This is a genomic window from Cyanobium sp. Candia 9D4, from assembly GCF_024346155.1.
Lineage (GTDB): Bacteria > Cyanobacteriota > Cyanobacteriia > PCC-6307 > Cyanobiaceae > Cyanobium > Cyanobium minutissimum.
Genome location: NZ_JAGQCK010000007.1, coordinates 1 through 113,373 on the forward strand (window position 1 = coordinate 1; position 113,373 = coordinate 113,373).

General features: G+C 68.9%; 105 protein-coding genes and 2 tRNA genes (1 of these 107 only partly in view). 57 read left to right on the top strand and 50 right to left on the bottom strand.

The genetic code is table 11. From position 1 onward, the window contains the following. The coding region (locus tag KBZ08_RS12895) for a glycogen/starch/alpha-glucan phosphorylase (protein WP_254973467.1) at positions 1-326 on the top strand (326 nt) is incomplete at its 5' end. Positions 327-405: 79 nt separating this feature from the next. Then, a complete protein-coding gene (locus KBZ08_RS12900) occupies positions 406-786 on the top strand; it encodes a Crp/Fnr family transcriptional regulator (protein WP_254973469.1) in 381 nt (126 codons plus the stop codon). Here the strand turns inward: KBZ08_RS12900 and KBZ08_RS12905 are convergent. Continuing rightward, positions 764-1,996 (bottom strand): FAD/NAD(P)-binding oxidoreductase, encoded by a 1,233-nt coding sequence (locus KBZ08_RS12905; protein ID WP_254973471.1) that lies wholly within the window; start codon positions 1,994-1,996, stop codon positions 764-766. The genes KBZ08_RS12900 and KBZ08_RS12905 overlap by 23 nt on opposite strands. A gap of 117 nt (positions 1,997-2,113) precedes the next feature. Between KBZ08_RS12905 and KBZ08_RS12910 the strand changes: the two genes are divergently transcribed. The 4 genes from KBZ08_RS12910 to KBZ08_RS12925 are packed head-to-tail and all read left to right on the top strand — an operon-like array spanning position 2,114 to position 5,309. Beyond that, complete coding sequence (locus tag KBZ08_RS12910) at positions 2,114-2,326, top strand: acetyltransferase (protein WP_254973473.1); 213 nt, start codon at positions 2,114-2,116, stop codon at positions 2,324-2,326. Positions 2,327-2,361: 35 nt separating this feature from the next. Further along, positions 2,362-3,276, top strand: coding sequence for a cation diffusion facilitator family transporter (locus KBZ08_RS12915; protein WP_106222548.1), 915 nt, complete (start codon positions 2,362-2,364; stop codon positions 3,274-3,276). A 29-nt stretch (positions 3,277-3,305) separates the two neighbouring features. Next, complete coding sequence (locus tag KBZ08_RS12920; protein ID WP_254973476.1) at positions 3,306-4,127, top strand: inositol oxygenase family protein; 822 nt, start codon at positions 3,306-3,308, stop codon at positions 4,125-4,127. Positions 4,128-4,148: 21 nt separating this feature from the next. Beyond that, positions 4,149-5,309: a UDP-galactopyranose mutase gene (locus KBZ08_RS12925; protein WP_254973478.1), complete on the top strand. Its 1,161-nt coding sequence runs from the start codon at positions 4,149-4,151 to the stop codon at positions 5,307-5,309. On the opposite strand, the gene KBZ08_RS12930 is transcribed toward KBZ08_RS12925, so the two are convergent. The 3 genes from KBZ08_RS12930 to cysT form a co-directional block, all read right to left on the bottom strand. Next, on the bottom strand, positions 5,304-6,122 hold the full coding sequence (locus KBZ08_RS12930) for a glycosyltransferase family 25 protein (protein ID WP_254973480.1): 819 nt from the start codon (positions 6,120-6,122) through the stop codon (positions 5,304-5,306). The genes KBZ08_RS12925 and KBZ08_RS12930 overlap by 6 nt on opposite strands. 71 nt (positions 6,123-6,193) lie before the next feature. Continuing rightward, positions 6,194-7,093, bottom strand: coding sequence for a sulfate ABC transporter permease subunit CysW (gene cysW / locus KBZ08_RS12935; RefSeq protein ID WP_254973482.1), 900 nt, complete (start codon positions 7,091-7,093; stop codon positions 6,194-6,196). A gap of 84 nt (positions 7,094-7,177) precedes the next feature. Then, on the bottom strand, positions 7,178-8,029 hold the full coding sequence (gene cysT / locus KBZ08_RS12940; protein ID WP_254973484.1) for a sulfate ABC transporter permease subunit CysT: 852 nt from the start codon (positions 8,027-8,029) through the stop codon (positions 7,178-7,180). 125 nt (positions 8,030-8,154) lie between these two features. Between cysT and KBZ08_RS12945 the strand changes: the two genes are divergently transcribed. Beyond that, entirely contained in the window at positions 8,155-9,177 is a 1,023-nt protein-coding gene (locus KBZ08_RS12945) for a sulfate/molybdate ABC transporter ATP-binding protein (protein WP_254973485.1), read from the top strand. Here the strand turns inward: KBZ08_RS12945 and KBZ08_RS12950 are convergent, their stop codons facing one another. From KBZ08_RS12950 to KBZ08_RS12960, 3 genes are all read right to left on the bottom strand, one after another. Continuing rightward, positions 9,178-9,369 (bottom strand): hypothetical protein, encoded by a 192-nt coding sequence (locus tag KBZ08_RS12950; RefSeq protein ID WP_106222536.1) that lies wholly within the window; start codon positions 9,367-9,369, stop codon positions 9,178-9,180. Between the two features lie 105 nt (positions 9,370-9,474). Further along, entirely contained in the window at positions 9,475-10,026 is a 552-nt protein-coding gene (locus tag KBZ08_RS12955; protein ID WP_159819231.1) for a Crp/Fnr family transcriptional regulator, read from the bottom strand. A gap of 197 nt (positions 10,027-10,223) precedes the next feature. Continuing rightward, on the bottom strand, positions 10,224-10,655 hold the full coding sequence (locus tag KBZ08_RS12960) for an Rrf2 family transcriptional regulator (RefSeq protein ID WP_106222532.1): 432 nt from the start codon (positions 10,653-10,655) through the stop codon (positions 10,224-10,226). 207 nt (positions 10,656-10,862) lie between these two features. Here KBZ08_RS12960 and KBZ08_RS12965 point away from each other — a divergent pair, with 207 nt between their 5' ends. From KBZ08_RS12965 to KBZ08_RS12975, 3 genes are all read left to right on the top strand, one after another. Continuing rightward, the gene (locus tag KBZ08_RS12965) at positions 10,863-11,879 is read left to right on the top strand and encodes a sulfate ABC transporter substrate-binding protein (RefSeq protein ID WP_106222530.1); all 1,017 of its coding nucleotides are present in this window, start codon (positions 10,863-10,865) and stop codon (positions 11,877-11,879) included. Between the two features lie 134 nt (positions 11,880-12,013). After that, complete coding sequence (locus KBZ08_RS12970; protein WP_254973488.1) at positions 12,014-13,081, top strand: sulfate ABC transporter substrate-binding protein; 1,068 nt, start codon at positions 12,014-12,016, stop codon at positions 13,079-13,081. Positions 13,082-13,131: 50 nt separating this feature from the next. After that, positions 13,132-13,935 carry a class II glutamine amidotransferase gene (locus KBZ08_RS12975; protein WP_254973490.1) on the top strand — a complete coding sequence of 268 codons (804 nt, stop codon included), beginning with the start codon at positions 13,132-13,134 and terminating at the stop codon, positions 13,933-13,935. On the opposite strand, the gene KBZ08_RS12980 is transcribed toward KBZ08_RS12975, so the two are convergent. After that, the gene (locus KBZ08_RS12980; RefSeq protein ID WP_254973491.1) at positions 13,932-14,330 is read right to left on the bottom strand and encodes a hypothetical protein; all 399 of its coding nucleotides are present in this window, start codon (positions 14,328-14,330) and stop codon (positions 13,932-13,934) included. The genes KBZ08_RS12975 and KBZ08_RS12980 overlap by 4 nt on opposite strands. 290 nt (positions 14,331-14,620) lie before the next feature. Here KBZ08_RS12980 and KBZ08_RS12985 point away from each other — a divergent pair, with 290 nt between their 5' ends. Beyond that, positions 14,621-15,076, top strand: a complete 456-nt coding sequence (locus tag KBZ08_RS12985) for a rhodanese-like domain-containing protein (protein ID WP_254973492.1) — start codon at positions 14,621-14,623, stop codon at positions 15,074-15,076. Positions 15,077-15,078: 2 nt separating this feature from the next. Next, on the top strand, positions 15,079-16,098 hold the full coding sequence (locus KBZ08_RS12990; protein ID WP_254973493.1) for an alpha/beta fold hydrolase family protein: 1,020 nt from the start codon (positions 15,079-15,081) through the stop codon (positions 16,096-16,098). On the opposite strand, the gene KBZ08_RS12995 is transcribed toward KBZ08_RS12990, so the two are convergent. Then, on the bottom strand, positions 16,062-16,259 hold the full coding sequence (locus tag KBZ08_RS12995) for a hypothetical protein (RefSeq protein WP_106222519.1): 198 nt from the start codon (positions 16,257-16,259) through the stop codon (positions 16,062-16,064). The genes KBZ08_RS12990 and KBZ08_RS12995 overlap by 37 nt on opposite strands. A 544-nt stretch (positions 16,260-16,803) precedes the next feature. Between KBZ08_RS12995 and chrA the strand changes: the two genes are divergently transcribed. Then, entirely contained in the window at positions 16,804-18,117 is a 1,314-nt protein-coding gene (gene chrA, locus KBZ08_RS13000) for a chromate efflux transporter (RefSeq protein WP_261359340.1), read from the top strand. A gap of 9 nt (positions 18,118-18,126) precedes the next feature. Here chrA and KBZ08_RS13005 read toward each other — a convergent pair whose 3' ends face one another. Next, complete coding sequence (locus tag KBZ08_RS13005) at positions 18,127-18,462, bottom strand: hypothetical protein (RefSeq protein WP_254973499.1); 336 nt, start codon at positions 18,460-18,462, stop codon at positions 18,127-18,129. 72 nt (positions 18,463-18,534) lie between these two features. Continuing rightward, positions 18,535-20,073, bottom strand: a complete 1,539-nt coding sequence (locus KBZ08_RS13010) for an FAD-linked oxidase C-terminal domain-containing protein (RefSeq protein WP_261359336.1) — start codon at positions 20,071-20,073, stop codon at positions 18,535-18,537. A 61-nt stretch (positions 20,074-20,134) separates the two neighbouring features. On the opposite strand from KBZ08_RS13010, the gene hemL reads away from it, so the two are divergent. Genes hemL through KBZ08_RS13050 form a run of 8 tightly spaced genes read left to right on the top strand, consistent with a single transcriptional unit; the run spans position 20,135 to position 27,775 of the window. After that, the gene (gene hemL, locus KBZ08_RS13015; protein ID WP_254973502.1) at positions 20,135-21,490 is read left to right on the top strand and encodes a glutamate-1-semialdehyde 2,1-aminomutase; all 1,356 of its coding nucleotides are present in this window, start codon (positions 20,135-20,137) and stop codon (positions 21,488-21,490) included. Further along, entirely contained in the window at positions 21,487-22,683 is a 1,197-nt protein-coding gene (locus tag KBZ08_RS13020; protein WP_254973503.1) for an ABC transporter substrate-binding protein, read from the top strand. Before hemL ends, KBZ08_RS13020 begins: the two co-directional genes overlap by 4 nt. A 7-nt stretch (positions 22,684-22,690) precedes the next feature. Continuing rightward, entirely contained in the window at positions 22,691-23,620 is a 930-nt protein-coding gene (locus tag KBZ08_RS13025) for a branched-chain amino acid ABC transporter permease (protein WP_254973505.1), read from the top strand. A 5-nt stretch (positions 23,621-23,625) separates the two neighbouring features. After that, entirely contained in the window at positions 23,626-24,537 is a 912-nt protein-coding gene (locus KBZ08_RS13030) for a branched-chain amino acid ABC transporter permease (protein ID WP_254973507.1), read from the top strand. Then, the gene (locus KBZ08_RS13035; protein ID WP_106222501.1) at positions 24,534-25,373 is read left to right on the top strand and encodes an ABC transporter ATP-binding protein; all 840 of its coding nucleotides are present in this window, start codon (positions 24,534-24,536) and stop codon (positions 25,371-25,373) included. The genes KBZ08_RS13030 and KBZ08_RS13035 overlap by 4 nt, the downstream gene beginning before the upstream one ends. After that, positions 25,370-26,089 carry an ABC transporter ATP-binding protein gene (locus KBZ08_RS13040; protein WP_254973510.1) on the top strand — a complete coding sequence of 240 codons (720 nt, stop codon included), beginning with the start codon at positions 25,370-25,372 and terminating at the stop codon, positions 26,087-26,089. The genes KBZ08_RS13035 and KBZ08_RS13040 overlap by 4 nt, the downstream gene beginning before the upstream one ends. A gap of 2 nt (positions 26,090-26,091) precedes the next feature. After that, the gene (locus tag KBZ08_RS13045; RefSeq protein WP_254973512.1) at positions 26,092-27,063 is read left to right on the top strand and encodes an ion transporter; all 972 of its coding nucleotides are present in this window, start codon (positions 26,092-26,094) and stop codon (positions 27,061-27,063) included. Further along, positions 27,038-27,775, top strand: a complete 738-nt coding sequence (locus KBZ08_RS13050; protein ID WP_254973513.1) for a 3'-5' exonuclease — start codon at positions 27,038-27,040, stop codon at positions 27,773-27,775. The genes KBZ08_RS13045 and KBZ08_RS13050 overlap by 26 nt, the downstream gene beginning before the upstream one ends. Here the strand turns inward: KBZ08_RS13050 and KBZ08_RS13055 are convergent. From KBZ08_RS13055 to KBZ08_RS13075, 5 genes are read right to left on the bottom strand one after another with little or no spacing between them, the layout of a single operon-like run. After that, positions 27,739-28,593 (bottom strand): metal ABC transporter permease, encoded by an 855-nt coding sequence (locus KBZ08_RS13055; protein ID WP_106222480.1) that lies wholly within the window; start codon positions 28,591-28,593, stop codon positions 27,739-27,741. The two genes, KBZ08_RS13050 and KBZ08_RS13055, sit on opposite strands and share 37 nt — an antisense overlap. Continuing rightward, positions 28,590-29,378 carry a metal ABC transporter ATP-binding protein gene (locus KBZ08_RS13060; RefSeq protein WP_254973516.1) on the bottom strand — a complete coding sequence of 263 codons (789 nt, stop codon included), beginning with the start codon at positions 29,376-29,378 and terminating at the stop codon, positions 28,590-28,592. The genes KBZ08_RS13055 and KBZ08_RS13060 overlap by 4 nt, the downstream gene beginning before the upstream one ends. Next, positions 29,378-30,412, bottom strand: a complete 1,035-nt coding sequence (locus tag KBZ08_RS13065; protein ID WP_254973518.1) for a metal ABC transporter solute-binding protein, Zn/Mn family — start codon at positions 30,410-30,412, stop codon at positions 29,378-29,380. The genes KBZ08_RS13060 and KBZ08_RS13065 overlap by 1 nt, the downstream gene beginning before the upstream one ends. Continuing rightward, on the bottom strand, positions 30,409-31,503 hold the full coding sequence (locus KBZ08_RS16550) for a WD40 repeat domain-containing protein (RefSeq protein WP_254973521.1): 1,095 nt from the start codon (positions 31,501-31,503) through the stop codon (positions 30,409-30,411). Before KBZ08_RS16550 ends, KBZ08_RS13065 begins: the two co-directional genes overlap by 4 nt. Before the next feature lie 26 nt (positions 31,504-31,529). After that, complete coding sequence (locus KBZ08_RS13075; RefSeq protein WP_254973523.1) at positions 31,530-32,516, bottom strand: GTP-binding protein; 987 nt, start codon at positions 32,514-32,516, stop codon at positions 31,530-31,532. A gap of 186 nt (positions 32,517-32,702) precedes the next feature. Here KBZ08_RS13075 and KBZ08_RS13080 point away from each other — a divergent pair, with 186 nt between their 5' ends. After that, positions 32,703-34,187 (top strand): NAD(P)/FAD-dependent oxidoreductase, encoded by a 1,485-nt coding sequence (locus KBZ08_RS13080; protein WP_254973525.1) that lies wholly within the window; start codon positions 32,703-32,705, stop codon positions 34,185-34,187. On the opposite strand, the gene KBZ08_RS16395 is transcribed toward KBZ08_RS13080, so the two are convergent. Continuing rightward, entirely contained in the window at positions 34,115-34,882 is a 768-nt protein-coding gene (locus KBZ08_RS16395) for a potassium channel family protein (RefSeq protein ID WP_219904409.1), read from the bottom strand. The genes KBZ08_RS13080 and KBZ08_RS16395 overlap by 73 nt on opposite strands. A gap of 112 nt (positions 34,883-34,994) precedes the next feature. Between KBZ08_RS16395 and KBZ08_RS13090 the strand changes: the two genes are divergently transcribed. Both KBZ08_RS13090 and KBZ08_RS13095 read left to right on the top strand, forming a co-directional pair. Beyond that, a complete protein-coding gene (locus tag KBZ08_RS13090; protein ID WP_181280187.1) occupies positions 34,995-35,375 on the top strand; it encodes a hypothetical protein in 381 nt (126 codons plus the stop codon). 56 nt (positions 35,376-35,431) lie between these two features. Further along, positions 35,432-35,947: an HdeD family acid-resistance protein gene (locus KBZ08_RS13095; protein WP_254956473.1), complete on the top strand. Its 516-nt coding sequence runs from the start codon at positions 35,432-35,434 to the stop codon at positions 35,945-35,947. Between the two features lie 10 nt (positions 35,948-35,957). Here the strand turns inward: KBZ08_RS13095 and ggt are convergent, their stop codons facing one another. Both ggt and KBZ08_RS13105 read right to left on the bottom strand, forming a co-directional pair. Continuing rightward, on the bottom strand, positions 35,958-37,790 hold the full coding sequence (ggt, locus tag KBZ08_RS13100; RefSeq protein WP_254973537.1) for a gamma-glutamyltransferase: 1,833 nt from the start codon (positions 37,788-37,790) through the stop codon (positions 35,958-35,960). Further along, the gene (locus KBZ08_RS13105) at positions 37,787-41,560 is read right to left on the bottom strand and encodes a hydantoinase B/oxoprolinase family protein (RefSeq protein WP_254973538.1); all 3,774 of its coding nucleotides are present in this window, start codon (positions 41,558-41,560) and stop codon (positions 37,787-37,789) included. The genes ggt and KBZ08_RS13105 overlap by 4 nt, the downstream gene beginning before the upstream one ends. Positions 41,561-41,894: 334 nt before the next feature. On the opposite strand from KBZ08_RS13105, the gene KBZ08_RS13110 reads away from it, so the two are divergent. Next, positions 41,895-55,487 carry an ELWxxDGT repeat protein gene (locus KBZ08_RS13110; protein WP_254973539.1) on the top strand — a complete coding sequence of 4,531 codons (13,593 nt, stop codon included), beginning with the start codon at positions 41,895-41,897 and terminating at the stop codon, positions 55,485-55,487. 108 nt (positions 55,488-55,595) lie between these two features. Continuing rightward, positions 55,596-56,153 (top strand): hypothetical protein, encoded by a 558-nt coding sequence (locus KBZ08_RS13115; RefSeq protein ID WP_254973541.1) that lies wholly within the window; start codon positions 55,596-55,598, stop codon positions 56,151-56,153. 748 nt (positions 56,154-56,901) lie between these two features. On the opposite strand, the gene KBZ08_RS13120 is transcribed toward KBZ08_RS13115, so the two are convergent. Continuing rightward, positions 56,902-57,393 carry a YajQ family cyclic di-GMP-binding protein gene (locus tag KBZ08_RS13120; RefSeq protein WP_106222458.1) on the bottom strand — a complete coding sequence of 164 codons (492 nt, stop codon included), beginning with the start codon at positions 57,391-57,393 and terminating at the stop codon, positions 56,902-56,904. A gap of 60 nt (positions 57,394-57,453) precedes the next feature. Here KBZ08_RS13120 and KBZ08_RS13125 point away from each other — a divergent pair, with 60 nt between their 5' ends. Continuing rightward, a complete protein-coding gene (locus KBZ08_RS13125) occupies positions 57,454-57,942 on the top strand; it encodes an MAPEG family protein (protein WP_254973543.1) in 489 nt (162 codons plus the stop codon). Between the two features lie 22 nt (positions 57,943-57,964). On the opposite strand, the gene KBZ08_RS13130 is transcribed toward KBZ08_RS13125, so the two are convergent. Further along, positions 57,965-58,879 (bottom strand): SPFH domain-containing protein, encoded by a 915-nt coding sequence (locus KBZ08_RS13130; RefSeq protein ID WP_106222454.1) that lies wholly within the window; start codon positions 58,877-58,879, stop codon positions 57,965-57,967. 102 nt (positions 58,880-58,981) lie between these two features. Between KBZ08_RS13130 and KBZ08_RS13135 the strand changes: the two genes are divergently transcribed. Further along, complete coding sequence (locus KBZ08_RS13135) at positions 58,982-59,431, top strand: NfeD family protein (RefSeq protein ID WP_254973545.1); 450 nt, start codon at positions 58,982-58,984, stop codon at positions 59,429-59,431. A gap of 26 nt (positions 59,432-59,457) precedes the next feature. On the opposite strand, the gene KBZ08_RS13140 is transcribed toward KBZ08_RS13135, so the two are convergent. Together KBZ08_RS13140 and KBZ08_RS13145 are read right to left on the bottom strand one after the other, a co-directional pair. Next, positions 59,458-59,970 carry a hypothetical protein gene (locus KBZ08_RS13140; protein ID WP_015108742.1) on the bottom strand — a complete coding sequence of 171 codons (513 nt, stop codon included), beginning with the start codon at positions 59,968-59,970 and terminating at the stop codon, positions 59,458-59,460. Positions 59,971-60,009: 39 nt separating this feature from the next. Beyond that, positions 60,010-61,116 (bottom strand): phosphotransacetylase family protein, encoded by a 1,107-nt coding sequence (locus KBZ08_RS13145; protein ID WP_254973547.1) that lies wholly within the window; start codon positions 61,114-61,116, stop codon positions 60,010-60,012. A gap of 63 nt (positions 61,117-61,179) precedes the next feature. On the opposite strand from KBZ08_RS13145, the gene KBZ08_RS13150 reads away from it, so the two are divergent. Then, a complete protein-coding gene (locus KBZ08_RS13150) occupies positions 61,180-61,911 on the top strand; it encodes an NAD-dependent epimerase/dehydratase family protein (protein ID WP_254973548.1) in 732 nt (243 codons plus the stop codon). An 18-nt stretch (positions 61,912-61,929) separates the two neighbouring features. Here KBZ08_RS13150 and map read toward each other — a convergent pair whose 3' ends face one another. After that, positions 61,930-62,790 carry a type I methionyl aminopeptidase gene (map, locus tag KBZ08_RS13155; protein WP_254973550.1) on the bottom strand — a complete coding sequence of 287 codons (861 nt, stop codon included), beginning with the start codon at positions 62,788-62,790 and terminating at the stop codon, positions 61,930-61,932. Between the two features lie 143 nt (positions 62,791-62,933). Between map and KBZ08_RS13160 the strand changes: the two genes are divergently transcribed. The 6 genes from KBZ08_RS13160 to gltX all read left to right on the top strand — a co-directional run bounded on the left by KBZ08_RS13160 (position 62,934) and on the right by gltX (position 65,907). Further along, the gene (locus KBZ08_RS13160; RefSeq protein WP_181280192.1) at positions 62,934-63,215 is read left to right on the top strand and encodes a peptidase; all 282 of its coding nucleotides are present in this window, start codon (positions 62,934-62,936) and stop codon (positions 63,213-63,215) included. Positions 63,216-63,257: 42 nt separating this feature from the next. Continuing rightward, the gene (rplS, locus tag KBZ08_RS13165) at positions 63,258-63,749 is read left to right on the top strand and encodes a 50S ribosomal protein L19 (RefSeq protein WP_106222442.1); all 492 of its coding nucleotides are present in this window, start codon (positions 63,258-63,260) and stop codon (positions 63,747-63,749) included. Between the two features lie 66 nt (positions 63,750-63,815). After that, a tRNA-Trp gene (locus KBZ08_RS13170) sits at positions 63,816-63,888 on the top strand. A gap of 36 nt (positions 63,889-63,924) precedes the next feature. Next, positions 63,925-64,113 (top strand): hyperconserved protein Hcp, encoded by a 189-nt coding sequence (locus KBZ08_RS13175; protein WP_006043540.1) that lies wholly within the window; start codon positions 63,925-63,927, stop codon positions 64,111-64,113. Positions 64,114-64,363: 250 nt separating this feature from the next. Then, positions 64,364-64,437 (top strand) — tRNA-Asp (locus tag KBZ08_RS13180). A 24-nt stretch (positions 64,438-64,461) separates the two neighbouring features. After that, the gene (gene gltX, locus KBZ08_RS13185) at positions 64,462-65,907 is read left to right on the top strand and encodes a glutamate--tRNA ligase (RefSeq protein WP_254973553.1); all 1,446 of its coding nucleotides are present in this window, start codon (positions 64,462-64,464) and stop codon (positions 65,905-65,907) included. Positions 65,908-65,933: 26 nt separating this feature from the next. Here gltX and KBZ08_RS13190 read toward each other — a convergent pair whose 3' ends face one another. Then, on the bottom strand, positions 65,934-66,176 hold the full coding sequence (locus KBZ08_RS13190) for a hypothetical protein (RefSeq protein WP_106222438.1): 243 nt from the start codon (positions 66,174-66,176) through the stop codon (positions 65,934-65,936). Beyond that, on the bottom strand, positions 66,134-66,733 hold the full coding sequence (locus KBZ08_RS13195; RefSeq protein WP_254973554.1) for a DUF1643 domain-containing protein: 600 nt from the start codon (positions 66,731-66,733) through the stop codon (positions 66,134-66,136). The genes KBZ08_RS13190 and KBZ08_RS13195 overlap by 43 nt, the downstream gene beginning before the upstream one ends. Positions 66,734-66,795: 62 nt before the next feature. Between KBZ08_RS13195 and polA the strand changes: the two genes are divergently transcribed. Genes polA through KBZ08_RS13225 form a run of 6 tightly spaced genes read left to right on the top strand, consistent with a single transcriptional unit; the run spans position 66,796 to position 74,096 of the window. Then, positions 66,796-69,720 carry a DNA polymerase I gene (gene polA, locus KBZ08_RS13200; protein WP_254973641.1) on the top strand — a complete coding sequence of 975 codons (2,925 nt, stop codon included), beginning with the start codon at positions 66,796-66,798 and terminating at the stop codon, positions 69,718-69,720. Positions 69,721-69,763: 43 nt separating this feature from the next. After that, on the top strand, positions 69,764-70,663 hold the full coding sequence (gene rfbD, locus KBZ08_RS13205) for a dTDP-4-dehydrorhamnose reductase (RefSeq protein WP_106222431.1): 900 nt from the start codon (positions 69,764-69,766) through the stop codon (positions 70,661-70,663). A 31-nt stretch (positions 70,664-70,694) separates the two neighbouring features. Next, positions 70,695-71,852 (top strand): dTDP-glucose 4,6-dehydratase, encoded by a 1,158-nt coding sequence (gene rfbB, locus KBZ08_RS13210; RefSeq protein ID WP_254973556.1) that lies wholly within the window; start codon positions 70,695-70,697, stop codon positions 71,850-71,852. Continuing rightward, positions 71,849-73,348 (top strand): cysteine--tRNA ligase, encoded by a 1,500-nt coding sequence (gene cysS, locus KBZ08_RS13215; protein ID WP_254973558.1) that lies wholly within the window; start codon positions 71,849-71,851, stop codon positions 73,346-73,348. Before rfbB ends, cysS begins: the two co-directional genes overlap by 4 nt. After that, on the top strand, positions 73,348-73,764 hold the full coding sequence (locus tag KBZ08_RS13220; RefSeq protein WP_254973559.1) for a nucleotidyltransferase substrate binding protein: 417 nt from the start codon (positions 73,348-73,350) through the stop codon (positions 73,762-73,764). Before cysS ends, KBZ08_RS13220 begins: the two co-directional genes overlap by 1 nt. Then, positions 73,761-74,096 (top strand): nucleotidyltransferase domain-containing protein, encoded by a 336-nt coding sequence (locus KBZ08_RS13225; RefSeq protein WP_254973561.1) that lies wholly within the window; start codon positions 73,761-73,763, stop codon positions 74,094-74,096. Before KBZ08_RS13220 ends, KBZ08_RS13225 begins: the two co-directional genes overlap by 4 nt. Before the next feature lie 5 nt (positions 74,097-74,101). On the opposite strand, the gene KBZ08_RS13230 is transcribed toward KBZ08_RS13225, so the two are convergent. Beyond that, positions 74,102-75,571: a DUF563 domain-containing protein gene (locus KBZ08_RS13230; RefSeq protein ID WP_254973563.1), complete on the bottom strand. Its 1,470-nt coding sequence runs from the start codon at positions 75,569-75,571 to the stop codon at positions 74,102-74,104. A 94-nt stretch (positions 75,572-75,665) separates the two neighbouring features. On the opposite strand from KBZ08_RS13230, the gene KBZ08_RS13235 reads away from it, so the two are divergent. Then, a complete protein-coding gene (locus tag KBZ08_RS13235) occupies positions 75,666-77,135 on the top strand; it encodes a WcbI family polysaccharide biosynthesis putative acetyltransferase (protein WP_254973568.1) in 1,470 nt (489 codons plus the stop codon). A 108-nt stretch (positions 77,136-77,243) separates the two neighbouring features. Here the strand turns inward: KBZ08_RS13235 and KBZ08_RS13240 are convergent, their stop codons facing one another. From KBZ08_RS13240 to KBZ08_RS13270, 7 genes are all read right to left on the bottom strand, one after another. Then, the gene (locus KBZ08_RS13240; RefSeq protein ID WP_254973569.1) at positions 77,244-77,819 is read right to left on the bottom strand and encodes an AAA family ATPase; all 576 of its coding nucleotides are present in this window, start codon (positions 77,817-77,819) and stop codon (positions 77,244-77,246) included. 653 nt (positions 77,820-78,472) lie between these two features. After that, on the bottom strand, positions 78,473-79,732 hold the full coding sequence (locus KBZ08_RS13245; protein ID WP_254973570.1) for a glycosyltransferase family 2 protein: 1,260 nt from the start codon (positions 79,730-79,732) through the stop codon (positions 78,473-78,475). A 164-nt stretch (positions 79,733-79,896) separates the two neighbouring features. Further along, positions 79,897-80,670: a sulfotransferase gene (locus KBZ08_RS13250; RefSeq protein WP_254973571.1), complete on the bottom strand. Its 774-nt coding sequence runs from the start codon at positions 80,668-80,670 to the stop codon at positions 79,897-79,899. A gap of 74 nt (positions 80,671-80,744) precedes the next feature. Continuing rightward, a complete protein-coding gene (locus KBZ08_RS13255) occupies positions 80,745-81,410 on the bottom strand; it encodes a hypothetical protein (protein WP_254973572.1) in 666 nt (221 codons plus the stop codon). Further along, positions 81,407-82,699, bottom strand: a complete 1,293-nt coding sequence (locus KBZ08_RS13260) for a glycosyltransferase (protein WP_254973574.1) — start codon at positions 82,697-82,699, stop codon at positions 81,407-81,409. The genes KBZ08_RS13255 and KBZ08_RS13260 overlap by 4 nt, the downstream gene beginning before the upstream one ends. Continuing rightward, positions 82,696-84,411 carry a glycosyltransferase gene (locus KBZ08_RS16555; protein ID WP_254973575.1) on the bottom strand — a complete coding sequence of 572 codons (1,716 nt, stop codon included), beginning with the start codon at positions 84,409-84,411 and terminating at the stop codon, positions 82,696-82,698. Before KBZ08_RS16555 ends, KBZ08_RS13260 begins: the two co-directional genes overlap by 4 nt. Positions 84,412-84,869: 458 nt before the next feature. Beyond that, the gene (locus KBZ08_RS13270) at positions 84,870-85,769 is read right to left on the bottom strand and encodes a class I SAM-dependent methyltransferase (protein WP_254973577.1); all 900 of its coding nucleotides are present in this window, start codon (positions 85,767-85,769) and stop codon (positions 84,870-84,872) included. A gap of 59 nt (positions 85,770-85,828) precedes the next feature. Here KBZ08_RS13270 and KBZ08_RS13275 point away from each other — a divergent pair, with 59 nt between their 5' ends. The 3 genes from KBZ08_RS13275 to KBZ08_RS13285 all read left to right on the top strand — a co-directional run bounded on the left by KBZ08_RS13275 (position 85,829) and on the right by KBZ08_RS13285 (position 86,877). Beyond that, positions 85,829-85,987 (top strand): hypothetical protein, encoded by a 159-nt coding sequence (locus KBZ08_RS13275; RefSeq protein ID WP_254973579.1) that lies wholly within the window; start codon positions 85,829-85,831, stop codon positions 85,985-85,987. A 222-nt stretch (positions 85,988-86,209) separates the two neighbouring features. Further along, positions 86,210-86,476, top strand: coding sequence for a type II toxin-antitoxin system VapB family antitoxin (locus KBZ08_RS13280; RefSeq protein WP_254973581.1), 267 nt, complete (start codon positions 86,210-86,212; stop codon positions 86,474-86,476). After that, positions 86,476-86,877: a type II toxin-antitoxin system VapC family toxin gene (locus KBZ08_RS13285; protein WP_254973583.1), complete on the top strand. Its 402-nt coding sequence runs from the start codon at positions 86,476-86,478 to the stop codon at positions 86,875-86,877. Before KBZ08_RS13280 ends, KBZ08_RS13285 begins: the two co-directional genes overlap by 1 nt. Before the next feature lie 262 nt (positions 86,878-87,139). Here KBZ08_RS13285 and KBZ08_RS13290 read toward each other — a convergent pair whose 3' ends face one another. The 9 genes from KBZ08_RS13290 to KBZ08_RS13330 all read right to left on the bottom strand — a co-directional run bounded on the left by KBZ08_RS13290 (position 87,140) and on the right by KBZ08_RS13330 (position 92,778). After that, on the bottom strand, positions 87,140-87,550 hold the full coding sequence (locus tag KBZ08_RS13290; protein WP_254973584.1) for a type II toxin-antitoxin system VapC family toxin: 411 nt from the start codon (positions 87,548-87,550) through the stop codon (positions 87,140-87,142). Beyond that, positions 87,547-87,825: a hypothetical protein gene (locus tag KBZ08_RS13295; protein ID WP_254973586.1), complete on the bottom strand. Its 279-nt coding sequence runs from the start codon at positions 87,823-87,825 to the stop codon at positions 87,547-87,549. The genes KBZ08_RS13290 and KBZ08_RS13295 overlap by 4 nt, the downstream gene beginning before the upstream one ends. 131 nt (positions 87,826-87,956) lie before the next feature. Beyond that, positions 87,957-88,166: a hypothetical protein gene (locus tag KBZ08_RS13300; protein ID WP_254973588.1), complete on the bottom strand. Its 210-nt coding sequence runs from the start codon at positions 88,164-88,166 to the stop codon at positions 87,957-87,959. Continuing rightward, on the bottom strand, positions 88,163-88,390 hold the full coding sequence (locus KBZ08_RS13305) for an AbrB/MazE/SpoVT family DNA-binding domain-containing protein (protein WP_254973590.1): 228 nt from the start codon (positions 88,388-88,390) through the stop codon (positions 88,163-88,165). The genes KBZ08_RS13300 and KBZ08_RS13305 overlap by 4 nt, the downstream gene beginning before the upstream one ends. Before the next feature lie 246 nt (positions 88,391-88,636). Further along, positions 88,637-89,977 (bottom strand): DUF6880 family protein, encoded by a 1,341-nt coding sequence (locus KBZ08_RS13310; protein ID WP_254973591.1) that lies wholly within the window; start codon positions 89,975-89,977, stop codon positions 88,637-88,639. A gap of 8 nt (positions 89,978-89,985) precedes the next feature. Next, entirely contained in the window at positions 89,986-90,348 is a 363-nt protein-coding gene (locus KBZ08_RS13315) for a type II toxin-antitoxin system VapC family toxin (RefSeq protein ID WP_254973592.1), read from the bottom strand. Further along, on the bottom strand, positions 90,348-90,569 hold the full coding sequence (locus KBZ08_RS13320; protein WP_106222378.1) for a CopG family transcriptional regulator: 222 nt from the start codon (positions 90,567-90,569) through the stop codon (positions 90,348-90,350). The genes KBZ08_RS13315 and KBZ08_RS13320 overlap by 1 nt, the downstream gene beginning before the upstream one ends. Positions 90,570-90,775: 206 nt before the next feature. Then, positions 90,776-91,090, bottom strand: coding sequence for a hypothetical protein (locus tag KBZ08_RS13325; protein WP_254973594.1), 315 nt, complete (start codon positions 91,088-91,090; stop codon positions 90,776-90,778). After that, complete coding sequence (locus tag KBZ08_RS13330; RefSeq protein WP_254973596.1) at positions 91,087-92,778, bottom strand: hypothetical protein; 1,692 nt, start codon at positions 92,776-92,778, stop codon at positions 91,087-91,089. The genes KBZ08_RS13325 and KBZ08_RS13330 overlap by 4 nt, the downstream gene beginning before the upstream one ends. Before the next feature lie 40 nt (positions 92,779-92,818). Here KBZ08_RS13330 and KBZ08_RS13335 point away from each other — a divergent pair, with 40 nt between their 5' ends. From KBZ08_RS13335 to KBZ08_RS13355, 5 genes are read left to right on the top strand one after another with little or no spacing between them, the layout of a single operon-like run. Next, complete coding sequence (locus tag KBZ08_RS13335; protein ID WP_254973598.1) at positions 92,819-95,731, top strand: glycosyltransferase; 2,913 nt, start codon at positions 92,819-92,821, stop codon at positions 95,729-95,731. Beyond that, positions 95,728-96,558 (top strand): peptidylprolyl isomerase, encoded by an 831-nt coding sequence (locus KBZ08_RS13340; RefSeq protein ID WP_254973600.1) that lies wholly within the window; start codon positions 95,728-95,730, stop codon positions 96,556-96,558. The genes KBZ08_RS13335 and KBZ08_RS13340 overlap by 4 nt, the downstream gene beginning before the upstream one ends. Continuing rightward, positions 96,555-99,506, top strand: a complete 2,952-nt coding sequence (locus KBZ08_RS13345; protein ID WP_254973602.1) for an ABC transporter transmembrane domain-containing protein — start codon at positions 96,555-96,557, stop codon at positions 99,504-99,506. The genes KBZ08_RS13340 and KBZ08_RS13345 overlap by 4 nt, the downstream gene beginning before the upstream one ends. Continuing rightward, on the top strand, positions 99,506-101,017 hold the full coding sequence (locus tag KBZ08_RS13350) for an HlyD family efflux transporter periplasmic adaptor subunit (protein WP_254973605.1): 1,512 nt from the start codon (positions 99,506-99,508) through the stop codon (positions 101,015-101,017). The genes KBZ08_RS13345 and KBZ08_RS13350 overlap by 1 nt, the downstream gene beginning before the upstream one ends. Next, entirely contained in the window at positions 101,014-101,289 is a 276-nt protein-coding gene (locus KBZ08_RS13355; RefSeq protein WP_254973607.1) for a hypothetical protein, read from the top strand. Before KBZ08_RS13350 ends, KBZ08_RS13355 begins: the two co-directional genes overlap by 4 nt. Positions 101,290-101,316: 27 nt before the next feature. Here the strand turns inward: KBZ08_RS13355 and KBZ08_RS13360 are convergent, their stop codons facing one another. Then, a complete protein-coding gene (locus tag KBZ08_RS13360; protein ID WP_254973609.1) occupies positions 101,317-102,360 on the bottom strand; it encodes a hypothetical protein in 1,044 nt (347 codons plus the stop codon). Between the two features lie 137 nt (positions 102,361-102,497). Between KBZ08_RS13360 and KBZ08_RS13365 the strand changes: the two genes are divergently transcribed. After that, complete coding sequence (locus KBZ08_RS13365; protein ID WP_254973611.1) at positions 102,498-103,697, top strand: glycosyltransferase; 1,200 nt, start codon at positions 102,498-102,500, stop codon at positions 103,695-103,697. Positions 103,698-103,715: 18 nt separating this feature from the next. Here KBZ08_RS13365 and KBZ08_RS13370 read toward each other — a convergent pair whose 3' ends face one another. After that, positions 103,716-104,930 carry a hypothetical protein gene (locus tag KBZ08_RS13370; protein WP_254973613.1) on the bottom strand — a complete coding sequence of 405 codons (1,215 nt, stop codon included), beginning with the start codon at positions 104,928-104,930 and terminating at the stop codon, positions 103,716-103,718. Between the two features lie 319 nt (positions 104,931-105,249). Here KBZ08_RS13370 and KBZ08_RS13375 point away from each other — a divergent pair, with 319 nt between their 5' ends. Genes KBZ08_RS13375 through KBZ08_RS13390 form a run of 4 tightly spaced genes read left to right on the top strand, consistent with a single transcriptional unit; the run spans position 105,250 to position 108,441 of the window. After that, a complete protein-coding gene (locus KBZ08_RS13375) occupies positions 105,250-106,017 on the top strand; it encodes a hypothetical protein (protein WP_254973614.1) in 768 nt (255 codons plus the stop codon). Positions 106,018-106,041: 24 nt separating this feature from the next. Continuing rightward, positions 106,042-107,049: a glycosyltransferase family 2 protein gene (locus KBZ08_RS13380; RefSeq protein WP_219904398.1), complete on the top strand. Its 1,008-nt coding sequence runs from the start codon at positions 106,042-106,044 to the stop codon at positions 107,047-107,049. After that, entirely contained in the window at positions 107,046-107,297 is a 252-nt protein-coding gene (locus KBZ08_RS13385) for a hypothetical protein (RefSeq protein ID WP_254973616.1), read from the top strand. The genes KBZ08_RS13380 and KBZ08_RS13385 overlap by 4 nt, the downstream gene beginning before the upstream one ends. Further along, positions 107,275-108,441 carry a glycosyltransferase family 9 protein gene (locus tag KBZ08_RS13390; protein WP_254973617.1) on the top strand — a complete coding sequence of 389 codons (1,167 nt, stop codon included), beginning with the start codon at positions 107,275-107,277 and terminating at the stop codon, positions 108,439-108,441. The genes KBZ08_RS13385 and KBZ08_RS13390 overlap by 23 nt, the downstream gene beginning before the upstream one ends. On the opposite strand, the gene KBZ08_RS13395 is transcribed toward KBZ08_RS13390, so the two are convergent. After that, positions 108,431-108,658, bottom strand: coding sequence for a hypothetical protein (locus tag KBZ08_RS13395; RefSeq protein WP_254973620.1), 228 nt, complete (start codon positions 108,656-108,658; stop codon positions 108,431-108,433). The two genes, KBZ08_RS13390 and KBZ08_RS13395, sit on opposite strands and share 11 nt — an antisense overlap. A gap of 94 nt (positions 108,659-108,752) precedes the next feature. Between KBZ08_RS13395 and KBZ08_RS13400 the strand changes: the two genes are divergently transcribed. Continuing rightward, entirely contained in the window at positions 108,753-110,003 is a 1,251-nt protein-coding gene (locus tag KBZ08_RS13400) for a 1-deoxy-D-xylulose-5-phosphate reductoisomerase (RefSeq protein WP_254973644.1), read from the top strand. A gap of 2 nt (positions 110,004-110,005) precedes the next feature. After that, a complete protein-coding gene (locus KBZ08_RS13405) occupies positions 110,006-110,350 on the top strand; it encodes a ferredoxin (protein ID WP_254973622.1) in 345 nt (114 codons plus the stop codon). On the opposite strand, the gene KBZ08_RS13410 is transcribed toward KBZ08_RS13405, so the two are convergent. The 4 genes in view from KBZ08_RS13410 to KBZ08_RS13425 are tightly spaced (at most 16 nt apart) and all read right to left on the bottom strand, a layout consistent with a single transcriptional unit that may run on beyond the window. Next, positions 110,325-111,347 (bottom strand): alpha/beta fold hydrolase, encoded by a 1,023-nt coding sequence (locus tag KBZ08_RS13410; RefSeq protein ID WP_254973624.1) that lies wholly within the window; start codon positions 111,345-111,347, stop codon positions 110,325-110,327. The genes KBZ08_RS13405 and KBZ08_RS13410 overlap by 26 nt on opposite strands. Before the next feature lie 16 nt (positions 111,348-111,363). Beyond that, positions 111,364-112,782 carry an NAD(P)(+) transhydrogenase (Re/Si-specific) subunit beta gene (locus tag KBZ08_RS13415; RefSeq protein ID WP_254973626.1) on the bottom strand — a complete coding sequence of 473 codons (1,419 nt, stop codon included), beginning with the start codon at positions 112,780-112,782 and terminating at the stop codon, positions 111,364-111,366. A gap of 8 nt (positions 112,783-112,790) precedes the next feature. Next, the gene (locus KBZ08_RS13420; protein WP_015108787.1) at positions 112,791-113,084 is read right to left on the bottom strand and encodes an NAD(P) transhydrogenase subunit alpha; all 294 of its coding nucleotides are present in this window, start codon (positions 113,082-113,084) and stop codon (positions 112,791-112,793) included. Next, positions 113,081-113,373: the 3' portion of an NAD(P) transhydrogenase subunit alpha gene (locus tag KBZ08_RS13425; RefSeq protein ID WP_219904394.1), read on the bottom strand. 865 nt of this gene lie beyond the right edge of the window; only the last 293 of its 1,158 coding nucleotides appear in the window; its start codon lies beyond the right edge, outside the window — the gene reads right to left on this strand; it ends in the stop codon at positions 113,081-113,083. Before KBZ08_RS13425 ends, KBZ08_RS13420 begins: the two co-directional genes overlap by 4 nt.

Below are 113,373 nucleotides of genomic sequence, written 5' to 3' on the forward strand. Positions count from 1 at the left end.
CCACCCCGGAGCTGCCGGAGGTCCTGCACCTGATCGAGAGCGGCCACTTCAGCAACGGTGACAAGGAGCTGTTCCGTCCCCTGCTGGAGAACCTCACCGGCCGCGACCCCTTCTTCGTGCTGGCCGATTTCAGCGATTACCTCCGGGCCCAGAACGCCATCAATGCCACCTGGGCCGACCGCAGCCGCTGGAATCGGATGGCCATCAAGAACGCCGCCCGCAGCGGCTTCTTCTCCTCCGATCGCGCGATCAGGGAATATGCGCAGAGAATCTGGGACGTGCAGCCCTCTCCAGTGGCCATGACCGGAGGCCCCGGTCGCACCTGATCCTTAGCCCACCGTCAGCATGGTGGAGGGATTCAGGATTCGGACCATGACTCCCCAATCCTCAGGCGCCCTGACCACCATGCGGCTTCTGGCCCAGGGCCGGGACCTGCGGACCGTCGCCCCAGGGGAGGTGATCTTCCAGGCGGGTGACCTTGGCAACTCGGTCGTTGGGATCCTGGAAGGAGAGGTCAGGATCGACTGGGCCGGAGGTCGCGAGAGTGAACGCCTCGGCCCCGGCAGCACCTTCGGCGTGGGCGCCCTAGTGGACGCCCCGCACCTGCGCTTTGGCACCGCCACGGCCCAGTTGGACACCCAGCTGCTGGAAATGAAGCGGGAGGAGTTCCTGTTCCCGCTTCAGGAGTTGCCGATGCTCGCCCTGGAGATGCTGCACGGGCTAGAGGAGCGCCTGGGCGATCTGAAGCGGGCGGGTGGCGAGCTCAGTGGGCCACCCCCGGCATGAAACGCCGCTCATGCTGGTATCCCTTCAGCATGCGGTTCCAGTAGATCCAGGGCAGCACGTCCTTCTTGACCACCCACATGCTCCAGCGCTCCTGGGTGGGATCGAGGGGGAAGGAGGGAACGGGCTGGCCGTCGTAGTTGAACTCGGCCATGATCACCCGCCCGTAGCCGGTGATCAGCGGACAGCAGGCGTAGCCGTCGTAGCGGGCGGCCAGGGGCTGGCCATCGAGGTGGGCCAGCAGGTTGGCCACCAGCACCGGCGCCTGGCCCCGCACCGCCGCGGCGGTCTTGGAATTGGGCAGCGAGGAGACGTCCCCGAGGGAGAAGACGTTGGGATGGCGCACGTGCTGGGTGGTGAACTTGTCCACATCCACCCAGCCCCCCGGTCCGGCCACCGCCAGGGGGCTGGTGGCCACCACATCCGGGGCCGCCATCGGCGGGGTGACGTGCAGCATCCCGAAGGGGAGCACCTCCTCCCGCACCGTGTCGCCGTCCTTGACGGCGAAGACCGCCTCCTTGCTGGCGGCGCGCACCTCCTTGAGGGTGTGCAGGTAGCGGGGCTCGATGCCGCGGCGGGCCACCACCTGGCGCAGGGGTTCGGCGAAGGTGGGAATGCCGAAGATCCCCGGCGTGGCGGTGGCAAAGATCACCTTGGTCGCCGCCGCCACCGCCGGCGAGCGCTTGAAGACGTCGTCGGCCAGGTACATGATCTTCTGGGGCGCCCCGGCGCACTTGATCGGTGTGTCGGGGAAGGTGAAGATCGCGTTGCCGCCGGAGAAGGCCTGGATCGTCTGCCAGGTGTAATCGACCAGATCCTTGGAATAGTTGCTGGTGATGCCCTGGCTGCCGAGGGCCTCCGGCAGCCCCTTGATCCGGTCCCAGCAGAGCTTGATGCCGGTGGCCACCACCAGGGCGTCGTAGTGGAGCGTTTCGCCGTCGCTGCTGGTCACCGTGCCGGCCACCGGATCGAAGCCGGCGGCGGCGGCGCGGATCCAGCGCACCCCCTCGGGGATCAGGTCGGCCTCGGCCCGACGGGTCTGCTCGAGGCTGAAGACGCCGGCGCCCACCAGGGTCCAGCCGGGTTGGTAGTAGTGGTCGGGGGAGGGCTCGAGGATGGCGATCTCCAGGCCCGGCCGGGCCCGCTTGAGCTGGCTGGCCACGGTGAGGCCCGCAGCCCCTCCGCCGACGATCAGGATCTGGTGATGGGCCATGGAACGGGAATTCAGACGCGGAGGGCCCGGCAACGGCGAGGGGAATCGTTACGGTCCTGATCCTTCGTGGCACCGAAGCGCCAGCAGACTGAAGGGATCGAGAACCGGAGCAGGGCGATGTTTCTGAAGGTACGCCACAACGACGACGCCAGCCTGGTGGAGGTGCTGAACGTCAAGCAGTTGTTCAACCCCTTCGACACCCAGGTCCAGGGCCGTCTCCATGGCGGCGAAGAGATGCAGGATCCCCAGGAGTACGCCAAAACCGACCTGCTCTTTCCCTCCGGGGAGGCCCTGCCCCGCTGCTGGCTCGATTCCCACTACCAGAGCTGAAGGCCAGCCAGGGCCATCGCTGCTAAGACGCCTCCATGGCGTCCCACTCCCACCAGCACGACCACGGGCATCCCCACCGCCAGGGCTCGCCCCGGGCCTTCTTCTGGGGGGTGCTGCTCAACAGCGCCCTCTCGGGGCTGCAGCTGGCGATCGGCATCGGCTTCGGCTCCCTGGCCCTGATCGGTGACGCCATCCACAACCTGGGCGATGTGGCCGGCCTGCTGTTCGGCTGGGGGGCCGAACGGCTCAGCGCCCGGCCGGCCACGGCCCGCTTCACCTACGGCTTCGGCCGCAGCACCCAGCTGGCCTCGCTGATGAACGCGGCCCTGATCCTGATGGCGGCGGGGGTGGTGATCGTCGAAGGGGTGCAGCGGCTGCTGAATCCTGTGCCCGTGGTGAGCGGCCCGGTGGCCTGGGCGGCGGCGGCCGGCATCGTGGTCAACCTGCTCTCGGCCCGGCTGTTCGGCAGCGGCCACCACCACGATCTGAACCGGCGGGCGGCGGTGGTGCACCTGCTCACCGATGCCGCCGTCTCGGCCGCGGTGCTGATCAGCGCCGTGCTGGTGGGGCTGGTGGGCTGGATGTGGCTGGATGCGGCCACCGCCATCGGCGTGGGGCTGGCGGTGGCCTGGAGCGGCTGGGAACTGCTGGTGGAGGCCCTCAGCGCCAGCCTCGACGCCGTGCCGCGGGGCATCGACCTGGCCGCGGTGGAGGCGGCCCTGCGTGCCCTGCCCGGTGTGGAGGACGTCCACCATCTGCATGTCTGGGGCATGAGCACCTCCCGCGCCGCCCTCACCGCCCATCTCGTGGGCTCCGGCCATGGGCCGCTCGATGGAGACCTGCTGTCTCTGGCCCGGCAGCGGCTCGCCCAGCTGGGCATCAGCCACAGCACCCTCCAGATCGAGGCGCCCGGGAGCTGTGCGCAAGACGCGGCCCACGGGCCCCGATAGGCTGGCCCCAGCTTTCGGCGACGGACGCCTTGCGGTTCTCGCCCTCACTGCTGCCCAGCCACGTGCTGCCCGGCCACCTGCTGCCCAGTCACCTTGTGCCCAGGCTCAAGGGACGGGCCCGGCGCGGGCTGGAGAAGGGGCTGGCCGCAGCGGGCCTCGGCCTCGTGAAGCTCGATCCCCCCGACTCGCCCGCCCACCGGGCCGCCGAGCGCCAGCGGACCCTGCAGCGGCAGATCCTGGATCGCCATGACCAGCAGACGATCGCCGATGTGGAGGCCCTCAACGACCGGTATCGGTCACCGGTCCTCGGCAGCCTCCGGCCGATGGATCTGTTCCGGATGCTGGGGGAGTGCCTGGATCCGACCGACAACCGCCTGGGCTGCGCCAGCCAGCTGACCCACAGCCTGCAGGTGATCGAGGCGATGGTCGGCGACGGCGTGCTCGACGACGATCTGCTGCTGCTGGCCTTCCTGCACGACCTCGGCAAGCTGCTGCTGCTCACCGGTGAAGACCCGGCCAACGTGGTGGGCACCAATGCCATCCTCACGCCCAGGGCCAGGACCGGCCTCGACCAGCACATCTGCCAGTGGAACCACTGCGAATTCGGCTACCTGCGGTTCCGCTCCTTTCTGCCGCCCCATCTCAGCTGGACGATCCGGTACCACGGCCTCAAGGACACCACCCCCGTCGACTACATGAATGCCAGCGATGAACAGCACTTCAACGGCATCATGAAGCGCTTCCGCCACTACGACACGGCCTCCAAATCCATCGACATCAGACCCGAAACCCGGCTGGACGACTACCGAGATTTCATCGAAACGAGACTCCCCGATCGCATCCTTTTCTGATCAATTCGCAGCGTTGCTGTCATGCGCTTTCTTGTCGTTGGATCCGGCTTCGCCGGTGCCGTGCTGGCCAGGGAGCTTGCCGATCACACCGACCACTCCATCGATGTGATCGATGCCAGGGATCACATCGGCGGCAACTGCCACACGCACAGGGAACCGGAGACCGGCATCACCGTGCATACCTACGGAGCCCACATCTTTCACACCAGCGATCGGCAGGTATGGAACTACGTGCAACGCTTCACGGAGATGATGCCGTTCATCAACCGTCCCAAGGCCAGTATCGACAAGGGCATCTTCAGCCTGCCCGTCAACCTGCATACCATCAACCAATATTTCGGCAAGAAGTTCTCGCCTTCAGAAGCCCGGCAGTTTGTCGACTCCATCCGGCGCCATGACATCGAGCAGCCCCGGAACTTCGAAGAGCAGGCACTGCACTTCATGGGCGATGAGCTTTACCGGGCGTTCTTCCATGGCTACACGAAAAAACACTGGGGCTGCGAGCCTGAGCAGATCCCGGCCTCCGTGCTGAAGCGATTGCCGTTGCGCTTCAACTACAACGACAACTATTACTCCTCGATCTATCAGGGCATTCCCAGAGATGGCTACACCGCCATCTTCGAGCGGCTGCTCGACCATCCGCGCATCTCCCTGACGCTCAACCACCGCTGGCAACCCTCCGATGGCCAGGCCTATGACCATGTCTTCTACTCAGGCCCTCTCGATGGCTTCTTCGGCCACCGACGCGGGCGGCTTGGCTATCGCACGGTGTTCTGGGAGCGGCAGATCGAAACCGGGGATGCCCTGGGCCATCCAGGCATCAACTTTCCCTCCCTGGATGTGACCTTCACTCGCCGCAGGGAGCACAAGCATTACGAATACTGGAAGCAGCACGAGAAAACGATCGTGTTCACCGAATACAGCAAGGAAACGGGCACCGAGGATGAGCCCTACTACCCCAAGCGCCTGGCGGCCGACAAGGCCCTGCTGCATGGCTACCTGGGCGATTGCCTGCAGACGGAAAGGACCAGCTTCCTGGGCCGGCTGGGGCTCTACAAGTACATGGACATGCACCAGGTGATCGCCGAATCGCTCTCCCTGGCACGGGAATTCATCGCCGCGATCGCTTCAGGGGAGCCCAGGCCCACCTTCCCCGAGGCCTTTCGCCTCAGCCTCTCATAGCTTGTCGCCGACCACACCCGGTCCGTCCTCCTCCAGCTGGAACACCAGCCCCCGGTTGCGCTGAATGATGGCGGGATCGCTGCCGCGGCCGGCCGGATCGGGACACAGCCGCAGGCTGTTCCAGGCGTACCACTTCAAAGGAAAGGAACTGACCCGGGGGGATTGACGCATCCCGTCGCAGATCATGTAGTCATACCCATAAACCACCGGCTGACCGGTGAGCCAGCCATAGAGCCAGCGGCATCCGGCCTGGGTGAGGGAATAGGCATGGGTGCAGTACAGCGGGCAGGTCACGATGTCCTGGAGAATCGGCATCGGCCTGGAGATCACACGGCGGGAGAGCGACCTGAAGCGGGGATGGCGATCGAGGAAGCGAAAGACACTGGGGGTGGGCAGATGCTTGTAGAGGATCTGGGAACCGAGAAACAGCAGGTCCCAGTCGGCAGGGGTGGCGGCATGGAAGGCCCTGGCCTGGGTCGTCCAGATGGGCGGAAAGAACACATCGTCCTCGAAGATGTGCACCAACGGCAGATCCTGCTCGATGGCATGGGCCAGCAGACCCAGGTGGGAGAGCAGGGACCCCTGGGAGCCGCGCCGGGCCGTGAAGCGATCGACATCGATCGGCCTGCCCAGGCCATGACGCTCGAACAGGGGCTCCAGATCCTCCGATCGGGCATCCACGGCGGGCCAGATCGAGACCCGCGGGAATCCCGCCTCACCCAAGCGCTGGAGCAGCCCGTCGCGGCGATCGGGACGGCGCTCCAGATTGATGCAGAAGGCGGGGGCCTCCAGAAACGCCTGCCAAGGCCCCATGGCTGTTGCTCCCTGCCGACGCGAACGCTAGGGAACCGCCCCGTGCTCCGCCCGAATCAGGCCGGTGGGGCTCAGGGCTCGGTCCTGGCCGCCCGCTTGTCCTGCTCCAGCAGCTGCTCCACCAGGAGCTTGAGCAGCAGCGACACGATCGCCACGCCCCCCAGCACCATCGCCGCCCCGAAGGCCAGCTCGGTCTGGTAGTTCTTGTAGGCGTCCTCGACGAACAGCGGCAGGGTCTGGGTGAGGCCCTCAATGTTGCCGCTGACCACCGCGACGGCGCCGAATTCACCCAGGGCCCGGGCCGTGGTGAGGATCAGGCCGTAGAGCGCGGCCCAGCGCACCGAGGGGAGGGTCACCTTCCAGAACACCTGCCAGTTGGTGGCCCCCAGGGTGCGGGCGGCCTCCTCCTGCTCCCAGCCCTCCTCCTCCAGCAGGGGAATCACCTCCCGGGCCATGAAGGGGAAGGTGACGATGATCGTGGCCAGCACGATGCCGGGCCAGGAGAAGATGATCTTCCAGCCCAGGCTCTCGATGACGCCCCCCAGCAGGCCATGGGTGGGGCTGTAGAGCAGCACCAGCATCAGGCCCACCACCACCGGTGAGATCGAGAAGGGCAGGTCGATGATGCTGAGCAGCAGGGCCTTGCCCCGGAACTGGCGGCGAGCGATGGCGGTGGCCGCGGCCAGGCCGAAGATGACGTTGCAGGGCACCGCCACGGCGGTGGCGAGCAGGGTGAGGCGCAGGGCCGAGAGCAGTTCGTGGGACTGGAAGTTCTCGAGGAACGGCCCCAGGCCCCGGGCGAAGGCCGAAGCCACGACGCTCAGGGCCGGCAGCAGGATCACCACCCCCACGTAGACGCAGGCGATCAGGGGAATCAGGATCGCTCCCGGATCAGGGCCGTGCCGGCGGGACTTCGGACGTGGAGCCTGGGCGGCGGCGGGGGTCTCCAGGGTGGGAACGACGATGGTCATGGCGGACAGCCGACGGCGGGAACGGAACACGGACAGGAGAGGGGGAGATGGCCGAGGCAGGGGGCGGCGGGACGGGCGGCAGGATCAGGCCCCATCGCCCTGGTAGCGCTGGCCCCACACCTGCAGCAGGTTGATGACGAGCAGGCTCAGCAGGGAGAAGATCAGCATCACCGCGCCGATCACGGTGGCGGCATCGAAGTCGTATTCCTCCAGCTTCTGGATGATCAGGGTGGGGGTGATCAGATCCCGGAACGGCACGTTGCTGGAGATCATCACCACCGAGCCGTACTCCCCCACGGCCCGGCTGTAGCCCTGGGCCACCCCGCCGAGGATCGCCGGCAGAAGCTGGGGCAGCACCACCTGAAGGGTGGTCTGGAGCGGCGTGGCCCCCAGGCACCAGGAGGCCTCCTCCTGCTCCTTCTCGAGGGAGCGCAGCACGGGCTCCACGGTGCGCACCACGAAGGGCAGGGAGATGAACACCATCGCCACGGTCACCCCCGGGGCGGCGAAGGCCACCTTGAGGCCGAAGGCCTCGTGGAGCGGCTGGCCCAGCCAGCCGTTGGTGCTGTACACCGCCGTGAGAGCCAGGCCGGCGACGGCGGTGGGAAGGGCGAAGGGCAGATCGATCAGGGCATCGAGCAGGCGCTGGCCCGGAAAGCGGCAGCGCACCAGCGCCCAGGCCACCACCAGCCCGAAGACGCCGTTGATCACGCTGGCCACCAGGGCCAGGCCGAAACTCACCTTGTAGGTGGCGATGGCCTCCGGCGTGGTGGCCATCTCCCAGAAACCGGCGGGTCCCACTTCGGCGGCCCTGAGCAGCATGGCCCCCAGGGGCAGGAACAGGATCAGGCCCAGGTAGGTCCAGGTGATGCGCCAGGGCCAGCTGGGCAGCGCCAGGGTCGGCGTGCGCCAGCGACGCAGGAGGGCGGGGGTCATCGGGTCAGGGGAGCGGGACGGGGAAGGGGACGGCGCAGGGCGCGACGACGGCGTCAGACTAAAGGACGGTTCAGCGGTGCGCTTACCGGTATAGTCGGATCCTCCCAGCCACCCAGGCCGTTTCGATGGGCATCCGCGTCGCCAACGTCAGCAAGAGCTTCGGCGATTTCCGCGCCGTCGACGACGTCAGCGTCGACGTGGACAGCGGCTCCCTGGTGGCCCTGCTCGGACCCTCCGGGTCGGGCAAGAGCACCCTGCTGCGACTGATCGCCGGGCTTGAGGAGGCCGATGCCGGCCGCATCTGGATCACCGGCGAGGAGGCGACCGAGCGGTCGGTGCAGGAGCGCCAGGTGGGCTTCGTCTTCCAGCATTTCGCCCTGTTCAAGCACCGCAACGTGCGTCGCAACGTGGGCTTCGGGCTCGAACTGCGCCGCTGGAAGCCCGAGGCGATCCGCCGGCGGGTCGACGAGCTGCTCGACCTCGTGCACCTGCGGGGCTACGGCAACCGCTACCCCTCCCAGCTGTCCGGCGGACAGCGCCAGCGGGTGGCCCTGGCGCGCGCCCTGGCGGTGCAGCCCCGGGTGCTGCTGCTGGATGAACCCTTCAGCGCCCTCGATGCCAAGGTGCGCAAGGAACTGCGGGCCTGGCTGCGCAATCTCCACGACGAGATGCACGTCACCACCGTGATCGTCACCCACGACCAGGAGGAGGCCATGGAGGTGGCCGATCGGATCGTGGTCATGAACGAAGGCCGGGTGGAGCAGATCGGTTCCCCGGCGGAGATCTACGACCATCCCGCCTCCCCGTTCGTGATGAGCTTCGTGGGCGCGGTCAACGAGCTGCCCAGCGGCTCGCTGCCGGTGCGGCGCGATGCGGCCCCGGCGCTGCCGGCGGAGGGCCGGATCTTCGTGCGCCCCCACCATGTGCAGGTGCATGCCACCCCCCAGCCGGGCACCGTGCCGGCCCGCCTGCGGCGCCTCACCCACATGGGCCGCGACCTGCAGGCGGAACTGGTGCTCGACTCAGAAGAAGTGGTGGTGGCCCAGTTCCCCCGGGAAGAGGTGGACTACGCCAACCTCAAGCCCGGCGACCGACTGCATGTGATCAGCCGCCAGGCCCACGCCTTCCAGCCGGACTACTCGATCTGATCAGTCGCTCACCGCAGTGGCGGCACGGCGCCGCGGAAGTTCGGAATGAACCTCCGCCAGACGAGCATCGGCGAGGTACTGGGCCACGGCCAGGGGATCCTGGTGGCGCAGCAACTCACCGTTGCGGAAGACGAGGGTGAAGCGCTGGGGCTGGGGCTCATTGAGCCTGGAGCGGAAGTACTGGGCGGCCATGACGGTGATTGTTGATGCGTGGGTGTTGATGAACAGAAAAGACGCTGAAAATGGGGCGCCGAGAATTCGGCGCTGAGAATGGGGCGCTGAAACGCGTCGGCGCCCTCAGGGGATGCTGACCATCAGGTCGGTGTCGCTCACCTGATGCAGCAGACCGAGGCGCTTGAAATGGTTGAGGGTCTTGGTGACCGTCACCCGGGTGAGGCCGCAGATCTCTGCCAGGGCCTGATGGGTGAGGTTCATGTCCCGCAGGGAGAGGCGGTAGCCGCGGCTGCTCACCTGCCCGAAGCGGAGGCCGATCCAGCGCAGCAGCCGCAGCAGCCGTGAGTCGGCGCCGCGGACCCGGTTGATCTCGAACAGCTCTTCGGTGTTGCGGATCTGGTGATGCAGGAAGGCCAGGATCTCGGCCTCGCTGGGATGGCCCTGCTCCACCACCACCGTGGAGAGGCACTGGATCTCCACCGGACGCAGGGTGGAATAGGCGTTGGTCACCCAGTCACCCGGGCCCCAGAGGCCGAGGGTGAAGGATTCGCCCTCCTCGTCGTGGGAGGCGGTGCGGATGTAGCCGTCCTGGATCTTCCAATGAAGTCCGTCGGGCAGGACGTCATGGGGCAGGAGCGTGAGGCGGAGGGTCTGGGGCGTACGTGAGGTGGTCATGGCCGCAGGCGGAAAGCGATGGGGTGGGGGGGTTCAGGACAGAGCGGACGGCCAGCCTTCGGCTGGCGACAGGCATTCGCCGACAACAGCACATGGGGAGCCTGCGGGGACCCCAGAACCATACCTCACATTCCCCATCGGCAATGTGGCCTATTTAACGATCCGGCGCGGCCCGCTCAGATTCCGGCCCGTCCCGCTCAGATGAAGTACATCGCCTGGGCCTGGGCCAGGTGATCCCGCTGATCCAGCAGGTCCTGCAGGGTGGTGCCCGAGAGGATGGCGCGCCGCGCCTCTTCGAGCCGTTCCTCCAGCCGGCCCAGCACCTCGAATTCCGGGGTGGCGCCCTCGCCGCCGGCGCGGGGCGAGACATCCCCCTCCAGACAACTGACGATGTCATCGACACGGATCTCGGCCGGCGGCCGGGCCAGCTGGTAGCCCCCCTTCGGCCCGCGGATGCTGCGCAGGATCTGGCCCCGGCGCAGGCTGGCGAGCATCTGCTCCAGGTAGCGGTCAGGGATGCCCTGGCGCTGGGCGATCTCCGCCACCTGCAGCACGCCGCCGCGGGAATGGATGGCGGCCAGCTCCATCAGCGAGACGAGGCCGTATCCGGTTTTCGCGCTGAAGGCCAAGGGAATCCACGGTTGTCTTACGGGGATTGTGGCAGCCACCACCCCCGGACCAGCCAACGGCCAGGCACCGGGGGGATGTCATCCGCCCTACATCGCCGCGGCGGCGCGACGGATAGGTTTCACCAGTTCACCCATCGGACAACCGTGCTTTATCCCTTCTCCTCGCCGGTCCCGCCAGCCGCTCGCCGCCCCTGGCATCCCGGCCTGGTGGCCGCCCCCCTGGCCGTCGCCGTCGCCCTGGGGGGTTCCGGCACCCTGCTGCCCCTGAACGCCCAGGCCCAGCAACCGGCGCCACGGCAGGAACTGCTGCTCGTGTCCTATGCCGTCACCAAGGCGGCCTACGACAAGATCATTCCCCGGTTCACGGCCGACTGGAAGAAGCGGACCGGCCAGACCGTCGTCGTTCGCACCAGCTACGGCGGCTCCGGCTCCCAGACCCGGGCGGTGATCGACGGCCTGGCGGCGGATGTGGTGGGCCTGGCCCTGACGGCCGACACCCTGAAGCTCGAGGAGGCGGGCCTGATCCGTCCGGGTTGGGAAAAGGAGAACCCCAACAACAGCATCATCACCAACTCGGTGGTCGCCTTCTTCGTGCGGCCCGGCAACCCGAAGAAGATCCGCACCTGGAACGATCTCGACAACAAGAACGTGGAGGTGATCACCGCCAATCCCAAGACCTCCGGCGGCGCCCGCTGGAACTTCCTGGGCCTGTGGGGTTCGGTGACGGAGACCGGTGGCAATGAGGCCAAGGCCCGCGCCTTCGTGACCAACGTGTACCGCAACGTGGACACCCTGCCCAAGGATGCCCGCGAGGCGACCGACGTGTTCGTCAAACGCAACCAGGGTGATGTGCTGCTGAACTATGAGAACGAGGCGATCCTGGCCAGGAAGAGCGGCACCTGGAAAACCCCCTACATCGTGCCCACCACCAACATCCTGATCGAGGGGCCGATCGCCGTGGTCGACAGGAACGTGGACCGCAAGGGAACCCGCCGAGTGGCCGAGGCTTTCGCCAGGTACCTGTACAGCGAACCGGCCCAGCGGGCCTTTGCCGAGGAGGGATTCCGACCCGTCAACGCCAAGGTGAAGGCCGAGACGAGATCCCGATTCGCTCCGGTCTCGAAGCTGTTCACCGCCAGGGACTTCGGCGGCTGGGACACCATCAACAAGCGGTTCTTCGGCAAGGGAGGGCTCTGGGATTCGATCTTCTCCAAGTCCCGCTGAGCCAGCAGCCGGCCCCCTGAGCGGGGGAGCCGCAGGCCAGAGAGAGGGGGAGGGGGCCGGCCACGGGCACAGGGGAACTGGATAGCCGATCGGGATACCGGTGTATGCTCTGCCGAATTGTCGATCAGAAAACCGTGGTTTCCCCCTTCGCCCGTTCCGCCGCCCCCCTCGCCATCACCGGCCTCCTGCTGGGGGGTCTGGCCCTGACCGGCTGCAGCCCCCGGCCCGAGGGCGGCGCCAGCGGCGGTGCCGGTGCCGGTGCCGGCGGCGCTCCCCAGGAGCTGCTGCTGGTGAGCTACGCCGTGACCAAGGGGGCCTACGACCGGATCCTGCCCAAGTTCGAAGCCGACTGGAAGGCCAGAACCGGCCAGGCCATCAATGTCAAGACGAGCTACGGCGGCTCCGGCTCCCAGACCCGGGCGATCATCGACGGGCTCGATGCCGACGTGGCCACCCTCGCCCTGGCCGGTGACGTGCTCAAGCTCCAGGAAGCGGGCCTGGTGCAGCCGGGCTGGGAAAAGGATCTGCCCGGCGGCGCGATCATCACCCATTCGGTGGTGGCCTTCATCACCCGTGACGGCAACCCCAAAGGGGTCCGGACCTGGGCCGACCTGGCCAAGCCCGACGTCACCGTGGTGACGGCCAATCCCAAGACCTCCGGTGGTGCCCGCTGGAACTTCCTGGGGCTGTGGGGCTCGATCAGCCAGACCGGCGGAAGCGAGGCCCAGGCCAAGGCCTACGTCAGTTCGGTCTACCGCAACGTGGAGAACCTGCCCAAGGACGCCCGCGAGGCCAGTGACGTCTTCCTCAAACGCGGCCAGGGCGACGTGCTGCTGAACTACGAGAACGAGGCAATCCTCGCCAAGCGCAGCGGTGACCTCAAAGCCCCCTTCATCGTTCCCGAGGTCAACATCCGCATCGAGGGCCCGGTGACTGTTGTCGACCGCAACGTGGATCGCAAGGGCACCCGCAAGGCCGCCGAGGCCCTGGCCACCTATCTCCAGAGCGAGCCGGCCCAGGAGATCTTCGCCGAAGAGGGCTTCCGTCCGGTCAACCCGGGGGTCTGGAGCCGGGTGAAGGGCCGCTTCGCGCCGGTGAAGCAGCTATTCTCGGCCGGCGACTTCGGCGGCTGGAAGCAGATCAACGACACCTTCTTCGGCAAGGACGGGGTCTGGGACCAGCTGTTCAGCAGCTCCCGCTGATCCGGGCCTCCCCCGGTGGGGAGAATGGAGGCCTCGGTGGACCTCGGGTGATGTGTGAACTGCTGGCCCTCAGCGCCAACACCCCCACCGACATGCGCTTCTCCTTCCATGGCCTCACCCGCCGGGGGGGAGCCACTGGCTGCCACGGGGACGGCTGGGGGGTGGCCAGCTTCGATCCCGATGGCCGCGGGGTGCATCTCTACCGGGAGGACGCCCCGGCCGCCTTCTCGCCGATCGCCGCCCGGGTGGCGAGCCTGGATCTGCGCTCCCACTGCTCAATCGCCCACATCCGCAAGGCGACCCAGGGGGTGGTGGCCCTGGAGAACTGCCACCCCTTCCACCGGCGCTGGCAAGGGCGGGAATGGGTGTTCGCCCACAACGGCAACCTGCTGGGGCCGCTGCCGCCGACCCGGCTGTTCGTTCCGGAGGGGTCCACCGACAGCGAAGTGGCCTTCTGCTGGATCCTGGAGCAACTGAACGCCGCCGGTGCCGATCCGGCGGACCTGGACAGCATCTTCGACACGCTGGTGCTTTGCTCCCGGCAGCTGGAGCAGCAGGGCACCTTCAACTGTCTGATCAGCAACGGCAGCTGGCTGTTCGCCCACGCCAGCACCCGCCTGCACCGCATCACCCGCCGGGCCCCGTTCGGCCGGGCCACCCTGGCCGATGACGACCTCAGCGTCGACTTCTCCGAACTGGCCGGCGTCGACGACGTCGTGACGATCGTCAGCACCGAACCGCTGACCAGGGATGAGGCATGGCTGCCGCTTCAGGCCGGCGAGGCCGTCCTGCTGGTGGGGGGAGAGGTGGTGCGGCACCAGCCCCCTGGGGTGCCCGTCGAGCCCATCGGCTAAGCCAGGCAGAAGACATGGCGGTACCCCAGGTCGAGCATCTCCTCCGCCAGCTGAACGGCTGACGCCTGGATCGGGCCCCCACTGCCCCGTCCGATGCAGATCAGGGGCCAGGCCAGATCGGGCAGCAGGGCGCGGATCCGGTCCGGCTCCATCTCCGCCTCCAGCTGGACGGCACCCTGGAGGGCCTCGCCGAGGGGATGCTTTCGCTGCACCAGGGTGGCTCCTTCCCAGAGCAGGCGGCGCACCTCCAGGGGCTGAAGATCCTGGCGCTCGGCACGGGTGAGGAACTCCCGATCGCAGAGGGAGTCCTGACGGTCCCGGAGGCCATCGTGGTCGTGGTGATAGCCCATACGGAACGGAGGCAGAGTCCTTTTCGCCTGCAGCATGACCTGCATCAGGGGAACAGCCTGTGCGTTCAGGCCTTCGGCCATGTGTTCACAACCACGACTGAAGAGACAGGAGAAGAGCACCATGTCGGAGTGCTCCGAAGGAGTGCGAGTAAGGGACTTCAGGGATCCTGCCGAACAGCAGGATCCTTTTTCATGGGCGGCTCCCGGGAAGGGCCTTCCTGGATGGAATGGGTGCGGAACTCCGGCAGAACAGCCATTTTCATCGGTTTGTTGCCCGGATTACCGTAGTTAAGACCTTCAGGGCTGAAGATTGGGGCACCGCAGCAAGGATCCCCATGGCCACCGCCTTTGAGACACCAGGAGCCACGGGCCTTCCCGGCGATCTCCTCTCCCCCCGGCAACTCCTGCGTCTGCTGGCGAGCGCAGGGCCGAACGCTCAGGAAGCACCGGCCCTGATCATCGATCTTCGCTCCAGGCGCCGCTATCGCCGCAGCCATGTCCCAGGGAGTCACAACATTGCCAGCGGCTGGCTCATCAGCGGCGAGCTCCCCGATGGGGACCTGATCCTGGTGGGCGAGAGCACCCGGCATTCGGCCACGACGATCGACCATCTCCAGGCCCAGGGCCATGCCCGCCGCCTCCGCCATCTCGCCGGCGGTTTCGAGGCCTGGCACCACCAGGATCTGCCCGTGGCCGGACGGCAAGGCAAGGGGTGGCTCCAGGGGTTCCGGGGGATCCCGTGGCTGCGGCCGGCCCGCCTCCTCCGCCCGGCCTCGCCGCAGGAGGCCTGACCTTGACGATCACCCGCACGCACCCTCGCCGCGGCCATCGGCAAGCCGTCGAGCTGTTCCGCGAGCAGCCGTTGCGGCTGGAATCCGGGGAGACCCTGGGGCCGATCACGATCGCCCATGAGAGCTGGGGGCAGCCCGATGCTGCGCGCAGCAACGGCGTGCTGCTCCTGCATGGATTCAGCGGCGACAGCCACGCTGCCGGCCCGGCGGGCCCAGGCCACCCCACCCGAGGCTGGTGGGATGGGCTGATCGGCCCGGGCCGGGCGATCGACACCGACCGGTTCTTCGTGGTCTGCCCGAACGTGCTGGGGGGCTGCCAGGGCAGCACCGGCCCCGGCAGCCCGGCCCCCGACGGCAGGCCGTGGGGAAGCCGTTTCCCCTCGCTCACGATCCGCGACCAGGTGGCGGCGGAGGTGGCCTTCAGCGGCAGGCTCAAGATCCGGCGCTGGCAGGCGGTGATCGGGGGCTCCATGGGCGGCATGCGCGCCATGGAATGGGCGATCGCCCATCCCGGGCGGCTGGAGCGGCTGGTCCTGCTGGCCACGACAGCCCGCTGCTCCGCCCGGACCAACGATGTCCACCGCCGCCAGATCGACGCCATCCAGCAGGACCCGGCCTTCCTGGGCGGCGACTACTACGACCATCCCGGCGGCGGACCCCGGACGGGGCTGGCCCGGGCTCGGGCCATCGCCCGGCTCACCTACGGGGGCCTCGACGACGGGAGCGGGTTCCTGGAGCGCTTCGACGCCAACAGCTACATCGTCCTCACCCAGGCCATGGCCGGCCATGACGTGGGCCGCGGGCGGGGCGGGGTGGCCGCGGCCCTGGCCCGGATCAGCGTCCCCGCGTCCGTGGCCTCGGTGAGCTCCGACCGGCTCTTCCCACCCCACAGCCAGCGCGAGCTGGCCCGGGCGATCGCCGGGCCCGTCCGCTTCACCTCGATCGACAGCCACCACGGCCACGACGGCTTCCTGGCGGAACAGAATCAGCTCGCACCGATCCTGCGACAGGCGCTGGCCTGACGCCGGCGGGCCAGGGCGCGGGAGAGAGTCGGCAGCGCCGGGGTTCCATCGGCCGAGCGCAGCAGGGCCAGGCCCAGGACCAGGAGTGGCACCCCGATCAGGACCGGGGCCGTCAGCATGCCAAGCGCCAGCAGCAGGGTCGGGCCGAAGTTGTTGGGCACCGGAGGGAGGCTCTCGGGATGGACGGCGGACGCCTCAGGGGAACCGTGTGGGAAGAACGATCGTGACACGAACGATGGGGAGCGACACCATCGTCCTACCGAAAATCGATCGAGGGGAACGTCACTCGAACCACAGCAGGATGTGGGGCCGGATCATCGCTCGAAAAGCCAGCCACAAAGCAGACAGAACGCCGCGATGAGAACGAACAACTGGGGGGAGAAACCGATCACATGGCCGACAATCACACCCGCCAGAATCACCATCCAGGCACGCCAGTTCGGCCACGGACTGAAGAAGGAGTCCTCGCGGACGACTCCTGCCGGCGGCTTCTGGGATGTCCTTGCCGATGCCCCTGCGCCGGCACTGAGGGTGGAGGTGGAAGTGGAGCTGGGGTCTGGAGCTTGGCTCCCTGTCATGGCCAGTCTTTTGCGTTCATCCTGCGTCCCCATCGATGGACCCGATGTAAGTGGGAACACATCCCCGCGGTGGCGGACGGGCACGTCCCACTGACTAGGTTGTGACCCTTCGCGGTGCCGATCGGTGCTGAAGGATCCGTTCAGCCTCACCACGGCCGCCCGTTTCTGGCTGCGGCTGGGGCTGGTCAGTTTCGGCGGGCCGGCCGGCCAGATCGCGCTGCTGCATGCCGAACTGGTGGAGCGCCGGCGCTGGCTGTCGGAGCGTCGCTTCCTGCATGCGCTCAACTACTGCATGCTGCTGCCGGGTCCCGAGGCCACCCAGCTGGCCACCTACCTGGGCTGGCTGATGCACGGCCTGGGGGGTGCCCTGGTCGCCGGTGGCCTGTTCCTGCTGCCCTCGGTGGTGGTGCTGCTGAGCCTCTCCGCGATCTACGCCATCTGGAGCCAGCTGCCTTTGCTGGCGGCGGTGTTCTGGGCGCTCAAACCGGCGGTGCTCGGAATCGTGCTCCAGGCGGCCTGGCGGCTGGGGCGGCGCACGCTGCACAACCCCGCCCTGGCGCTGATCGCGGCGGCGGCCTGCCTGGCCCTGGCCGTGGGCCGGGTGCCCTACCCGGCCCTGATCATCGCCACGGCCCTGGTGGGCTGGATCGGCGGTCGGCTGCGGCCGGCCCTGTTCCGGGGCCCCGCGCCACGCACCTCCGCCGCCTCCGGGGCTGCCCCAACCCCGGAGGCCGCCCTGCACGGCGATGACACCCCCACCCCCGCCCACGCCCGCTTCCGCTGGCCCGGCCTCGGCCTCACCCTGCTCGGGGGCGGCGCGGCCCTCGCCCTGCCCCTGGCCCTGCTGACGCTGGCGGGGGGCTGGGACGGCCAGCTCGCCACCATGGCCCGGTTCTTCTTCAAGGTGGCCCTGGTCAGCTTCGGCGGCGCCTATGCCGTTCTCCCCTACGTGGCCCAGGGGGCGGTGGAGACCTACGGCTGGCTGGACGCCGCCCAGATGGTGGACGGCCTGGCCCTCGGCGAGACCACCCCGGGGCCGCTGATCATGGTGGTGGCCTTCGTGGGCTTCATGGGGGGCTGGAACGGCAGCGGCACCCTGGCGGCCGGCGTGGCGGCCGCCCTGGTGGTGGTGTGGTTCACCTTCCTCCCCTCCTTCCTGTTCATCCTGGCCGGCGGCCCCCTGGTGGAGGCAAGCCGCGAGGACCTGCGCGTCGGCGCACCCCTCACCGCCATCACCGCCGCCGTGGTCGGGGTGATCGTGAGCCTGGCGCTCTACCTGACCGGCCCGGCCCTGGCCCCGGGCGGCGCCCCCGACGGCGGCGCCGTGCTGGTGCTGCTGGTGGCCGTGGTGCTGCTGAGCCGGGGGCTCGGGGCCCTGCCGGTGATCGGCGCCGCCACCGCGGTGGGCCTGGGGCGCTGGTGGCTCAGTGGGGGGGGCTGAGGCCGGCGGTCAGGGGAGCATCCCGCAGGCGAACAGCTTGTTCATCACCGGCCCCGCCACCTGGTCGATGAAGCCCTGACGCAGCTGGGGATCGTCGTTGAGCATGTCGAGCACGCGCTGCTCCTGGGACCCACGCCGCTCGCTGCGGGCGGCCCAGAGCTGGTCGCAGCTGGATTTCTGGTAGCGATCGATCACCTTCTTGGCCACCAGGTTGACGACCGGGGACTGGGCAAGGACGGGGGCCGGGGTCAGCAGACCTCCGGAGAGACCGGCCGTGACACCGACGACAACACCCATCACGGCACCTGCGGCGATACCCGGACGGGCCAGCGGGCGGTTCAGCATGGAGCGCCAGGGGAGACGGTGTCCCCAACGTAGATCCGTGCCATCGGCCGGGCTCAGACCCATCGGCCGGGCTCAGAAGACGTCCAGGGGCTCCCGGCTGGGCGGCTGGACGGCACCACCGCTGAGGGCGTCAAGGCGCACGGTGAGCGTCGACGCCTGGCGACGGGCCGATTCCCCGCAGCTGCGCGGGGTGGGGAAGATCTTGCCGGGATTGGCCAGGCCCGCCGGGTCGAAGGCCTCCCGCACCAGGCGCATGGTGGCCAGGTCGTCGGGGGCGAACATCCAGTCGAGGTAGCAGCGCTTGTCGCTGCCCACCCCGTGCTCGCCGGTGATGCTGCCGCCCGCCTCGATGCAGAGGCGCAGGATGTCGGCCCCCAGCTCCTGCACCCGGTCGGTCACGCCGGGTTCATCGGCCCGATACAGGATCAGGGGGTGGAGATTGCCGTCCCCGGCATGGAACACGTTGGCCACCGGCAGGTCGTAGCGGCTGCTGAGCTCCTCGATCGCCGCCAGCACCGAAGGCAGGGCGCTGCGGGGAACGACGCCGTCCTGCACGTAGTAGGTGGGGGTGATGCGGCCGACGGCGGCGAAGGCGGACTTGCGCCCCTTCCACAGCAGGGCCCGGTCGGCCTCGCTGGAGGCCCGCCGGATCGTGCGGGCACCGGCCCGTCGGCAGAGATCCCCGGCGATCTCCACGGCGGCGGCCACCTCCCGTTCCTGGCCGTCCAGTTCGATCAGGAGCACGGCGGCCGCATCGCGGGGGTATTCGTCCCGGCCGAACAGGTCGTCGACGGCGTTGATGGTGAAGTTGTCCATGATCTCCATCCCGGCCGGCAGCACCCCGGCGGCGGTGACCAGCCGCACCGCCTCACCGGCGGCCTCCATGGCGGTGAAATCGGCCAGCAGCACCGCCACGCTCTGGGGCGCCCGCAGCAGCCGCAGGGTGATGGCGGTGGCGATGCCGAGGGTGCCTTCGCTGCCGATGAACACCCCGCGCAGATCCAGCTCGGGGGTCTCGGCCAGACCGCTGCCCAGGGTGGTGACCGTGCCGTCGGGGAGCACCACCTCCATCTCCAGCACGTGGTTGCTGGTGACGCCGTACTTGAGGCAGTGCACGCCGCCGGAGTTCTCGGCCACGTTGCCGCCGATGCTGCAGACCACCTGGCTGGAGGGATCCGGGGCGTAGTAGAAGCCGTCGCCGGCCACCGCCCGGGTGACCCAGCCGTTGATCACCCCCGGCTGGACGGTGATGCGCCGGTTGGCCAGATCGACATCCAGGATCGAGCGCATGCGACTGGTGGCGATCACCAGGGCTCCGTTCTCCGCCAGGGCGCCGCCCGAGAGGCCGGTGCCGCTGCCGCGGGCCAGGAAAGGCACCCCGTGGCGGTGGCACAGCCGCAGGATGGCGGCCACCTGCTCGGTGGTCTCGGGCAGCACCACCAGCGGGGGCTGGGCCCTGTGCAGGGTGAGGCCGTCGCAGTCGTAGGCCAGCAGCTCCTGGGGCGCCGCCACCACGCCTTTCGGCGGCAGGATGGCGCGCAGCCGACGCTCCATCGCGGCCCAGTCGATCGTCACGGAATGGGTCCGGTGGGCCGGTGCAGGGGGTGCCATTGCTTCCGAACTTACCGACGCCCGGCACCTCGGCACCCTTCTGGGTCAGGATGGGAAACGAATGCGTCCACCTTCCGCGGATCCCGCCTTGAGTTCGGCCACCCCTTCAGCGCCCGCCTCGGCCCCTTCCCTCCTCACCACCCGATCCGAGGAGATCTTCGCCGCCGCCCAGACCCTGATGCCCGGGGGCGTCAGTTCCCCGGTGCGGGCCTTCAAGTCGGTGGGCGGCCAGCCGATCGTCTTCGACCGGGTCAAGGGCGCCTACGCCTGGGACGTCGACGGCAACCGCTACATCGATTACGTGGGCAGCTGGGGCCCCGCCATCTGCGGCCACAGCCACCCGGAGGTGATCGCGGCCCTGCACCAGGCCCTGGAGAAGGGCACCAGCTTCGGCGCCCCCTGCGTGCTCGAGAACGAGCTGGCCGAACTGGTCATCGCCGCCGTGCCGTCGGTGGAGATGGTGCGCTTCGTCAACTCCGGCACCGAGGCCTGCATGGCCGTGCTGCGGCTGATGCGTGCCTTCACCGGCCGGGAGAAGGTGATCAAGTTCGAAGGCTGCTACCACGGCCACGCCGACATGTTCCTGGTGAAGGCGGGCTCCGGGGTGGCCACCCTCGGCCTGCCCGACTCCCCCGGTGTGCCCCGCGCCGTCACGGCCGGCACCCTCACCGCCCCCTACAACTGCCTGGAGTCGGTCAAGCAGCTGTTCGCCAACAACCCCGGTGAGATCGCCGGGGTGATCCTGGAGCCGGTGGTGGGCAATGCCGGCTTCATCACCCCCGAACCCGGCTTCCTCGAGGGCCTGCGCGAACTCACCAAGGAGAACGGCGCCCTGCTGGTGTTCGACGAAGTCATGACCGGCTTCCGCATCAGCTACGGCGGCGCCCAGGCCCGCTTCGGCGTCACCCCGGACCTCACCACCATGGGCAAGGTGATCGGCGGCGGCCTGCCGGTGGGGGCCTACGGCGGCCGGGCCGACATCATGGCGATGGTGGCGCCCGCCGGCCCCATGTATCAGGCCGGCACCCTGAGCGGCAATCCCCTGGCCATGACCGCCGGCATCAAGACCCTGCAGCTGCTCAGCCAGCCCGGCACCTACGAGCGGCTGGAGACCATCACCAAGCGGCTCATCGACGGCGTCCGCGCCGCCGCCGCCGAGGCGGGCATCCCCTTCTGCGGCGGCAGCATCAGCGCCATGTTCGGCTTCTTCCTCTGCGAGGGGCCGGTGCACAACTTCGAGCAGGCCAAGGCGGCCGACACGGTGCGCTTCGGCCGCCTGCACCGCGGCATGCTCGAGCGCGGCGTCTACCTGGCACCGAGCGCCTTCGAGGCCGGCTTCACCTCCCTGGCCCACAGCGACGCCGACATCGACGCCACCATCGACGCCTTCCGCGACTTCTTCCTGTCGCTGGCGTGAGCGTCGGTCGTCTCCTGAGGGTCGGCACCGGGCTGCTGACCCTGACCCTGCTGGCGGGCTGCGCCGCTGACCCCGGCAGCAAGCCCGTCGACGTGGCCGGCGGTGTGCCGGTGGGGGCGGTGCTCGCCCTGACGGGCAACGCCAACGTCTACGGCCAGGACCAGAAGATCGGCCTGGAGCTGGCGCTCCAGCACCGCAACGGCGCCGGCGGCATCAACGGCAACCCCCTGAAGCTGGCGCTGGAGGACAGCGGCAGCGACGAACCGGGGGCCAACGCGGCCTTCACCCTGCAGATCAACCGGGGCGTGCTGGCCCTGGTCGGCCCCACCCTCTCCCAGCAGGCCTTCTCCGCCGACCCGATCGCCCAGCGCCGCGGCGTGCCGGTGGTGGCCCCCTCCAACACCGCCACCGGCATCCCGGAGATCGGTTTCTTCATCAGCCGGGTCTCGGCCCAGAGCTCGGTGATCGCACCCCTGGCCATCGAGCGGGCCCTGAAGATCCAGCCCGGCCTGAAGCGGGCGGCGGTGTTCTACGCCCAGGACGACGCCTACAGCACCGCCGAGACCACCATCTTCCAGAAGGCCCTCAAGGGGAAAGGTCTCGATCCGGTGACGGTGCAGCGCACCCAGCTCAACGACCAGGACTTCCAGAACCAGATCAGCGCCGCCCTGCAGGAGCGGCCCGACCTGATCGTGCTGTCGCTCCAGGCGGTGGACGGCGGCAACCTGATCCGCCAGCTGCGGGAGCTGGGTTACAGGGGCCTGATCGTGGCCGGCAACGGCATGAACACCCCCAACATCTACCCGATCTGCCAGAAGTACTGCGACGGGCTGCTGATCGCCCAGGCCTACAGCCCCGAGCTGGACACCCCCGCCAACACAGCCTTCCTCAAGGCCTTCCAGGCGGCCAAGGGCGGCGCCATCCCGCCCCAGCTCACCGCCCAGGCCTACACGGCCCTGCAGGTGATCGGCGAGGCCTTGGTGCGGCTGGACAAACGCCAGCCCCTGAAGGGGGCCACCCTGACGGCGGCGCGCAAGGCGCTGATGGAGGAGATCCTGGCCGGCACCTACGCCACCCCCCTGGGGGAGATCCGCTTCACTCCGGAGGGAGAGGTGATCCAGAGCCAGTTCTTCGTGGCCCAGGTGCGCATGGATCCGGGCGGGCGCAGCGGACGCTTCGCCCTGCTGAAGTAGGCGCCTGGTGGACCTGCTCCAGATCCTGGTCAACGGTCTGTCGGTGGGGGCGGTCTACGGCCTGTTCGCCCTCGGCTACACCCTGGTGTTCTCGGTGCTGGGGGTGATCAACTTCGCCCATGGGGCCGTGTTCACCCTGGGGGCCTACTTCACCTACCTGCTGATCGGCGGCGCGGTGGGGGCCAACGGTCTGCTGGCCGGCTTCCAGCTGCCCGTCGCCCTGCCCTTCTGGGGTGCCCTGCCCCTGGCGGGCCTGGGGGCGGCCCTGGTGGCCCTGCTGGTGGAGCGGGTGGCCTTCCGCCCCCTGCGCCGCCGCCGGGCCGACCCGCTGCTGGCCCTGATCACCAGCCTGGGGGCCGGGGTGATCCTGGTGAACCTGATCCAGCTGCTGGTGGGGGCGGAAAGCTACGCCATCCCCACCGGCGCCCTCGGCGGCCTGCCGGCCTCCTTCCCCCTGCTGGGGGCCCGGGTGCGCACGGTCCAGGCCCTGCTGCTGGGCGTCGCCGTGCTGCTGCTGGCCCTGCTCACCCTCTGGCTGGAGGGCAGCCGCAACGGCAAGGGGCTGCAGGCGGTGGCCGAGGACCCCGAAACCGCCCAGCTGCTGGGCATCGACAGCACGGCCATGGTGCGGCTGGCCTTCGGCCTCAGCGGCTTCCTGGCCGGGGTGGCCGGCGGGCTGGTGGGGCTGAGCGTCAGCATCGCCGGGCCCTACTTCGGCATCGGCTACGGCCTCAAGGGGCTGGCGGTGCTGGTGCTCGGCGGACTGGGCAGCGTGCCGGGGGCGGTGCTGGGCGGGCTGATCGTCGGGCTGGCGGAGGCGTTCGTGCCGGCCGACTGGTCGGGCTGGAAGGATGCGGTGAGCTACGGCTTCCTCTTTCTGGTGCTGCTGCTGCGGCCGCGGGGGCTGCTGGGCCGGCCGCTGCCCACCAAAGTGTGAGGGCCATGGACGCCGCCCTGCTCGAACAGATGCTGCTCGGCGCCCTGCTGGCGCTCTCGGTCTACCTGCCCCTGCGCTGCGGCCAGCTGTCCCTGGCCACCCCGGGCTTCTATGCGGTGGGCGGCTACGTGGCCGCCCTGCTCTCCACCGGCGTTCCCGCCTTCGCCGGCAGCGGCGCCACCTCGCCGCTGCCGGCCCTGCTGGCGGAGATGGCGCTGGGCGGGGCCCTGGCGGGGCTGATCGCCCTGGCGATCGGCGGGCCGGTGCTGCGGCTGCGGGGCATCTACCTGGCCATCGCCACCATCGCCCTGGTGGAGATCCTGCGGGTGTTCAACCTCAACCTGCCCTTCACCGGCGGGGCCATGGGGATCTTCGGCATCCCCCAGCCCTTCGCCCACGCCGAGGGCTATGTGCTGTTCACCCTGGTGCTGCTGGCGCTGGCCTGCTGGCTGTGCCATCGGCTGGAGGCCCTGCGGCTGGGGCGGGCCATGGCCGCCATCCGCGACGACGAACTGGCGGCCGCCTGCGTCGGCATCGACACCCCCCGCACCAAGCTGATCGCCTTCGTGGCCAGTGCCGTGCTCGCCGGCGTCACCGGCGCGCTGGCGGCCCATTTCTTCAACTCCTGGAACGCCCGGGCCGGCAGTTTCGACGCCAGCATCACCACCCTGGCCTTCGTGGTCTTCGGCGGTTCCCGCCTGTGGCCGGGACCGGTGCTGGGGGGACTGGTGCTCACCGCCCTGCCGGAGCTGCTGCGGCCCGTGGGCGACCTGCGCCTGATCCTGTTCGGGGCGGTGATCCTGCTGGGTCCGCTGTTCTTTCCCCAGGGGCTCGTCACGGCGGAGCGGCTGGGCTGGCTGGCCGCCCTGCTCGGCCGTCGCCGCCACCGGGGCCGCCAGGCTCCCCAGGCCCCATGAACCAGAGCCCCGACGGCACCGCCCCGGTGCCCCTGCTGCAGGTGGAGGCCGTCAGCTGCCGCTTCGGCGGCCTGCTGGCCCTCGATCAGGTGAGCCTGGCGCTGGAGGAGGGAGAGATCTTCGGCCTGATCGGCCCCAACGGCGCCGGCAAGACCACCCTGTTCAACGTCATCTCCGGCCTCACCACCCCCAGCGGCGGCCGCTGCCTGTGGCGGGGCGCGCCCACCACGGGCCTGGGGGCCAGCGGTCTCAACCGGCTCGGCATCGCCCGCACCTTCCAGAACCTGCGCCTGTTCGAGAGCCTCTCGGTGCGCGAGAACGTGCTGGTGGGCCTCCACCATGCGGCCCGCACCCCCCTGCTGGGGGCCCTGCTGGCCAGCGGCGGCTTCCGCCGCCACCGGAGGGGCCTGGAGGATCGGGCGATGGAGCTGCTCACCCTGCTGGAGCTGGAGGCCCTGGCGGAGCAGCGGGCCGGGGACCTGCCCTACGGCGACCGCCGACGGCTGGAGATCGCCCGGGCCCTGGCGACGGCCCCGCAGCTGCTGCTGCTGGATGAACCCGCCGCCGGCATGAACCCTGCCGAGAAGGACGACCTGCGGCGGCTGATCGGCACGATCCGCGAGCAGTTCGCGCTGACGGTGCTGATCATCGAGCACCACGTGCCACTGATGATGCAGCTCTGTGATCGGCTGGCGGTGCTCAACTTCGGCAGGCGCATCGCCCTGGGCAGCCCCGCCGAGGTGCGCACCGACCCGCGGGTGATCGAGGCCTACCTGGGTGGCTCGGGCGGCGGATCGGCAGGTGGCTCTGGCGATGCCGCCGGAGACGGCCGATGACGGCCCCGCTGCTGGAGCTGCGCCGGCTCACCGTGCGCTACGGCGCCCTCACCGCCCTGCGGGGCCTCGATCTGCAGGTGAGGGAGGGGGAGCTGGTGGCCCTGCTGGGGGCCAACGGTGCCGGCAAGAGCACCACCCTGCGGGCCATCTCCCGGCTGGTGGGCGCCGCGGCCGGCCAGGTGCTGTGGCGCGGCGCCGACCTGGCGGGGGTGAGCACCCACCGCACGGTGCGCCTCGGCATCGGCCATTGCCCGGAGGGCCGCCGGGTGCTGGCCCGCCAGACCGTGGCCACCAACCTGGAGCTGGGGGCCTGGCTGCGGCGCGATCGGGCCGGCATCGCCGCCGACCTGGAGCGCTGCTACGGCCTGTTCCCCCGCCTGGCGGAGCGGCGCCGCCAGCTGGCCGGCAACCTTTCGGGGGGCGAGCAGCAGATGCTGGCGATCGCCCGGGCCCTGATGGGCCGGCCCAGCCTGCTGCTGCTGGATGAGCCGAGCCTGGGCCTGGCTCCGAAGCTGGTGGCCGAGGTGATGGCGGCCCTGGCGGCGCTGCACGCCGGCGGGCTGTCGATGCTGCTGGTGGAGCAGAACGCCACCGCCGCCATGGAGATCGCCGACCGCGGCGTGGTGCTCGAAGGCGGCAGCATCGCCCTGGAGGGCAGCGCTGCCGCCCTGCTGGCCGATGCGGGCCTGCGGGCCTCCTACCTGGGGAGCGGCTGAGGATGCCGCCGGTGACGCTGCAGGAGCCACTGCTGGTGCCGTTGCTGCTGGGCGGCCTGCTGGCCGTGGCCCTGGCGCTGGTGCGGGTGGTGGGTCGCCCCTGGCTGGAGCGGACGATCCTCGAGACGGACACCCCCTCCGGCAAGGCCTTCGACGCCCTGCTGATGCTGGCGATCGCCCTCAGCGTGCTGGCGGTGGTGCTGGAGAGCGATCCGCTGCTGCGGCAGCGCTGGGCCGCCGCCTTCCTGGGGCTGGAGTGGGGCTTCACCCTGCTGTTCAGCCTCGAGTACCTGCTGCGGCTGCTGCTGGTGGCCGAGCCACGGCGCTACGCCACCAGCTTTTTCGGGCTGGTGGATCTGCTGGCGATCCTGCCCACCTACCTGGGGCTGCTGATCGGCGGCGGCCAGCTGTTCCTGGTGGTGCGGGTGCTGCGGCTGCTGCGGGTGTTCCGGGTGCTGAAGCTGGGCGCCTACCTGCAGGAGGCCGAACTCCTCTGGAGCGCCCTGATCGCCGCCCGCCGCAAGATCACCGTGTTCCTGCTGGCGATGGTGACGCTGGTGATCCTGATCGGCGCCTTCATGTACGTGATCGAAGCCGGCAACGACGGCTTCCGCAGCATCCCGGTGGCCATCTACTGGGCCTGCGTCACGATCACCACCGTGGGCTACGGCGACGTGGCGCCGGTGACACCCCTGGGGCGTTTCATGGCCTCGGTGGTGATGCTGATCGGCTACAGCATCATCGCCGTGCCCACCGGCATCCTCAGCGCCGAGATCGGCCTGTCGGTGCTGCGGCCGGCCAGCCCGCAGGCGGCAGGCCCCTGCCCCGCCTGCGGGCTGGGTGGCCACGAGGCCGACGCGCGCCACTGCAAGCACTGCGGGGCGGCGCTGGCCGGGAATGCTCTCGGTGAGAATCTCCCCAGTCGCGACGAGCCCACCCCAGGTGCCCATGGAGGAGCCGAGCCCCAGCGCTGAACTCCTGGCCGCGGGCTGGTCGGAGCAGGACGTGCGTCGCTACCGCCAGTTGGGGACCTACCGCAGCCGCTGGGGCGCCGCCAACCTGGATCGTGACGAGCGGCGCTTCCTGCGCAGGGGTGACGAGGCCCTGCGGACGATCCAGCGGTCACCGGCACCGGCTCCGGTCTCACGCGCGGGCCTGGCCGATCTCCACCCGAGCTGTTTCGTGGCGCTGGATTTCGAGACAGCCGATCAGGGCCGGGACAGTGCCTGCTCGATCGCCCTGGTGCGGGTGGAGGGGCGGACGATCGTGCGCCGCGAGCACCACCTGATCCGGCCGCCGCGCCGGACCTTCCTGTTCACCTCCATCCACGGGATCAGCTGGGCCCAGGTGGCCGATGCGCCCAGCTTCGCCGAACTCTGGCCCCAGCTGGCGGCCTGTCTGGAGGGGGCCCAGTTCATCGCCGCCCACAACGCCAGCTTCGATGCCGGGGTGCTGCGGGCCTGCTGCGAGCAGGCCGGCCTGCGGCCCCCGGCCCAACCCTTCGTCTGCACCGTGCAGGTGGCCCGGCGGGCCTGGAACCTGCGCCCCACCAAGCTGCCGGATGTGTGCCGGCATCTGGGGCTGCCGCTCCGGCACCACGATGCCCTCTCCGATGCCGAGGCCTGCGCCGGCATCGTGCTGGCGGCCGGTCAGGGGGTGACGGCCGGGTTGGCCCGCAGCCGCTGAGGTCGCCACTGGCTGACGCCAAGGGCGACCAGGAAGCCGAGGAACTGCACGATCACCACGCAGGGGCCCGACGGCAGGTTGGTGAGGCCCGAGCCGAGCAGCCCCAGCACGGCGCAGCCGCCGCCGATCAGCGAAGAGAGCACCAGGTAGGTGCCGAAACGGCGGCTCACCAGCCGGGAGGCACAGGCGGGGATCACCACGAAGGCGCTGATCAGCAGCACCCCCACCGCCTTGATCGACACGGCCACCACCACGGCCAGCAACAGGATGAAGGCGATGCGATGCCACTGGCTGCCCACCCCGAAGGCGCCGGCCAGATCGGCATGGAGGGTGACCAGCACCTGGGCCCGCAGGCTCACCAGCAGGTAGGCCACCGCCGCCACCAGCAGCACGGCGATCAGGCCGAGATCCAGCCAGGAGATGCCGAGGATGTCGCCGAACAGCAGCTGCTGGATGCCGCCGGTGTAGGTGGTCACCAGGCTGAGGGCGACCACGGCGAAGGCCAGGGAGGTGGAGTAAACGATGTTCAGCAGGGCATCGGTGGGCAGCTGGCTGCGCTGCACCAGCAGGTTCACCAGCAGGGCGAACAGCACCGCGAAGGGGATCAGCACCAGGGTGGGGTTGAGCCCCAGCAGGATCCCCAGGCTGAGGCCCAGCAGGGCCGAATGGCCCAGGGCATCACTGAAGAAGGACAGCTGCCGCAGCACCGCGAAGCTGCCCAGCAGACCGCCCAGGGCCCCGGTGAGCAGCCCGCCCACCAGGGCCCGCTGCATGAACGGCTGCGTGATCACCGCGGCAAGCGGGGAGAACTCCGTCATCGGATCCGGGGGCTGCCCTCGGGTGCACGGGGCCGGCGGAGGTCGGGGGCATCGGCCGGGTCGTAGAGCCGCTCCAGCTGGGCCCGGGAGAGGGCCAGTTCGGGACGGCCGCTGCAGCGCAGCTGGCGGTTGAGGCACAGCACCTGGTCGCAGCTGCGCCGCACCATGTCCAGGTCGTGGGAGACCTGCAGCACGGTCCAGCCCTCACTGCGGCGCAAGTCGAACAGCAGCCGGTGGAACTGCTCGGTGGAGGGGGCATCCAGGCCGGCCTGGGCCTCATCCAGCACCAGCAGGCGCCGGGGCCGCACGACGCAGAAGGCCAGCAGCACCCGCTTCAGCTGGCCCCCCGACAGCTCGCTCAGCAGGCGCTCGGCCAGCGGACCGCAGCTGGTCTTGGCCAGGGCGGAGCGCACGGCGGAGCGGCGTGCACCGCCGCCGCTCCAGGGCAGGCGCGGACCGGGAGGATCCCAGCCGAAACCGACGAACTCGGCCACGGTCAGCGGCAGGCGCCCCTGAAGCGGCAGGGCCTGGGGGAGGAAGGCCAGCTGGGCCCGGACCGGTGCCGGCAGCTGGCCGGCGGGCCCCAGCCGGTGGCCAAGGATCCGCACCTCCCCGGACTGGCGGGGGATCAGGCCGAGGATCGCCCCCACCAGCGAGCTCTTGCCGGCCCCGTTCGGCCCCACCAGGGCGGTGTCGCTTTCGGCAGCGAGCTGGAAGCTGACGTCGTCCACCGCCAGCACCCCGTCGCGCAGCACCCGCAGGCCCTCGACCTCCAGCACGGCCATCAGCGGAAGGCGCTCACCAGGTCGGTGACGTTGCGGCGCATCACGTCGGCATAGGTGCCGGGGTTGCGGGAGGCCTCCTCGGTGCCGGTCTCCAGGGGGTTGAAGACGCTGATGCGGATGCCCAGATCCCCGGCCAGGGCGTTGAAGGAGCGGTTGCCCTCCTGGGGTTCGCTGAGCAGGGCCTTGAGCTGGGTGCGCTTGACCGTCTCCGCCACCCGGGCCAGATCGGCGGGCGAGGGGTTCTGCTCCGGCACATCGACCAGGTACTCGGCCTTGAGGCCATAGCGGTCGGCGAAGTAAGGGGCGAAGTCGTGCAGAACCACGAAGGTCTTGCCCCGGAACGGCGCCAGCTGCTTCTCGAAGTCCGTGTTGAGCTGGCGCAGCTGGCCGGTGAAGGCGGCGGCATTGCGGCGGTAGCCATCGGCGCAGGCGGGGTCGGCGGCGATCAGGCCATCACGGATGTTGTCCACCTGCTGGGCGGCGCGCACCGGATCGAGCCAGATGTGGGGATTGATCGGGCCATGGTCATGGCCGTGGTCATGATCGTGGCCGCCGGCCTCGGCGTGGTCGTCGTTATGGCCGTGGTCGTCGCCATGGCCGTGGTCGTCGCCATGGTCATCGTGGGACTTGGCGGGCTTCTCCGGGTTCTCCAGGGTGGGGATGCCGCTGCTGGAGTCGATCACCTTCAGGTCGGGGTTCTCGGCGCCCTTCACCAGCTTGTCGAGGAAGGATTCCATCTCCAGACCGTTCTTCACCAGTACCCGGGCGTTCTTCAGCGCCGCCACATCCCCGGGGCGGGCCTGGAAATCGTGGGGACCGCTGGCGGCGGGGATCAGGGCCGTCACCTCGGCGCAGTCGCCGGCCACGGCCCGGGTGAAGAGGGTGATCGGCAGGAAGGTGGTCACCACGCTGGGCCGGTCGTTCCGGCCGGTCTGGGCTTCCGGCGCCTGCACCGCCGGGCGGCAGCCCAGGAGCAGGGCGGAGAGCCCGGCGGCCATGGCCAGAACGGGACGACGGACGGGGGGCTGGATCATGGGGCGAAACCTCCGGAACGGGGTGGGCGTGAAGGCTGGGGGCGAGAACGGACGGACGGGGGCAGGGTGACCGGCCAGAGCCACCACTGCCCCTGGTCGCCGCCGGCGGCGAGGTGGCGGCCATCGGGACGCCAGCTCAGACAGGTGATCGCCTGGCCGTCGCCCTCCAGGAGCTGCTGCAGGCGGCCGCGGCCATCCCAGAGCGCCACGGTGCCATCGCTTGAGGCGCTGGCCAGCAGACTGCTGCCGGGGGCGAAGGCGACCGCGTTGACGCGGCCCTCATGCAGCACCAGGGGCTCCGGTTTCCAGCCCTTGGCGCCGCGATCCTGCTGGCTCCAGATCACGGCGATGTCGGTGGAGGCCACAGCCAGCAGGGGGGCCAGGCGCCCCGGCTGATCGCACCAGGCCAGGGACCGCACCTTGCCCGGGAAGCCGCTGAACTGCCAGCCGCGGCCGGCCGCGGCGTCGGGCCAGAGCATCAGCGAGCCGTCGAGCTGGCCGCTGGCCAGCAGGGTTCCCTGGTCGGACCAGCCCAGAACAACGCCGGCCGAGCCCGTGGCACAGCGCTGGGGCGGCTCCCCGGGGTCGTCCGGCCGCCAGAGGAGCACCTCGCCGTGGCAGGCGGCCGCGAGCCGTTGGCCATCACGGCTCCAGGCCAGGGCCAGCACGGTGCGCTCCAGCTCCTGGCTCTCCTCCCGCAGCGACCGGCGCTCCCCATCCCAGAGCCGCACCCGCCGGCCGGCCCCCAGCGCCAGCAGCGATCCCTGGGGCCGCCAGGCGGCCGCATCCAGCCAGCCGGCCTGCAGCGGCACGGGGTCGAAGGCCATCGGCCGCACCCCGGTGCCCCCCATCTCCCACAGCAGCACGTCGCCGTTCTGGCCCGCCGCCATCAGAAAGCGGCCATCGGGACTGAAGCCGAGCACATCGAGGCTGCTGTCCCGCTCCCCGCGCAACAGCTCCTCGCAGCCCGCCCGGAAATCGAGCAGCAGCAGCTCACCACCGGCCGTGGCCATCGCCAGGAACTCACCATCGGCCGACCAGGCCTGGGCGGTGATGGCATTGCCGCAGGTGCCGCTGAGCCGCTCCCGCACCAGTCTGCGGAGGGGCCATGGCCGGATCAGGCGACACAGGCCTCGAAACCGGCCCGCAGGGCGGGTTCATCGAGATCGCGGCCGATGATCACGAAATCGGTTCGGGGGGTTTCATCCGCCCGCCAGGGCCGATCCCTGGCGCTGTCGATGAGCATGTGCACCGACTGGAAGACGTAGCGGTGGCTCTCGCCGTCGATCTGGAGGATGCCCTTCATGCGGAACAGATCGGGACCCCGCTCGCTCACCAGCCGATCGATCCATTCGCCCAGTTTCTGATAACTCATCGGCCGCTCCTCGATGAAGGCCACCGAGCTGACGGCATCGTCATGCTCATGGTCATGGTCGGAGGCGAGGAACTCCGGATCGATCGCCAGGGCCCGCTCGAGCTCAAAGGCCCCCACGCCCAGGATCTGGTCCATGGCCGCATCGGCCCGGCAGGTGGGAATCACCCGGGCCAGGGGATTGATGGCCCGGGTGCGCTGGCGGATGGCCTCGAGGGCCTCGGCTTCCACAAGGTCGGTCTTGTTGAGCAGCAGCACATCGGCAAAGGCCAGCTGTTCCTGCACCTCCTCGCTCTCCCAGTGCTGCTCCACATGCCGGAGATCGACGAGGGTGACGACGGCATCGAGCCGGAGCTGCTCCCGCAGGTCCTCGTCGACGAAGAAGGTCTGGATCACGGGAGCCGGATCGGCCAGGCCGGTGGTCTCGATCACGAGGTGGTCAAAGCGGTCGCGGCGCTTCATCAGGTTGCCGATGATGCGGATGAGATCACCACGAACGGTGCAGCAGATGCAGCCATTGTTCATCTCGAAGATCTCCTCATCGGCCTCGATCACCAGCTGGTTGTCGATGCCCACCTCGCCGAATTCATTGACGATCACCGCCACCTTGAGGCCGTGCTCGTGGGTGAGGATGCGGTTGAGCAGCGTCGTCTTGCCGGAGCCGAGGTAGCCCGTGAGGACGGTGACGGGCAGGCGTTCCCGATCAGGTGCCGGGGAAGGGGCCGAGCGCATCGGTGCAGAGCCCAAAGGGCCGGGCATGGGAATCATTTTCAAGCTAGCAGTCCCGGCGCCCCTGGCCGCCCCAGCGGGCCCTCCCGACGTCCGCGTCCACCAAACCGCTTCCATCACTACCGCTCCGCTGCGGCGGGCTGCCTACGGTTCAGTCCCGGGGATCCGCCCGATGGCCCCCTCCGCTTGATGGCCCAAGAACGCTTCTTCCTCGAGCTGGATCCGCCCCAGAGCGCCATGGCCGAGTGGCCCCACGTGGTGATCGTGGGCGGGGGGTTCGCCGGGCTCAAGGCCTGCCATGTCCTGGCGGGACAGCCGGTGCGCGTCACCCTGATCGACAAGCGCAACTTCAACCTGTTCCAGCCGCTGCTGTACCAGGTGGCTTCCGGTCTGGTGTCGGAGGCGGATGTGGCGTCCCCCCTTCGCCAGATGGTGGGCCAGGTCCCCAACATCCAGATCCTGCTGGGCGAGGTGGTCGACATCGACACCGACGCCAGGGAGGTGGTGTTCAACGACCACCGCTACGCCTACGACCACCTGGTCCTGGCGAGCGGGTCGGGCAGCACCTACTTCGGCCACGAGGAGTGGCGGCCCCTGGCGCCGCCGATGAAGATCCTCGAGCACGCCGACGAGATCCGCCGCCGGCTGCTGATGGCCCTCGAAGAGGCCGAGCAGACCCGGGACCCCGGTCGGCGCCGCTTCCTGCAGTCGGTGGTGGTGGTGGGGGCCGGGCCGGCGGGCTGCGAACTGGCCGGCTCCCTGATCGAGCTGATGCACCGCGCCGTGGAGCGCGATTTCAAGCAGCTCGACCGAGCCCAGTGCCGGGTGATCCTGCTGGATGCGGTGGACCGGGTGCTGCCGGCGATGCCGGCCGATCTCTCCGCCGACGCCGCGGCCTACCTGCAGCGCGCCGGCGTGGAGCTGCGCCTGAACACGATGGTGGCCGCGATCGAACCCGGCCGGGTGATCCTCAAGCGCCCCGCGGCTGTCGCCGCGGACGGATCGGACGCCGGGGCCGATGGCCTCGGCGACCTGGAGGCGGCCACGATCTGCTGGACCGCCGGGGTGCGTGCCTCGCGCCTGGGCCGGCTGCTGGCGGAACGCACCGGCGCCCCCCTCGACCGGGGCGGGCGGCTGCAGGTGGAGGCCGACTTCTCGCTGCCGGGGCACCCGGAGATCCGGGCGGTGGGGGATCTCTGCCACTACGCCCACACCGGCGACGGCCGGGTGCTGCCGGGCATGGCGGGCCCGGCGGTGCAGATGGGCGGCTGGGTGGCGCGCGACATCCTGGCCGGCCTCGAAGGGCGCCGCAGCAAGCCGTTCCGCTGGTTTGATCTGGGCAGCATGGCCGTGATCGGTCCCTGGTACGCGGTGGCCGACCTGCGCGGGCTGCACGTGAGCGGTCTGGCGGGCTGGATCCTGTGGGCCCTGGCCCATCTGGCCTTCATCCCCGACACCGAGAACCGCATCGCCCTGTTCAGCAAGTGGATGTGGCAGATCGCCACCCGCCAGCGCACGGCCCTGCTGATCACCGGCCGTCCCGACCAGCACCTCGGGGTGGATGTGGGCCTCGAGCGGGCCCTGCCGCCGGATGGCGCGATTCAGTCGCCGGGAACGCCCGCCTCCGGCCCCTTGAACCGGTTGATCAGCACCCCCAGGATCACGGCGATGTAGAGCGGCCCGGCGATCCCCAGCACCACGCTGGCCATGCGCGCCGGGGGCCGGGCCGGAGTGATGTCGCCGTAACCGGTGGTGGTGAGGCTGACGAAGGCGAAGTAATTGATGCGGGCGAAATCCAGCTCCCAGACGCTGTGGGCGCGCCCACCCGCCTGGGGGCGAACAATGGCGGCCTGGCCATCGGCGGTGTTGGCCAGGAAGCTGCCGGGCTGGATCGTTTCCAGCACACTCAGCACCAGGCCGCCGCTGAGGCCGAGCAGGAGATAGCCGGCCACCGCCCCGACCACCACCGACCGGGTGGCCCGGGGCTCCCGGCCCAGGGTCCGCACCAGCCGCACCAGGCTCCAGCCGATGAACAGGGTGGTGATCAGCAGCAGGGGCACCCCGGAGAGGCGCCGCGACTCGGGGGTCAGCAGCCAGTACAACTGCAGGAAGGGGTTGGTGCATCCCAGCGCCAGGAACAGACGGTCGCTCCAGGAACGCCCGACCCCGCCGGCCAGGCATCCGCTCAGTTCCAGGGTGGTGAGGACCGTGATCAGGAGATAGCTCACCGATCCGACCAGGCTCAACGTCTGGGGAAACGCCAGGCTCAGCATCACCAGCAGGCACAGCACGAGCAGCCGGCGATAGAAGCGATGCCGCCGGCGCGCCAGAACCTCCGGCGGCGCCGGCGCTGCCGGAGGTCGGATCACGGGGGCGTGGGATCGGAACCGACAACGTAGGTCGAACCCCTGCGGCGGCCAGCGGCCACTGGACGCGGATCCGTTCAGCCCATGGATACTGGACACACCCGCGAGGATCTCCATGGCCATCCGTTTCCGGCCCGCCTCCCGCCTGCTGCCCGTCGCCGCAGGGTTCCTGCTGGCGGTGGCCCCCCTGGCCCCGGCCCTGGCCCAGGGGATCCCCTTCAACGAAGTCCGGGCCCTCAACCTGGCCCGCAACGCGGCCGTGCTCAGCAACGGCGGGCTGACGGTGTACACCCCGGCCAACTGCATGTTCACCACCTCGGCGGCCACCAACCCCTGCCTGGTGCGCAGCGACGCCGACGGCTTCGTGTACCGCTTCCTCGGAGGCCCCCCCGGCTGGGAGGCCAAGGGGCTGCCGGCCACCACGGAAACCGAGATCCAGATCGCCCCCGACGGCCGCCGGGTGGTGGCGATCCTCTACAACGGCCCGCCGCGCTGAGCACGGCGGTCGGCCACGGGAAAGCGGCCTAACCTCCCACCAGCCTCCCCAAGCCCTTGTCCGTCCCCGCTTCCCCCACCCTGCGCTGGGTCACCGCCGGCCTGCTGCTCGTGGCGGCCGTCCTCTGCCTGGCCCTTCCCTTCGTCTCGGCCACCCTGCTGACCATCGCCCTCGGTGGAGTTTCAGCGGCGGCGGGCGTCTCCCAGCTGCTGCGGCTCACCTCGGCCGATGACACCCGCAGCAAGGTGTTCCGCGCCATCTCCGGGGTGCTGTACGTGGTGGGCGGCATCGGCCTGGTGGCCTTCCCGGTGGCCAGCACCGTCAGCCTGACGCTGTTCATCGGCGTGCTGCTGGCCGTCGAGGGGGTGATGGAGCTGGCGGGCGCCGCCGCCGGTGCCGGGCCGGCCCGGGGCCTGGTGCTGCTCGATGGCATCGTCACGGTGGTGCTCGGCGGGATGCTGATCGCCGAGTGGCCCTCCGACAGCCTCTGGGCCATCGGCACCCTGTTCGGCTTCGGCCTGGCCTTCTCCGCCTTCAACCTGATCACCGCCCCCGCGGCTCCCCAGGCCTGAGGGCTGGGCCTCATTCCGCCACGGCCGGACCTTCGGCCCGGCGCGGATCCACCGTCCCCAGGCTGCCGCCCTCCGCCAGCACCTCGACGCTGTTGGCCGCCCCCATGGCCGGGGCCCGGCGGACGCTGTGGCCCATGGCCTCCAGCAGGCGGCGGCTGTCGGGGCTGAGGCCTTCTTCTGCATCGATCCGCTCGGGCCACAGCTGGCTGTGGATGCGGGGGGCGGCCACGGCACCGGCCAGGTTGAGACCGTGCACCATCCGGTTGAGCAGCACCTGGAGGATGGTGGTGATGATGCGGCTGCCGCCGGGGCTGCCGGTGGCGAGCCAGGGGCGGCCATCGGGGCGGAACACCAGGGTGGGGGCCATGGAGCTGAGCGGGCGCTTGCCCGGTGCGATGGCGTTGGCCGTCCCCTGGCGCAGACCGAAGGCGTTGGCGCTGCCGGGGAGGGCGGTGAAGTCGTCCATCTCGTTGTTGAGCAGGAAACCCATCCCCGGCACGCTGATGCCGTTGCCGTAGGGGAAGTTGAGGGTGGTGGTGAGGGCCGCCAGCCCGCCCTGGCGGTCGGCCACCGAAAGGTGGGTGGTGTTGGTGCCTTCACGGGCGGCGGCCGCCTCCAGCGCCGGGGCCGGGGTGTGGCGCCGGGGATCGATGCGGCGGCGCAGGCCATCGAGGTGGGCCGGCGACAGCAGCCGTTCCACCGGCACCGGCACCTGGTCGGGGTCGCCGAGCAGGGCGTTGCGGTCGCGGTAGGCCAGGTTCATGGCCTCGGCCATGGGGTGGAGGCTGGCGGCGGCATTCAGGCCGGTGGCCGCCAGGTCGAAGGGCTCGAGAATCCCAAGCAGCTGCAGCAGGGTGAGCCCGCCCCCGGGCGGCGGCATAGTGAGCACCGGGTGGCCGCGGAACTCGCGCCGCAGCGGCCGCACCAGCTGGGCGCGGTAGGCGCGCAGATCGCTGTGGGTGATCAGGCCGCCGCCCCGCTCCATGGCCCCCACCAGGGCGTCGGCCACCGGCCCTGCGTAGAAACCCCGCTCCCCCTCGGCGGCGATGCGCCGCAGGCTGGCCGCCAGCTCGCCCTGGCGCAGCCGCGTGCCGGGCACCGGGGGCGGCAGGAACAGGCGACGGGAGACGGGATCGGCCTGCAGCCGCGGGGCGGCGGCGGCCAGGGAATCGCTCAGCTCGCGGCTCACCGGGAAGCCCTGGTCCGCCAGCCGGATCGCCGGGGCCATCACCTGGGCCAGGGGCAGGCGTCCGTAGCAGCGCTGGGCCAGGGCCAGCCCGGCGACGCTGCCGGGCACGGCGGTGCTGAGCAGGCTGCGGGTGGCACGGGCCCGGTCCACCTGGCCGTCGGGGCCCAGGAACATGGTGGCCGTGGCCGCCGCCGGGGCCGTCTCGCGGAAGTTCACCGCCACCGCCGTGCCGCCGCCGATGGCCAGCTCGGGCCCGGCCGCCGGGTTGCCACCAGAGGCCTCGACCAGGCAGCCCCGCTGGCGGGCCGGCGAGGGGCCGGGCAGCCAGAGCAGCAGGAAGCCGCCACCGCCCAGGTTGCCCGCCTGGGGCAGGGTGACCGCCAGGGCGAAGGCGGTGGCCACCGCCCCATCCACCGCGTTGCCCCCCTGGCGCAGGATCGCCGCCCCCGCCGCCGAGGCCAGCGGCTCCTGGGCCGCCACCAGGCCCCGGGCCGACCACTGGGGCCGGAAGCGCTGCTCCCCCTCCAGCAGCACGTTGCTCTCCGCGGCGGCGGGCGGCGCCGCTGGCTGGGCCCGCGCAGGCGGCACCGGCAAAGCACCCAGCCCCACCAGCAGCAGCACCGCCCCGGCGGCTCCCCGGCGAACCGTGCTCACAACGAGGCTCCCGCGCCACCGGCATCCGGGGCGCCGAAGCCGCCGCCGCCGGGGGTGGCGATCTCCAGCAGGTCGCCCGGTTGGACGCTCACCTGGGCGCAGCCGCCCAGCACCTCGAGCTGGCCATCGGCCCGCTCCAGCCGGTTGCGCCCGAGCGCCCCATCGCCGCCCCCGGCCAGGCCGAAGGGGGGCACCCGCCGGGAACCCGAGAGAATCGAGGCGGTCATCGGGGCCAGGAAGCGCAGCCGCCGGACCACACCGTCGCCGCCGGGCCAGCGGCCGGCGCCGCCGCTGCCGCGGCGGAAGGCGAAGCGCTCCAGGCGCACCGGGAAGCGGTCTTCGAGGATCTCCGGGTCGGTGAGGCGCGAATTGGTCATGTGGCTCTGCACTGCGCTGGCGCCGGCGAAACCAGTGCCATCCGCCAGCACGCCGGCGCCGGTGCCGCCGCAGATGGTTTCGTAGTACTGGCGCTGGGCATCGCCGAAGCTGAGGTTGTTCATCGTGCCCTGGGCCGCCGCCATCACCCCAAGGGCCCCGAACAGGGCGTTGGTGACCGCCTGGGAGGTTTCCACGTTGCCGGCCACCACCGCCGCCGGCGGCAGCGGGTGCAGCAGGCACCCCTCCGGCACCACCAGCTCGATCGGTTCGAAGCAGCCGGCGTTGAGCGGGATCGGGCGGCCCACCAGGCAACGGAACACGTAGAGCACCGCCGCCTTGGTGATCGCCAGCGGGGCGTTGAAGTTGCCCTCCTGCTGGGGGGAGGTGCCGCTGAAGTCGATGCGGGCCCGGCGGGCGGCCCGGTCGATGCGGACGGCCACGACGATGCGGCTGCCGTTGTCGAGTTCGACGCTGTGGTCGCCGTCCCTGAGGCGGGCGATCGCGTCCCGCACAGCCTCGGCCGCATTGGCCAGCACGTGGCCCATGTAGGCACAGACCTCATCGGTGCCCTCGCGCTCCAGCAGCCGCTGCAGTTCGCTGTCCCCCAGCCGGTTGGCGGCCACCTGGGCCTGAAGATCGGCCAGCAGCTGGTCGGGGTTGCGCACCGGATGGGGGCCGGCGGCCAGCCGCTCACGCCAGGCGGCCGCATCGAACTGGCCCCGGCGCAGGAAGGGCACATGGCGCAGCCGCAGCCCCTCCTCCTCGATCCGGCGGCTGAAGGGGGGCATCGAGCCCGGGGTGAGGCCGCCCACGTCGGCGTGGTGCCCGCGGCAGGCCACGAACAGCATGGGCTTCAGCGGTGCTTCGCAGGAGTCGGCAGGGTCTGCGGCGTCAGGGGCGAACACCGGCGTGATCACGGTGATGTCGGGCAGGTGGGTGCCGCCGTCGAAGGGGTCGTTGGCGGCGTAGGCATCGCCCGGCGCCAGGGGCGGCAGGGTGCCGGCGGCCACGGCGGCCAGCAGGCTGGCGACGCTGTCCCCCATCGAGCCGAGGTGCACCGGGATATGGGGGGCGTTGGCCACCAGCCGGCCGGCGCCATCGAACAGGGCGCAGGAGAAGTCGAGCCGCTCGCGGATGTTCACCGAACGGCTGCACTGGCGCAGCCGTTCCCCCATCTGCTCGGCGATGGCACTGAAACGGTGGTTGTAGAGCTCCAGCCGCACCGGATCCACCGCCCCGGCAATGCTGCCGGCCAGGGCCGCACCAGCGGACGGCGTCTGCCGCTCCAGCAGCAGCTCGCCCCCCGCCAGCACCCGGCCGTCCCAGCCGAGCTCCAGCACCGTGGTGCCCGTGGCCTCCACCACCAGGGCCGGCCCCGCAATCCGCTGGCCCGCCTCCAGCTGCTCCCGGCGCCAGAGGGGCACCTGGCGCCAGCCCATCCCGTCGCCGTGAGCATCCGCCAGCCAGAGCGGTACCCATTCGCAGGGCTCGGGCGAATCCGCCGCCTCAGGAAGTTCCGCAGCCCTGACGCCCCCCGCCGAGGTCTCGGGCGCCGGAGCCCCCACCTCAACCACCAGCCGCTCCACCACCAGCCGCTCATCGGGCACCACGAAGCCGAACCGCTGCCGGTGGCGCTCCTCAAAGGCGGCGCGCAGGTCCGCCAGCGGGCCGTCGGTCGGGGCGGCCGGCCAGGGCAGATCCAGCCCCTGGTCGCTGCCGCCGTAGCGGAGCTCCAGGCGGACCTGCACCCGGGGCTCCTGTCCCGCCGCCAGATCGCCGCCGGTGCGAAGGTCGGCGGTGGCCCCCGCCACCAGTTCCTCGATCGCCCGCTCCAGCTGGGGCAGCAGGGACGGCTCGAGGGGCTGGCGCAGGGTGCGCTCCCGCAGCAGGGAGGGGCGGGCCAGGCCGATGCCGTAGGCCGACAACACCCCGGCCAGGGGATGGAGCAGCACCCGGGTGATCCCCAGGACATCCGCCAGGGGGCAGGTGAGCTGGCCACCGGCGCCGCCGAAGGTCACCAGCACGGCCCGGCCCAGGTCGTGGCCCCGCTGGATCGAGATGCGGCGGATCGCCTCGGCCATGCGCTCGATGGCGATCGTCAGCGCCCCCTGGGCCGCCGCCTCCGGGCTGTCCAGCCCCAGCTGGCGGGCCAGGGCCCCGAAGCGCTCCAGCACCACCTGCCGGTCGGCCGGCTGGTCGCCGCCGGGGCCGAACAGGCGCGGCAACGCATTCACGGGCAGGCGGCCCAGCAGCAGGTTGGCGTCGGTGATCGCCAGGGGCCCACCGCGGCCGTAACAGGCGGGGCCGGGGTTGGCGCCGGCCGAGCGGGGGCCCACCTGCAGGCGGCCATCCGCCACGTGCAGCACCGAGCCGCCGCCGGCTGCCACGGTGTGGATCGGCAGCATCGGCGCCAGCAGCCGCAGGCCGTCGATCTCCGTTTCATGGCTGCGCTCCCAGGCGGCCTCGCCACGGCTGCCATCGAAGTGGAAGACGTCGGTGGAGGTGCCACCCATGTCAAAGCCGAGGATCGGAGCGTCACCGAAACCGGCGGCGGTCGCCACCGCCACGGCCGCCACCATCCCGCCCGCCGGGCCGGAAAGGATCGTGTCCTTGGCCCGCAGCAGGGCTGGCGACTGCAGGGCACCGGCGGAGGTCATCACCCGCAGCGGGATGGTGGCCCCGATGGCCGTGCGCACCTGTTCGAGATAGGCGCCCAGGACGGGGCCCAGGGCCGCCTCCAGCACAGCGGTGTCGAGGCGAGGCACCAGCCGGGGCTGGCGGCTGAGCTGGTGGGAGAGCACCACAGGCGCGACCCCTCGCGACACCAGCCAGCTCCCCAGGGCCTGCTCGTGGACCGGATGACGACCGGCATGGAGCAGGACCACGGCCACGCTGCGGAAGCCGTCGGAGCGGGCCTGGGCCAGGGACTGCTCCAGCGCTTCATCCAGCTGCAGGGGCTCCAGCTCCGCACCATCCGCCGCGAGCCGGCCGCCCACTTCGATCACCCGCAGGGCAGGCGGCTCGGGCCGCCGGATCTCCAGGGCAAAAAGGTCGGGCCGGTGCTGGTCGCCGATGCGCTGCAGGTCGGCAAAGCCGCGGTTGACCAGCAGCAGCACCGGCGCCCCCTGGCGCTCCAGCAGGGCATTGGTGGCCACGGTGGTGCCCAGCCGCACCTCCGTCACCAGCCCGGGGGGAATGGGCTGATCAGGAGCCAGGGCGAGCACGTCCCGCAGGGCCGCAACGGCGGGGTCGGGCGTGGGGGTGCCGTCCGCCGGCGGGGGCGGATCGGAGAGCAGCTTGCGCACCACCAGATCGCCGCTGGGAGAGCAGGCCACCACATCGGTGAAGGTGCCGCCCCGGTCGATCCAGAAACGCCAGCCGGCCTCGGTCACGACGGCCGTCGCGGGCTGGAGGGACAGGCAGACACCGGGGTGGACGGCGGAATGTCTCCCCAAGCATGGGGGCTGGGATGGCCCGATGGGAAGACAGGCCTGGCGATTCGTCCATCCGGACCCAGGCTTCATCCATGCCCGTGAATGAAATCCGGGGAGGAATGATGTCAGCCTGGATACACGACATGCCGCCTAAGTGATAGGCGCATAGGCCGGAAGACATCTTTCTCAGACTATATGTAATAAGAATTATTACATAGGAGGAGGTGGGGAATGTCGGATGAAGATTCGGGTTAGGTTTTGGTGAATTTTCTTTGATGGTGGATGAAGGCCCATGGCTAGTTCGTCCTACGCGATCAATTTCAACGGCCTTCTGACGGAGCAGGGAGAACAGCAGGTCTTCACCTTTGATGGTGTCATCGGCGACAGAATCTTCTTCGACGGCATCGATGCCGATCCAGTCTTCGAGAACATCTCCTACAGCCTGATCGACCCTTCCGGGGCCACGATCTTCACCAACTTCGGCCACACCGCCGACACCACCCCAGCCACCCTCACCCTCAGCGGGACCTACCAGATCGTCATCCGGGGCGACGCCAGCACCACCGGCGACTACAACTTCAGCCTGCTCAAGCTCAATCAGGCCCCCATCCTTCCCCTGGGCGCCACGGTCACGGATGCCCTCACCCCGGGGATCAGGAGCAATGTCTATCGTCTGAATGGCACCAGGGGCCAGCGTCTCCAGTTCGACAGCCTGCTCGCGCCCCCCACCAGCACCACCTGGGTTCTCTACGGCCCCGGCAATCAGGCGCTCAACTCCTCCGGCACCTCCAGCGGCACGGATTTCAGCGTCACGCTGCCCGCCGATGGCGAGTACTACCTGGTCTTCGATGGCACCAATGCCACCGCCAGCGTCAGCTACAGCTTCCAGGTCAACGACATCAGTGATCCACCGCCCGCTTCCCCCACCGCCTTCCCCTTCAGCCAATCGGGGTCGGTGAGCGGATCTCCGGTTGATTTCACCTTCACGGCCGCCGCCGGAACTCTGCTCTATATCGACAGCCTCGACCCAGACTTTGACAGCGTCTCCCTCCAGATCCTCGATCAGGGCAACGGCAACGCCTCCATCTACAGCGCCAACGCCAGCTCTGATTCCTCGGCCGGTCTCATTCTGCCGCGTTCGGGAAGCTACACCGTCCGCGTCAATGGGTCGGGCGATTACAACTTCCGGATCCTCGATCTGAGCGCCAATGCCACGCCGCTCACCCTCGGCAGCACCACCAGCGGCCCACTGGCGGCAGCCGCAACGCAGATCTTCAGCTTCAGCGGCGCCGTGGGGCAGCAGCTGTTCTACGACGCCCTCGATTCGGATTTTGACAGCGTTCAGACGTATCTGATCGGCCCCAGCGGCACCACTCTCACCAACCTCTTTTTCGTCAACGCCTCCAGCGACAGCGACGTCTTCACCCTCAGCGAATCCGGCACTTACTATCTCGTCCAGCAATCCACCGTGCAGACGGCGACGGATTTCAGTTTCCGGTTGCTGCAGGCACCGGCCACGGATCTAGCCTTCGATACGGTCACCAGCAGCACCCTGGTCCCCCTCGGAACCGAGCTGTACCGCTTCACCGGCACGGCAGGCCAGCGCCTCGTCTTCGACAGCCAGTCACCATCGGCGTCCAGTGCCAGCGTGGTTCTGCGCGGTCCCAACGGTGAGGCGATCACCAGTGGCAATCTCGCGTCAGACTTCGAGATCACGCTGACGCGCACGGGTAGCCATATTCTCTATATCGATAGCACCAGTGCGAGCAGTATCCCCTACAGCTTCCAGCTCGTCACTCCCACCACTACCAGCACATCGCTGACATTGGGCAGTGCCGTCAGCGGCTCGATCAGCGAACCGGGCGAGCAGGACATCTACACCTTCACGGGCACCGCCGGGCAGCGCCTGCTTCTCGACGCCACCGTCAACAACAGCAGGGCTCTCTTCGCCACCCTGCGTAGCCCCAGCGGGGCCCTGGTGATCAACTTCGCCGACACCGATTTCGACAGCAGCCTGGTCACCCTCACCGAAACCGGCACCTATCAGCTGTCCATCGAAGGCCAGGTCGGCAGTGCCACCGGTACGGGCAACTACAACTTCCAGTTGATCGATGCCTCGACCGCACCGATCCTCCCGCTGGATACCGTCACCCCAGGCACTCTCACCCCTGGGGCTGAGAGTGAGTTCTACCGCTTCACAGCAGCGGCAGGCCAGCGTTTCGCTTTCGACGGCATCAGCGGCACCGGTCCGACCGTTCGAGTCTTCGATGCCGGCAACAGCCAGATCGGCAACGGCTCCCTCGGCTTCGACTTTGAGTTCACGACGCCGGAAGCCGGCACCTATCTGCTCCAGATCGAGGGCAGCGCCTTTGCCACCAGCCCCGTCAGCTACAGCTTCAGCCTTGTCACCCCCACCACCACCAGCACGGTGCTGAGCCTGGGCAGTGTCGTCAGCGGCTCAATCGGTGAACTGGGCGAGCAGGACATCTACACGTTCGCTGGCACCGCGGGTCAGCGCCTGCTGTTCGACGCCACCGTCAACAACGCCAGGGTCCTCTTCGCCACCCTGCGCAGCCCCAGCGGGGCCCTGGTGATCAATTCTGCCGACACCGATTTCGACAGCGGCCTGGTCACCCTCACGGAGACCGGCATCTATCAGCTGATCGTCGAGGGCTTGGTCGGCAATGCCAACAGCACGGGCAGTTACGACTTCCAGCTGATCGATGCCGCCGCCGCACCCGTCCTCACCCTGGACACCGAGACCGCAGGAACGTTGACCCCTGGAGCGAAGAGTGACTTCTATCGCTTCACCGCCGCGGCGGGCCAGCGGTTCGCCTTTGATGCCATCACCGGCACCGGCCCGAACTTCCGGGTCTTCGATGCTGGCAACACGCAGATCTTCTCTGGCTCCATCAACTTCGACTATGAGTTCACCACGCCGGAGGCCGGCACCTACCTGCTCCAGATCGAGGGCAACAGCAACACCGCCACTCCCGTCAGTTACAGCTTCCAGCTCGTCACCCCCACCACCACCAGCACGCCTCTGACCCTGGGCAGTGTCGTCAGCGGCTCGATCACCGAACTGGGCGAGCAGGACATCTACACCTTCAGCGGCACAGCCGGCCAGCGACTCTTCTTCGACGCCACGGTCAACAACACCAGAAGCATCCTGGCCACTCTGCGTAGTCCCAGCGGGACCACCCTCAGTTTCCTGGACGCCGATTCCGACGGCAGTCTGATCACCCTCACCGAACCTGGCACCTATCAGCTGATCGTCGAAGGCCAGGTCGGCGTTGCCAACAGCACGGGCGACTACGACTTCAAGCTCATCGATGCCAGCAATGCTCCCCTGATCACCCTGGGCACGGCCATTACCGGCACCCTCAGCCCAGGGAGAGAATCGGATTTCTATCGCATCTCCGGCACCGCGGGCCAGCGGCTCACTTTCGACAGCCTGGCCGCCGCGACGGGGGCCAACTGGCGTCTGTTCGACCCCAACAACGTGACGGTGGCGGGATCCAGCGTTGGTGCCGGCACGGATTTCACGGCCTTTCTGGATGCCACCGGCACCTACCTGCTGCAGATCGACGGCAGCAGTGCCAGCGATGTCAGCTACAACTTCAATGTAACGGGCACCATCGACCCGCCGCCCGCCGCACCCACCGCCTTCCCCTTCAGCCAATCGGGGACGGTATCCGGATCTCCGGTCGATTTCACGATCACCGCAGCCGCCGGGAAACTGCTCTATGTCGACAGCCTGGACCCGGATTTTGACAGTGTTTCCCTGCAGATTCTCGATCAGGGCAATGCCAACACCGCCATCTACTCCGCCAATGCCGGAAGTGATTCAGGTGGGGGTTTCGCTCTGCCGCGTTCGGGAAGCTACACCGTCCGGATCAACGGAACCGGTGACTACAACTTCCGGATCCTCGATCTGAGCGCCAATGCCACGCCGCTCACCCTCGGCGCCGCCTCCAGCGGTCCCCTGGCGGCCGCTGCCACACAGATCTTCAGCTTCAGCGGTAGCGCAGGCCAGCGGCTCTACTTTGACGCGCTCGAAGAAGATAACGACTCCCTCAACCTGGTGCTGCTGCGCCCCGATGGAAGCTCGGTGCTCAGCAGCAGCGGCGAAGCGGACAGCTTCCCGACCTTCAGCCTCTCGGAAACGGGCGCCTACCACCTGCTGCTGGTCAACAATGCAACGACGGCGGCCGACTTCAACTTCGCTCTGAGGGATGTGGCCGCCGCCACGGCTCTGCCCTTCGACACCGTCACCAACGGCAGCCTTTCCCCCGGCCAGGAAACCGACCTCTTCCGCTTCACCGGCACGGCCGGCCAGCGACTCGTCTTCGACAGCCAGACCGCCGGTTTCCCCAACGCCACCTGGCGGGTCATCGGACCGGCCAACCAGTCCGTGGCCAACCAAAACATCAGCACCGACCTGGAGCTGAACCTCACCGCCGATGGCACCTACGTCCTGGCGATCGATGGCTCCAGCACCACCACGGTCAACTACGGCTTCAGCCTGATCACCCCCTCCACCACCACAACGGCCCTCAGCCTCAACAGCCCCGTCTCCAGCTCACTGAGCGAGATGGGCGAACGCGATATCTACACCTTCACCGGAACGGCGGGCCAGAGGCTCTACTACGACGCCCTCACCAGTGACTTCACCAGGAGCTTCCCCGTTCGCCTGATCGATCCCACCGGCGACATCGTCTTTCTCAACCAGCAGCACTACTTCGACAGCAGCGTTCCCTTCACCCTCACCGAAACCGGCACCTACCAGCTGCAGCTCGAGAGCACCTCATCCTTCTCCCTCGACACCGGCGCCTACAGCTTCCAGCTGCTCGATCTGGCCGCCGCCACAGCTCTGCCGTTCGACACCGTCACCAACGGCACCCTTTCCCCAGGCCAGGACACCGATCTCTACCGCTTCACCGGCACTGCCGGCCAGCGGCTCGTCTTCGACAGCCAGACCCCCGGATTCCCCTCCGTCAGTTGGCGGATCTTCGGACCGGGCAACCAATCCCTGGCCAACCAGAACATCACCAGCGACCTGGATCTCACCCTGAGCGCCGATGGCACCTACGTCCTGGCGATCGATGGAGCCAGCGCCACCAACGTCAACTACAGCTTCAGTCTGGTCACCCCCACCACCTCCACCACCGCCCTCAGCCTCAACAGCCCCGTCTCCAGCTCGCTCGCCGAAATCGGCGAACGGGACATCTACACCTTCACCGGATCGGTGGGCCAACGGCTCTACTACGACGCCCTCACCAACGACTCCAGCACGAGCTTCCCCGTTCGCCTGATCGATCCCACCGGCGACATCGTCTTTCTCAACCAGCAGCACTACGCCGACAGCAACACGCCCTTCACGCTCACCGAGGCCGGCACCTACCAGCTGCTGGTTGAGAGCACAGCGACCTTCTCCCTCGACTCGGGCGCCTACAGCTTCCAGCTGCTCGATGTCGCCGCCGCCACTGCTCTCAATTTCGACACCGTCACCAGCGGCACCCTTTCCCCAGGCCAGGACACCGATCTCTACCGCTTCACCGGCACGGCCGGCCAGCGGCTCGTCTTCGACAGCCTGACCCCCGGATTTCCCTCCGCCGCCTGGCGTCTCTTCGGACCGACCAACCAATCCCTGGTCAACCAGAACCTCACCACCGACCTGGAGCTGAACCTCACCGCCGATGGCACCTACATCCTCGCCATTGATGGGGCCAGCGCCACCAGCGTCAACTACAGCTTCAACCTGATCACCCCGACGTCCGCCCGGACCGGTGCACCCAACATCATCGTCGCCGACCGCACAGGGAACACCAACACGCCGATTCCGCTCAACATCGCCGCCAGCTTCGCGGCCAGCGATGGTAATGATCAGCGCAGCATCCTGATCTCCGGCGTGCCCAGCGGAGCTCTCCTCTCGGCGGGCACCAACAACAACAACGGCACCTGGACCCTGACTCCCGCCCAGCTCGCGGGGCTGACCATCACGGTGGCCAATGCCGCCAACTTCGCGCTCACCGTGACGGCCACCAGCGCCGAAACCACCGGTGACACGGCCACCACCACGGCCACGTTCTCCGTCATCGTCAACGTCGCCACCGGCATCACCGTCACCCCCACCTCCGGCCTGGTCACCACCGAAGCCGGTGGCAGCGCCACCTTCACCGTCGTCCTCGACAGTCAACCCACGGCGAACGTCACCGTCGGTATCTCCAGTTCCGACACAACAGAAGGCACCACCAACCTCTCCTCGCTCACCTTCACGCCGGCCAACTGGAACGTCCCCCAGACCGTGATCGTCACGGGCGTCGATGACCCTGCCATCGATGGCACGGTGGCCTATTCGATCGTCACCGCGGCGGCCACCAGCAGCGACCCCAACTACAACGGCTTCAATGCCGCCAATGTCAGTGTCTCCAACACCGACAACGACACCGCGGGGGTCACGGTTGCGCCCACCGGTGGCTTGTTCACATCGGAGGGCGGCGGCACCAGCCAGTTCAGCGTGCGCCTCACCAGCCAGCCGTCGGCCAACGTCAGCATCAGCATCGCCAGTTCGGACAGCACCGAAGGCTCCACCAACGTTTCTTCCCTCACCTTCACCCCGGCCAACTGGAATGCCTTCCAGTTCGTCACAGTCACAGGCGTCGATGATGGCGTTGTGGATGGCAATATCGCCTACACGATTCTCACCGGGGCGACCACCAGCACCGACGCCAACTACAGCGGGCTTGCCGTCGCCGATGTCGGTGTCACCAATGTCGACAACGACGCCGCTTCCTTCTCCATCAGCGACGTCTCCATCACCGAGGGCAACAGCGGCACCACCACCGCCGTCTTCACCGTCACCCTCAGCAATGCCGTCGCTGGTGGGACGTCCGTTTCCTACGCCACCGCCAACGGCACCGCCAGCGCCGGTACTGATTACGTCGCCACCTCCGGCACCCTCAATTTCACGGGTACCGCAGGCGAGCAGCGCACCGTCGCTGTCACCATCAACGGAGACACCGCCATCGAATCCGACGAGTTCTTCGTCCTCAACCTCTCCGCTCCCACCAACGGCGTCACCCTTGCCGACTCCCAGGGCGTCGGCACCATCACCAATGATGATGCGGCTCCCCTCCCCGTCGTCACCCTGGCTGTGTCTCCGGGCAGCGTCACGGAGAATGGCACCAGCAACCTTGTCTATACCTTCACCCGCACAGGCAGCACCACCAATCCCCTCACGGTCAACTACTCCGTCGCCGGCACCGCCACCAATGGCACTGATTACGGCCTGATCCCCGCCTCCATCACCTTCGCCGCTGGATCGGCTACCGCCACCGTCACCGTCGATCCCACCGGCGATGCTGTCGTCGAGGCGGACGAGACCGTTTCCCTGACCCTTTCCGCCAACGCCGCCTACACCATCGGCACCGCTGGGGCCGTCACCGGCACCATCACCAATGACGACACAGCGGGCATCACGGTGTCTCCTGCGCCGGACCCGATCCGGCCCAGGCAGCTGACCACCTCGGAAGGCAGCACGGACCCTCAGGTGCTCGCCGCCTGGCGGTTCAACGAGACATCCGGTTCGACCGCCTTCGCCGCAGCAGGTTCGGTCAATGGCTCGCTCCTGGGCAACGCCAGCTTCACGGCCGGGGGCTTGAGCGGTGGTGCCGTGACCATGTCAACGGCCGGCAATGGGTTTGTGGACATGGGGAATAACTTCTCGTTTGGAAACACCAACAGCACGTTTTCTCTGGTTTCCTGGGTGAAGCTACAGAGTGGTGACACCAATGGTTACATTGTGGCCGGACGCCACCAAGCTGGTGCGATCGCTGGATATTTCAATGGCATTAACAATACAAACAGTGGCTCCGGAGAGGTGACAGGTGGTGCGATTTTCTACCAGTCCTATCCCAATCCCGTCAGCAGCAATCTGAGTCTGAATGATGGCAACTGGCATCAGATCATCGGCGTCCACGACTTCAACAACGGAACTGCTTCGCTCTCCCGGCTGTATGTAAACGGTGAGCTTCGCGACACCGAAGGATACACTGGGTTTAACAGCTCTCTGGCTAACTTCAGTGTTGGTGGCATTCTGAATGCGGCCGGTACGCAGATGATTGGCGCCCTGACGGGCACCGTCGACGAGGTGAGCATCTGGAACCGAGCGCTCACGGCATCCGACGCCAGGTATCTCTATGCCAACCCGGGTGCCCTGGCTGTCACGCCCAGTTTCACGGTGGTTCTCAACAGCCAGCCCACAGACAACGTCACCATCGGGATCTCGAGCTCCGACACCACGGAAGGCACCGTCTCCACTTCTTCCCTTGTCTTCACACCCGCCAACTGGAACATTCCCCAGACCGTCACCGTCACCGGTGTCGATGACGCGATTGTCGATCGAGACGAAGGCGGCGTTGCCAACGGTGTCGGCGTCTCCTATTCCATCGTCACCGCCCCCGCTACCAGCGGCGACCCCAATTACAACGGTCTCAATGCCGCCGATGTCAGCGTCATCAACAACGACAATGACACGGCCTCCCTCTCCATCAACGACGTCACCATCATCGAGGGCAACAGTGGCACCACCACGGCCGTCTTCACCGTCACCCTCAGCAACGCGGTCGCCGGTGGCGTGTCCGTGAACTATGCCACCGCCAACGGCACCGCCACGGCCGGCTCCGACTACGTCAACAGCGTCGGCACCCTCAACTTCACCGGCACAGCCGGTGAAACGAAGACCGTCTCCGTCACCATCAACGGCGACACCACGGTCGAATCCGACGAAACCTTCTTCGTCAACCTCTCTGGCATCACCAAGGCCGGCGTCACGATCGCCGACGGCCAGGGACTCGGCACCATCACCACAGACGACGTCTCCCTGCCCGTCATCACACTGGCGGTCTCACCGGCCAGCGTTGCCGAGAACGGTGCCGCCAATCTCGTCTACACATTCACCCGCACCGGCGCCACCACCAATCCCCTCACGGTCATCTACACGGTCGGCGGCAGCGCCAGCAGCGACAGCGATTACGCCCCGATCGCCGCTTCCGTCACCATCCTCGCCGGCTCGGCCACCGCCACGGTGACCGTCGATCCCACCGCCGATGCGGTCCTGGAGCCCGACGAAACCATCGCCATCAGCCTTGCCGCCAATGCGGCTTACGTGATCGGTACTCCCGGCGCCGTCACCGGCACGATCAGCAACGACGACACCGCCTCCTTCTCCGTCAGCGACGTCTCGATCGTGGAAGGCAACGCCGGCACCTCCACCGCCGTCTTCACCGTCACCCTCAGCAACGCCGTCTCCGGTGGGGCATCGGTGTCCTACGCCACCGCCAACGGCACCGCCACCGCCGGTGTCGACTACGTCGCCGCCAACGGCACCCTGAACTTCACCGGCAATGCCGGTGAGCAGCGCACCGTCTCCGTCACCGTCACTGGCGACACGGCCGTGGAGTTCGACGAATCCTTCTTCCTCAACCTCTCGGCTCCCACCAACGGCGTCACCATCGCCGACGGCCAGGGGAGGGCCACCGTCACCAACGACGACGTCCCTCCCCAGCCCGCCGGCATCCCCGTGCTGTTCTTCTCTGCCGTCACCGCCGCCGGTGGCCGCGAGCTCTGGCTGACGGACGGCACGGCGGCGAGCACCCGGCAGGTGATCGATGCCGCCCCCGGGGCAACGGGAGCCTTCCCCTCCACCGTGCAGCTCGCCAACGGCAAGCTCCTGTTCGCCTCCGACGACGCCACCGGAGACACCGAACTCTGGGTCACCGACGGGACGACGGCCGGTACAAGCCAGCTGGTGGAGATCAACCCGATCGTCAGCTTCTCCAGCGCCATCGCCCCGACGCTCATCACGCCGTTCGATGGCGGCGCCCTCTTCTTCGCCGACGACGGCACCAGCGGCAACGAGCTCTGGTTCACCGACGGCACCGCCGCGGGGACACGCCTCCTCGCCGATATCCAGCCCGGCCCTACCGGCTCGCGCGCGGCGACCAACCCGGCCCGCCAGCTCACCGTCTCGGGCGGCAAGGTGTTCTTCACGGCCAACACCACAGCCGAAGGCAACGAGCTCTGGGTGATCGAGAGCGTCTCCGCCGGACCGCGGCTCGTCACCGAGATCGTTCCCGGCAGCGCCAGCAGCGCCATCTCGGTGCTCACCTCGTTCAACGACGGCGTCTTCTTCTATGCCAACGACGGTGTCAACGGGGTGGAGGCCTGGTACAGCGACGGCACCGCCGGCGGCACCCTCTCCCTCGGCAACCTCAGCCCGCTGGCGACCGCCCGGACCACCAACCCCACCGTGGTCGGCGACAGGGTCTTCTTCGCCATCGAGACCAGCAACACCCCGGGGGTGCTGGGGGCCGAGCTGTGGGTGTCGAACGGCACGGTGGCCAACACCACGCGGCTGCTGTCCAACGTCAGCTGGCCCATCAACACGGTGGGAGCCGTCAACGGCAAGGCCGTGTTCATCGCCAACGATGGGGTCAACGGCTCGGAGCTCTGGGTCAGCGACGGCACCCCCTCCGGAACGCGGCTTCTCAAGGACATTCAGCCCGGCGGCGTCAACAGCAACGGCGCCCTGGCCGCAGGCCCGGGAGCTCTGTTCAACGGCGAGCTCTACTTCCGCGGCACAACGACGGCGGAAGGGGCCGAGCTGTGGAAGACCGATGGCACTGAAGCCGGAACCGTGCTCGTCGCCGACATCAACCCGGGCACGGGCGGCAGCAACGTCAGTCTGCTGTTCAGTGGCGTCCTGAACGGGCGGCTCTACTTCCAGGCCTCAACCCCCGGCGAAGGTCTCGAGCTTTGGTCGACGGACGGCACCGCCGCCGGCACCTCACGGGTGGCGGACATCAATCCCGGCACGGCCAGCTCGACGCCGACCAACTTCTCGGTGCAGGTGCTGCCGCCGCCTGTGGTCTCGATCAGCCTGGCGCCCGCCGCCGCGGAGGAAGGGGAAGCCTTCATCCTCACCGCGACGCGGAGCGGAGCCGTGCTCAGCCAGCCCACCACCGTCACTTACACGATCACCGGGCCCGCGGCGACCGCCGGTGACATCTCCACGCCCCTGACGGGCACGATCACGATCCTCTCCAACCAGACCACCGCCACGCTCTCGATCGCCACGGTGGAGGACACGGTGGTGGAGGCCGACGAACCCTTCACCGTCACCATCACCAACCCCATCAACGGCTCGATCGGCACGGCAACCGCCACGGCCACGATCCTCAATGACGACGCCGCTGCCCTGTCCGTCATCACCCTGGCTGTCTCCCCCGCCAGCGTTCTCGAGAACGGCGCCACCAATCTCGTTTACACCTTCACCCGCACCGGCGCCACCACCACACCCCTCACCGTCAACTACGCCATCAACGGCACCGCCACAGGCGGCACTGACTACGCCGCCATCCCCGCCTCCGTCACCTTCGCTGTCGGCTCGGCCACCGCCACCGTCACCGTCGATCCGACCGGCGACACCGTCCTTGAGCCCAACGAAACCGTTTCCCTCACCCTCCAGTCCAACGCCGCCTACATCGTCGGCACCGCCGGCGCCGTCATCGGCACCATCACCAACGACGACGACGCCTCCTTCTCCATCAGCGACGTCTCCATCACCGAGGGCAACAGCGGCACCACCACCGCCGTCTTCACCGTCACCCTCAGCAATGCCGTCGCTGGTGGCGCTTCGGTGAACTTCGCCACTGCCGATGGCACCGCCACCGCCGGCTCCGACTACCTCGCCGCATCCGGCACCCTCAACTTCGCAGGCACCACCGGGGAAACCCAGACCATCTCCGTCACCATCAACGGCGACACCGCCTTCGAGCCCAACGAATCCTTCTTCCTCAACCTCTCCGCCCCCACCAACGGCGTCACACTCCTCGACGGCCAGGGCATCGGCACCATCACCAATGACGACGCCGCTCCACTGCCCGTCGTCACCCTCGCCCTCTCACCTGCCAGCGTCACAGAAAACGGAACAACGAACCTCATCTATACCTTCACCAGAACCGGCGCCACCACCAACCCCCTCACCGTCAACTACGCCATCAACGGCACCGCCACCAACGGCAGCGACTACGGCCTGATCCCCGCCTCCATCGTCTTCGCCGCCGGCTCGGCCACCGCCACCGTCACCGTTGATCCCACCGGTGACAGTGACGTTGAACCGGATGAAACCGTCAGCCTCACCTTGCTGGCCAATGCGGCCTACGCCATCAGCAACACCGGGGCCGTCACGGGCACCATCACCAATGACGACGTCGGCAACAGAGCTCCGGTGTTCGTCGCCGACCCGGCCAAAACCATCCGGCCCGGCCAGACCGCCACCTTCACCGGCGCCAGCCTCGTGGCCAACGACACCGACCCGGATGGCAATCCCCTCTCGGTGAGCCAGTTCTTCACTGCCACCAGCCAGGGCGGTTCGGTCGCCAACACCGCCTTTGACACCTTCACCTACACCCCTGCCGCCGGCTTCACCGGCACGGACATCTTCTCCTACGTGGTCTCCGACGGTGCCGGCGGCTTCACCAATGCCACCCTCGCGATCAACGTCGTCAATGGCGCTCCGGTGTTCGTCGCCGACCCCGCGATCACCATCCGGCCGGGGCAGACCGCCACCATCAACGGCGCGACGCTCCTGGGTAATGACACCGATCCCAATGGCGATCCCCTCTCGATCAGCCAGTTCTTCGCCAACACCAGCCAGGGCGGTTCCGTCACCAACACCGCCTTCAACACCTTCACCTATACCCCGTTCGCCGGCTTCACCGGCACCGACACGTTCGCCTACGTGATCTCCGACGGCTTCGGCGGCTTCACCAATGCCACCCTCGCCATCAACGTCGTCAACGGCGCTCCGGTGTTCGTCGCCGACCCGGCGATCACCATCCAACCCGGCCAGACCGCCACCATCCTGGGCGCCAACCTCATCGCCAACGACACCGACCCGGATGGCGATCCCCTCTCGGTCAGCCAGTTCTTCACGGCCACCAGCCAGGGCGGCACCGTGGCCAACACCGCCTTCGACACCTTCACCTACACCCCGGCCGCTGGCTTCACGGGCACCGACACCTTCTTCTACGTGATCTCCGACGGTTTCGGCGGAACCACCAACGCCACCCTTGCCATCAATGTGCAGGCCAAGCCGAGCGTTTCCGTGGCCGTTTCCCCTGCCAGCGTTCTGGAGAACGGCGCCAGCAATCTCGTCTACACGTTCACCCGTACGGGGCCCACCACCAATCCCCTCGTCGTCAACTATTCCATCGGCGGCTCCGCCACCAACGGGACCGATTACGGCCTGATCGGCACCAGCATCACCTTTGCGACCGGTTCCGCCACCGCCACCCTCAGCGTTGATCCCACCGGCGACAGCATCGTCGAGCCCGACGAAACCGTCGTCCTCACCCTGCTGGCCAACGACGCCTACACCCTTGGCACCGCCGGCGCCGTCACGGGCACCATCACCAACGACGACCTCGGCCGCACCATCACCGGCACGAAGAACCGCGATTCCCTGGTGGGAACGGCCGGCGATGACGTGATCACCGGGCTCCAGGGGGCCGACTCGGTCCGGGGCCAAGGCGGTGGCGATCGCTTCGTCTACAGGAGCATCGTCGATGCCGGCGACACGATCATCGACTTCAACAGGGCCGAAGGGGACAAGGTGGACCTGAAGGGGGCCCTGGCCAGCGTCGGCTACGGAGGAAGCACACCCATCACCGATGGCTACCTCAAGTTCGTAGCCAAAGGCGGCGACACCCTGCTGCAGATCGATCCCGATGGGTCAGGCCTGGCCGCCGCCCGGAACTTCATCCTGTTCAAGAACGTCTCGCTGGCCAGCCTCAGCAACCCGGACAATTTCATTGTCTGATCACGCGACGCCGTCCTGAAGACCAGATGAGCCCAACTTGAGCTAAGCTGAGAAGACGCTCAGGTGTTGGCTCCCACCCCCCCCCCGACCAACACGACATCCCCTCCCATGGCCCGCCTCCTCCCCAAACTTGCCTTCACAACGACAGGTCTGGCGCTGGGCATGGCGCTGGCCCAGCCGGCCCCTCTCAGGGCGGCGGTGGTGAATTACACCTTCGACATTCTGATCGACTCGGGCTCTTTGGCGCCCAACAGCTATTCCGGCACGTTCGCCTACAACACGAACACGCTCAATCTCACCGACTTCTCCTTCCTGTTCCAAGGCACCCAGTACGACGAGAACGACGATCCTGATGCTGCGGTCGTCTTCGACAATGGGGTCTTTCTCGGTCTCGAGTATTCGGTCGACACCCTGCCCGCCTTCTCTTTTGTGCCTGGCTTCTTTGATGTCAACGAAGCCTTCTTTGCTTACGACCTCGATGCCATCGGCAGTCAGGGGGGTGCGGGGAGCCTGGCCTTCACAAGGGTCGTGAAACCGGAGACTTCAACGGTTCCAGGCCCCCTTCCCCTGCTGGGGGCCGCGGCCTGCTTCGGCTACAGCCGGAGGCTCCGTCGCCGGCTCCAGGGCATGGCCACTCCCGCGGCCCACGCCATCACACCCGACTGACCAACTCCGTGGCAAGGGTGTCGCCACCAAAACCATGGCTGCTGCACATCTGCATCCATGGTGAAGATGCAGCAAAGGCAACGGTTCGGATCCGTCCATAACAGAATAATGATGGTGATCAGGCACTGAGGGGCCATGGGGCCGTCCAGCCATCGCACATCTGCAGCGGTCGTCCTCGCAGGCGTCGCGGCCGTCCTGCTGCTGCCCCCGCCGGCCCTGGCGCTGGATCTGATCTTCGTCTTCGACGGCCTGATCGGCACCTTCCGGGGTCTAGAGGCCGGGACGGCAACCAGTGCCCCACCGGCGACCGTTGAACTCAATTTTGCTTCCTCTTCGGGGTCTCCCAAGGGGATCTTCGAGACGGCGCCGCGCTGCCTGCTTCCCGACTGCGGCTTCATCTCCGTGACCGCCAACGTTTCAACATTCACCGCTCCAACCGTCTTCCATGGCCATAACAGTGGCTGGCAACTGCTGATCAGCCCCGTTCCAGGACAGCCCCCCGGCGCCGCGCCCTGGCCCCTTACTGGATTACTGCTCTATTGCCCAGGTTTTGAGCTGGCTGGCGAGCTGGACGATTGCCCAGCCCCCGCTCCTGGCACCGAGCCAAGATCCGGGTGGCTCTCACCGCCCCCGCACGGCGACCCCGGCGACCCGCCTGATCCTGCGGTCCCTGGCCCTCTGCCGGTCCTGGGGCTCGCCGCCGCCTTCCGCTGCAGCCGCCGGTTGAGGGCAAGAATCCGCGGCCGCCTCAGCGGTAGTTTTCAAACTGGAGCGGCACTTCCAGATCCTCCGCCCGCAGCAGGCTGATCACCTGCTGGAGATCATCCTTGTTCTTGCCGGTGACGCGCAGGCTTTCGCCCTGGATCGCCACGGTCACCTTCTTGACCTCATCGCGCACCTTCTTGCTGAGCTTCTTGGCCAGTTCCTGGCTGAGGCCCTTGCGCAGCTTGATCACCTGCTTCACCCGGTTGCCGCCCACCGGCTCGGGGGTCTGCAGGTCGAAGATCTTCAGCGACAGGTTGCGCTTGGTGGCCTTCTGGCGCAGCACGTCCACCACCGCGTCAAGCGTCATGTCGCTGGCGGTGGTGATCGTCAGGCTGGCCTCCTCCACGTCGATCTCGGTGTTGGAGTCCTTGAGGTCGTAGCGCTGGCCCACCTCGCGGCGCACCTGGTCGACGGCGTTCACCAGCTCCTGGCGGTCGAAGTCGGAGACGACATCGAAGGAATAGCTGTCGGCCATGGCACGGGCGAAGGCAAGGCAGCGCCAGCCTAGAAAAGAGACCCCAGCCGCCCTGTCCCGATGGCCACCTCCCTGCTCAGCCCCCTCCTGGCGGCCAGCGTCGCCCTGCCGGTGCTGCCGGCGGCCGCCGGCGGGGCCTTCGCCTGGTCGCTGGTGCTCTCGGGAGCCGTGGTGGTGCTCAGCCTGATCCCCCTGGGCGCCGCCCGCTCCCAGGCCGACTTCCAACCCTCCGACCTGGCCGCCCCCCGGGCGATGTTCGAGCGGCTGCCGGCCTGGGGCAAGCGGGCCAACTGGGCCCACCAGAACAGCTTCGAGGCCTTCACCCTGCACGCCCCCGCCTGCCTGCTGTGCCTGCTGGTGGCCCCCTCGGTGCTGGCGGCCGCCCCTTGGGTGCCCCTGGTGGCCTGGCTGCACCCCGCCCTGCGTCTGGGCTACATCGGGGCCTACGTGGCCAACGTTCCACCCGTGCGCAGCCTGTGCTGGGCCGGCGGCATCCTCTGCACCGCCCTGCTGTACTCCGAGGGGCTGCGGGCGGTGCTGCGCAGCTGAGTCAGCTGGGAGGAGTGGAGCCTCAGCTGCCGCCCTTTTCCTGCAGGCCCTTGAGGGCCGCCAGCAGCGAGGCCGGGCTCTGGGGATCCACCATCAGCACGCTGCCGCCATGGGAGCGGGCCATCTCCTGACCCATGGCCATCCAGTCCTTGGCCAGCAGCAGCCGCAGCCCCTCGGCCGCCGCAGGATGGGCCTCGATCACCGCCGCCAGCTGGGTGGCCGATTCGGCCCGCGCCTTGGCCAGCAGCAGCTGCTGCTTGGCCTGGGCATCGGCATCGAGCAGCACTGCCTCCTGCTTGGCCTTGGCATCCAGCACCAGGGCCTCGGCCCGGCCCCGGGCCGCGTTCACCTGGGACTCCCGCTCCCCCTCCGAGCGCAGGATCGCCGCCCGCTTCTCCCGCTCGGCGGTCATCTGCTGCTCCATGGCCTGCTGCACCCCCTGGGAGGGCTGGATATCGCGCAGCTCCACCCGGGTCACCTTGACGCCCCAGGGATCGGTGGCCTGATCGAGCTCCTTGAGGAGGGTCTCGTTGACCTCGCTGCGGGTGGTGAAGGTCTGGTCGAGGTCGAGCTTGCCCATCTCGGCCCGGATCTGGGTGAGCACCAGGTTGACCATGGCCGCCTGCAGGTTGTCGACGCCGTAGTAGGCGCGGGCATGCTCCAGCAGCTGCCAGTACACCACCGCATCCACCTCGATCGAGACGTTGTCGCGGGTGATGCACTGCTGGGGGGGAATGTCGAGCACCCGCTCCTTGAGCGATTCGTGGCTCACCACCCGCTCCAGGCCCGGGATCACCAGGGACAGGCCGGGGCGCAGTTCCCGGTCGTACTTGCCGAGGCGCTCCACCAGCATCGAGCGGCTGCTGCTGGTGACCTTGACGCCGCTGATGCCCAGCCCGGCGAGCACCACGAGCACCGGAATGATGAGCGCTTCCATGCAGGCTTCGTCACTGGCGCAACGCTAGGCAGGATGGGGGCGATGGCCAACGGTCCCGTTGGTTTCGTTGTTCCTCCGCCCCCGCCCCGTCGCACCCCGCCGATGCCCGCACCCCCGATCCTCTGGCTGGCCCTGGCGGGGGTGCTGCTGCTGCTGGAGCTGGTGGGCGCCGACGGGGACGGCCTGCTGCTGATCGGCGCCGTGGCGGCCCTGCTGCTCACCCTCGTCGCCATCCTGGCGCCGGTGCTGCCGCCCCTGGGCCAGCTGCTCCTCTACGCCGTGCTGGTGGGAGCGGGCTACGCCTGGCTGCGCCGCTGGTCGGCCCGCCGCCAGGCCCGCACCATCCCCCCCAGCGCCCGCGCCGAACTGGCGGAGGTGACCACGGCCTTTGATGCCAACGGCGAGGGCCGGGTGCGCTGGCAGGGCCAGAGCTGGGCCGCCCAGAACCTGGCACCCCAGCAGAGCCTCCCCCCCGGTAGCCAGGTGACGGTGATGGGCCGGGAGGGAACGCGGCTGCAGGTGCTGCCGCGCCAGGAGAACCTGCTGGGCTGAAACCCGGCCGGCGGGAACCGGCCGGCTCAGTCGAAGAACATCAGGCTGACCACCTTGCCCATGTCCTCGGCGGTGCGGCAGCTGGAGAGCAGGGTCTCGCTGTCGTGGAAGGCGTAGCAGATCAGCTGGTCGCAGCGGTTGATGATCTCCTGGTTGCAGAGGCTGCTGGCCATCGGCAGGGGCAGCTCATCATTTTCGGGCTTCTCCACCAGGTGCAGCACGCGCTCCAGCTGGCTGCGGGATTCGCCCGGCTGGCGGTCCAGGCTCTGGGGCAGCAGCACGGTGAGCCGGGCCGGATCCACCTCCAGCACGCTGCGGATCACGGCCGCATTGACCCCCTGGGCCCCGGAGGTGATCAGGTTGTGGCCCTCCTGGGCCAGGGAACGGGCCACCAGCTCCACCAGGTGGATCGACACCACCGGCACATGGCGACTGCCGAGGAAGGCGATTCTGCGTTTGCCCCGGTCCTGGAGCATGGCCAGCTCCTGGGCGAGCGTATCGATCCGGTCCAGGGCCGGAAGATCTAGGGACCGGGTCACCCGTTATCGACAACCAACGAACTGAAACTAGCAGCGCCCTCAGGCATGGACCGCCAGGCGCAGCCGGCGGAACAGCCGTTCGAAGTGGCAGTTCTCCTCCACCAGCCGGATCGCATAGGTGGCCTTCACCGCTTCATGCAGCCGCACATGGCCGATGGCGGCATCGATCACCTCCACGGTGGTGAGGGTGTCGTGGTCGACCTTGAGCACCGGCACCTCCAGTTCCTCGGCCCGGCTGATCAGCTGGGGCAGGGGTTCACCGGCCCCGGTGAGGATCAGGCACTGGGTGGAGGCCTCCAGGGCCGCCAGCTGGATGTCGGTGCGGTCGGCGCCGGTGACGACGGCCATGTTGCGGCGGCGGCGGAAGAATTCCATCGCCGAATTGACGTTCATGGCGCCGATCGAGAGGGTCTCCACCAGCAGGTCGAGGCCGTCGCGGCAGCAGAGCACGGTGGCCGCCAGCCGCCGGGCCAGCTCCTCCACCGTGACGCTACGCAGCAGGGGACTGCGGGGCATCACGCCCAGCACCGGGATGCCGAGCCGCTCCAGGGCCGGCAGGACCGCCTCCCGCACCTCCGGCACCACCTCGGGCACCACGGCGTTGAGCACCACGCCCGCCAGCAGATCCCCCAGCTGGTGCCGGGCCTCGAGCAGGGACTCGACGCTGCGGCTGTCGCTCCAGGGGTGCACCAGCAGCACCGGGGCCTGCAGGGCCTGGGCCAGCTGCACCAGGCCGAGGCCGTAGAGCTGCCCTTCGCTGAGGCTGCCGGCCCCCTCCAGCAGCACCAGCCGTTCGGCGTCGTCGTGGATGCGGCGCTGCAGCAGCGTCAGCCCCTCCCCCGGGTCAAGATCCCCTGCCAGCAGACGGGCCCGGGCCGTCGCCGGCTCCAGGACCTGCAGCGAAGGGATCAGCTGCTCCGGCTCCAGACCGAGGGTGGCGCCGATGAAGCGCACGTCGGGATCGAGCAGGGGGTTCTCCGGGGCCGCATCGGGGAAGGCGTCGAGCGGGTCGTCCATGCAGGTGGCCAGCGGCTTGCCGAAGGCGAGCGGCACGCCCTGGCGGGCGAGCTGGCGGCCCAGACCGAGCACCACCGCCGACTTGCCGCTGAAGGGTTCGCAGGAGCCGATCAGCAAGGGGATGGACATGGTGTGACCTCGCCGGGACCCGCAGGTGCCCGGCAATCTAGGCAGCACGACCACCGCAGGCCCATGCCGGACCCCTCGAACGAAGCGCTCACCGTGGCCGTCACCGGCGCCAGCGGCGCCCTCGGCCAGGCCCTGCTGCGCCGCTGGCACCGCCGCGGCGCCCGGCTGATCGCCCTCTGCCACGGCCGCACGCCGCTGCAGCTGGCCGGGCCGGACGGGCAGCCGATCCCCCTGCGCCAGGTGCACTGGCAGGTGGGCCAGGAGGCGGCCCTCGAAGCCCTGCTGGCGGAGGTGGACGTGCTGGTGATCAACCACGGCATCAATGTCCATGGGGACGGCAGCGCCGAGGCGACGGGTTGTTCCCTGGAGGTCAATGCCCTGAGCGCCTGGCGGCTGCTGGAGCTGTTCGCCGCGGTGGCGGCGCGGCGGGATCCGGCGCAGCAGGACAAACGCCCACGGCCGGAGGTGTGGGTGAACACCTCGGAAGCGGAGATCCAGCCGGCCCTGAGCCCCCTCTACGAGATCAGCAAGCGGCTGCTGGGCCAGCTGCTCAGCCTGCGAGCCCCGGAGCTGGCGGCGGTGGTGCGGCTGCGGCGCCTGGTGCTGGGTCCGTTCCGCTCGGCCCTCAACCCCATCGGGGTGATGGGCGCCGACTGGGTGGCCGGCGAGATCCTGCGCCAGGCCGACTGGAACTGCGGTCTGATCATCGTCACCCCGAACCCGCTCACCTACGTGCTGATGCCCCTGGCGACCGTGAGCCGCTGGGCCTACCTGAGCCTGCTGCTGCGGCGCTGAACGCCGAAGCGGACGGGCCTAGAAGTCGCGGTCGGTGAGGATGTCGCAGCCGTCGGAGGTGACCACGATGGTGTGCTCCCACTGGGCCGAGAGGCTGCCGTCCACGGTCACCACGGTCCAGCGGTCCTTGAGGGTGCGGCAGGCCTTGCTGCCGGCGTTCAGGATCGGCTCCACCGCCAGGGTCATGCCGGCCCGCAGCTGCATGTTGGGCAGATCCCTGGTGCGGTAGTTGAACACCGAGGGCTCCTCGTGCAGGTTGCGGCCCACACCGTGGCCCGTGTAGTCCTCGACCACGGCATAGCCGTGGGCCTCGACGTGGTCCTGGACGGCGCCGGCCAGCTCCAGCAGGGTGCTGCCGGCCTTCACGGTGGCCAGGCCCTTCATCAGCGACTCCTGGGCCACCCGGCTGAGGCGGCGGGCCTCCTCGGGCACCCCCTCGCCGACGCAGAGGGTGACGCAGCTGTCGCCGTGGAAGCCCTCGTAGTAGGCGCCGGTGTCGATCTTGACCAGATCGCCGGCCTTGATCACCCGTTTTCCGCTGGGGATGCCGTGCACCACCTCGTTGTTGATGCTGGCGCAGATGCTGGCCGGAAAGCCGTGGTAGCCCTTGAAGCTGGGGGTGGCCCCCATGGCGCGGATGCGGGCCTCGGCGTGGCGGTCGAGGTCGCCGGTGGTCATGCCCGGGGCGGCCATGTCCATGATCTCCCGCAGCACCGTGGCGACGATGAGGCTGGCCTGGCGCATGATCGCGATCTCCCGCGCCGACTTGACTTCCACGCCGCGGCGGGTCTTCTGGATGCGGGGGCCGGCCTGGGTGAGAGGGGTGCCACCGCCCTTGACGCCGTTGGTGCTGGCCAGCAGATCGGCGAACAGGTTCATGCGGTGGGAAACGGGCCGGACATTCAAGTTATCAATGGCGTCCCTCCCGCCGTCGTTTCCCCGTGTCCAGCCCCACCCCCGCCGCGTCCCCACGGCCCGCCGCACCGTCCTGGGGCGCCCGCCTGCGGCAGGCCCACGCCTGGATGGCGCCGCTGGTGCTGACGCCCCTGCTGCTCTCGGCCCTCACGGGTGTGGGTTACCGCCTGCTGCGCGACTGGGGCGGGCTGAGCCGGGACCAGGTCCATCCGCTGATGGTGCTGCACGAGGGCGAGTGGCTGCAGCGCTGGCTGGGCCCGGTGGGAGAGACCCTCTACGTGCTGCTCAACGGCCTGGGGCTGCTGTGGATGCTGGTCACCGGCGGCGCCATGGCCTGGGAGCGGCTGCAGCGGAACTGGCGGCGGCGCGGGGGGAGGGGGGTCACCTGAGGCGGTAAGGTGTTGGTTTGGCCAGGCGCTCCGAGAAAAGGGATGGCAACCGAGACCGATCCGACCACCACCGATCCATCCACCGAGGATCCATCCACTGCGGCGGACCCGCAGACCGTGGACCAGGCGGCCCCTGACGTGGCGGCCCCTGCCGCCGTGACCGTCACCACCGGCAAGCTGAGCGCCCGCGCCCTGATCGAGGAGTTCGAAGCGACCCAGCTGAAGAGCGACCTGCCCGAGATCTACGTGGGCGACACCGTCAAGGTGGGCGTGCGCATCCGGGAGGGCAACAAGGAGCGGGTCCAGCCCTACGAGGGCGTGGTGATCGCCAAGCGCCACGGCGGCCTCAACCAGACGATCACCGTGCGTCGCATCTTCCAGGGCATCGGCGTGGAGCGGGTCTTCATGCTCCACAGCCCCCAGGTCGCTTCCGTGAAGGTGGAGCGGCGCGGTAAGGTGCGTCGGGCGAAGCTCTTCTATCTGCGTGACCGGGTGGGTAAAGCCACACGCGTCAAACAGCGCTTCGATCGCTGAAGCCTGGTTTCACGGGTGGCCATTGCCCGCGAATCCCTCTCACGCTTTCCAGGGGCCATCGGCCTTGCGCCGTTAGTTCAGTTGGTAGAACGCAGGTCTCCAAAACCTGATGTCGGGGGTTCAAGTCCTCCACGGCGCGTTCGATGGTCCCATTTGCAGTCTCGTGGTTCCGAACATGGAGTTGGATCTACAACCCGGTGATGTGGTCAAGGTGCTGGAATCGGCCGCCCTTGGCTGGGTCCGGGCCCGGGTCATCCGGGTCAAGTCCGGAGGTCGGGTCGTGGTCCAGAGCGACCAGGGGCGGGAGTTCACCGCCCGTGGCAATCAGGTCCGTCTGATCGAACCCGCCGGCTTCCGCCCCTGAGCGCAGCGCCGCGGCGTCCCTTCCGGTCAGCGTCCGCCCCGTGCCCCGCACGGGGCTTTTTGTGTGGCCCCCTCCCCCCGCGGCGCCCAGGGCGGCGGGGTTGGTGGCCTTCGGGGGCGGCGTTGACGGACCGCGTTGACGGAGGGACCGGTGACGATGGATACTTCCTTGGTCGGCGTCCGCGCCGTCGTGATCGCCCATCGGTGCCGCATTCACCCTCTGGGGCGGATTCAGGCTCGAATGTCGGTCTGGGACTGTAGTTCAATCGGTTAGAGCACCGCCCTGTCACGGCGGAAGTTGCGGGTTCGAGCCCCGTCAGTCCCGTTCTCACCATCTGGAGCCGATTCCGTGGCCGCAGCGGTTCCCGTACGCGTTCGGCTGGCCCCCAGCCCCACCGGCACCCTCCACATCGGCACCGCCCGCACGGCGGTGTTCAACTGGCTGTTCGCCCGCCACCTGGGGGGCGCCTTCCTGCTCCGCATCGAGGACACCGACCGGGAGCGGTCCAGGGCCGAGTACACGGAAAACATCCTCGATGGCCTGCGCTGGCTGGGCCTCACCTGGGACGAGGAGCCGGTGGTGCAGAGCCAGCGCATCGAGGCCCACCGGGCCGCGATCGAGCAGCTGCTGGCGAGCGGCCACGCCTACCGCTGCTTCGCCAGCGACGCCGAGCTGGCGGCGATGCGGGAACGGCAGCAGGCCGAGGGGCGCGCCCCCCGCTACGACAACCTGCACCGCGACCTCACGCCCGGGCAGCAGCAGGCCTACATCGACGAGGGGCGCGAGGCGGTGATCCGCTTCCGCATCGACGACGGCGCCACGATCACCTGGAACGACCTGGTGCGCGGCGAGATGCGCTGGGCGGGGAGTGATCTGGGCGGTGACATGGTGATCGCCCGCCGGGCGCCCGCCGATGCCATCGGCGACCCCCTCTACAACCTGGTGGTGGTGGTGGACGACGCCGCCATGGCCATCAGCCACGTGATCCGGGGCGAGGACCACATCGCCAACACCGGCAAGCAGCTGCTGCTCTACGCCGCCCTGGGCCTGACCCCGCCCCTGTTCGCCCACACCCCCCTCATCCTCAACCAGGAGGGCCGCAAGCTCTCCAAGCGCGACGGCGTCACCTCCGTGGGGGATTTCCGCGCCATGGGCTACACCGCCGAGGCCCTGGTCAACTACATGACCCTGCTGGGCTGGTCACCGCCGGAGGGCCTCGGCGAGCGCTTCAGCCTCGAGCAGGCGGCGGCGGTGTTCTCCTTCGAGCGGGTCAACCGGGCCGGGGCGCGCTTCGACTGGGACAAGCTCAACTGGCTCAACGCCCAGGTGCTGCACGGGCTGGCGGCCGGCGAACTGCGCCAGCGGCTGCTGCCCCTCTGGCAGGCCCGGGGCTGGGCCGACGACGGCCCCGCCGCCGACGCCGGCTGGCAGGAGGACCTCTGCGCCCTGCTGGGCCCCTCCCTCAGCCTGCTGGCGGACGGGGTCGACCAGGCCGCCCCCTTCTTCGAAACACCGGAGCCGGACGAGGCAGCCCTGGCCCTGCGGGCCGACTCGGCCAGCCGCGCCGCCCTGACGGCCCTGCTGGAGCAGCTGCCGGAGGGGCCCCTCGAGGCCGACTCGGCCCAGGGGCTGCTGGGGGCCGCCGCCACGGCGGCGGGCGTCAAGAAAGGGGTGCTGATGAAGGGCCTGCGGGCCGCCCTGCTGGGCAGCCTCAAGGGGCCCGACCTGCTCACCACCTGGCTGCTGCTGCACCGGCTCGGCAGCGACCGGGAGCGGATCGCCGCCGCGCTCTGAGGCCGGGACAGAGGCCTCAGGTGGCCTCAGTCGTCGAGGGCGCCGTAGATCGGCTCCACCCGGATCGCCTGGACACTGCCGGCCCGCAGCACCAGGAACTCGCTGGTCAGGTCGCTGATCGGCACGTTCACGAAGGTGTCGAGGGTCGCCGCGTTCAGCACCCCGCCGTACCAGTTCTGGAAATCCTCCAGGGTGTTGAAGTGCACCTCCTGGTGGTGGCCGCCGGTCAGGAACAGGTGGATGGCGTAGCGGCGGGGGGTGCGGGCCATGGGGCGCGGACGGCGGCGTCGGACTGCCCACAGGATGCCCCATACGGCCGCAGCAGGCTTGCGGCCGGCCGGTAGAGGGGATGGAGCGGGGCGCCGGAGGCGGTGCAGCCAAGGCACACCAGCCGGGAACGGTGGGGGGCCAGCAGCTCCAGCACCCGTTCGTCCTGGCCGCAGCGGCGGCCGCCGTTGCCCCAGCCCAGCCAGATCAGCGGCGGCGGCGCGGCGGCAGCGGCAGGCCCACGGGGCCGCTGGGCCGCCCGCACCCGGCGCCGGATCCAGGCCGGGTTGGCGGCGCCCACCGGATCGGCGGCGAGGGCCAGGGCGGAGGGGCGGGGGCTGATGCGGGCGAAGAGGTTCAGCACCTCCAGGCCGCCGTAGCCCCAGCCGGCGGCGAAGGCCACCAGCCGCCGCAGGGTGGGGTCGTCGTGGCGATGGTCGGCCCGGGAGGGATTGAGGCCGATGAACAGCAGCCGGCTGCCCTGGGGCTCCCAGACCCGCTCCAGCCACCAGCGGTAGTGGCCGCAGCGGCTGAAGACGGCCCGGCCGGAGACGTTCACGGCCGTTGCGGGCCGCCGGATGGCAGGCTGTGGCGGACGGCGGACGGATCCCGGAAACGGCCATGGAGCGGGACAAGCCCCTGTTGCTGCTGGTGGACGGTCACTCCCTGGCCTTCCGCAGCTTCTACGCCTTCGCCAAGGGCGGCGAGGGGGGGCTGGCCACGAAGGACGGCGTCCCCACCAGCGTCACCTACGGCTTCCTCAAGGCCCTGCTCGACAACTGCAAAGGCCTGGCACCCCAGGGGGTGGTGATCGCCTTCGACACCGCCGAACCCACCTTCCGCCACGAGGCGGACGCCGCCTACAAGGCCCACCGTGAGGAGGCGCCGGAGCACTTCTTCGCCGATCTGGCCAATCTGCAGGCCATCCTCAGGGACTGCCTCGACCTGCCCCTGTCGATGGCACCGGGCTACGAGGCCGACGACGTGCTCGGCACCCTGGCCAACCGGGCGGCGGGCGAGGGCTGGCGGGTGCGGATCCTCTCCGGCGACCGCGACCTGTTCCAGCTGGTGGATGACGAGCGCGACATCGCCGTGCTCTACATGGGCGGCGGCCCCTACGCGAAGAACAGCGGGCCGACCGTGATCCGCCGGGCCCAGGTGATCGAGAAGCTGGGGGTGCCGCCCGAGGGAGTGGTGGACCTCAAGGCCCTCACCGGCGACAGCTCCGACAACATCCCCGGGGTCAAGGGGGTGGGGCCCAAGACCGCCCTCACCCTGCTCAAGGCCCACGGCGACCTGGACGGCATCTACGCCGCCCTCGACCAGCAGAAGGGGGCCCTGAAGACGAAGCTGGAGACCGACCGGGAGAACGCCTTCCGCTCCCGGATGCTGGCGGAGATCCTGGTGCAGATTCCCCTGCCCGAGGAGCCCCGCCTTTGCCTGGGGCGGGTGGACAGCGAGGGGCTGGGGGCGCGCCTGGGCGAGCTGGAGCTGTTCAGCCTGGTGAAGCAGACCGAGGGCTTCGCCCGCCTGTTCTCGGCCGAGCCGCCCGAGCCCAGCGCCACCGCCGTGGCCGCTCCCGCCAGCGAGCCGGCGGCGCCCGAGGAGCCCGCAGCGGCCGAGCCCAGGGCCGAAGGCCGCCTGCCCGCCCTGCAGCCGCAGCTGGTCACCACCCCCGCGGCCCTGGCCGCCCTGGTCGAGCGGCTGATGGCCTGCACCGACCCGGCGGCACCGGTGGCCCTCGACACCGAGACCACGTCCCTCAATCCCTTCCAGGCGGAGCTGGTGGGGATCGGCCTGTGCTGGGGGGAGGGCCTGGCGGATCTGGCCTACGTGCCCATCGGCCACCACAGCCCGCCCGCCCCCGACCTGCTCAGCGCGGCGCCGGCGGCGCCGAAGCAGCTGCCCCTGGACGCGGTGCTGCTGGCCCTGGGGCCCTGGCTGGCCAGCGCCGCGCACCCCAAGGCGCTCCAGAACGCCAAGTACGACCGCCTGATCCTGCTGCGCCATGGCCTGCCCCTGGCCGGTGTGGTGATGGACACCCTGCTGGCGGACTACCTGCGGGATGCCAACGCCAAGCATGGCCTGGAGGCGATGGCGGAGCGGGAGTTCGGCCTCCAGCCGACCACCTACGGCGATCTGGTGGCCAAGGGGCAGAACTTCGCCGACGTGCCGATCGAGGCCGCGGCGCTCTACTGCGCCATGGACGTGCACCTCACCCGGCGCCTGGGCGCCGTGCTGAGCGGGCAGCTGGCGGCGATGGGGCCCCGGCTGCCCCTGCTGCTGCAGCAGGTGGAGCTGCCCCTGGAGCCGGTGCTGGCCCAGATGGAGGCCACCGGCATCCGCATCGACGTGCCCTACCTGAAGGAGCTGGCCGAGGAGCTCAGCGCCACCCTGGGCCGGCTGGAGCAGGAGGCCCAGGCGGCGGCGGGGGTGGACTTCAACCTGGCCTCCCCCAAGCAGCTCGGGGAGCTGCTGTTCGACACCCTGGGGCTCGACCGCAAGAAGTCGCGTCGCACCAAGACCGGCTGGAGCACCGATGCGGCGGTGCTGGAGAAGCTGGAGGACGACCATCCGGTGGTGAAGCTGGTGCTGGAGCACCGCACCCTCAGCAAGCTGCTGAGCACCTACGTGGAGGCGCTGCCGGCGCTGGTGGAACCGGAGACCGGGCGGGTGCACACCGATTTCAACCAGGCGGTGACCGCCACCGGGCGGCTGTCGAGCAGCAACCCCAACCTGCAGAACATCCCCATCCGCACCGAGTTCAGCCGCCGCATCCGCAAGGCCTTCCTGCCCCAGGAGGGCTGGCAGATGATCAGCGCCGACTACTCCCAGATCGAGCTGCGCATCCTCACCCACCTGTCCGGCGAGCCGGTGCTGGTGCAGGCCTACAACGAGGGCGACGACGTCCACGCCCTCACCGCCCGGCTGCTGCTCGAAACCGACACGGTGACGCCCGAGGAGCGGCGGCTGGGCAAGACGATCAACTTCGGGGTGATCTACGGCATGGGGGCCCAGCGGCTGGCGCGCGAAACCGGCATGGGCCAGGCCAGGGCCAAGGAGTTCCTGAGCCTCTACAAGCAGCGCTACCCGAAGGTGTTCCTGTTCCTCGAGCTGCAGGAGCGGCTGGCCCTCAGCCGCGGCTACGTGGAAACGATCCTGGGGCGGCGGCGGCCGTTCCAGTTCGATCCCGGCGGCCTGGGCCGGCTGCTGGGCAAGGATCCGCTGGAGATCGACCTGGAGGTGGCCCGCCGCGGCGGCCTGGAGGCCCAGCAGCTGCGGGCCGCCGCCAACGCCCCGATCCAGGGCTCCAGCGCCGACATCATCAAGCTGGCGATGGTGGGCCTGCAGCAGGCGCTGACGGCGTCGGGCCTGCCGGCCCGGCTGCTGCTGCAGGTGCACGACGAGCTGGTGCTGGAGGCGGCGCCGGAGGCGCTGGAGGAGGTGCGGGAGCTCACCCGTCGCACCATGGAGCAGGCGGTGCAACTGCTGGTGCCCCTGGCGGTGGACACGGGCGTGGGGCCGAACTGGATGGAGGCGAAATAGCCACACGAAGGTAGGCTGCGCGCGAGCTTTGCCTCCGCCATCGATGCCCCAACCGGTGCGGGTGCTGCTGACCGGCCGCCACGGCCAGCTCGGACAGGCCCTGCTGGCCCGTATCCCCGCCGGCATCGACCTGATCGCGACGGGCCGGCAGGAGCTGGATCTGGCCGATCCGGCCGCCTGCCGGGCCGCCGTGGTGGAGCACCGGCCCGACTGGGTGCTGAATGCGGGGGCCTACACCGCCGTCGACCGGGCCGAGACCGAGCCGGCGCTGGCGGAGGCGGTCAACGCCGGCGCCCCCGGGGCCTTCGCCGAGGCCCTGGCCGAGACCGGTGGGCGGCTGCTGCAGGTGAGCACGGATTTCGTCTTTGACGGTGAGCAGGGCCATCCCTACGCCCCGGAGCAGGCCCTGGCCCCCCTGGGCGTCTACGGCGCCACCAAGGCCGAGGGAGAGAGGCGGGCGGCGGCGGCCCTGGGCGCCGATCGTCTCTGCCTGCTGCGCACCAGCTGGGTGTACGGGCCGGTGGGGGCCAACTTCTGCCTCACGATGCTGCGGCTGCACCGGGCGAAGGCCGCCGCCGGCGAGCCCCTGGGGGTGGTGGCCGACCAGGTGGGCTGCCCCACCGCCACCGGCGGCCTGGCGGAGGCCTGCTGGCGGGTGATCGGCCGGGGGGTGAGCGGGCGCCACCACTGGAGCGACTGCGGCGCCGCCAGCTGGTACGACTTCGCCGTGGCCATCGGTCTGCTGGCGGCGGCGCGGGGGCTGATCCCCGCGCCGGCCCGGGTGCGGCCGATCACCACCGCCGACTACCCCACCCCGGCCCGTCGCCCCGCCTATTCGCTGCTGGATGCCACCACCACCCGGCACGCCCTGGACCTGGAGGGGCAACACTGGCAGGCCGCCCTCGCCGAGGTGCTGGCGCGGATTCCCCTGCCCCAGACCTGAACACCCCCTGACCCCGTCTCGCCCCATCCCGATGGACCCCTACCCCTCCCTCGACCTGCCGCTGCTGCTCGCGGGGCGTCGCCGCATCCTGGTGACCGGCGGCGCGGGCTTCATCGGCGGGGCGCTGGTGCGCCGGCTACTGCGGGACAGCACGGCGACGGTGTTCAACCTCGACAAGATGGGGTATGCCAGCGACCTGCTGGGCATCGCCAACACCGTGGCGGATCTGGGGCCGGCGGCGGAGCGGGCCGACGGGCCGCGGCACCGGCTGCTGCAGGTGGACCTGGCCGACGGGGAGGCCACCGCCGCCGCGGTGCGTCAGGCCGATCCGGATCTGGTGCTGCACCTGGCCGCCGAAAGCCACGTCGACCGTTCGATCGACGATCCCGGTGCCTTCCTGGTCAGCAACGTGATGGGCACCTACCACCTGCTGCAGGCGGTGCGGGCCCACTGGGAGGGGCTGCCGGCGGAGCGGCGGGAGCTGTTCCGCTTCCACCACATCAGCACCGATGAGGTGTTCGGCTCCCTGGGGGCCACCGGCCGCTTCTCGGAGACCACCCCCTACGACCCGCGCAGCCCCTACTCCGCCAGCAAGGCGGGCAGCGACCACCTGGTCCAGGCGTGGCACCACACTTTCGGACTGCCGGTGGTGCTGACCAACTGCAGCAACAACTACGGCCCCTGGCAGTTCCCCGAGAAGCTGATCCCGGTGGTGATCCTCAAGGCCGCCGCCGGCGAGCCGATTCCCCTCTACGGCGACGGGGCCAACGTGCGCGACTGGCTGTACGTGGAGGACCACGTCGAGGCCCTGCTGCTGGCCGCCACCAGCGGCGAGGTGGGCCGCAGCTACTGCGTCGGCGGCCATGGTGAGCGCACCAACAAGGAGGTGGTGCAGGCCATCTGCGCCCTGCTCGACGAGCTGCGGCCCGACGGCTCCCCCCACGCCGGCCTGATCACGCCGGTGGCCGACCGGCCGGGCCACGACCGGCGCTACGCCATCGACCCGGCGCGGATCAGCAGCGAGCTGGGCTGGCAGCCCCGCCACGACTTCGAGCAGGGCCTGCGGGCCACGGTGCAGTGGTACCTGGCGCACGGCGACTGGTGCACCAACGTGCGCAGCCGCGCCGGCTACGGCGGCGGCCGTCTGGGCCAGGCGGGCGCGGGAGCCATGGCAGGAGCGGGCCATTGACCCTGCGGCTCACCAACACCCTCAGCCGCCGCTGCGAGCCCTTCGAGCCGCTGGTGCCCGGGCAGGTGTCGATCTACTGCTGCGGCGTCACGGTCTACGACCTCTGCCACCTGGGCCATGCCCGCAGCTACATCGTCTGGGACGTACTGCGGCGCTATCTGCAGTGGAGCGGCTATGCCGTCACCTTCGTGCAGAACTTCACCGACATCGACGACAAGATCCTCAAGCGGGCCGAGGAGGAGGGCAGCTCGATGGAGGTGGTGAGCGAGCGCAACATCGCCGCCTTCGAGGCGGACATGGCCGCCCTGCACATCCTTCCGCCCGACCGGATGCCCCGGGCCACCCGCAGCCTGGAGGCGATCCGGCAGCTGATCGGTGAACTGGAGGCCAAGGGGGCGGCCTATTCGGCCGATGGCGATGTGTACTTCGCCGTGATGCGCCAGGCCGGCTACGGCAAGCTCAGCGGCCGCACGCTGGAGGAGCAGCAGGAAGGGGCCAGCGGCCGCACCAACGAGGTGGAGGAGGCCCGCAAGCGCCATCCGTTTGATTTCGCCCTCTGGAAGGGGGCCAAGCCGGGCGAACCCAGCTTCCCGTCGCCCTGGGGGCCGGGCCGGCCGGGCTGGCACATCGAATGCTCGGCGATGGTGCGCGAGGAGCTGGGCACCACGATCGACATCCATCTGGGTGGCGCCGATCTGATCTTTCCCCACCACGAGAACGAGATCGCCCAGTCGGAGGCGGCCAGCGGCCAGCCCCTGGCCCGCTTCTGGCTGCACAACGGCATGGTGAATGTGGGTGGCGAAAAGATGTCCAAGTCGCTGGGCAACTTCACCACGATCCGCGCCCTGCTGGACAGCGGCGTCAGCCCGATGACCCTGCGGCTGTTCGTGCTGCAGGCCCACTACCGCAAGCCGCTGGACTTCACCGCCGAGGCCCTGGCGGCGGCCGCCAGCGGCTGGAAGGGTCTGGACGCGGCCCTGGGCCTGGGGACACGCCATGGGGCGGCCCTGGGGTGGGCCACCGCTCCCGCCGCTGCGAGCGCTGCGGTGAGCGCCGCGGACATCGGCGCCGAACTGGCCCGGGCCCGCGAGCGCTTCGCCGCCGCCATGGACGACGACCTCAACACCTCGGCGGCGCTGGCCGTGCTGTTCGAGCTGGCCCGGCCGCTGCGGGCCCTGGCCAACCGGCTGGAGCGGGGCGACACCGAAGCCGGGGCGGCCGGAGAGGCGGTGGCGCTGGAGCCCCGCTGGCAGTTGCTGGGCGAACTGGCCGGTGTGCTGGGGCTGGCGGCGGAGGCGGCGAGCAGTGCGGCAGACGGCACGCCGGCCGAGGCGGCGGCGGCGGAAACGGCGATCCAGCAGCGGATCGAGCAGCGCCGGGCCGCCAAAGCGGCCAGGGATTTCGCCACCGCCGACCGCATCCGGGCCGAACTGGCCGCCGAGGGCATCGAACTGATCGACCGGCCCGGCGGCGTGACCGACTGGGTGCGGGGCTGATGGGCGACCTCGACATCTGCTGGCAGCAGAGATATTCGAACTACTGCCGGGCGCTGGAGCAGCTGGAGACATTCTTCAAGCCCCCTGAACTGAACGCCCGGGAGCAGCAGGGGTTGATCAAGGCGTTCGAGTACACCTTCGAGCTGGCCTGGAACACGTTGCGTGATCTCCTGCTCAGCCGGGGGAACGAGCAACTGCTCGGTTCACGGGATACGTTGAAGGAAGCGTTCCGTCTGGGTCTGATCGAGGATGGCGAGGCCTGGATGCTGACGATTCAGGACCGCAACCTCACCAGCCACACCTACAACCGCTCCACCGCCGACGCGATCGCCGGCCACATCGGCCAGAGCTATCTGGGCTGTTACCGGCAATTGCGGGCTTCTCTGGAGCCACTGCAACAGGAGCCGACACCATGAGCCCCCAGCCCTCCACCACGCCGTTGGGATCGATCCCCGGCATCCCTGAACGGGTCCAGCAGCGGCTGCAGCAGGTGTTCGACAGCCAGGCCCACCTGGAGGCCGTGTGGCTGTTCGGCTCCCGGGCGATGGGACGCCACCGGGAGGGATCGGACATTGACCTCTGCCTGGAGGGGCGCGAGCTCAGCCATCGGGACCGGCTGCGGCTGATGGCGGCGATCGATGAGCTGCTGCTGCCCTGGCAGGTGGATGTGGCGTTGCGCCGGGAGATTTCGGCGGATCTGGCAGCCCAGCTGCAGCGCGTGGGTCGCTGCATCTGGAGGCGGCGCTGAGGCGCCTACCGGAGCCGCTCGAGGATGGCCTGGATCGGCAGCACGCTGCGGCCTGGCACGGCTGGATCGGCGCCGCAGTTGAGCACCTGCCAGTCGAGGCCGGCGGAGCGGCCCGCCAGTTCCAGCATCATCCAGGCGCCGCCGTGGGGGCGGATTTCGATCACCGGGGTGCCTTCCGGGGCGAGCAGGGCATTGGCCAGGCCGGCCCCATGGATGCCGAGGAAACCCCGGGCCCGGCTGATCAGGCCATGGAGGGCGCGGATGTCGACGTAGCCCGGGTCGAGGATCAGTACGCCGTGGTTGCTGAGCTGCTCGAGCAGTTCGGCGTGGTTGCTGAAGTCACGGCCATGGGGAACTTCGGTGGGGGCCGCCAGATTGCGGCTGAAGTAGATCCAGTGATCCTGCAGCGGGAAGGGAGGCGAGGGCTGATGCAGTTCCCGGCGCAGCAGGTCCACCCCGTCGCGGTAGTCGTCGATGGCGAAGGTCCAGGTGCGCTGGTGATGGGGGTGGAAGCCGCTGCCGCCGTTGCAGGCCACCGGCTGGAGCACGAGCCGCTCGACGCTGAAGGCGGCCGGAAGTTCGTCCCGGAACTGCACCTCCCCGGGCCAGAGCAGGCGACGCAGGTGGGCGAGGTTGGCGAAGCGCTCGCGGCAGGCCAGCAGCTTCAACTCCCCCAGCTCACCGGAGAGCCGGCGGATGGCCGCCAGCTGGGGGAGGGTGTCGTGGAAGAAGTGGCCCAGGTTGCGATGGCCGACGATGTCGTTGAGAACGCACCAGGTGCCCTCCAGCCGCAGGGGTGCGGGCTCCGGATCGGGCAGGGGGCGGAGGCTGAGGCTGTCGCCATCGCGCTGGAGCTGGTAGCCGGCGAGCTGCTGCATCCAGGGGGCCTCGGGCCAGCCGGCGGGGAGGTATTGGAGGCAGTCGCTGAACCATTCCCCGTCGGCGATGGCGCCGATGGGCAGCACCACCGCGTTGCTGACCAGTCGGTGGCTGAGCCGATAGGTGTGGAGGGGTTCCGGCCAGGGGAAGGGGGCTGGAGCCGGGGGCGGTGCAAAGAAGCCCAGCGGGATGGGGGCAGCGGCCTGCTCCAGCTGCTGGCGGGTGGCGTGGATCCAGTCGTGCTGTGCCGGATGGAACTGCAGCAGACGATCAATCAGCGGCAGCGCCCGAGCAGCCAGATGGGGATCGGATCGGCCCTGGTCCTTGATCCAGAGCGCGCCGTAGCGGCAGAACTGTTCCTCGAACACGGCGACCCACTCGGGCTCCTCGGGGCTGGTGTCCTGCAGCCAGCGGTAGAGCCGCGCGCCATCGAGGGCAATGGCGATGGCCTCGTAGCGCTGCTCCTCGGGCAGGGCCAGCATGCGCTGATGGCCGGCGGCACCAAGCTGGCGCAACCGGTCGCGGTCGGCCGGTTCGAGCACGGCCAGGGATGAGAGCTGCCGGCAGGCCTCCGCGAGCTGGCGGGCGTCACCCATGGCTCCGGTGCAGCACAGCCAACTCTGGCACCAGTGCATCGCCGCCATGATGGGCCGATCCTGATCGATGCGGCGGGGGGGCCGAAGCCTCTGGATGGCACACACCCCTTTGCCAGCAGAAACGCCCAGGGGTCGGGCCGCCTGTCTGGATCTGGCCAGGGAATGCCTGCGGCGCCAGGGCCTCGCCAGGGTGGCGGAGCTGGTGTGGGACGGGGTGAACGCCTCCGAGGCCCCGCTGGAGGCCGACGAGCAGGAGTTGATCAGGGAACTGGGCCTGGCCTGCCACCAGCAGATGCTGGCGGTGGCCGAGGGCGATCCGGAGCAGGCCATCGCGCTGGCCTGCTGGGGCGCACGGCTGTTCGGCCGCCTGCTGGATCAGGGCTCCCCCCAGGCGGAGTGGGTGGCGATCCACCATGAGCAGTTCTGCCGCTACGGATCCATCTGGATCCATCGGCAACTGACCAGCAGCGACATCAACACCCCCGCCCTGCAACGGCAGGAGCTGGGCGCCACGGCCCTGAAGATGCTCGAGACGCTGGGGACCTATCACGATCCCCTACCGGACTGGGTGCCGGTGTACCGGGAGGCGCTTGTGGCGATGCCCGGTGCCGGCGCCGGAGCCCCCCCATGGCCCGCGGCGGACGGCCTGATCACGATCGTGGGGAACTGCCAGAGCCACCCGATCTTTCTGGGGCTGGAGCGGGCCCTGCCGTCCCATCGCTTCCACTTCTGCGCGCCGGTGCACATGGCCACGGCGGAGGATGTGGCGGAGCTGCACCGGGTGCTGGCTGACACGCAGGTGCTGGTGATGCACCGCGTGACACCGGGCTATCGCGACGGCATCGGCCTGGATGGGGCCACCCTGCAGTCCCTACTGCCGAAGGGGGCTGGCGCCGTGGTGCTGCCGAATCTGCATTACGAGGGCTACCACCCCACGATCGGCTACGCCTACGACGACCGGGGCGAACTGCCGGCGCTGGCCAGCGAATCTCCCCTGGGCGACTATCACGACTTCCTGGCGATGGCGGCCGCCGAGCGCGGCCTGGAGGCCGACGAGATGCTGGCGCTGGCCTGCACTCCGGAGATGGAGGAGCTGCTCCAGGCTTGGCACCGGCGCTCGCTGCAGGAGCTGGCGCGACGGGAACAGGAGTGCGACCTGCGGATCTCCCCCTGGCTGGAGGCGAACCACAACGGGGAAGGCCATCCGATGGCCCTGTTCCACACGTTCAACCACCCCAGCAACCAGGTGCTGGAGACGCTGCTGGAGGATCTGATCGCCCGGCTGGGGCAGGAGCCAGGCGGGGAGCGGCCTGGCCTGGGCAGCCCGGTGGAGCAACTGGGCCGGCAGCGGCACGCCATCCTGCCCTGGACGCGCCGGGCGCTCGCTCTGCCAGCGTGGGCGGCCGCCGAGGGGCGCCGCGACTGGGACATCAGCTGGACGCTGGAGGAGCAGCTGGGAGCCTCCATCGGCTTCTACCGGCGGCATCGTTGGCTGGTGGACTGCAATCGCCAGCAGGAGAAGTACGGGCTGGCGGAGCGGCTGCTGGCGCTGGCGACGGGTTGAGCCGCAACGACCGCATGGCATCCGCGGCGCCGCCATTCAGCTTGCAGGTGGTGGATGCCTTCGCTGATCAGCCATCGCAGGCGAGGGTCATGATTGCCTGGGGGTGGGTCAGGGGTGACCTGCATCGGAGACACCCACAAGTCCCTTGATCACCTGCTCAAGGCCGCTGCTGCTGCTGTGCTTGTCAAAGGGCTGATCAAGAACCAGGTTGGAGTAGCGAAGGCATGATTCCTGAATCTGACCTAGGGACAACTGAGCCTCATTCCCCCTGGCACGCTGCCGGATGTTGCGATGGATCTCCTCAGGTGAGGGATCGAGCCAAAGGAGAGATTCTTTAGACATATCAATACCTGCCATGGCGAGGCTGGCACGCAAGGCACTTCGCCACTGTTCCCAGACCAGAATCGTACCTTCAATGATGATGGGGCCCTTGAAAGAGAGGCAGATCGAGTGGGATTGAAGAAACGAATAATGCAGGGCTTCGATCGCAGATGTGTGCTGCAGCAGAGCCTGCCAAAGCCCCCAGTCCCCTGCGGAGCCAGGTTTGCAGAACGGACAGAGCCGCATGGCTGCGATCAGAGCAAGCTGGTCGGTATGGATGACATGGGCAATCCTGGCCAGGCGCAGGGCCAAGCTGGTCTTGCCTGAACCAGAGGCGCCGATGATGTAGACAATGTGGTTCATCCTTATGGTCCGATCACCTACCTAGAGGCGGTGAAGGCTGGGATCTGCCGCGCGAGCTGCCCCCGCCACGACCCAATCATTCGACGCCACACCACGCTGTGCAAGGGCAAGCACAGAGAGGCAAGCGGGAATCGCGTGCGAGCAGAACACGACCGACTGATCACTGAAACGGGGAGCAAACGCTGGAAGGGCATGCCACAGCAGAGCCGAGAGGCCAACGGACCGGCATGGGCAAACACGCTCGAACGGGATAGAAACCTTGAGCCGAAGCAGAAAGACCAGCGAAGACACCCTGGACCTGATGCGAACGGGCCACGGAAAGGCCAGCAAAGATTATGGGGAGGTTAACAGTCCCTCAAGGGCATCTGGGGCTCCGTTCCAGGGGAAACCGGCAACGCCGAAACTGACGCCCAGGGGAAGAACACACAGAAAGCCCACCGGTCCTCCCAGAAAAAGGCGAGGGCGCACCCGATGACGACAGCAGGATCGTCAGTAAGGCATGGGAAGTCCGATCACAGAGTTGGGGAGAATCAGGCTTGCCGGGCAGCTCTTGGATGCCAGGCAAGTGGAAAAGTCAGGAAGAAGACACTGGCACGCGGACATCAACATCAAGGCCAAACGCTGCGGCAGCAAAGCAGCTGGAGCGCACAGGACTAGATTCTACAGGGCGGAATACCGAGCTTTCCTACATACTTTGCAGTCGTTCGACAATATGATTCGAACATCTCCTCAGCAACGACGAAGCCCCTTTGCTGCATGTCCGCATAGGCAGTTCTCCAATGAAGGGCATAGTGCTGATCCAACTTCGTTGCATTGACGGCCTGTCCACCATTGAGGATCTTGGATGCCACATGCCTGGGGCTACGATACTTATAATGAATGATGCGAGCCCCAACCTCACAAGCCACAAACAGCTTATCACGGGATATATCGTCATGAGCCAACGTATGATTACCCATCGTAAGACCTGAAACAAAACGAGGATGGAATGCGTTCTTTGTGACAATCTGCCCTGAGCACGCCTCAACAATATCAACAAGACCATAAACATCCTGTCTTTCGTCGTAGTGAATGAGCGAGCTATTCGCTGCGTTACAGAGGTGAAAGACGACAATTTCGCACTCCTTTTCCATCATCCGGTCGACAAGCCATTGAAATCCCATTCCTGATGGAAGGTCAACAAATTCATCAGCATCCAAAGGGAGGATCAATCTCAGCTCTTCTCCAGCGCAACAGAAGCAGTCTCTGGCCAGTCGGCAGAGACCCTGTGTCTTCCTGGCCTGGTAATAGCCTTCAATGGGATCGTGTACTAGAAGAACCGTACAGTCAGCGTGCATCCTGGCAAACCTGGAGACAACCGACGCAGTTCCATCCCTGGAAAGATTATCCATCACAGCAAACTTGCGACAGCCCAAGGCATAGTGGTGCAAAAGGTTGGCCATGATCACATCTGCCTCATCACGCACCATCATGCAGATAGCAAGATTATCAACGGGCTCAAGTACTGTGCCCTCTAAATCAGCTGGTCGCAAGAAGTTCTGCTCGATGCTCAGATGAGCTTGGTATATTCTGAGGCGTGCTTCAGCATAAAGAACAGCGGCTCTTGTCTTCGTGTGTGAAATGGATTGCTCAGGACAGGAACCAATCTCTTGAGCCGCTGATGGGATGTCTTCGCGTCTCAGAAAGAAGAGGTATGCCAGCATGTATGGATTATGTGCTTGGGGAAAACGCTGTTTGAACTCATTGATTCTGTGCAGAAACTCCTCGTCGCGTCCCTGACGATCAAGGAGTTCGCACAACTTGGCGAAGAAAAGTCTGGTCGGCATAAATCCAGGAGACTGCGCAAGACTGGATAGAGACCGATCCGCGTCATCCAGTTGGCCGTTCTTCAAAAACTGACAGGCTTCGTCCAAGCTGGCAGCCTGCTCATCTGTCAGGTTTGCCATCATCAAGTTATCGCCGAGGGGCTGAAGGGTAGGATTCTAGAGATCTGCTGTCCAGGCGAGTGTGATGAAGGCAACAGTGATTATGAGAGATGAGCTATCCGTGCGAAGCCGGGTGCGACTGGAGAATTGACTTACAGCTCAATACCCCAATCCGTACAGATGGGAGCACAGATCTCACGGAACCGCTGAGCCTGAACATCAGCAAGACTGGTCTGACGCAAGGTTTTATAGGAGGGTCTTGTGATGGAGGCTGTTAGAACATCCTCTCGGGACTGACTGCAGAGCTCAATCCCATCGGCTACGACGCTATCGGGCAGCCCGAGAAAGTCAAAAAGCTGGGTGACGGTAGCCGTGGGATCCGAGCGAAGCTGTAATTGAGAAACGACGTGAGTATCGGAGGCGAAAGGGGAAGCCAGAAGCTTTTCAATTCCACGCATCGCGGACACCCAGCCCGTAGCGACCTCAACAGGGTCTGTAGCAGGCCCATCACCATCACGGCTGCCAAACTTCAACGACGCAGATTCATAGACTTCAACCGGACTCCGCACACAGACGATGAAGACAGCGTCAGGGAAGACCTCCTTCACAACCCCCCAACCATGGCATGCCACAGCTCCTGGGGTTTTGTCGATGAACTGATCACTCCCATAGGTCCGTCGATAGAACTCTCGAAAAAATCTGGTATTAATATCCTTCAGCTCGTCAAGATCAAGGAGTTTTACAAGTTCTCTGCCTGTGAAGTCAGTGCGCCGACTGTACAGATTGACCTGATGATGAAGTTCCTGCAAAAGGGTCAGCGTATGTGCCTCACCATGCGAAGGCAGCTTCGTGAACGTTGCAATCAGTTTTCCAACGAACGACGTTCCGGATCGTGGGTAGCCAATGATGAAGATTGGGGCTTTCATGGATGATGGATTGTCTACGGTGTTGGATGACTAAGGACTGACCTTTAGGAGATTGGAAAGATCACTCATCTGTCCTAATTGAACAGGGCTCCGAGAGCTTCCAATCTTGAGGGTGTCGACTCCTCCAAGGTCAGCTGGCGCTGCATCACGTGTCGAAGATCTGAAGCAACGGGCTGAACCTGATCCAGAAACGGAGATGCCTCTTTCGCGAAGCCTTCCCAGCAGGATGTGGTCATGGGTACGCCAGCCTGGGAGTAGAAATCTTCGAGACGACGAAAGGCTGCCATGGGGTGGGACATAAAGGCCACCGCCGGGGGTAAGATTGTGGTAGATCCTGCCCCTTCGTGGAGCATCCACTCAGCCATCTCAATTAGAGCGTCAAGAGCATGGCGAATGCCCTGCAGACTCTTCCCAAGATCTGTAACACTTCCGGCCTGTTGCTGCTTCCAAGAGATCCGCTCAACCTGTCTGAGGATCCCATCCGCATCTGAAAGTAAAGCGACCGTAGCAGATTGGGCCACAAGTTGCTTCCAATACACGGGAGGATACCGGTACCCGATCACAAAATGGTGTTGCCTGCTTCGGCTGAGCGATGTAATCCAGTCGCCTGACTCATCAGCGTCAAGTCCTTGGGCAGGGGGGTCCAGGCAGGCATGGCAGTTCTGGACAGCAAGCCGCTCAATAAAGCTGAAGAAGACCGAATCGATGCCAAGAGGCAGAGCGATGCTGAGATGAATCATCTATTGCCTCCAACGGCGAGAGCCTTGTAGTAACTCTCCAGAGCGCGCTTCGGACTCAGCCGAAGGGCGCTCTGGTGAGCAGCATGGGCCATCTCCAGATACTTATCCTGTTCCATCTCCAGAAATAGTGCCATCTTTGCCGCAAGATCAGCAGCATCTCTGGCCACGAAGTTGTAGCCATCGACGCCGTGCTGCACACGCTCCGCCAGCCCTCCGATGAAGGCCGCGATCACCGGCTTGTAACAGGCAAAGGCTTCCGTCACCACCAGGCCGAACACCTCCGGCCAGGTGGAAGGGACGACCACCACATCAATGCCGGCCATGCGACGGATGAGTTCATCGTGCGTGTAGCCTCCCAACTCCACCACCTCCCCATGCTCCCAGGCATGGCTGCCGCTGATCAGCCCTTCCACCTTGCTCTGATACTCATCGGAGGCGAAGTTCTTATTGCCGCCATTGATCACGATCTGAAAGGGCCTGAGGGGCTGGCTGCGGTTGAGCAGGTCACCGGCCTTCAGCAGAACGTGAATTCCTTTGTTGTCGACGAACTGACCGAAGAAACCGAAACGCATCGCCTTCAACCGTTTGGGATCCGGCTCGGGCGCTGGGTAGCGATTCAGATCAATGGGATGGTTGATCACGTGAACACGCTGTGGATCGACCCCCATCTCCTTCACCAGCACGCCACCGAGATGCCTGGCAGGAACGATGTAGCTGTCGGCCATCTCCAACAGATCCACGTTGTACTTGTGTCGGGCCATGAACGAATCTGCCGTAATGTGAGGGAAACACATGGCGCAGAGCTCCGGCTCAGCCTTGCTGCACAGTCCACCGTTTGTCTTCTTCACCATCTGGCCATCAGCCAGGCAGGCGAATAGCATTTCATGCAATCCCACGCTGATGTGCACCTCTGGCAAGGCAAAACGCAACAGCCCCAGTAGATCGATGCCGATGTGCATGTAATGCGATAGAAACACCGAGCGAGGCTCAAGCCTGCGCAGGAACAGGGTGAGATCCTTGATCGCACGTGAATCAACGCAATTATGCCAGAAGTAGTCGTACTCGCCGGTGAAGAAATAGTATTCATCTTCTGCTCCGGGCACCTTGCGCAGATAGGCCGAAGCCTTGGTGCGCAGATTTGTCTGGGGAGATGTGGCGCCGATGAAGCACACACGGAGATTGGAGTACTTGCGCAGATTCAAAAACAGGTCATAGGCGCACTGCTGTGCACCGCCATGCACCACCTTGGGATGGAACAGGCTCAGGATCACCAGGTCGTACTGGTTCATAGGGAATACTCCACGGGCAGATCCATGGCTTCCAGCTCTCGCCGCCACTTCAAGGAAAACAGCAGTCGATTCACATGGCTGGTCGTCCCGCTCAGGTGATAAGGGGCAACGGAGCCGGTGCCCTCTGCGTGATAGAACTTGATGTCATCCCATACCCGCACAGGAATTCCCTCCTGACGAGCCCTGAGGCAAAGATCGAAATCCTCGAAGTGGGCATAGATAATCTCTTCACTGAAACCACCCAGGTGATGAAACAGTGGCGCACTCATGGCCATCAGGGAACCGGAACAGGCGATCACATCAGCCCGCGTCTGGTTACGGCCCACGGAAAAGCCATTGAACAGGGGAAAGGCTCCAGCCTTTGCTGTTGTGAGTCGGGTGGCGGTGAGGCCCTCCTGCATTAGGGTCCCGTCTGTGAAGTACTGGAAGGCACTGTGGATGGCATTCGGTTCGCTCATGGCTCGGCGGATCAACTGGTGATAGTCGGCCACCGAGTCGGCAAACAGATCATTGTTGTGGAATAACAGGCATTCGCCAGTGGCATGCGCGGCACCGAGATTGCACCCGGCCGAGAAGCCGAGATTCGTGGCTCGGTTGAGGATGCCGATCCGTAACCCGCTGCGGATATCGGCAAACCGATCGAGAATGTGGAACGTTTCCGAAAAGAGCTCGGGGGAGTTGTTCACCACGATCAGCTCCAGAGGCAAGCCACACTTCGCCAACTGCAGGATGGCCGGCTTGGCTGCCAGGAAGGTACCCAGCTGCACGAAAATCACCGACGTCAGCGGTGGCCGTGCCAGCGGGGCGCGCGTCAACCAGTGGACCTCCACATCGTTGCGCTCGGCGGCCACGTGCCGGGCGAACAATCCCGAGGCTTCCATGACGGTCTGTGGGGTGAACAGCCTCAGGGAATCCGGCCAGCGGTTGCCACTGTCGATCGACACGCGAAACACGCCCAGTGCGGCTTCAAAGAAGCGCGGCGCACTGGTTTCCTCCGGTACCTCCGCCAGGCAGAGTTCCGCGGAGGTCGGACGTGCCTTGTCTTCGCCCTCGGGCTCCACGATCAACACCAGCCGGCCGAGTTCCGACCAACGACGGAAGCCGGAACAGTCAATCAGAGTGGCAAAGCCATGCCGCTGGTGCTCCGGCAGAGCCAGGGCCTGGCACACGTCAGGCCGGAGATAGAACGTGGCCGATCCGACGGCATGGGCACCAGGCATGAGCGGATCGCTCAGCCGGAACAGGCTGCCGCTGGGGAAGGCTTCACGACACCAGCCGATCAACAGCAGCAGGGAACCGCAGCGCAGGCTGCGATCGAGATGCACGTCCACGGGGGCGCCCGTGTCACACGCCTGGGCCGTGATCGCATCAAGCCGGCCGAGGGGAACGTTGCCATCCACCGTGGTGCGACTGGCCTCGATCGAGGCCCAGGTGAAATCAGGCTGGAGGCCCTTGGCTTCGCGGAAGCACAGGTAAGCCTCTTCCGCCTGCCCCAAGGCCTTGTGGATCAGCCCAAGCTCAAAAGGGATCCAAGGGTTGCTGGCCTGGTCCCGGAACGGGCGCAGAATCTCAAGCGCCTCTTCCGTTCGCCCGCTCTGCCGGTGGGCATGGGCTCGGATGAACGCCAGCATCGGGTCGGCTGTGTCCTCTGTTGTGGCAGCCAGCCAGCGATTCGTCAGCGCGATGGCCTCGGCGAAACGTTCCCCATCCACCAGCTGCTTGGCCCGCCGGAACAGGGCCTCGGAACTCAGTTGCTCGATGCCGGGCTCAACAAAGCCACCCGTGGGCGGGAGCTGGGAGGAAGCGTCAGGGTCGGCACTCGGTGGGGATGGCTTTCCAGGGAGGTCAGTGTCGCCTTCCGAAGCTGGATCCGCGGGACGACCCGTAGCCCGATGACCTCCTGCATAGGCGGCCAAACGATCCCAGTCACTCTGGGATTCCGGATTATGCAGAAGCTTGATCTGCAGTGACTTCCGATCTAGAGAATTAACGGGCAAAGTCAAGCGCAATCCAATGGTGGACAGGATGGATGCAAAGAGAATCTAACCCCCAAAGACCTCGCCTCCCCGTGATGGGTATGGCAGCCTGATGAAGCTTTGATGAAATGTTCCGACCCCAGAACCGATTGGGAAGATGTGTCAATCAACACAGGATGATCAGGCCAGCTGATCTACCGCTTTGCTTCGATCACCAGCACGCCAGGTAGATCCGATCCCAGAACGCCATACTTCCAGCTGGCGATGTGATGCATCTGCGCCGCAGCGAAGCCTGCAGCACGCAGTTGATCAAGCACGTCCCACCCTGGAATGCGGTAGACGAGCGAGCCGCCCACTGGCCGGATCGGATCTCCATGCCGCTCAGGGTCCCCGATCAGTTCTGTCTGATGGGTCACCGGGTCGTATCGCGCTTTCAGGATCGAATCCACCTGCCCGAAAGCCAGTGGGCAGGTGGCCACCAGCCGCCCCCCCGGCCGTAGGACCCGGGCGATCTCCCGGAAGGCCAAGTCAAGCTGAGGCAGATGCTCGAACAGTTCGTTGCAAAGAACGACATCAAAACAGGAATCTGGGAAGGTCAGAGCGCAGAGGTCTTGGTGCAGAACCTCGCTGGTGGCCAGTTCCGCATCTTCCAGGAACTCGCTGCAGGTGAGCCTGGCGGCTCCAAGGTGGCGCCGCATCCACAGAGCAAAAGAACTCAACGCCTCCACCACATACACGTCCAGCTGCACCAGTGATTCCAACGAACCGCAGGTCTGCTCCAACACTCGAAGCACCGCCCGGTTCCGGCTCAGCAATCCGTTCGCCACGAGAGATTCGCGGTAGTTGGGCCCCTGAATCTGAAGGGCCTCCGGCGGAACATGTTCGCCCGTGAGAGGTTCAAGAATTCCAAGCATCTGGCTCACCGCAACAGACTCGTCCAGCAGATTCCCCTGCTGAAGCAGCTCGGCCAGTTCCGGCTGAAACGCGCTGAAGCTGTTGTACGCGCGATGAAGGTCGTGCAGTGCGAGCACCCTCTCACTGGGCATCAGCTGCGGGCGGATTCCGACCTGCGCCAAGGATGCGTCGCCAGCCATGGCTGCAGCCTAGGGAGAAGATGCCTCGGACGCCAGCAAGCTGTTGAACGAATCTGCCCATGATCCTCCCCGGTGGTTCCCGTCTCACCTGGCTGTGGGCCCTGCTGATCGGCCTGTCCGTCCTTCGCGGCTCCAGCCCCCTCTGGCTGCCGCCGGGGTCGCCGCTGCATCCGTCCCTGTGCCGCCTGATGCCGGGGTTGCCGGCCTGCGGGCGTTGACTCTGGCGGCGGCAAAGCCTTGGCGAGCAAGGCGATGCCTGCAAGACGTCATCGCTGTCCCACTGCCGTGGGTGGGGCCTGGCCCCGCCCATGGCTCCTGGCCGCAAACACCAAGACCGGATTCGCCCACGAAACCCACCAGCACCCACAGGCACGCCTGCGGCAGACCAAACAGCCCAGGGGGCGTCTACACTGAATGTCGGTTGTCTACACGCTGGCCTGATGGCGCTGAACATCCGCAACCCAGAGGCCGATCGCCTGGCTGGGGAGGTGGCTGCCCTCTCGGGGGAGAACAAAACCAATGCCGTCATTCAAGCCCTGCAGGAACGGCTGCAACGCCTCAGACAACAGCAGCGTGAGGCCGCTGGGCGCCCGAGCCTGGCCGATCGCCTCGATGAGATCGCCCTGCGTAGTGCAGCGCGACCACGGAAGGACAACCGCACACCCGAGGAAATCCTCGGCTACGACGCCATTGGACTGCCGGGCTGATGGTGATTGACTCATCCGCCATCCTTGCGATTCTGCAGAACGAACCGGAGCGTCGTTCTTTCAATGAGGCCATCCAATCTGCCAAGTTCCGGCGGATGTCCGCTGTTTCCTTGCTCGAACTCTCCATCGTTCTCGAGGCCCGCTTTGGCGCCGATGGCCAAGGAGATCTGGATGTGTTTGTGGCCGCCGCAGAGATCGAAGTGGTCAGCTTCGACCGCGACCAGGCGGAACTCGCGCGCCTGGCCTTTCGTCGTTTCGGCAAGGGACGCCATCGAGCCGGGTTGAATCTGGGCGACTGTTTCTCCTACGCCCTGGCCAAATCCCTCGCTGCACCCCTTCTGTACAAGGGCGATGACTTCATCCACACCGATCTGGCACCGGCGATGGAAGCGGGCCGCTGAAGGGTGAGTGCTCGGCCGCCCTCAGGGACCACACCCAGCGGGCATCCCGCCCCAGCTCTCTCGCGAAGCGTGACCCGGACGCCATCAGGGTGTCGTGTTCCTCTGGTGTGAGCACGAGCGCGTCGCAGCTGAACGGCAGCAGCTCCAGTGGCCAGCGCAGATCGAGGTCGCTGCCTACTCCTGCTGGCTTGTCCCGCCTCGGCACTGTCCATGGCCTGGCCCAGATCCGCGGACGCCTGATGCAGCCAGTCAGCGGATCGGCTCAGGACAGCACCACCAACCGCAGCCCCGGCACCTGCCGAAACGACGCATCGCCGGTGATCATCACCGCTTCATCACCCAGCTGCAGGCAACAGGCGGCCTGCAGCGCATCCGGCGTGCGCAGGCTGTGTTGCCCGCGCAGATCGGTGGCCAGCTCCACCACGGCCGCCGTGAGCTCGACCCAGATCAGATCCGTACGGCAGAAAAGGGCATCAAAGATGGCCAGGGTGGCTGGATCACGGCGACGCCGTGGGCCGACACGACATTCCAACCAGCTCAGGCGGCTGACGGCCGTTCCCATGCCTGGGTCGCTGGCGACCAGCTCGGCCAGCGCCTGCTTGACGCCATGAACCCACGGCTCGCGGCCCTCCAGCACGTAGATCAGGGCACTGGCATCAAAAAAGGCGATCACCAGTCGCGTTCCTCCTCCAGCGCCGCATCGATCTCCTCCTTGGTGCGGCCCTCCGCGGCCGTGGGGCAGCTGATCAGCCACTCCAACGCCGAAACCTCAGGCAGCGGGGCCAGGGCCGCTCGCTGACACAGCAGCTGGTACTGGCGTTCACTGAGCACAACCCCGGCCGTGCGGTTCCGCTTCATCAGATGCACCGGGCCCCTTTGCAGGGCCTCTTCGATGGCGGCGATGCCGCGCCGCTTCAGCTCACTGGAGCTGAGGTGACTGCCGTTCACCCGATCCATCTCACGCCAGGGCCATCCCCTGCCCCACACCCTAGCCGCAATTCAGTACTGAAGGCAGTACTGAAGCCTGCATGGCTGGATCCATCCGCCGAACCACCACCACAAGGCGGCCTTGGCAGCGTTCAGGACGCGGTGGGCAGGAGCTTGCCCAATTGGGCCTCCACCCCGGCGCGATCGGCGGCGGCCAAAGCACCCAGCCCCCCTGACACCAGCCGCTCGTCGAGGGTGAACAGCTTGAAGCGCACCAGGCAGGGCTGGGGCAGTCCTGCGGCCTCCAGATCCTCCAGAGGCCAATCGAGGGGCCACGACGATTGCCGCGCCGATGTGATCATCGCCAGCAGCAGAACGCCTCCTCATCCTCCGGGCTGCTCCACTCGCCCAGGCTGCTCTCCAGCCCCTGCAGATAGACCAGATCCAACGGCGCCACAGCCCGCACGCGCACCGAGCCGTCCTCCAACTCCCAGCTGAGCTGATCGCCTTGCCGCAAACCCAGGGCCTCACGCACCGCCTTCGGCACCGTGACCTGCCCCTTGGCGGTGAGTGTGGCGATCTCCATCGCTGGCATCGCTGGCCAACCAATCACTGGACTTCACCTTAGGCCGGAACCCTCCTTGTCGTAAGGCGTCCTTACGGGTTTGCGGCAAAGCTGCTGGCTGACGCTGATCCATCCCCGGGGCTTCAAGGCCATCGGGTCCTGTCCGCCCGGCCTGATCCCAGACCTGTACAGCCTGTACAGAATGCCGGATCCATCTGCCGACTCCACCCCACCGAACCCATCCCCACCAACCGCAACCCTGAGCTTTTACGCCTCCACCAGTTTCCAGAAGCCCCAGCGCCCCCCGAAGCCCTCCTGCAGCCGCCCCACGAAGACGGCATGGTCGGGATGGCCCTGCCAGTCGTCGATGCGGTCGGCCAGCCGGTCGCAGTGGCGCAGGTGTTCGGCGGCATGGCGGTAGCGGTTGGAGCGCCCCATCGCCAACGCCCCCCACACCATCGGCCGCAGCAGCAGCGTCGCCGCCAGCGGGTGGTCGGCGCTGAGCCGCTCGGCGGCGGCGCTGAGGATCCCGTAGGCCTCCCCGTCCCACGCCGTGGCCTGGGCCAGCACCAGGCGGGCGGCCCGGGGGAGCGCCCCCCACCCCACCAGAAACTCCAGTCCCAGCAGACGGTTCGGGTGCCGCTCGGCCACCCCCAGGGCGCGCTCCTCCGCCTCCCCGTCCTCGAAGGCCTCGAGGCGCCGCAGAAAGTCGCGCAGGTGGGGGATCGAAAGCGTGCGGCAGAACCACTGCCAGCGCATCTCCTGGGCCTCGGCGGGGCGATCGAGGGCCTCCAGCACGGCCACGCGGGTGTCCTGCCAGGCGCCATCGAGCCGCCCCGCCGGCTCCGTGCCGGCGCCATCGAGGATCTCGAGGGCTTCGGCCGCCCGGCCATTGGCCAGCAGCACCCGGGCCACGTCGGCGGCGATCGGGCGCCGCCGCAGATCCGCGGCGCTGAACTGGCCCCGGTAGCCCTCCCCATCCCCCCGCGTCTCGGCGATCTGCAGCAGCAGCCCGCTGCCATCGCGGGCCCCCCGTTCGCGGCAGCAGCCCTCCAGCCGCCGCAGGCCGGCGTCGCCCAGGGCCTCCTGCAGGGCCGGCACCAGCCCATCGAACTGGCCATGGTCGTTCTCCAGCAGCAGCTCGGCGGCGTGCTCGGCCAGGGCCTCCGGCGCCAGCCGGGCCGCCAGCGCCAGCGTCCCGAGCTGCCCGGCGGCCCGCTCGAACACACCGATCACCGCCCCGGTGCCGTCGGAGCAGCGCGCCAGCACCCCGCCGGAAATCTCCAGGAAGCGCAGCAACAGCTCGCAGGCCACCCGGGGGTCCTCGGCCGCGATCGGCCCGGTGATCGCCCCCAGCTGGGCCTCCAGATCACTGAGCAGCGCCGGGCGCCGGGCCGAGCCGACGAACGTCCGGGCCCGATCGATCGCCGCCAGCCGCTTGCGCACCTCCTGGGCGGCGTCGCCGGCCCCCTCCGCCGCCGCCAGTGCCAGCCGCAGCCGCCGCTGGATCACCGCCTGGCCACTGGACACCTCCATCAGCAGCTCCGCCAGCGCCGCGGCCCCCAGGGCCTCCAGGTTGCGGGCGTTGAGGCTGCGCTTGCTGGCCACGGCGACCTTCAGAGGGTGTAGGGGACAACCACGTCGGCCAGCTGCTCCGGAAAATCCCGGCTGTTGCGCGTGGCCAGCCGCAACTGATGGCAACGGGCGGTAGCCAGGATGATGGCGTCCGGCACCTTCAACCCCAGGGCGCGGCGGCAGTCCACCGCCTCTCTGGCCACGGCGCCATCGAGCGGCAGGCAGTGGAACCCCCGCAACCACACCTCCACCGCCTCGCTCTCGCCCGGGCCACAACCCACCAGCACCTCGATCCAGGTGATCACGCTGATGGAACAGCGCGGCTGCGCCTGGATCCACTCCAAGGCAACATCCCGGCCCTGCAACACATCGATCAGGATGTTGGAGTCGAGCAGCAACCCCATCAGTGCGGGTCCCAGTCCTGCCGAATCCGCCGCTGCAGCGCCACCCCATCAAGGTCCCGGTCGCTCCATAGCCCGAACACCTCCCGGTGGCGTGGACGCTCCCGCTCCAGCCAGAGGGTCAGAGCCTCCCGCAGCGCCTGGGCCCGGGAAATGCCCCGCTGGGAACAGAGGGCATCCAGCTGATCGCGCTCGCCCTCGGGCAGATCCACGATGGTCCGCATGACATGACCGTCATCAGATGACGTCATCCTAAGTGCCGTTGACGCCGACCCTGTACAGGCTGTACACAACGCTGCAGCCTGCCAACCAGCCCCCTCCGCCGCCCGCAACTGCGGACCGTCGGTGGGCGCCATCCCGACGTCAGCAGGGCATCCATGGGTGACCTCCTGCGCGAACCCTTACCTCAGTCAGCCGGAGAAGCTGCCCGTCACCGCCCGTCGGCCAGGCGCTCCAGTACCGCAGCCGCCCCCTCGGCGCCCGCCAGCGCCAGGGCCTCCACCAGGCTCAGCAGCGTCGCCTGCCGCTGGCCCAGGGCCACCGCCTCCTTCGAGGCGCCCAGGGCTTCGGCGTGGGCGAAGGCCAGCCCCACCTGCTGCTGCTGCTGCCGCGCCTGGGCCGAGGGTTCGATCAGCTGGCTGAGGGCCACCCCGTAGCGCAGCCAGGCCGCCGGCTCGTGGCTCTCCACCCGGTGGGCCGCGATCACCGCCCGCCAGTCCGTCGGCCTGGGGTCCGGCTGGCTCATCGGCCCGGCTCCGCCACCGCTTCAGCCCCCAGCCACGCCGCCAGGGGGGAGGCCAGCGCCACCGCCAGCACCCCGTAGCGGCTGCCGATGGCCTGCACCAGGGGCAGCCGATAGGCCCCGCCCCCAGCCAGCAGCACCGTAAACGGACGCTCCTGGTACAGCGCCTCCACCGCCGTCACCAGGGCCTCCAGGCTGTGCTCGAAGCCGGCCGCGGGCCGTTGCGGGTGGCGGCTCTGGGGCACCGCCAGGCAGCGCAGGCCGAAGGGCCCCCCGGCGAACAGCCGGCCGGCCCGGTGCGCCTCCTGCAGCGCCGCGACCGCTTCGGGCCCCTCGCCCACCAGCACCACCTCGCCGCCGCCGAGCCGCTCCAGCAGGGCGGTGCCGCCGGGCGGCTGCCGCCGCTGGCCCGCCTGCCCCCAGGGCTGCCACAGCTCCAGGGTGGCCCCATCGCCGCTCCACACCTGGGCCTGCAGCAGGGCCTGCAGCGCCGGCCGGGCCCACTGCCGCAGGCTCTCCAGCGGTGCATGGGTGGTGGCGTAGAAGCCGGCCTCCCGCTCGAAGCGCCGCAGCAACTCCAGCGTGTCCGCCGGTTCGGGGCCCTCCACAGCCGCCGCACCCCAGAAGTCGCTGTCGTGATGGCGGCGGCGCAGTTCGGCCAGGGCCTCCTCCAGGATCTCGGCCGGCCCTTCGGCGCGCTGCAGCAGCTGCAGCTCCAGCGGATCCAGCTCCACCACCAGGGTGCCGGGGCGCCACTCCACCGCCGGCAGGGCGGCCGCCGGCGCCGGGCCGGGCCCTTCCTCCTCCTCCAGCCATTCCGCCTCCAGCACCTCCACCCCCTCGCCGGCGCCGGGACGCCTGACCCCACGGCCCTGCTGCAGCAGCTCCAGGCTGAAGCGGGCCCGCAGCAGCGCCGCCTCGAACGCCGGCCGCTGCTCCGCCGCCACCGGCAACCGACCCACGCGCTCCACCAGCCGGGCCAGGTCCGCCTCCGCCAGGGCACCGGCGGGCGGCAGCGCCTCGATCAACCGCTCCAGGGCGGCGCGCCAGGCCAGATCCACCCAGGCCGGCACCGGATCGAGCAGCTGGGCCAGGCGCAGGAACAGATCCAGGCAGGGCCCCGCGGCGTCGGCGTCCGTCCGAAGCCGCTGCTGCCAGGCCAGGGCCCCGTGCTGCACCAGCTGCTGCTCCAGTACCGGCAGCCAGTCGGGCACCGCCCAGGGCTGGGCCGCCGTCGGCTCGAGAATCCCCGCCATCCGGAGGCAGAGCTCGGCATCACCGGTCCGCTCGGGAAGGCTGAAGTCGACCGGCTCCCCGTTGCGGGGCACCAACCGCCCGTGCACCTGGCCCGCCAGCTGCCCCAGCAGCTCGCCGTAACGCTGCCACAGCACCGCCGCCACCGCCGGCCGCGACGCCGCCAGCTCGATCACGTGGCCCAGCAGATCATCGTGGGCAGCCAGGGCCAACTCCACGTGGCCCTGCTCCAGCGCCTCGCGCAGGGCCGCTGCACTCGCGTCGGTCAGCTCCGCCAGCAGGGAGTCGTCCCCACCATCCGCCCCAACCCGCAGCGAGGCGATCAGCTGGTGGTACGCCGGGTAGGGCAGCGCCAGCTGCCGCAGCAGCCGCAGCGGCACCCAGACGCCAGCCTCGCCGCCATCGCCGCCCGCGGTGTCGATGGCGGAACGAGACAAAGCGGGACAGGGGCAATAAGGTTCCGCCAACGATTCCAGCATGGCTGCGATGCTCGCCGAGCCGCCCGGCACCCTGGAAGGCAGCGGAGCCTCCCTCGCTGAGTGGCGTCGCCCCGGCCTGGTGGGCCGGCTCGAAGGCTGGAGTCAGGAGGGCGGACTGGGCGGCTGGGCCTGCCCCTGGCCCCTGCAGCCCGACGCCCCCCCCCTGCGCCTGCAGCTGCTGATCGACGACCTGCTCGTTCCAGGCCAGCGCCGGCTGGTCGCCGAACTGGCGGCGGCTCAGGCCCGGCCCGATCTGCAGCCCCTGGGCCTCGCCCAGCCCTGCGGTTTCCGCTTCTGGTGGGGACCCGACCATCCCCTGCCCCCCTATGGCCAGGGGCTGGTGCTGCGGGTGCTGGCCGCCGAGGGCGGCGTCGAGCTGGCCGGCAGTCCGATGCGCCTCGATGCGGCCACCTACGCCCAGATCGACCAGCAGCGGCAGCACGGTCCGGTGCGCGACGGGGCCTTCACCCGCCTGGAGGCCCCCCTGCTGCACGGCTGGGGCAGGGGCCCCGAGCCCCTGCTGCTGCGCCTCGATGGCGCCACCAGCCTGCCCATCGCGCCCCCCGCCCCCCTGCCGGAGGGGCCCTGGCCCTTCCAGCAACTGCTGCCCACCGCCCTCAGCGACGGCGCCATCCACCACCTGCAGCTGGAGACCGCCACCGGCCAGGTGCTGGATCAGCGCTTCGAGCTGCTGCCCTTCCACCTCACCCCCTGGGCGGCCCTGCAGGAGCACGCCCGTCCCCCCTTCCCCGACGAGTTCGCCCCCCTGGCCCGCGAGCGCTACCGCAGCCTGCGCACCTGGCTCGCCTGGGCCGACGCCCACGGCACCCCCCTGCCCCCCGACCTGCCCCTGCTGCAGCGCCTGCTGGAACACCCCCTGCCCCGCGAGGGCCGCGGCCTGGAACCCGGCCCCGACGGCGGCGCCGTGCCGCGCCAGCCCCTGCACCTGCCGATCGCCGCCGATCCCCTGGTGTCGATCGTGATCCCGGTGCACAACCAGTACGCCGTCACCCGCCGCTGCCTGGCGGCGATCGCCTACGCCCCCACCCGCGTCCCCTTCGAGGTGCTGGTGGTCGACGACGGCTCGACGGACGGCACCGCCGACGCCCTGGCTGCCGAGGCTCCCGGGGTGCGCGTCATCCACCACGACTTTTCCCGCGGCTTCAACCAGGCCTGCTGCAGCGGCGCCGCCGCCGCCCGCGCCCCCTTTCTGGTGCTGCTCAACAACGACACCGAACCCTGCGCCGCCTGGCTGGAGGAGCTGCTCGATCCCTTCGAGCGCTGGGACGACACCGGCCTGGTGGGCGCCCAGCTGCTCTATCCCGACGGCCGCCTGCAGGAAGCCGGCGGCATCGTCTGGGGCAACGGCGAACCCTGGAACTACGGCCGTGGCGGCAACCCCCACGACCCCCGCGTCGCCTACGCCCGCCAGGTGGATTACGTCAGCGCCGCCGCCCTCGCCATCCGCCGTGAGCTGTGGAACACGCTCGGGGGCTTCAGCCCCGAGTTCTCACCCGCCTACTACGAAGACACCGACCTGGCCTTCAAGGTGCGCCAGGCCGGCCACAGCGTGCGCTACACCCCCCTGGCGCGGGTGATCCACCACGAAGGTCTCAGCTGTGGCACCGACACGGGCGCCGACACCGGCCTCAAGCGCTTCCAGGCCGTCAACGGCCCTGTCTTCCAGCAGAAATGGGCCGGGGCCTTCCAGGGCAGCCCGGAACCCAGCCACGCCGGCGCCGAAACCATCAAGGACCGCGGCATCCTCGGCCGCGCCCTGTTCCTCGACCAGGAGACCCCCCGGCCCGATCGCGATGCCGGCAGCCACGCCGCCCTGGTGGAGATCGAGCTGCTCCAGGCCCTGGGCTGGAAGGTGACCCTGCTGCCCCTCAACCTCGCCTGGCTGGCCAACTACAGCCAGGAGCTCCAGCGCCGCGGGGTCGAGGTCCTCCATGCCCCCTTCGTGCTCTCCCTCGAGCGGTTTCTGGCCGAACGCGGCGCCAGCTTCGATCTGATCTATCTCACCCGGTACACGGTGGCCGCCGCGGCCCTGCCCCTGATCCAGCGCCACGCCCCCCAGGCCCGCCTGCTGTTCTGCAACGCCGACCTGCACCACCTGCGCCAGCTGCGGGCCGCCCGCGCCGAAGGCCTCGACGGCGACGCGGGCCGCCGTGCCCTCGAGGCGGTGGAGGAGGTGAAGCGCCAGGAGCTGGCGGTGATGCGCCAGGTGGATCTCACCTTCAGCTATTCCGACGTGGAACGGGCGGTGATCGAGGCCGAGACCCTCGGCGAGGCCGCCACCGCCCCCTGCCCCTGGGTGGTGCACGGCCCGGAGACCCCCGCCCCCCTCGAGGGCCGCAGCGGCCTCGCCTTCCTGGGCAGCTACGGCCACCCCCCCAACCGCGACGCCGTCGAGGCCTTCCTGCAGCAGGTGTGGCCCGCCCTGCTCCAGCAGCGGCCCGAACTGCGCCTTCACCTTTATGGCAGCGGCCTTGACTCCGCCCTGGCCGCCCGCTGGGGCGCCGAACCCGGCGTGATCGTCGAGGGCTGGGTGGCCGATCCCGCCACCGTGTACGCCCGCCATCGCCTGTTCGTGGCACCGCTGCGCTCCGGCGCCGGCCTCAAGGGCAAGGTGGTGGCCGCCGCCGCCCATGGCATCCCCCAGGTGCTCAGCCCCCTGGCCGCCGAGGCCACCGGCCTGCGCCACGGCCAGGAGGTGCTGATCGCCCGCAGCCCCGACGACTGGTGCCGGGCCGTGCTCCACCTGGTCGACGATGACGGCGCCTGGCGGGCCATGGGTGCCGCCGCCTTCGCCTACGCCCGCGCCACCTGGAGCCGCGACAACGGCCTGGCCCTGATGGCCGACGCCCTCGATCGCCTCCAGCTGCCCCACCGGAGGTCCGCCCCATGACCACCCCCCGCGACACCCTGCCCGAACCCCTCGCCGGCCTGCCGGAGCCGGCGGTGGTGGAGCTTCCGCCCGGCCGCCCCTGGCTGGCCCTCTCCGAGCTCAACCGCCTCATCCGCCAGCAGGGCCAGGCCCATCCCCTGGCCCGCGCCTGGGTGCTCGACCAGCTCGTGCACGCCATCCCCCTGCCCGTGGGGGAGGAGAAGGCCCTGATGGCCGCTTTCCTGCAGCGCCGCGGTATCACCGACGACGAGCACGTGCCCGGCTGGCTGCAGGAGCGCGGCCTGGTCTTCGACGACCTGCGCATCCTCGCCACCCAGAAGCGGCGCCTGCAGCGCCTGGTGCGCTGCCGCTGGAACGACGAGGTGGAGGTGCGCTTCCTGCAGCGCAAGCCCGAGCTCGACCAGGTGGTCTATTCGCTGCTGCGGGTGGACAGCGAGGGCCTCGCCGCCGAGCTCCATCACCAGATCGCCGAAGGGGAAGCCGACTTCGCCGACCTCGCCCCGCTCCATTCCGAAGGCCCCGAGCGCCACTGCCGCGGCCAGATCGGCCCCCTGGCCCTCGCCACCGGCCACGACAGCCTGGTCAGCCGCCTGCGCCGGGCCCGCCCGGGCCAGCTGTTCGAACCCTTCCAGGCGGGCGACAGCTGGGTGGTGCTGAGGCTTGAACAGTTCCTGCCGGCCGAGTTGAACGACGCCACCAGGGAGCGCATGATGGGCGAACTCTTCGAGGAATGGCTCGAGCAGCGGGTGCGGCTCCTCCTGGACGGTCAGCCGCTGCCGCCCCTCGACGCGATGCTCGCGCTGCTGCAGGAGGACGACAGCCCATGACCTCCTCCCCCGAAGCCATCAGCGGCCTGCTCAACGACTTCGCGCCCTTCGACCGGCTGCCGCCCGCCCGTCGCGACGCCATCGACCCCCTGCTGGAGCCCCTGCGCTTCCGCATCGGCCAGACCGTCCTGCGCCCCGACGTGTTGCCCGAGGGTGTGCTGCTGCTCTGCAGCGGCCAGCTGCGCAGCCTCGGCCCCGGCCCCAGCGGCCGGGGCCTGCGCACGATCGAGCGCCTCGGCCCCGGCTCCCTGGCCGGCTGGGCCGGCCTGCTGCGCCGCGATCCCTGCGAACATCTGCGCGCCACCACCGACGTGGAGGCCCTGCTGCTCCCCGCCGCCGCCTTCCGCGACCTTCTCCAGGGTCATCCCGACTTCGCGGACTGGTTCGCCAACCGGCCCAGCACCGCCGAGCTCCACACCCTGCTGCTGGCCCTGGCGAAGCGGGATCCCCTCGGCGAAGCCCTCCTCGACGACTGGCCCATCCCCACCAACCAGGTGCGTCTGCGCAGCCTGCGGCCCGGCGCCCCCACCGAGCTGGGCCTGCCCCCCGGCTTCCGCTGGTACGCCAGCAGCGGCCTGCCCCTGGCCGAGCCCTGGTCGGACCGTCCCCTGGCGGCCCCCGGCCCCGAGGCCCCCTGGCTGCGGCTCGTGGGCCTGGCGATCCCGCGCGAGGCGGAGGCGCCGATCACCCTCGGCGCCGAACCCCTCGCCCCCACCGTGCTGGCGGAGGAGGCCGGCGGCACCTACGCCCCCGCCCTTGAGCCCCCGCCCCGCCGGGCCGGCGATCGCGCCGGCGACCTCGCCCTGGCCCGCGCCAGCGGCCCCCGGGCCGTGCCCATCGCCCTCTGCCAGGCCCTGGCCGACTACTTCGGCCTGCCCCTCAACCGCGATGCCCTGGCCGATCAGGTGGACGCCATCCTGCAGCGCCAGGACCGGCTCAACCTGGTCAACATCGGCCAGATCATGGACACCCTCGGCCTGCGGGTGGTGCTCTCCCGCGTGCCTGCCAGCCGCCTGGCCCGGGTGCCCGCCCCGGCCCTGCTGTTCCAGAACGGCCATTTCGGCCTGCTCGACGGCGTCGAGCCCGACGGCCGCGCCCGCCTGCTGGAGGCCGAGCTCGGCGCCCTGCTGGTGCCCGCCGAAGAGCTCATCACCCACGACGGCGGCCTGGTGGAGCTGCTGCTGTTCGACCGCAAACCCGATGCCAAGCAGCAGCGCTTCACCTGGAGCTGGTATGTCCCCTTCCTGCGTCAGCACCGCCGCGAACTGATCGAAGTGGTGGTGGCCTCGGTGGTGATCAACGCCCTGCGGCTGGTCTTCCCCCTCGGCCTGATGGTGCTGATCCAGAGCGTGGTGGCCAGCCGCAACCTCGGCGCCCTGGTGAGCATCGCCAGCGTGATGCTGCTGGCCACCCTGGTGGAGAGCATCTTCAAGACCCTGCGCAGCTTCCTGTTCACCGATCTGGCCAACCGCGTCGACCAGGACGCCAAGGCCACGATCCTCGACCAGATGGTGCGCCTGCCCCAGGGCTTCTTCGATTCCCGCCCCGTGGGCCAGATCACCTTCTACTTCTCCCAGCTCGATCGCCTGCGCGACTTCCTGCTCGGCCAGACCCTGCCCACGCTGATCGACTTCGCCTTCAGCCTCATCTACCTGGCCATCCTCTTCGCCATCAGCCCCCTGCTCACCCTGGTGGTCCTGGCCACCCTGCCCCTGATCGCCGCCGTGGGCTTGGTGAGCAATCCCCTGGTGCGCAGCCAGATCCAACGCACCATGGGCCAGGCCGTGCGCGCCTCCAGCTTCCTCACCGAAGCCATCACCGGCATCCAGACGATCAAATCCCAGAACGCCGAACTCAAGACCCGCTGGGAGTTCCAGAACCGCTACGCCGCCTACATCGGCGAGGACTTCAAACTCAAGGTGACCCGCGAATCGATCGCCAACCTTTCCACCTTCCTCAGCAACATGGGGCAGCTGGTGGTGATCGCCGTGGCCGTCTGGCTGATCATCAAGGGGGAGCTCAGCATCGGCGCCCTGTTCGGCTTCAACATCCTTTCCGGCTACATCCGCCAACCCCTGGTGCAGCTGGTGGCCACCTGGCAGGACTTCCAGTTCAACAGCCAGGCCCTGCGCATGGTGGCCGACGTGGTCGACCGCGACACCGAGCAGACCCAGGAGCAGGCCAGCAACATCCCCCTGCCCCCGCTCCAGGGCCGGGTTCAGTTCGTGGATGTGGGCTTCCGCTTCTCCGACCAGGGGCCCCTGGTGCTCGACGGCGTCGAACTGGAGGTCCCCGCCGGCTCCTTCGTCGGGCTGGTGGGGGGCTCCGGCAGCGGCAAGTCCACCCTGCTCAAACTCCTCTCCCGCTTCTACGCCCCCCTGCGGGGCAGCGTGCTGATCGACGGCCTCGACATCGGCAAGGTGGAGCTCTATTCCCTGCGTCGGCAAATCGGGGTGGTGCCCCAGGATTCGCTGCTCTTCGACGGCACCATCCGCGAGAACCTGCTGATGGTGAAGCCCGATGCCACCGCCGCCGAGATGATCCGCGCCGCCCGCATCGCCTGCGCCCACGACTTCATCATGCAGATGCCCCAGGGCTACAACTCCAGCGTCGGCGAGCGGGGCGCCGGCCTCTCCGGCGGCCAGCGCCAGCGCCTCGCCCTAGCCAGGGCCGTGCTCCAGAACCCCCGCATGCTGATCCTCGACGAGGCCACCAGCGCCCTGGACGCCAGCACCGAGCGCCAGGTGTGCATCAATCTGTTCGAGGCCTTCCGGGGCCGCACCGTCTTCTTCATCACCCACCGCCTCTCCACCGTCCAGCCCGCCGACCTGATCGTGCTGATGGACCGGGGTGCCGTGATGGAGCAGGGCAGCCACCGCCAGCTGATGCAGTTGCGCGGCTGGTACTACGCCCTCTACCGCAGCCAGAACCAGGAGGGACTCAGCTGATGGCCACCCCGCCCCGCGCCTCCGATCCCGCCTCCCGCCTCGTCGCCCTGCTCGACGGCTGCGTCAGCTGGCTGCGCTCCCCCCGCTCCAGCCGCCGCCAGCCGGTGATTCCGGTGCGCGTCGATCTGGTGGGCCAGGGCTCCCTGCCCGCCGGGGCGCCGGCGGCCGACCCCACAGGCCCCACAGACCCCGCCCCGGCCAGCCACCCCTTCGGCAGCGGCCTGGCCACCTCCGGCTCTGAGGCGGCCCAGGAGTGGTCGTTCCGCGAAACCGTGGTGCTGCGCAAGAGCCGCCGCAGCTCCAGCCTGCTGCTCTGGGCCGGGGTGGGGGGGGTGGCCGCCCTGGGCCTCTGGAGCGTCACCGCCCCGATCTCCGAAACCGTGGCGGTGCCCGGCAAGCTCGAACCCACCAGCACCGTCAAGGACGTGGCCTCCCCCGTCCCCGGTGTGGTGGAGGAAGTGCTGGTGAAGGAGGGCCAGGCGGTGAAGCAGGGCCAGCCCCTGATCCGTTTCGACCTGCGCGAACCCCGCAGCAAGCTGGCCGCCGCCGAGAGCATCCGCGAGCGGCTGCTCAACGAGAACCGCATCGCCAAGGCCACCCTCGGCGAGGAGGCCGCCACCGCCGGCCTCACCGCCAACCAGCGCAGCCAGCTGCGGGACCGCGCCCGCGAGCTCAACAGCCGCCTGGAGGCCGCCCGCGAGGAGCTGGCCAAGAGCACCACCCGCCTGGCCGGCTACCGCGATTCCCTGCGCATCTACAGCGACATCGAACGCCGCTACCAGTCGCTGGTGCGCGATGGCGCCGTCAGCGAGGTGCAGCTGCTCGAGGCCCGCAACCGCATGCAGGACCTCCAGACCAACGTGGCCGAGGAGGAGCGCGAGATCGCCCGGCTGCGCTCCCAGCTGATCAACACCGGCTCCGGCACCGACGTGGAGCTGCGCGCCGCGATCGAAGCCAACCTGCGTCAGATCAGTGACCTCGATGCCCAGATCCGCCAGGCCAGTCTCCAGATCCAGTACGGCGTGCTCACGGCTCCCGCCGATGGCCTCGTCTTCGACATCGACGTCAGCGCCGGCAGCGTGGTGGGTGCCGCCGCCACCACCCCCCTGCTGAAGGTGGTCCCCCAGGATTCGCTGCGGGCCAAGGTTTATCTGCCCAACAAGGCCATCGGCTTCGTGCAGGTGGGCCAGAGCGCCGAACTTTCGCTCGAGACCTTCCCCGCCAGCAGCTTCGGCTACGTGCCGGCGACGGTGGAACGGATCGGCTCCGATGCCCTCACCCCCGAGGAGCAGGCCCAGGTGCTCGGCACCCAGGCCGAGGGCCTCCATTTCCCGGTGATCCTCAAGCTGGGCCGCCAGACCATCCCCCTGCCCGACAAGGACAGCGTGCCGCTCCAGGCCGGCATGGCCCTCACCGCCGACATCAACCTGCGCGAGCGGCGGGTGATCAGCCTGCTCACCGGTCTGTTCGAGGACCAGCGCCGCAATCTCCAGCGCCTGCGATCCAATTGAGCACCCGGCCCCAGGGCGACTGGTGGCGCTTCGTGCCGCCCGAACAGCGCCGGCGCCGACGCTTCAAGGCCTGGCGCCTGCGCTTCAGGGAGCGTCTGCGCCAGCGCTGGGTGGGCCTCGCCCTGGCCTTCCTCGCCTACGGCCTGGTGCTGCTCTGGCTGGTGCTCCACCTGCCCCCGGTGGTGAGCCTGCTCGCCCTGGCGCCGATGATTCTGCTGCCCCTGCTCGGGTACCTCACCTACTGGCTGCTGTGGAAGGAGTTCCACGAGTGAGGCCCCCGTCCTGGCGGCCAGCCGCGCTCAGCTCTTCACGTACAGGCTCGGCAGCGCTCCCAGCAGCCACTGGGGCATGAACTGCTCCCCACCGGCGAAGCCGATCTTGCCGGGCGCGTAGAAGAGCAGGGCCGCCAGCACCGCCTGGGCGGCCCTGGGTCGGGTCATGTTGCGCACGTACTGGGCCAGCTGGGCCCGCAGCTGCCGGTCCTCCTCCGTCAGGTGGCTGCCGGCGTAGCCGCTGCGCAGCACCTTGCGGTAGAGATCGCCGAAGGTGCTCTCGAACAACGGCTGCAACCGGTCATCGGGGGTGTCCAGCCAGATCTGGCCCAGCTGGCGCCGGTAGCCGCCCAGCTCCTGGCGGATGGCGCCATCGTCGGGGTCGATCTCGAACAGGTTCAGCAGCCCGTTGAGGCGGGTGAGGAACTCCTCGCTGCCGGTGAGCTGCAGGGCCTGGGCACCGGTGAAGCCGGAGAGCTGGGGCAGGGGCGACGGCTCCGGCCCCACGGCCACCGATCCCGTCGCCGGCCCCGTCGCCGTTCGTGCCCCGGCCGAGCCCGCCGGTGCCAGGGCCCGACGCTCCAGGGGGCTGGGCTGGCGCAGGCGCGGCAGCAGTTCCGGCTCGAACAGGCTGGCGTAGTCCTCCAGCAACCAGGCCGGAAGAGTCTGTTCGCAGTTGCGCACTTTCATCTTGCCGCGGCGAAAGTAGGGCATCACCGCCAGCAGAACGTTGGCCATTTCCGGCCGATCGAAACCGCTCTGGAGCCGCTCGGAGAGAAGGTCTCTCCAGCTCTCTTCGTCGCGCAGCAGCGGCTGGGAGGCCAGCTCGCCGCTGATCATCTGGCGGTAACTCTCGCCCACCGCCGAGCCATAGAGAAGCTCCAGCGCGTCGATCGGTGCACTCAACCAGAACTTCGACAGGCACTGGCGGGCCAGCCGGGCCTCCGCCAGCCGTGAGGGGGTGGCTTCGTGGGCGAAATCGGCGAAAATCGTGCCCAGCCGCGCCGCCGACCAGGGCGTGATCTGGGGCCGGCGATCCATCTCCATCGGGATGGTGCATGGATCGCTCACCAGCGTATCCAGCAGACCACTATCTTTCTGCAGCTTTCTTTCACCCCAGCTCACCGTATCCCGGCGTCCGAACAGACGGCTCCAGAGCGACATGACGTAGGTCAGTTCAGGCAGCGGGATTGTAATAGCGTTGACCGATGGAACTGTTGCTGATCCATCAGAACCATCCCGGCCAGTTTCGTGACCTGACTCCCGCCCTCGAACGCCGCGGCCACCGCGTGCTCGGCCTGGGGGCCTCCCCCCGCGGCCAGCGGTTTGACTACGCCTGGCAACCGCCGGCGCTGCCGGAGGGCCTGGCCGATCCCCAGCTGGAGACCCATCTGCACCGGGCCGCCCGGGTCCAGGAGCGCTGCCTGCAGCTGCGCGAGGAGGGGTATCGCCCGGAGGCCGTGATCGGCCACAGCGGCTGGGGGGAGCTGCTCTACCTGCGCGACGTCTGGCCCGAGGCGGTGCTGATCGCCTACCCCGAGCTCTATGCCGCCCCGCTCCTGCTCGGCTACGGCTTCGATGCCGACCTGGGCGCCCCCTCCGACGCCCTGCGGGCCCAGTGGCGCCGCGGCAACCTGATGGGCCTGGCGGCCGTGGCCGACGCCGACGCCTGCGTCGTGCCCACCCGCTTCGCCCGCGACACCTTCCCAGCGCACCTGCGCAGCCGTTTCCACGTGCTGCACGAAGGCATCGCCCTGCCGCCCGCCGCCACCGGCAGCACCAGCCTGCGGCTGGAGGGCGGCCCCACCCTGGTGAAGGGGGATCCGGTGATCACCTTCGCCAGCCGCAACCTCGAACCCCTGCGGGGCTTCCGCTCCGTCATGCGGGCCCTGCCGGCCGTGCTGGCCGCCCGCCCCGACGCCCGGGCCGTGATCGTGGGGGGCACCGGCAACGGCTACGGCGCCCCCTCCTCCCACCCCGAGGGCCACAAGGGCGAACTGCTGGCCCTGCTCGGTCACCGGCTGCCCCTGGAGCGGGTCCATGTCCTGCCGCCCCTGGCCCACCGCGATCTGCTGGCCCTGTTCCGCCTCAGCGCTGTCCACGTCCACCTCAGCTATCCCTACGCCCTCTCCTGGAGCCTGCTGGAGGCCATGGCCTCCGGCGCCCTGGTGGTGGGCTCCGCCAACCCGCCGATCAACGAAGTGATCCAGCACGGCCACAACGGGCTGCTGGTGCCCTTCAACGACCCCGATCAGCTCGCCGCCACCCTGCTGAACGTGCTGGCCGACCCGCCCGCCTACGCCGCCCTGGCGGCAGCGGGCCGCGCCACCGTGGCCGCCCGCTACGAGGTGAACCGTGCTGCCGAGGCCTTCGAGGCCCTGATCCTCAGCCTGCAACTGCTGCGCTGAGCCCCCAATCTCGCCGGCTCAGCGTTGGCGGCGGTGGGCCAGGGCCTGCAGCACCGCCTCCACCACCGGCCGCCAGTCCCGGTCGTCGGCCTGGCGGAACAGTCGCAGACTCGGGTACCAGGGGCTGTCGGCCCGTTGCCGGAGCCAGCGGGGATCTGCGCTGAAGGGCAGCAGCACCCAGGCCGGATGGCCCATCGCCCCGGCCAGATGGGCCATGGCGGTGTCCACCGTGATCAGCAGGTCGGTGCTGGCCAGCATCCGGGCCGTGGCCAGAAAATCGCCGTCGGGGGCAATGGCGTCGCCGAAGAGGTGGGCCACGGGCTTCGAGAACTGCCGGTCCTCCCCCTGCTGCAGCAGCACCGGCTCACCACCCAGAGCCACCACCCCCTCCACCAGCGTCACCAGTGCAGCGGCCGGCAGCGTGCGCTTGCGGTATTCCCGAGTTGTGAAGCCATCGCTGAGCTTGCGGCCGCTGGCCCAGGTGAGTCCGATCCGCGGCGGCTGGCCGAAGTCCTTCCCGGCGGCGGCCGGGGCCAGGCCCCGCAGGTAGGTGCCGCGCCCATCCTGCCCCGGCGGCTGGGGGCAGGGGGCACCCCCGAGGGCCGCCGGCAGCGACAGCAGGCTCACCACGTTGTCGCCGGCAGGCTCCTCGCGACCGACGCCGGGCGGCTCCCGCCTGGCCCGCACCTCTGGTGGCTGGGGCAACCAGGCCAGCCCCACCTGCAGCAGCCGCACCAGCGAGGGTTCCACCTCCAGCACCACCGGCTGGCCCCGCGCGGCGGCCTGCTCCATCAGGGGGGGGATCCAGCGCAGGTACTGCAGGCCATCCCCCAGGCCCTGCTCGGTGCGGACGCACAGCCGCCGCGCCCGGGCCACCACGGCCCCCACCCCTCCCTCCGGTCCGGGGGCGTGGCTGGCCAGTTCGAAACGGCGTTCGGCCAGGGCGAAGGCCTCCTCGTAGGCCTCCAGCCCGATCAGCACCGAGGCATGGTTGCAGGCCACTTCCGGGCCATCCCCCAGCTGGCGGCTCGCCCGGAAGGCCCGGTCGGCCGCCTCGAAACTGTTGAGGTCACGCAGGCTGTTGCCGATCCCCATGAACGGGGCAGGGCTCCGGGGCGCCAGCAGCGAGGCACGCCGGTAGAGCACCAGGGCTTCCTCTGGTTGATCGGACAGCCACAAGGCATTGGCCGCCCGCAGCAGCAGGGCTGGATTCTCCCCATGAGACTGCAGCAAATCCGCGTAAATGCAGGCGGCTTCTTGCCATTCCTGGCAAGCTTCGGCGTGTCTGGCCTCTTCCAGCACCTGCTCGAACCCGTGGACGATCGGAAAACCAGCCATGGCGCGAATCCTGGCCCGGCCAGGAAACCGCTGCAAGTTTTTTGTCCGGTCGGCCCTGCTTGCAGCTGCCCTTAAGGCAGGGGACGATTATCTGAATTCAACACGTCCTTTCGGTGAGTCAAGAGTTCAGGTACGCGGAAATGGCATCTCCGATACATGCCCTCGCGATCCCCAGGCGGTACCTTCTACACATTGGTTCACGGTGCGAAATTAAGTGGCTTCTTCCGACACCCTTTCCCTCTTTGTCCCGGATATCGGCCAGACCCTCACCCAGACGGTCAACGGAGCCGAGGTGGTCACCGGCAACCTCCGCGACGCCCTGCGGACCCAGGTCTTCCCCAATCAGGAAGGCAGGATCCGTGATGTCGGCATCCAGGCCCCCGAAAGCGGCGACACCACAACCAGATTCCTCAGCCGCTCCGAAGACACATCGCTGATCGGCAATGCCGATGACAACAGCGTTGTCTTCGGGGCCGTCGCCGATAATGCCTTCATCAGCACCGCCGGCGGCAATGATTCCGTCAATGTCAACAGTTTCATCGACGGCACCATCGACCTAGGCGATGGCGACAACGTCGCGGTCACCGGCGCCATCACGGATTCCTCCATCACCGCCGGCACGGGAGCGGATCAGGTCACCATCCGACGGACCGCCACCTCCGTTGACGTGGACCTGGGCGCCGGTGATGACACCCTAATCTTCGGCGGCAGGGTGCTGTCCTCTTCCATCGAAATGGGAGAAGGGGCCGACGTTCTGCGCTTCAGCAGCTCCGCCCGCAACACCTCCATCGATCTCGGCAACGACTTTGACATCGACAAGGTCTACTTCGAAACCCGTTCGGATATCGCCAGTGGCACGGTCATCACCGGCGCGGGCGAAGGCGACGAGCTCATCATCGGTGGCAGTGAGTACATCTTCAGTGCTGCTGACTCCGCCTTCATCTCCACCACCGATCCAGGGGACTCGATCACCTTCGGTTGATGACCTCTGCCCATAGAGGTCACCTTGGATCAAATCCGTTTCTCTCGGAACTACATCACCTGCATCCAGAAAGGGGATCTTGCCGCCGCAAGGTCCCTGCTTTTTTTATGGACCCAGACCTATTTCGGGTCCCTGCCCGAGGCCCCCAGCCGCAGCCAGCTCACCAATCCCGACCTCTGGGGCTGCCTGGCCCAGTACGCCTCCCTCAGCGGCGATCACTCGCCGGTCGACGACTTCTGGGACCGGCTCGACACCCTCACCCCTCAGACGGTTCGCCCCGCCGCCATTCCCCTGCTGGGAATTCCGATCCTCAACCGCCCCGACCTGCTGCTGCGGCTGCTCGACAGTCTCGATGCGCCCGTCGAGATCCTCGCCATCGTTGACAACAGCCTCCAGGCCGGCCTGGAGGATGGTGAGGCCCTCAGCCGTCTGCTGGCCCGGCTGGAACGGGAGCCCCCCGCCCCCATCGGCCGGGTGCAGGTGGCGCGGCCCTTCAGCAATCTGGGGGTGGCCGCCAGCTGGAACGCCATCCTGACCGCCTTTCCCGACGCCCCCTATGCCCTGCTGGTCAACAACGATGTGGTGTTCGCCCCGGGGGTTCTGGCCGGACTGATCCAGCAGATCGACCCGTCCCGTCCCCAGTTCCTTCCCCTGCTGCCGGCCCCTCAGGAATTCTCCGCGTTCGCCATCACCCCCGGGGTCTGGAACCGGGTGGGCCTGTTCGATGCCAATTTCCACCCCGCCTACTGCGAAGACCTCGACTACGCCGAACGCCTGCGCCGCTCAGCCGCGATCGAGTGGATCGCGCCCGAGACGCTCCAGCGGCTGCAGCAGCAGGCCAACCCCGACGCCAGCGCCACCATCGGCAGCGACCCCAGGCTCGCGGCCTGCAACCGCACCACCTACCTGCTCAACTGCCTCTGGCTGCACAGTTCCCGCCGCCTCCGCAACCCCCACCCCGGCACCTGGATGCGGCGCTGGCTGAGTCGCTGGGTGCTCGAGCCGGCCGCTTCGGCCACCGTGGGCCCATGAGCCTCCCGCTGCCCCCCGACCCCTCCGGCGATCGCACCGCCGGGCGCGGAGCCATCTCCCGCGGCTGGCCCGTCAGCGGCGGGCTGGCCCTCGTGGTGACCGTCACCCTGGTGGTGGGACTGCAGCTCGGCGCCATGCCCTGGCGCTTCCGCCGGCAGATGTGGCAGCTGCAAGGTGCCCTGGCCGGCGGCCTGGCCGGGCTGGTGGTCGGCTACGTGATGGGCCGTGGCCGGCCGCCACGGCCGTGACGGGAAGGGCCTGCTGATGCGCCGCTTCCAGAACCAGCCCCTCGGGCCGAGCCCCCGGATCGTGGTGCTCGGTGCCCCCAAGCTGGGCAACTACGTGGTGCTGCAGCCGCTGCTGCGGGGCCTGCGCCACAAATACCCAGGGGCCCACCTCACCTACGTGGGCAGCCGGCGCACCCTCCCCCTGGAGGAGCTCAACCCCTGGCTCGATGCCCGCCTGCCCATCGCCGAGCAGGGAATGGAGGCCCTGCCGACCCTGGCGGCCTGGCGGCATGCCCAGACCCAGGCCGGCCACCCCAGCGTGGATCTGGTCATCAATGCCGATGGCCATGCCCCCCACACACCCGCCTGGGTCACGGCCCTGGCCCCCCGGTTCGTGGTCGGGGCCGCACGGCTCCCCCCCGGCCCCCATCCCCTGCAGGCCCTCGCCCTCGACCCCCACTGGGCCAGTCAAAGCCTCGTGACGCGCTACGCCGGCTGGATCAGCAGCAACAGCATCCGGGAACTCCACTGCCGCGTGGCCTGGGTCAGCACCGACTTCGAGCGGGTGGAGCTGCCCTCCCAGCCCCCACCCGCCGGAGTGCCACCGGTGCTGGTCGCGGTGAACGGTGAACGCAGCGCCAAACTCTGGCCGCTGCAGCACTGGCTCAGCCTGCTCGGCCAGCTCCGCCGGGAGCTGGGTCTTCCCGCCACGGCGATCGGACTGATCGGCGGCCCCCCGCCCGCCCGACCCCGCCAGCCGGGGGATCACCTGGAACAGGAGCTCCTGGCCCGCACCGGCCTCCGCGACCTGCGCGGCCAGCTGTCCCTGCCGGCCCTGGTGGGCGCCCTGGCCCGCAGCCGGCTCTGCATCGCCGTGGATTCTGGCCCGATGCACCTGGCGGCGGCGGCCGGCTGCCCCACCGTGGCCCTGTTCGGCACCGACAGCGAGGGCATCGGCGCCAGCCCCCGGGATCTCTGGGCGCCCCGGGCCGGCCACGTCTGGGTCAGCAGCAGCGACCAGCGCTGCACCGGCTGCCAGCAGGCCCGTTTCGACAACCCCGACTGTCTGCTGGAGCAACACCTCTGCATGGACCACCTGAGCCCAGCGTCGGTCTGGCCCCTGGTGCAGAAGGCCTGGCAGAGCTCCCGTCCCGTCAGGGCTTAGGGCTCCGGTCCGCCATCAGCTTCTCGATCTTGCGGATCCGCTGCAGGGTGGTCTGCCACACCTCCAGCTGGAAGGCCCGCTCGCGATCGCCCGCCGCCACCGCCCCCCGGCAGTCCTCCACCAGCGCCTCCAGGTCTTCGCGGCGCTCGAAGGCTTCCCAGAGCTGGCGCTCGATCCGGGCCCGCTCAATGAAGTTCCAGCGCTGCAGCCACGACATGGGAAGGGATCGGTGTGGCCCCAGTTAAGCCAGCGGGCGAGGGCGACCGGGGATGGGACACTGGGAGCCCACGAACCCGATGGGGGAGCCGCGCGTGAAGGCCATCAGCGTTCTGGGCTCCACCGGATCGATCGGCACCCAGACCCTGGAGATCGCCGAGGAGTTCCCCGACCGCTTCAAGGTGGTGGCCCTCACCGCCGGCAACAACCTGGATCTGCTGGTGGAGCAGATCCTGCGCCATGCGCCGGAGGTGGTGGCCCTGGCCGATGCCGGCCGGCTCGGCGAACTGGCCAGCCGTCTGGCGGACCTCGAACCGGCCCGGCGGCCCGCCCGTCTGCCCGAGCTGCTGGGGGGCTCCGACGGCCTCTGTGCCGCGGCGGCCTGGCCCAGCGCCGATCTGGTGGTCACCGGCATCGTCGGCTGCGCCGGCCTGCTGCCCACCCTGGCGGCGATCCGGGCCGGCAAGGACCTGGCCCTGGCCAACAAGGAGACCCTGATCGCCGCCGGCCCGGTGGTGCTGCCCGAACTCCAGCGAAGCGGCAGCCGGCTGCTGCCCGCCGATTCGGAGCATTCGGCCCTGTTCCAGTGCCTGCAGGGCACCCCCTGGGCGGACACCGCCCGCCTCTCCACCGGCGTGCCGACCCCGGGCCTGCGGCGGATCCAGCTCACCGCCTCCGGCGGCGCCTTCCGCGACTGGCCCGCCGCCGATCTGGCCAAGGCCACGGTGGCGGATGCCACCAGCCACCCCAACTGGAGCATGGGGCGCAAGATCACGGTGGATTCGGCCACCCTGATGAACAAGGGGCTGGAGGTGATCGAAGCCCACTACCTGTTCGGCCTCGACTACGACCACATCGAGATCGTCATCCACCCCCAGAGCATCATCCACTCGATGGTGGAGCTGGCCGATTCCTCGGTGCTGGCCCAGCTGGGCTGGCCCGACATGAAGCTGCCCCTGCTCTACTGCCTCAGCTGGCCGGAGCGGCTGGAGACCCCCTGGCGCCGGCTCGATCTCACCGCCGTGGGCCAGCTCACCTTCCGCACCCCCGACCGGGAGAAGTACCCCTGCATGGCGCTGGCCTACGCCGCCGGCCGCGCCGGCGGCACCATGCCGGCCGTGCTCAACGCTGCCAACGAGCAGGCGGTGGCCCTGTTCCTGGAGGAGGCGATTCCCTTCCTGGCCATCCCCGAGCTGATCGAGCGCGTCTGCGACCGCCACCGCAGCGATCACCACAGCACGCCCTCCCTCGACGACGTGCTGGCGGTGGATGGCTGGGCCCGCCAGGCCACCCGCGAAGCCGCCGCCACGCTGCGCAGCCATCCGACGCCGGCCCTGCCGGCGTGAGCATGGTCCAGCACCACCTGCTGCTCTGCGCCACCCCCACCATGGCGCTCTGCGGCGACCCGGCCGTGGGCGCAGCCAGCTGGAGCCGGCTCAAGCAGCTGGTGCGGGACCTGGGGCTGGAGGACCCCGGCCGGCCCCGGGGGGTGGTGCTGCGCACCAAGGCCGACTGCCTGCGCGTCTGCTGCGAGGGCCCGGTGCTGCTGATCTGGCCCGAAGGCCTCACCTACGGGGGCGTCACCCCCGAGCGGATCGAGCGGATCGTCCGCGAGCACGTCATCGGCGGGGTGCCGATCGAAGAGTGGATCGTGCGGCGCACCCCCTTCAGCCCTCCCCTTCCCCCCGGCTGAGGCGCCGCAGCCAGGCCACCGCCAGCCGGTCGGCCCAGCAGGCGGCCGGCCCGTCGCCGGGGGCGTGGAAGCCGTTGTGGCCGCCCCGGGGCGTGATCACGATCCGGGGCACCCCGGCGCCCCCGCCGGTGGTGGCGGCAGACAGCTGGCGCAGCGGTCCGACCGGCACCCAGGGGTCGTCGCCGGCATGGAGCAGCAGGGTGGGAGGCAGGGGCCGGCCCGCGACCAGGGGCGCCAGGGGGCTGGCGGCGTCGTAGTAGGCGGCCACCGAGGCGAAGCCCCAGCGCGGGGCGGTGATGGCCGCATCAAAGGCCCGGATGGTGCGGGCCCGACCGGGCCCCGCCAGCGCCCGGCGTTCGGGCTCCTGCAGCCCGCCCGGATCGGCCAGGGTCTGCTCCCGCAGGCGCTGCATCAGCCAGCGCTGGTACACCCGGTTGCGGCGGCGCTCGAACTGGACGGCGCAGACATGGAGCTCGAGCGGGCTGCTGACGCAGACCAGGCCATCGAATCCCAGACCGGCCAGGCTGCCGTTGAGCAGCACCGTGCCCCCTAGGGAGATGCCGGCGCCGAACAGGGGCCGGTCGGCGGCCAGCTGCCGGGCCAGGGCCACGGCGGGACGCAGATCCTCGCTGCAGCAGGCGCAGTAGGTGCCCCGGGCAAGCGGCCGGCCCCGGCCGGCCCCCCGCAGGTTGAGCCGCAGCACGGCGAAGCCCTCGGCCACCAGGGCCAGGGCCAGCCGGCGCGGGCCGGGGCCGTCACTGGATCCCCCCAGCCCGTGCAGCACGAGCACCAGGGCGACAGGGGCACGATCGGCGGGGCGATCGAGCAGCCCCAGCAGCTGCCCGCCATCCGCCAGGGGGATGGTCAGCGGTTCGGCCCGGTCGGGGGGGAAGCGCAGGGGACGCAGGGTGTCCCGCAGGGTCTGCAGATCCCCCCCGATCCAGGGGGAGCGCTGGCGGAAGGGGGTCAGGCCGAGGTGGTCGGGGAGCTGGGACACGACCGGGCCCCCAACGTCAGGCCGCCACCTTCACCTTGCCCACGCCCATGGAGCGGAGCTCGCTGAGCAGGCCGTTGAGCACCGCCTTGGCATCCCCGAACACCATGGCGGTCTGGGGCATCTCGAACAGGGCGTTGTTGATGCCGGCGTAGCCGGCGCCCAGGCTGCGCTTGACCACGAACACCTGGCGGGCCTGGTCCACCTCCAGCACCGGCATGCCGTAGAGGGGGCTGGTGGGGTCGTTCTTGGCCTGGGGATTCACCACGTCGTTGGCCCCCAGCACGATCACCACGTCGGTGCGGGGAAACTCGGGGTTGACCAGGTCCATCTCCAGCAGCTGCTCGTAGGGCACGTCGGCCTCGGCCAGCAGCACGTTCATGTGGCCGGGCATGCGTCCCGCCACCGGATGGATGGCGTAGCTCACCTCCACCCCATGGCTCTCGAGCAGCTTGGCCAGCTCCCGCAGGGAATGCTGGGCCTGGGCCACGGCCAGGCCGTAACCCGGCACGAACACCACCCGCTCGGCCTGCTCCAGCGCCATGGCGCATTCCTCAGCGCTGCAGCTGGTGATGCGGGTGTAGCCCGCCTCGCTGCCGCCGCCGCCCACGGCCCCGGCGCTGGCCCCGAGGGCACCGCCGAAGAGCACCGACACCAGGGAGCGGTTCATGGCGGTGCACATCACCTGGGTGAGGATCAGGCCCGCCGCGCCCACCATGGCGCCGGCCACGATCAGCAGCTGGCTGCCCACCACGAAGCCCGCCGCCGCCGCCGCCACCCCGGAATAGGAGTTGAGCAGGGAGATGACCACCGGCATGTCGGCCCCGCCGATGGGCAGGGTGACGCCGATGCCCAGCAGGGTGGAGCCCCCGATCAGCAGCCACAGGGGCAGGCCGCCGGGATCGCCGGGCAGCAGCAGGGCCGACACCAGGCAGAGCACCGCCAGGGAGATGTTGACGCCATGGCGCAGGCGGCTCTGGGTCCAGCCGGGGGTGTCCAGCCAGCCCTGGAGCTTGGCCATGGCCACGATCGAGCCGCTGAAGGTGATGGCGCCAACGAACACCGACACGGCGATCGACACCAGGGCGACGATGTCGGCATCGCCGGTATCGAAGACGGCCACGCCCATGGCCACCAGCAGGGAGGCCATGCCACCGCAGCCGTTGAACAGGGCCACCGTTTCCGGCATGGCGGTCATCGGCACCCGGCGGGCGGTGACCAGACCGGCCAGACCGCCGGCGGCACTGCCGGCGGCGATCCACAGCCAGGCGATCGGATCGGGCCGGATCTGAATCAGCAGGCCGACCACGGCCAGGCCCATGGCCAGGGCGGCCAGGCCATTGGCCCCGCGGGCCGAGCTCACCTTGGAGAGGCCCTTGATGCCGAGGGCGAGCAGGAGAACGGCCGCCAGGTCGATGCCGGCGGCGAAAGCATCCATGGAGAAAGTCATCGGCTGTCGCCCTTGCGGCGGAACATGGCGAGCATGCGATCGGTGACGAGGAAGCCGCCGATCACGTTGTAGAGGGCGAAGCCCAGGGAGAGGGCTCCGATCACCAGCAGGGCCGTGTTGTCGCCGGCCTGCTGGATGAGGGTGAGGGAGGCCAGCACGGTGATGCCGCTGATGGCGTTGGCCCCCGACATCAGCGGGGTGTGCAGGGTGGGGGGCACCTTGCCGATCAGTTCCAGGCCCAGCAGGCTGCCCAGCAGGAGCACCCAGAGGGACTGCGTCAGAAGGCTCATGAACGGGCTCCGATGGGGGACAGGCCGGCGGGCTCGACGATGTCGTCCCGGCGGCAGGCGCCGGCATGGGTGAGCAGACAGCCGTCGAGGATCGGATCCTCCGGATCCAGCCGGAAGCCGTCCTCGCCCAGCACATGCTCGATGAGGGCGGCGATGTTGCGCGCGTAGAGGGCGCTGGCGTGGTTGGGCACGGTGCTGGGCAGGGCATCGGCCCCGATCAGCAGCACGCCCCGGCGCTCCACCGTGGCGCCGGGGATCGTGCCGAAGCAGTTGCCCCCCTGGGCCACGG

Excerpts from the sequence above, each read along its gene's own strand:
- KBZ08_RS13055 (WP_106222480.1), bottom strand. The coding sequence starts at position 28,593 with ATGACGGAGTTCTCCCCGCTTGCCGCGGTGATCACGCAGCCGTTCATG.
- KBZ08_RS13415 (WP_254973626.1), bottom strand. The coding sequence starts at position 112,782 with ATGGATGCTTTCGCCGCCGGCATCGACCTGGCGGCCGTTCTCCTGCTC.
- KBZ08_RS13065 (WP_254973518.1), bottom strand. The coding sequence starts at position 30,412 with ATGATCCAGCCCCCCGTCCGTCGTCCCGTTCTGGCCATGGCCGCCGGG.
- KBZ08_RS13300 (WP_254973588.1), bottom strand. The coding sequence starts at position 88,166 with ATGATCACATCGGCGCGGCAATCGTCGTGGCCCCTCGATTGGCCTCTG.
- KBZ08_RS13045 (WP_254973512.1), top strand. The coding sequence starts at position 26,092 with ATGCCGCCGGTGACGCTGCAGGAGCCACTGCTGGTGCCGTTGCTGCTG.
- KBZ08_RS13190 (WP_106222438.1), bottom strand. The coding sequence starts at position 66,176 with ATGGCCCGCACCCCCCGCCGCTACGCCATCCACCTGTTCCTGACCGGC.
- cysW (WP_254973482.1), bottom strand. The coding sequence starts at position 7,093 with ATGACCATCGTCGTTCCCACCCTGGAGACCCCCGCCGCCGCCCAGGCT.
- KBZ08_RS13160 (WP_181280192.1), top strand. The coding sequence starts at position 62,934 with ATGGCGCCGCTGGTGCTGACGCCCCTGCTGCTCTCGGCCCTCACGGGT.
- KBZ08_RS13220 (WP_254973559.1), top strand. The coding sequence starts at position 73,348 with ATGGGCGACCTCGACATCTGCTGGCAGCAGAGATATTCGAACTACTGC.
- KBZ08_RS12980 (WP_254973491.1), bottom strand. The coding sequence starts at position 14,330 with ATGCAGGTCATGCTGCAGGCGAAAAGGACTCTGCCTCCGTTCCGTATG.
- KBZ08_RS13145 (WP_254973547.1), bottom strand. The coding sequence starts at position 61,116 with ATGTCCATCCCCTTGCTGATCGGCTCCTGCGAACCCTTCAGCGGCAAG.
- KBZ08_RS13175 (WP_006043540.1), top strand. The coding sequence starts at position 63,925 with ATGGAGTTGGATCTACAACCCGGTGATGTGGTCAAGGTGCTGGAATCG.
- polA (WP_254973641.1), top strand. The coding sequence starts at position 66,796 with ATGGAGCGGGACAAGCCCCTGTTGCTGCTGGTGGACGGTCACTCCCTG.
- KBZ08_RS13230 (WP_254973563.1), bottom strand. The coding sequence starts at position 75,571 with ATGGGTGACGCCCGCCAGCTCGCGGAGGCCTGCCGGCAGCTCTCATCC.
- KBZ08_RS13395 (WP_254973620.1), bottom strand. The coding sequence starts at position 108,658 with ATGTCGTGGCTGCAGCGCTGGAACTTCATTGAGCGGGCCCGGATCGAG.
- KBZ08_RS13340 (WP_254973600.1), top strand. The coding sequence starts at position 95,728 with ATGACCACCCCCCGCGACACCCTGCCCGAACCCCTCGCCGGCCTGCCG.
- KBZ08_RS13420 (WP_015108787.1), bottom strand. The coding sequence starts at position 113,084 with ATGAGCCTTCTGACGCAGTCCCTCTGGGTGCTCCTGCTGGGCAGCCTG.
- KBZ08_RS13405 (WP_254973622.1), top strand. The coding sequence starts at position 110,006 with ATGGTCCAGCACCACCTGCTGCTCTGCGCCACCCCCACCATGGCGCTC.
- KBZ08_RS13030 (WP_254973507.1), top strand. The coding sequence starts at position 23,626 with ATGGACGCCGCCCTGCTCGAACAGATGCTGCTCGGCGCCCTGCTGGCG.
- KBZ08_RS12950 (WP_106222536.1), bottom strand. The coding sequence starts at position 9,369 with ATGGCCGCCCAGTACTTCCGCTCCAGGCTCAATGAGCCCCAGCCCCAG.
- KBZ08_RS13250 (WP_254973571.1), bottom strand. The coding sequence starts at position 80,670 with ATGAAAGCCCCAATCTTCATCATTGGCTACCCACGATCCGGAACGTCG.
- map (WP_254973550.1), bottom strand. The coding sequence starts at position 62,790 with ATGAACCTGTTCGCCGATCTGCTGGCCAGCACCAACGGCGTCAAGGGC.
- KBZ08_RS13305 (WP_254973590.1), bottom strand. The coding sequence starts at position 88,390 with ATGGAGATCGCCACACTCACCGCCAAGGGGCAGGTCACGGTGCCGAAG.
- hemL (WP_254973502.1), top strand. The coding sequence starts at position 20,135 with ATGCGTCCACCTTCCGCGGATCCCGCCTTGAGTTCGGCCACCCCTTCA.
- KBZ08_RS13035 (WP_106222501.1), top strand. The coding sequence starts at position 24,534 with ATGAACCAGAGCCCCGACGGCACCGCCCCGGTGCCCCTGCTGCAGGTG.
- KBZ08_RS13090 (WP_181280187.1), top strand. The coding sequence starts at position 34,995 with ATGGCCATCCGTTTCCGGCCCGCCTCCCGCCTGCTGCCCGTCGCCGCA.
- KBZ08_RS13270 (WP_254973577.1), bottom strand. The coding sequence starts at position 85,769 with ATGGCTGGCGACGCATCCTTGGCGCAGGTCGGAATCCGCCCGCAGCTG.
- KBZ08_RS13255 (WP_254973572.1), bottom strand. The coding sequence starts at position 81,410 with ATGATTCATCTCAGCATCGCTCTGCCTCTTGGCATCGATTCGGTCTTC.
- KBZ08_RS13120 (WP_106222458.1), bottom strand. The coding sequence starts at position 57,393 with ATGGCCGACAGCTATTCCTTCGATGTCGTCTCCGACTTCGACCGCCAG.
- KBZ08_RS13075 (WP_254973523.1), bottom strand. The coding sequence starts at position 32,516 with ATGCGCTCGGCCCCTTCCCCGGCACCTGATCGGGAACGCCTGCCCGTC.
- KBZ08_RS13225 (WP_254973561.1), top strand. The coding sequence starts at position 73,761 with ATGAGCCCCCAGCCCTCCACCACGCCGTTGGGATCGATCCCCGGCATC.
- KBZ08_RS13240 (WP_254973569.1), bottom strand. The coding sequence starts at position 77,819 with ATGAACCACATTGTCTACATCATCGGCGCCTCTGGTTCAGGCAAGACC.
- KBZ08_RS13110 (WP_254973539.1), top strand. The coding sequence starts at position 41,895 with ATGGCTAGTTCGTCCTACGCGATCAATTTCAACGGCCTTCTGACGGAG.
- KBZ08_RS13150 (WP_254973548.1), top strand. The coding sequence starts at position 61,180 with ATGCCGGACCCCTCGAACGAAGCGCTCACCGTGGCCGTCACCGGCGCC.
- KBZ08_RS12985 (WP_254973492.1), top strand. The coding sequence starts at position 14,621 with ATGGCCACCGCCTTTGAGACACCAGGAGCCACGGGCCTTCCCGGCGAT.
- KBZ08_RS13010 (WP_261359336.1), bottom strand. The coding sequence starts at position 20,073 with ATGGCACCCCCTGCACCGGCCCACCGGACCCATTCCGTGACGATCGAC.
- KBZ08_RS13115 (WP_254973541.1), top strand. The coding sequence starts at position 55,596 with ATGGCCCGCCTCCTCCCCAAACTTGCCTTCACAACGACAGGTCTGGCG.
- KBZ08_RS12975 (WP_254973490.1), top strand. The coding sequence starts at position 13,132 with ATGTGTGAACTGCTGGCCCTCAGCGCCAACACCCCCACCGACATGCGC.
- KBZ08_RS13315 (WP_254973592.1), bottom strand. The coding sequence starts at position 90,348 with ATGGGGTTGCTGCTCGACTCCAACATCCTGATCGATGTGTTGCAGGGC.
- KBZ08_RS13235 (WP_254973568.1), top strand. The coding sequence starts at position 75,666 with ATGGCACACACCCCTTTGCCAGCAGAAACGCCCAGGGGTCGGGCCGCC.
- KBZ08_RS12955 (WP_159819231.1), bottom strand. The coding sequence starts at position 10,026 with ATGACCACCTCACGTACGCCCCAGACCCTCCGCCTCACGCTCCTGCCC.
- KBZ08_RS13005 (WP_254973499.1), bottom strand. The coding sequence starts at position 18,462 with ATGCTGAACCGCCCGCTGGCCCGTCCGGGTATCGCCGCAGGTGCCGTG.
- KBZ08_RS13345 (WP_254973602.1), top strand. The coding sequence starts at position 96,555 with ATGACCTCCTCCCCCGAAGCCATCAGCGGCCTGCTCAACGACTTCGCG.
- KBZ08_RS12900 (WP_254973469.1), top strand. The coding sequence starts at position 406 with ATGCGGCTTCTGGCCCAGGGCCGGGACCTGCGGACCGTCGCCCCAGGG.
- KBZ08_RS13365 (WP_254973611.1), top strand. The coding sequence starts at position 102,498 with ATGGAACTGTTGCTGATCCATCAGAACCATCCCGGCCAGTTTCGTGAC.
- KBZ08_RS13320 (WP_106222378.1), bottom strand. The coding sequence starts at position 90,569 with ATGCGGACCATCGTGGATCTGCCCGAGGGCGAGCGCGATCAGCTGGAT.
- KBZ08_RS13130 (WP_106222454.1), bottom strand. The coding sequence starts at position 58,879 with ATGGAAGCGCTCATCATTCCGGTGCTCGTGGTGCTCGCCGGGCTGGGC.
- KBZ08_RS13325 (WP_254973594.1), bottom strand. The coding sequence starts at position 91,090 with ATGAGCCAGCCGGACCCCAGGCCGACGGACTGGCGGGCGGTGATCGCG.
- KBZ08_RS13135 (WP_254973545.1), top strand. The coding sequence starts at position 58,982 with ATGCCCGCACCCCCGATCCTCTGGCTGGCCCTGGCGGGGGTGCTGCTG.
- KBZ08_RS12915 (WP_106222548.1), top strand. The coding sequence starts at position 2,362 with ATGGCGTCCCACTCCCACCAGCACGACCACGGGCATCCCCACCGCCAG.
- KBZ08_RS12925 (WP_254973478.1), top strand. The coding sequence starts at position 4,149 with ATGCGCTTTCTTGTCGTTGGATCCGGCTTCGCCGGTGCCGTGCTGGCC.
- KBZ08_RS13060 (WP_254973516.1), bottom strand. The coding sequence starts at position 29,378 with ATGGCCGTGCTGGAGGTCGAGGGCCTGCGGGTGCTGCGCGACGGGGTG.
- KBZ08_RS13050 (WP_254973513.1), top strand. The coding sequence starts at position 27,038 with ATGGAGGAGCCGAGCCCCAGCGCTGAACTCCTGGCCGCGGGCTGGTCG.
- KBZ08_RS13125 (WP_254973543.1), top strand. The coding sequence starts at position 57,454 with ATGGCCACCTCCCTGCTCAGCCCCCTCCTGGCGGCCAGCGTCGCCCTG.
- KBZ08_RS12905 (WP_254973471.1), bottom strand. The coding sequence starts at position 1,996 with ATGGCCCATCACCAGATCCTGATCGTCGGCGGAGGGGCTGCGGGCCTC.
- rfbB (WP_254973556.1), top strand. The coding sequence starts at position 70,695 with ATGGACCCCTACCCCTCCCTCGACCTGCCGCTGCTGCTCGCGGGGCGT.
- KBZ08_RS13260 (WP_254973574.1), bottom strand. The coding sequence starts at position 82,699 with ATGAACCAGTACGACCTGGTGATCCTGAGCCTGTTCCATCCCAAGGTG.
- rplS (WP_106222442.1), top strand. The coding sequence starts at position 63,258 with ATGGCAACCGAGACCGATCCGACCACCACCGATCCATCCACCGAGGAT.
- KBZ08_RS12930 (WP_254973480.1), bottom strand. The coding sequence starts at position 6,122 with ATGGGGCCTTGGCAGGCGTTTCTGGAGGCCCCCGCCTTCTGCATCAAT.
- KBZ08_RS13040 (WP_254973510.1), top strand. The coding sequence starts at position 25,370 with ATGACGGCCCCGCTGCTGGAGCTGCGCCGGCTCACCGTGCGCTACGGC.
- KBZ08_RS13285 (WP_254973583.1), top strand. The coding sequence starts at position 86,476 with ATGGTGATTGACTCATCCGCCATCCTTGCGATTCTGCAGAACGAACCG.
- KBZ08_RS13385 (WP_254973616.1), top strand. The coding sequence starts at position 107,046 with ATGAGCCTCCCGCTGCCCCCCGACCCCTCCGGCGATCGCACCGCCGGG.
- rfbD (WP_106222431.1), top strand. The coding sequence starts at position 69,764 with ATGCCCCAACCGGTGCGGGTGCTGCTGACCGGCCGCCACGGCCAGCTC.
- KBZ08_RS13280 (WP_254973581.1), top strand. The coding sequence starts at position 86,210 with ATGGCGCTGAACATCCGCAACCCAGAGGCCGATCGCCTGGCTGGGGAG.
- KBZ08_RS13335 (WP_254973598.1), top strand. The coding sequence starts at position 92,819 with ATGGCTGCGATGCTCGCCGAGCCGCCCGGCACCCTGGAAGGCAGCGGA.
- KBZ08_RS13080 (WP_254973525.1), top strand. The coding sequence starts at position 32,703 with ATGGCCCAAGAACGCTTCTTCCTCGAGCTGGATCCGCCCCAGAGCGCC.
- KBZ08_RS13350 (WP_254973605.1), top strand. The coding sequence starts at position 99,506 with ATGGCCACCCCGCCCCGCGCCTCCGATCCCGCCTCCCGCCTCGTCGCC.
- KBZ08_RS12910 (WP_254973473.1), top strand. The coding sequence starts at position 2,114 with ATGTTTCTGAAGGTACGCCACAACGACGACGCCAGCCTGGTGGAGGTG.
- KBZ08_RS13275 (WP_254973579.1), top strand. The coding sequence starts at position 85,829 with ATGATCCTCCCCGGTGGTTCCCGTCTCACCTGGCTGTGGGCCCTGCTG.
- KBZ08_RS12945 (WP_254973485.1), top strand. The coding sequence starts at position 8,155 with ATGGGCATCCGCGTCGCCAACGTCAGCAAGAGCTTCGGCGATTTCCGC.
- cysT (WP_254973484.1), bottom strand. The coding sequence starts at position 8,029 with ATGACCCCCGCCCTCCTGCGTCGCTGGCGCACGCCGACCCTGGCGCTG.